101 protein-coding genes and 5 pseudogenes (2 of these 106 only partly in view) are annotated in these 113,946 nt (G+C 71.7%); 59 read left to right on the forward strand and 47 right to left on the reverse strand.

Annotation, left to right across the window (positions count from 1 at the left end; all coding sequences use genetic code 11):
• Positions 1-302, reverse strand: a pseudogene (locus ACSMXO_RS03385) (DUF6055 domain-containing protein) (its annotated part extends 1,027 nt beyond the left edge of the window); the annotation flags it as partial.
• 239 nt (positions 303-541) lie between these two features.
• On the opposite strand from ACSMXO_RS03385, the gene ACSMXO_RS03390 reads away from it, so the two are divergent.
• From ACSMXO_RS03390 to ACSMXO_RS03415, 6 genes are all read left to right on the forward strand, one after another.
• Positions 542-1,987 (forward strand): family 43 glycosylhydrolase, encoded by a 1,446-nt coding sequence (locus ACSMXO_RS03390; RefSeq protein WP_455416664.1) that lies wholly within the window; start codon positions 542-544, stop codon positions 1,985-1,987.
• A gap of 319 nt (positions 1,988-2,306) precedes the next feature.
• Complete coding sequence (locus tag ACSMXO_RS03395) at positions 2,307-3,194, forward strand: hypothetical protein (protein WP_455416665.1); 888 nt, start codon at positions 2,307-2,309, stop codon at positions 3,192-3,194.
• The gene (locus ACSMXO_RS03400; RefSeq protein ID WP_346260997.1) at positions 3,191-4,357 is read left to right on the forward strand and encodes a hypothetical protein; all 1,167 of its coding nucleotides are present in this window, start codon (positions 3,191-3,193) and stop codon (positions 4,355-4,357) included. The genes ACSMXO_RS03395 and ACSMXO_RS03400 overlap by 4 nt, the downstream gene beginning before the upstream one ends.
• Entirely contained in the window at positions 4,354-4,581 is a 228-nt protein-coding gene (locus ACSMXO_RS03405) for a hypothetical protein (protein ID WP_455416666.1), read from the forward strand. Before ACSMXO_RS03400 ends, ACSMXO_RS03405 begins: the two co-directional genes overlap by 4 nt.
• Positions 4,578-6,101: a hypothetical protein gene (locus ACSMXO_RS03410; protein WP_455416667.1), complete on the forward strand. Its 1,524-nt coding sequence runs from the start codon at positions 4,578-4,580 to the stop codon at positions 6,099-6,101. Before ACSMXO_RS03405 ends, ACSMXO_RS03410 begins: the two co-directional genes overlap by 4 nt.
• Positions 6,102-6,118: 17 nt before the next feature.
• Positions 6,119-7,474, forward strand: a complete 1,356-nt coding sequence (locus ACSMXO_RS03415; RefSeq protein ID WP_455419158.1) for an AAA domain-containing protein — start codon at positions 6,119-6,121, stop codon at positions 7,472-7,474.
• Positions 7,475-9,780: 2,306 nt separating this feature from the next.
• Here ACSMXO_RS03415 and ACSMXO_RS03420 read toward each other — a convergent pair.
• From ACSMXO_RS03420 to ACSMXO_RS03435, 4 genes are all read right to left on the reverse strand, one after another.
• Positions 9,781-12,219 (reverse strand): sensor histidine kinase, encoded by a 2,439-nt coding sequence (locus tag ACSMXO_RS03420; RefSeq protein ID WP_455416668.1) that lies wholly within the window; start codon positions 12,217-12,219, stop codon positions 9,781-9,783.
• A 49-nt stretch (positions 12,220-12,268) separates the two neighbouring features.
• Positions 12,269-13,972 (reverse strand): Eco57I restriction-modification methylase domain-containing protein, encoded by a 1,704-nt coding sequence (locus ACSMXO_RS03425; protein WP_455416669.1) that lies wholly within the window; start codon positions 13,970-13,972, stop codon positions 12,269-12,271.
• 188 nt (positions 13,973-14,160) lie between these two features.
• Positions 14,161-14,724 (reverse strand): flavoprotein, encoded by a 564-nt coding sequence (locus tag ACSMXO_RS03430; RefSeq protein ID WP_455416670.1) that lies wholly within the window; start codon positions 14,722-14,724, stop codon positions 14,161-14,163.
• Positions 14,721-15,977, reverse strand: coding sequence for a helix-turn-helix transcriptional regulator (locus tag ACSMXO_RS03435; protein WP_455416671.1), 1,257 nt, complete (start codon positions 15,975-15,977; stop codon positions 14,721-14,723). Before ACSMXO_RS03435 ends, ACSMXO_RS03430 begins: the two co-directional genes overlap by 4 nt.
• A gap of 244 nt (positions 15,978-16,221) precedes the next feature.
• Between ACSMXO_RS03435 and ACSMXO_RS03440 the strand changes: the two genes are divergently transcribed.
• The 3 genes and pseudogenes from ACSMXO_RS03440 to ACSMXO_RS03450 all read left to right on the forward strand — a co-directional run bounded on the left by ACSMXO_RS03440 (position 16,222) and on the right by ACSMXO_RS03450 (position 18,213).
• A complete protein-coding gene (locus tag ACSMXO_RS03440; protein ID WP_455416672.1) occupies positions 16,222-16,482 on the forward strand; it encodes a hypothetical protein in 261 nt (86 codons plus the stop codon).
• A pseudogene (locus ACSMXO_RS03445) lies at positions 16,479-16,703 on the forward strand (DivIVA domain-containing protein); the annotation flags it as partial. The gene ACSMXO_RS03440 and the pseudogene ACSMXO_RS03445, both read left to right, overlap by 4 nt.
• Before the next feature lie 940 nt (positions 16,704-17,643).
• Complete coding sequence (locus ACSMXO_RS03450; RefSeq protein WP_455416673.1) at positions 17,644-18,213, forward strand: hypothetical protein; 570 nt, start codon at positions 17,644-17,646, stop codon at positions 18,211-18,213.
• Positions 18,214-18,309: 96 nt separating this feature from the next.
• On the opposite strand, the gene ACSMXO_RS03455 is transcribed toward ACSMXO_RS03450, so the two are convergent.
• Positions 18,310-21,726: a S8 family serine peptidase gene (locus ACSMXO_RS03455; RefSeq protein WP_455416674.1), complete on the reverse strand. Its 3,417-nt coding sequence runs from the start codon at positions 21,724-21,726 to the stop codon at positions 18,310-18,312.
• A gap of 311 nt (positions 21,727-22,037) precedes the next feature.
• Here ACSMXO_RS03455 and ACSMXO_RS03460 point away from each other — a divergent pair, with 311 nt between their 5' ends.
• A complete protein-coding gene (locus tag ACSMXO_RS03460) occupies positions 22,038-23,909 on the forward strand; it encodes a LamG-like jellyroll fold domain-containing protein (protein WP_455416675.1) in 1,872 nt (623 codons plus the stop codon).
• A gap of 79 nt (positions 23,910-23,988) precedes the next feature.
• Here ACSMXO_RS03460 and ACSMXO_RS03465 read toward each other — a convergent pair whose 3' ends face one another.
• Positions 23,989-24,867 (reverse strand): serine hydrolase, encoded by an 879-nt coding sequence (locus ACSMXO_RS03465; protein WP_346261010.1) that lies wholly within the window; start codon positions 24,865-24,867, stop codon positions 23,989-23,991.
• Positions 24,868-24,926: 59 nt separating this feature from the next.
• Between ACSMXO_RS03465 and ACSMXO_RS03470 the strand changes: the two genes are divergently transcribed.
• Complete coding sequence (locus ACSMXO_RS03470; protein WP_455416676.1) at positions 24,927-25,901, forward strand: LysR family transcriptional regulator; 975 nt, start codon at positions 24,927-24,929, stop codon at positions 25,899-25,901.
• A gap of 28 nt (positions 25,902-25,929) precedes the next feature.
• Here ACSMXO_RS03470 and ACSMXO_RS03475 read toward each other — a convergent pair whose 3' ends face one another.
• Positions 25,930-26,376 carry a hypothetical protein gene (locus ACSMXO_RS03475; RefSeq protein WP_455416677.1) on the reverse strand — a complete coding sequence of 149 codons (447 nt, stop codon included), beginning with the start codon at positions 26,374-26,376 and terminating at the stop codon, positions 25,930-25,932.
• A 264-nt stretch (positions 26,377-26,640) separates the two neighbouring features.
• Here ACSMXO_RS03475 and ACSMXO_RS03480 point away from each other — a divergent pair, with 264 nt between their 5' ends.
• A complete protein-coding gene (locus tag ACSMXO_RS03480) occupies positions 26,641-27,165 on the forward strand; it encodes a GNAT family N-acetyltransferase (RefSeq protein ID WP_455416678.1) in 525 nt (174 codons plus the stop codon).
• Positions 27,166-27,182: 17 nt separating this feature from the next.
• On the opposite strand, the gene ACSMXO_RS03485 is transcribed toward ACSMXO_RS03480, so the two are convergent.
• Positions 27,183-28,457 carry a CobW family GTP-binding protein gene (locus tag ACSMXO_RS03485; RefSeq protein WP_455416679.1) on the reverse strand — a complete coding sequence of 425 codons (1,275 nt, stop codon included), beginning with the start codon at positions 28,455-28,457 and terminating at the stop codon, positions 27,183-27,185.
• A 259-nt stretch (positions 28,458-28,716) separates the two neighbouring features.
• Here ACSMXO_RS03485 and rpmG point away from each other — a divergent pair, with 259 nt between their 5' ends.
• Positions 28,717-28,884 carry a 50S ribosomal protein L33 gene (gene rpmG, locus ACSMXO_RS03490; protein WP_346263670.1) on the forward strand — a complete coding sequence of 56 codons (168 nt, stop codon included), beginning with the start codon at positions 28,717-28,719 and terminating at the stop codon, positions 28,882-28,884.
• Positions 28,885-28,947: 63 nt separating this feature from the next.
• On the opposite strand, the gene ACSMXO_RS03495 is transcribed toward rpmG, so the two are convergent.
• Genes ACSMXO_RS03495 through ACSMXO_RS03505 form a run of 3 tightly spaced genes read right to left on the reverse strand, consistent with a single transcriptional unit; the run spans position 28,948 to position 31,001 of the window.
• Complete coding sequence (locus ACSMXO_RS03495; RefSeq protein WP_346263671.1) at positions 28,948-29,529, reverse strand: CGNR zinc finger domain-containing protein; 582 nt, start codon at positions 29,527-29,529, stop codon at positions 28,948-28,950.
• A gap of 18 nt (positions 29,530-29,547) precedes the next feature.
• A complete protein-coding gene (locus tag ACSMXO_RS03500) occupies positions 29,548-30,729 on the reverse strand; it encodes a glutathionylspermidine synthase family protein (RefSeq protein ID WP_346263672.1) in 1,182 nt (393 codons plus the stop codon).
• A gap of 2 nt (positions 30,730-30,731) precedes the next feature.
• Positions 30,732-31,001, reverse strand: a complete 270-nt coding sequence (locus ACSMXO_RS03505; RefSeq protein ID WP_346263673.1) for a hypothetical protein — start codon at positions 30,999-31,001, stop codon at positions 30,732-30,734.
• A 144-nt stretch (positions 31,002-31,145) separates the two neighbouring features.
• On the opposite strand from ACSMXO_RS03505, the gene ACSMXO_RS03510 reads away from it, so the two are divergent.
• Both ACSMXO_RS03510 and ACSMXO_RS03515 read left to right on the forward strand, forming a co-directional pair.
• Positions 31,146-32,066, forward strand: coding sequence for a proline dehydrogenase family protein (locus ACSMXO_RS03510; protein WP_455416680.1), 921 nt, complete (start codon positions 31,146-31,148; stop codon positions 32,064-32,066).
• Positions 32,067-32,194: 128 nt separating this feature from the next.
• Entirely contained in the window at positions 32,195-32,965 is a 771-nt protein-coding gene (locus ACSMXO_RS03515; RefSeq protein ID WP_455416681.1) for a DUF1963 domain-containing protein, read from the forward strand.
• A 159-nt stretch (positions 32,966-33,124) separates the two neighbouring features.
• On the opposite strand, the gene ACSMXO_RS03520 is transcribed toward ACSMXO_RS03515, so the two are convergent.
• A complete protein-coding gene (locus ACSMXO_RS03520) occupies positions 33,125-35,734 on the reverse strand; it encodes a hypothetical protein (RefSeq protein WP_455416682.1) in 2,610 nt (869 codons plus the stop codon).
• A gap of 426 nt (positions 35,735-36,160) precedes the next feature.
• Here ACSMXO_RS03520 and ACSMXO_RS03525 point away from each other — a divergent pair, with 426 nt between their 5' ends.
• The 9 genes from ACSMXO_RS03525 (at position 36,161) to ACSMXO_RS03565 (ending at position 45,399) form a co-directional block, all read left to right on the forward strand.
• Complete coding sequence (locus tag ACSMXO_RS03525; protein ID WP_455416683.1) at positions 36,161-36,865, forward strand: permease prefix domain 1-containing protein; 705 nt, start codon at positions 36,161-36,163, stop codon at positions 36,863-36,865.
• Positions 36,866-36,908: 43 nt separating this feature from the next.
• Positions 36,909-38,708 carry a hypothetical protein gene (locus ACSMXO_RS03530; protein WP_455416684.1) on the forward strand — a complete coding sequence of 600 codons (1,800 nt, stop codon included), beginning with the start codon at positions 36,909-36,911 and terminating at the stop codon, positions 38,706-38,708.
• Positions 38,709-38,744: 36 nt separating this feature from the next.
• Complete coding sequence (locus ACSMXO_RS03535; protein ID WP_455419159.1) at positions 38,745-40,202, forward strand: efflux RND transporter periplasmic adaptor subunit; 1,458 nt, start codon at positions 38,745-38,747, stop codon at positions 40,200-40,202.
• A gap of 88 nt (positions 40,203-40,290) precedes the next feature.
• Positions 40,291-41,217 (forward strand): ABC transporter ATP-binding protein, encoded by a 927-nt coding sequence (locus ACSMXO_RS03540; protein ID WP_455419160.1) that lies wholly within the window; start codon positions 40,291-40,293, stop codon positions 41,215-41,217.
• Positions 41,214-42,398, forward strand: coding sequence for an ABC transporter permease (locus tag ACSMXO_RS03545; RefSeq protein WP_455416685.1), 1,185 nt, complete (start codon positions 41,214-41,216; stop codon positions 42,396-42,398). The genes ACSMXO_RS03540 and ACSMXO_RS03545 overlap by 4 nt, the downstream gene beginning before the upstream one ends.
• 183 nt (positions 42,399-42,581) lie before the next feature.
• Entirely contained in the window at positions 42,582-42,794 is a 213-nt protein-coding gene (locus tag ACSMXO_RS03550; RefSeq protein ID WP_101369425.1) for a helix-turn-helix domain-containing protein, read from the forward strand.
• Between the two features lie 228 nt (positions 42,795-43,022).
• Positions 43,023-43,124 carry a 30S ribosomal protein bS22 gene (locus tag ACSMXO_RS03555; RefSeq protein ID WP_007465623.1) on the forward strand — a complete coding sequence of 34 codons (102 nt, stop codon included), beginning with the start codon at positions 43,023-43,025 and terminating at the stop codon, positions 43,122-43,124.
• Between the two features lie 119 nt (positions 43,125-43,243).
• The gene (locus tag ACSMXO_RS03560; RefSeq protein ID WP_346259888.1) at positions 43,244-44,368 is read left to right on the forward strand and encodes an NAD-dependent epimerase/dehydratase family protein; all 1,125 of its coding nucleotides are present in this window, start codon (positions 43,244-43,246) and stop codon (positions 44,366-44,368) included.
• 173 nt (positions 44,369-44,541) lie between these two features.
• Positions 44,542-45,399, forward strand: a complete 858-nt coding sequence (locus ACSMXO_RS03565; RefSeq protein ID WP_455419161.1) for a lysophospholipid acyltransferase family protein — start codon at positions 44,542-44,544, stop codon at positions 45,397-45,399.
• 22 nt (positions 45,400-45,421) lie between these two features.
• Here the strand turns inward: ACSMXO_RS03565 and ACSMXO_RS03570 are convergent, their stop codons facing one another.
• The 3 genes and pseudogenes from ACSMXO_RS03570 to ACSMXO_RS03580 all read right to left on the reverse strand — a co-directional run bounded on the left by ACSMXO_RS03570 (position 45,422) and on the right by ACSMXO_RS03580 (position 48,605).
• Positions 45,422-46,300 (reverse strand): HAD family hydrolase, encoded by an 879-nt coding sequence (locus ACSMXO_RS03570; protein WP_346259887.1) that lies wholly within the window; start codon positions 46,298-46,300, stop codon positions 45,422-45,424.
• A gap of 293 nt (positions 46,301-46,593) precedes the next feature.
• Positions 46,594-47,484: pseudogene (locus tag ACSMXO_RS03575) on the reverse strand (DUF5667 domain-containing protein); the annotation flags it as partial.
• A gap of 254 nt (positions 47,485-47,738) precedes the next feature.
• Positions 47,739-48,605, reverse strand: a complete 867-nt coding sequence (locus ACSMXO_RS03580; RefSeq protein ID WP_346259900.1) for an ECF subfamily RNA polymerase sigma factor, BldN family — start codon at positions 48,603-48,605, stop codon at positions 47,739-47,741.
• Between the two features lie 759 nt (positions 48,606-49,364).
• Here ACSMXO_RS03580 and ACSMXO_RS03585 point away from each other — a divergent pair.
• From ACSMXO_RS03585 to ACSMXO_RS03595, 3 genes are all read left to right on the forward strand, one after another.
• Positions 49,365-51,029 (forward strand): AMP-binding protein, encoded by a 1,665-nt coding sequence (locus tag ACSMXO_RS03585; RefSeq protein WP_455416686.1) that lies wholly within the window; start codon positions 49,365-49,367, stop codon positions 51,027-51,029.
• Positions 51,016-51,273 carry a glutaredoxin family protein gene (locus ACSMXO_RS03590; protein ID WP_346259885.1) on the forward strand — a complete coding sequence of 86 codons (258 nt, stop codon included), beginning with the start codon at positions 51,016-51,018 and terminating at the stop codon, positions 51,271-51,273. The genes ACSMXO_RS03585 and ACSMXO_RS03590 overlap by 14 nt, the downstream gene beginning before the upstream one ends.
• Positions 51,274-51,399: 126 nt before the next feature.
• On the forward strand, positions 51,400-52,041 hold the full coding sequence (locus ACSMXO_RS03595) for an HAD family hydrolase (protein WP_346259884.1): 642 nt from the start codon (positions 51,400-51,402) through the stop codon (positions 52,039-52,041).
• Positions 52,042-52,062: 21 nt separating this feature from the next.
• Here the strand turns inward: ACSMXO_RS03595 and ACSMXO_RS03600 are convergent, their stop codons facing one another.
• Positions 52,063-52,728, reverse strand: a complete 666-nt coding sequence (locus ACSMXO_RS03600; RefSeq protein ID WP_346259883.1) for a response regulator transcription factor — start codon at positions 52,726-52,728, stop codon at positions 52,063-52,065.
• A 104-nt stretch (positions 52,729-52,832) separates the two neighbouring features.
• On the reverse strand, positions 52,833-54,143 hold the full coding sequence (locus ACSMXO_RS03605; RefSeq protein WP_346259882.1) for a sensor histidine kinase: 1,311 nt from the start codon (positions 54,141-54,143) through the stop codon (positions 52,833-52,835).
• 607 nt (positions 54,144-54,750) lie between these two features.
• On the opposite strand from ACSMXO_RS03605, the gene ACSMXO_RS03610 reads away from it, so the two are divergent.
• From ACSMXO_RS03610 to hemB, 5 genes and pseudogenes are all read left to right on the forward strand, one after another.
• Positions 54,751-55,611: a redox-sensing transcriptional repressor Rex gene (locus ACSMXO_RS03610; RefSeq protein WP_346259881.1), complete on the forward strand. Its 861-nt coding sequence runs from the start codon at positions 54,751-54,753 to the stop codon at positions 55,609-55,611.
• Positions 55,608-56,933: pseudogene (locus ACSMXO_RS03615) on the forward strand (glutamyl-tRNA reductase); the annotation flags it as partial. The gene ACSMXO_RS03610 and the pseudogene ACSMXO_RS03615, both read left to right, overlap by 4 nt.
• A 220-nt stretch (positions 56,934-57,153) precedes the next feature.
• A complete protein-coding gene (gene hemC, locus ACSMXO_RS03620) occupies positions 57,154-58,119 on the forward strand; it encodes a hydroxymethylbilane synthase (RefSeq protein ID WP_346259880.1) in 966 nt (321 codons plus the stop codon).
• The gene (locus ACSMXO_RS03625) at positions 58,116-59,696 is read left to right on the forward strand and encodes a bifunctional uroporphyrinogen-III C-methyltransferase/uroporphyrinogen-III synthase (RefSeq protein WP_346259879.1); all 1,581 of its coding nucleotides are present in this window, start codon (positions 58,116-58,118) and stop codon (positions 59,694-59,696) included. The genes hemC and ACSMXO_RS03625 overlap by 4 nt, the downstream gene beginning before the upstream one ends.
• Positions 59,697-59,855: 159 nt before the next feature.
• Positions 59,856-60,839, forward strand: coding sequence for a porphobilinogen synthase (hemB, locus tag ACSMXO_RS03630; protein WP_346259878.1), 984 nt, complete (start codon positions 59,856-59,858; stop codon positions 60,837-60,839).
• A 71-nt stretch (positions 60,840-60,910) separates the two neighbouring features.
• On the opposite strand, the gene ACSMXO_RS03635 is transcribed toward hemB, so the two are convergent.
• Together ACSMXO_RS03635 and ACSMXO_RS03640 are read right to left on the reverse strand one after the other, a co-directional pair.
• Positions 60,911-61,933, reverse strand: a complete 1,023-nt coding sequence (locus ACSMXO_RS03635; protein WP_346259899.1) for a GNAT family N-acetyltransferase — start codon at positions 61,931-61,933, stop codon at positions 60,911-60,913.
• 72 nt (positions 61,934-62,005) lie between these two features.
• Positions 62,006-63,445 (reverse strand): lytic murein transglycosylase, encoded by a 1,440-nt coding sequence (locus ACSMXO_RS03640; RefSeq protein WP_455416687.1) that lies wholly within the window; start codon positions 63,443-63,445, stop codon positions 62,006-62,008.
• A gap of 173 nt (positions 63,446-63,618) precedes the next feature.
• Here ACSMXO_RS03640 and ACSMXO_RS03645 point away from each other — a divergent pair, with 173 nt between their 5' ends.
• Both ACSMXO_RS03645 and ACSMXO_RS03650 read left to right on the forward strand, forming a co-directional pair.
• Positions 63,619-63,840, forward strand: coding sequence for an FmdB family zinc ribbon protein (locus ACSMXO_RS03645; protein WP_455416688.1), 222 nt, complete (start codon positions 63,619-63,621; stop codon positions 63,838-63,840).
• Between the two features lie 287 nt (positions 63,841-64,127).
• Positions 64,128-66,962, forward strand: coding sequence for an ATP-binding protein (locus ACSMXO_RS03650; RefSeq protein ID WP_346259875.1), 2,835 nt, complete (start codon positions 64,128-64,130; stop codon positions 66,960-66,962).
• A 159-nt stretch (positions 66,963-67,121) separates the two neighbouring features.
• Here ACSMXO_RS03650 and ACSMXO_RS03655 read toward each other — a convergent pair whose 3' ends face one another.
• The 5 genes from ACSMXO_RS03655 to ACSMXO_RS03675 all read right to left on the reverse strand — a co-directional run bounded on the left by ACSMXO_RS03655 (position 67,122) and on the right by ACSMXO_RS03675 (position 72,053).
• Positions 67,122-67,310 carry a DUF397 domain-containing protein gene (locus ACSMXO_RS03655; RefSeq protein WP_346259874.1) on the reverse strand — a complete coding sequence of 63 codons (189 nt, stop codon included), beginning with the start codon at positions 67,308-67,310 and terminating at the stop codon, positions 67,122-67,124.
• Positions 67,301-68,098, reverse strand: coding sequence for a helix-turn-helix domain-containing protein (locus ACSMXO_RS03660; protein ID WP_346259873.1), 798 nt, complete (start codon positions 68,096-68,098; stop codon positions 67,301-67,303). The genes ACSMXO_RS03655 and ACSMXO_RS03660 overlap by 10 nt, the downstream gene beginning before the upstream one ends.
• 1,047 nt (positions 68,099-69,145) lie before the next feature.
• Complete coding sequence (locus tag ACSMXO_RS03665) at positions 69,146-69,694, reverse strand: phospholipase (protein WP_346259872.1); 549 nt, start codon at positions 69,692-69,694, stop codon at positions 69,146-69,148.
• A gap of 215 nt (positions 69,695-69,909) precedes the next feature.
• Positions 69,910-71,571, reverse strand: a complete 1,662-nt coding sequence (locus ACSMXO_RS03670; protein ID WP_455416689.1) for a glycoside hydrolase family 10 protein — start codon at positions 71,569-71,571, stop codon at positions 69,910-69,912.
• A 224-nt stretch (positions 71,572-71,795) separates the two neighbouring features.
• Positions 71,796-72,053 (reverse strand): hypothetical protein, encoded by a 258-nt coding sequence (locus ACSMXO_RS03675; protein ID WP_346259870.1) that lies wholly within the window; start codon positions 72,051-72,053, stop codon positions 71,796-71,798.
• 255 nt (positions 72,054-72,308) lie between these two features.
• Between ACSMXO_RS03675 and ACSMXO_RS03680 the strand changes: the two genes are divergently transcribed.
• Positions 72,309-73,337: a potassium channel family protein gene (locus ACSMXO_RS03680; RefSeq protein ID WP_346259869.1), complete on the forward strand. Its 1,029-nt coding sequence runs from the start codon at positions 72,309-72,311 to the stop codon at positions 73,335-73,337.
• Between the two features lie 73 nt (positions 73,338-73,410).
• Here ACSMXO_RS03680 and ACSMXO_RS03685 read toward each other — a convergent pair whose 3' ends face one another.
• Entirely contained in the window at positions 73,411-74,445 is a 1,035-nt protein-coding gene (locus tag ACSMXO_RS03685; RefSeq protein WP_455416690.1) for a 2-oxoacid:ferredoxin oxidoreductase subunit beta, read from the reverse strand.
• Positions 74,438-76,285: a 2-oxoacid:acceptor oxidoreductase subunit alpha gene (locus ACSMXO_RS03690; protein WP_346259867.1), complete on the reverse strand. Its 1,848-nt coding sequence runs from the start codon at positions 76,283-76,285 to the stop codon at positions 74,438-74,440. Before ACSMXO_RS03690 ends, ACSMXO_RS03685 begins: the two co-directional genes overlap by 8 nt.
• 319 nt (positions 76,286-76,604) lie before the next feature.
• Here ACSMXO_RS03690 and ndhC point away from each other — a divergent pair, with 319 nt between their 5' ends.
• Positions 76,605-76,985, forward strand: a complete 381-nt coding sequence (ndhC, locus tag ACSMXO_RS03695; protein ID WP_455416691.1) for an NADH-quinone oxidoreductase subunit A — start codon at positions 76,605-76,607, stop codon at positions 76,983-76,985.
• A gap of 116 nt (positions 76,986-77,101) precedes the next feature.
• Here the strand turns inward: ndhC and folP are convergent, their stop codons facing one another.
• Positions 77,102-77,971 carry a dihydropteroate synthase gene (gene folP / locus ACSMXO_RS03700; protein WP_455419162.1) on the reverse strand — a complete coding sequence of 290 codons (870 nt, stop codon included), beginning with the start codon at positions 77,969-77,971 and terminating at the stop codon, positions 77,102-77,104.
• Between the two features lie 225 nt (positions 77,972-78,196).
• Here folP and ACSMXO_RS03705 point away from each other — a divergent pair.
• The 4 genes and pseudogenes from ACSMXO_RS03705 to ACSMXO_RS03720 all read left to right on the forward strand — a co-directional run.
• Positions 78,197-78,808, forward strand: a pseudogene (locus ACSMXO_RS03705) (DivIVA domain-containing protein); the annotation flags it as partial.
• Positions 78,809-79,155: 347 nt separating this feature from the next.
• On the forward strand, positions 79,156-79,674 hold the full coding sequence (locus tag ACSMXO_RS03710; protein WP_346259866.1) for an SRPBCC family protein: 519 nt from the start codon (positions 79,156-79,158) through the stop codon (positions 79,672-79,674).
• 120 nt (positions 79,675-79,794) lie between these two features.
• Complete coding sequence (locus ACSMXO_RS03715; protein ID WP_346259865.1) at positions 79,795-80,385, forward strand: DNA-3-methyladenine glycosylase I; 591 nt, start codon at positions 79,795-79,797, stop codon at positions 80,383-80,385.
• Between the two features lie 4 nt (positions 80,386-80,389).
• Positions 80,390-80,989: a hypothetical protein gene (locus ACSMXO_RS03720; protein WP_455416692.1), complete on the forward strand. Its 600-nt coding sequence runs from the start codon at positions 80,390-80,392 to the stop codon at positions 80,987-80,989.
• Positions 80,990-81,020: 31 nt separating this feature from the next.
• On the opposite strand, the gene ACSMXO_RS03725 is transcribed toward ACSMXO_RS03720, so the two are convergent.
• The 4 genes from ACSMXO_RS03725 to ACSMXO_RS03740 form a co-directional block, all read right to left on the reverse strand.
• The gene (locus ACSMXO_RS03725; RefSeq protein ID WP_455416693.1) at positions 81,021-82,274 is read right to left on the reverse strand and encodes a DUF1501 domain-containing protein; all 1,254 of its coding nucleotides are present in this window, start codon (positions 82,272-82,274) and stop codon (positions 81,021-81,023) included.
• An 18-nt stretch (positions 82,275-82,292) separates the two neighbouring features.
• Positions 82,293-83,591: a DUF1800 domain-containing protein gene (locus tag ACSMXO_RS03730; RefSeq protein WP_455416694.1), complete on the reverse strand. Its 1,299-nt coding sequence runs from the start codon at positions 83,589-83,591 to the stop codon at positions 82,293-82,295.
• A gap of 100 nt (positions 83,592-83,691) precedes the next feature.
• Positions 83,692-84,480, reverse strand: a complete 789-nt coding sequence (locus ACSMXO_RS03735; protein WP_346259861.1) for an enoyl-CoA hydratase-related protein — start codon at positions 84,478-84,480, stop codon at positions 83,692-83,694.
• Entirely contained in the window at positions 84,477-85,301 is an 825-nt protein-coding gene (locus ACSMXO_RS03740) for a PaaX family transcriptional regulator (protein ID WP_455416695.1), read from the reverse strand. Before ACSMXO_RS03740 ends, ACSMXO_RS03735 begins: the two co-directional genes overlap by 4 nt.
• Positions 85,302-85,488: 187 nt before the next feature.
• Here ACSMXO_RS03740 and ACSMXO_RS03745 point away from each other — a divergent pair, with 187 nt between their 5' ends.
• Together ACSMXO_RS03745 and ACSMXO_RS03750 are read left to right on the forward strand one after the other, a co-directional pair.
• Positions 85,489-85,656 carry a DUF3117 domain-containing protein gene (locus ACSMXO_RS03745; RefSeq protein WP_007455245.1) on the forward strand — a complete coding sequence of 56 codons (168 nt, stop codon included), beginning with the start codon at positions 85,489-85,491 and terminating at the stop codon, positions 85,654-85,656.
• A 146-nt stretch (positions 85,657-85,802) separates the two neighbouring features.
• The gene (locus ACSMXO_RS03750; RefSeq protein WP_455416696.1) at positions 85,803-87,359 is read left to right on the forward strand and encodes a leucyl aminopeptidase; all 1,557 of its coding nucleotides are present in this window, start codon (positions 85,803-85,805) and stop codon (positions 87,357-87,359) included.
• A gap of 114 nt (positions 87,360-87,473) precedes the next feature.
• On the opposite strand, the gene ACSMXO_RS03755 is transcribed toward ACSMXO_RS03750, so the two are convergent.
• Positions 87,474-88,049 carry an O-methyltransferase gene (locus tag ACSMXO_RS03755; protein WP_239312401.1) on the reverse strand — a complete coding sequence of 192 codons (576 nt, stop codon included), beginning with the start codon at positions 88,047-88,049 and terminating at the stop codon, positions 87,474-87,476.
• Between the two features lie 450 nt (positions 88,050-88,499).
• Between ACSMXO_RS03755 and ACSMXO_RS03760 the strand changes: the two genes are divergently transcribed.
• Both ACSMXO_RS03760 and ACSMXO_RS03765 read left to right on the forward strand, forming a co-directional pair.
• Positions 88,500-89,828, forward strand: a complete 1,329-nt coding sequence (locus ACSMXO_RS03760; RefSeq protein WP_455416697.1) for a S1C family serine protease — start codon at positions 88,500-88,502, stop codon at positions 89,826-89,828.
• Positions 89,829-89,900: 72 nt separating this feature from the next.
• Positions 89,901-90,332 (forward strand): Sec-independent protein translocase family protein, encoded by a 432-nt coding sequence (locus tag ACSMXO_RS03765; RefSeq protein WP_346259858.1) that lies wholly within the window; start codon positions 89,901-89,903, stop codon positions 90,330-90,332.
• A 131-nt stretch (positions 90,333-90,463) separates the two neighbouring features.
• On the opposite strand, the gene ACSMXO_RS03770 is transcribed toward ACSMXO_RS03765, so the two are convergent.
• The 3 genes from ACSMXO_RS03770 to ACSMXO_RS03780 all read right to left on the reverse strand — a co-directional run bounded on the left by ACSMXO_RS03770 (position 90,464) and on the right by ACSMXO_RS03780 (position 93,186).
• A complete protein-coding gene (locus ACSMXO_RS03770) occupies positions 90,464-91,666 on the reverse strand; it encodes an Mrp/NBP35 family ATP-binding protein (protein ID WP_346259857.1) in 1,203 nt (400 codons plus the stop codon).
• Positions 91,667-91,942: 276 nt separating this feature from the next.
• Positions 91,943-92,464, reverse strand: coding sequence for a hypothetical protein (locus ACSMXO_RS03775; RefSeq protein ID WP_455416698.1), 522 nt, complete (start codon positions 92,462-92,464; stop codon positions 91,943-91,945).
• The gene (locus ACSMXO_RS03780) at positions 92,452-93,186 is read right to left on the reverse strand and encodes an HAD family hydrolase (protein WP_346259855.1); all 735 of its coding nucleotides are present in this window, start codon (positions 93,184-93,186) and stop codon (positions 92,452-92,454) included. Before ACSMXO_RS03780 ends, ACSMXO_RS03775 begins: the two co-directional genes overlap by 13 nt.
• A 217-nt stretch (positions 93,187-93,403) precedes the next feature.
• Here ACSMXO_RS03780 and ACSMXO_RS03785 point away from each other — a divergent pair, with 217 nt between their 5' ends.
• Positions 93,404-94,420, forward strand: a complete 1,017-nt coding sequence (locus ACSMXO_RS03785) for a DMT family transporter (protein ID WP_455416699.1) — start codon at positions 93,404-93,406, stop codon at positions 94,418-94,420.
• Positions 94,421-94,519: 99 nt separating this feature from the next.
• Here ACSMXO_RS03785 and ACSMXO_RS03790 read toward each other — a convergent pair whose 3' ends face one another.
• Both ACSMXO_RS03790 and ACSMXO_RS03795 read right to left on the reverse strand, forming a co-directional pair.
• On the reverse strand, positions 94,520-94,960 hold the full coding sequence (locus tag ACSMXO_RS03790) for a DUF4190 domain-containing protein (protein WP_346259853.1): 441 nt from the start codon (positions 94,958-94,960) through the stop codon (positions 94,520-94,522).
• A 44-nt stretch (positions 94,961-95,004) separates the two neighbouring features.
• A complete protein-coding gene (locus tag ACSMXO_RS03795) occupies positions 95,005-95,571 on the reverse strand; it encodes a DUF4190 domain-containing protein (protein WP_455416700.1) in 567 nt (188 codons plus the stop codon).
• A gap of 301 nt (positions 95,572-95,872) precedes the next feature.
• Here ACSMXO_RS03795 and ACSMXO_RS03800 point away from each other — a divergent pair, with 301 nt between their 5' ends.
• Entirely contained in the window at positions 95,873-96,727 is an 855-nt protein-coding gene (locus ACSMXO_RS03800; RefSeq protein WP_455419163.1) for an SDR family NAD(P)-dependent oxidoreductase, read from the forward strand.
• 68 nt (positions 96,728-96,795) lie between these two features.
• On the opposite strand, the gene ACSMXO_RS03805 is transcribed toward ACSMXO_RS03800, so the two are convergent.
• From ACSMXO_RS03805 to ACSMXO_RS03820, 4 genes are all read right to left on the reverse strand, one after another.
• Entirely contained in the window at positions 96,796-97,338 is a 543-nt protein-coding gene (locus ACSMXO_RS03805; RefSeq protein ID WP_455416701.1) for a DUF4190 domain-containing protein, read from the reverse strand.
• Between the two features lie 115 nt (positions 97,339-97,453).
• Positions 97,454-97,861, reverse strand: coding sequence for a CoA-binding protein (locus ACSMXO_RS03810; protein ID WP_346259849.1), 408 nt, complete (start codon positions 97,859-97,861; stop codon positions 97,454-97,456).
• A 97-nt stretch (positions 97,862-97,958) separates the two neighbouring features.
• Positions 97,959-99,497 carry an Rv2578c family radical SAM protein gene (locus ACSMXO_RS03815; protein ID WP_346259848.1) on the reverse strand — a complete coding sequence of 513 codons (1,539 nt, stop codon included), beginning with the start codon at positions 99,495-99,497 and terminating at the stop codon, positions 97,959-97,961.
• A gap of 93 nt (positions 99,498-99,590) precedes the next feature.
• Positions 99,591-100,619 (reverse strand): LacI family DNA-binding transcriptional regulator, encoded by a 1,029-nt coding sequence (locus tag ACSMXO_RS03820; protein WP_455416702.1) that lies wholly within the window; start codon positions 100,617-100,619, stop codon positions 99,591-99,593.
• Between the two features lie 299 nt (positions 100,620-100,918).
• On the opposite strand from ACSMXO_RS03820, the gene ACSMXO_RS03825 reads away from it, so the two are divergent.
• The 3 genes from ACSMXO_RS03825 to ACSMXO_RS03835 are packed head-to-tail and all read left to right on the forward strand — an operon-like array spanning position 100,919 to position 103,382.
• Complete coding sequence (locus ACSMXO_RS03825) at positions 100,919-102,094, forward strand: Gfo/Idh/MocA family protein (protein WP_346259846.1); 1,176 nt, start codon at positions 100,919-100,921, stop codon at positions 102,092-102,094.
• Positions 102,091-102,906, forward strand: a complete 816-nt coding sequence (locus ACSMXO_RS03830) for a sugar phosphate isomerase/epimerase family protein (RefSeq protein ID WP_455416703.1) — start codon at positions 102,091-102,093, stop codon at positions 102,904-102,906. The genes ACSMXO_RS03825 and ACSMXO_RS03830 overlap by 4 nt, the downstream gene beginning before the upstream one ends.
• A gap of 32 nt (positions 102,907-102,938) precedes the next feature.
• Positions 102,939-103,382: a thiol-disulfide oxidoreductase DCC family protein gene (locus tag ACSMXO_RS03835; protein ID WP_455416704.1), complete on the forward strand. Its 444-nt coding sequence runs from the start codon at positions 102,939-102,941 to the stop codon at positions 103,380-103,382.
• On the opposite strand, the gene ACSMXO_RS03840 is transcribed toward ACSMXO_RS03835, so the two are convergent.
• The 4 genes from ACSMXO_RS03840 to ACSMXO_RS03855 form a co-directional block, all read right to left on the reverse strand.
• The gene (locus ACSMXO_RS03840) at positions 103,322-104,251 is read right to left on the reverse strand and encodes an MFS transporter permease (protein ID WP_346259843.1); all 930 of its coding nucleotides are present in this window, start codon (positions 104,249-104,251) and stop codon (positions 103,322-103,324) included. The two genes, ACSMXO_RS03835 and ACSMXO_RS03840, sit on opposite strands and share 61 nt — an antisense overlap.
• Positions 104,236-104,673: a hypothetical protein gene (locus tag ACSMXO_RS03845; RefSeq protein ID WP_346259842.1), complete on the reverse strand. Its 438-nt coding sequence runs from the start codon at positions 104,671-104,673 to the stop codon at positions 104,236-104,238. The genes ACSMXO_RS03840 and ACSMXO_RS03845 overlap by 16 nt, the downstream gene beginning before the upstream one ends.
• 138 nt (positions 104,674-104,811) lie before the next feature.
• Entirely contained in the window at positions 104,812-105,174 is a 363-nt protein-coding gene (gene trxA, locus ACSMXO_RS03850; protein ID WP_346259841.1) for a thioredoxin, read from the reverse strand.
• Complete coding sequence (locus ACSMXO_RS03855; protein WP_455416705.1) at positions 105,161-105,490, reverse strand: hypothetical protein; 330 nt, start codon at positions 105,488-105,490, stop codon at positions 105,161-105,163. Before ACSMXO_RS03855 ends, trxA begins: the two co-directional genes overlap by 14 nt.
• A 313-nt stretch (positions 105,491-105,803) precedes the next feature.
• Between ACSMXO_RS03855 and ACSMXO_RS03860 the strand changes: the two genes are divergently transcribed.
• The 10 genes from ACSMXO_RS03860 to ACSMXO_RS03905 all read left to right on the forward strand — a co-directional run bounded on the left by ACSMXO_RS03860 (position 105,804) and on the right by ACSMXO_RS03905 (position 113,760).
• Positions 105,804-106,343: a hypothetical protein gene (locus ACSMXO_RS03860; protein WP_346259840.1), complete on the forward strand. Its 540-nt coding sequence runs from the start codon at positions 105,804-105,806 to the stop codon at positions 106,341-106,343.
• Between the two features lie 26 nt (positions 106,344-106,369).
• A complete protein-coding gene (locus tag ACSMXO_RS03865) occupies positions 106,370-107,008 on the forward strand; it encodes a TrmH family RNA methyltransferase (protein ID WP_346259839.1) in 639 nt (212 codons plus the stop codon).
• Between the two features lie 147 nt (positions 107,009-107,155).
• The gene (locus tag ACSMXO_RS03870) at positions 107,156-107,827 is read left to right on the forward strand and encodes a DUF6758 family protein (RefSeq protein ID WP_455416706.1); all 672 of its coding nucleotides are present in this window, start codon (positions 107,156-107,158) and stop codon (positions 107,825-107,827) included.
• Positions 107,828-107,946: 119 nt separating this feature from the next.
• The gene (locus tag ACSMXO_RS03875; protein ID WP_165436875.1) at positions 107,947-108,105 is read left to right on the forward strand and encodes a hypothetical protein; all 159 of its coding nucleotides are present in this window, start codon (positions 107,947-107,949) and stop codon (positions 108,103-108,105) included.
• A gap of 6 nt (positions 108,106-108,111) precedes the next feature.
• Positions 108,112-108,987: a PH domain-containing protein gene (locus tag ACSMXO_RS03880; protein WP_318400279.1), complete on the forward strand. Its 876-nt coding sequence runs from the start codon at positions 108,112-108,114 to the stop codon at positions 108,985-108,987.
• Between the two features lie 176 nt (positions 108,988-109,163).
• Positions 109,164-109,874: a SigE family RNA polymerase sigma factor gene (locus ACSMXO_RS03885; protein ID WP_455416707.1), complete on the forward strand. Its 711-nt coding sequence runs from the start codon at positions 109,164-109,166 to the stop codon at positions 109,872-109,874.
• Positions 109,871-111,046 (forward strand): hypothetical protein, encoded by a 1,176-nt coding sequence (locus ACSMXO_RS03890; protein ID WP_346259836.1) that lies wholly within the window; start codon positions 109,871-109,873, stop codon positions 111,044-111,046. The genes ACSMXO_RS03885 and ACSMXO_RS03890 overlap by 4 nt, the downstream gene beginning before the upstream one ends.
• A gap of 58 nt (positions 111,047-111,104) precedes the next feature.
• Positions 111,105-112,004: a PHP domain-containing protein gene (locus ACSMXO_RS03895; protein WP_346259835.1), complete on the forward strand. Its 900-nt coding sequence runs from the start codon at positions 111,105-111,107 to the stop codon at positions 112,002-112,004.
• Positions 112,005-112,044: 40 nt separating this feature from the next.
• The gene (locus ACSMXO_RS03900) at positions 112,045-112,659 is read left to right on the forward strand and encodes a MarC family protein (protein WP_346259834.1); all 615 of its coding nucleotides are present in this window, start codon (positions 112,045-112,047) and stop codon (positions 112,657-112,659) included.
• Positions 112,660-112,818: 159 nt separating this feature from the next.
• The gene (locus tag ACSMXO_RS03905) at positions 112,819-113,760 is read left to right on the forward strand and encodes a RecB family exonuclease (RefSeq protein WP_455416708.1); all 942 of its coding nucleotides are present in this window, start codon (positions 112,819-112,821) and stop codon (positions 113,758-113,760) included.
• A 105-nt stretch (positions 113,761-113,865) separates the two neighbouring features.
• Here ACSMXO_RS03905 and ACSMXO_RS03910 read toward each other — a convergent pair whose 3' ends face one another.
• On the reverse strand, positions 113,866-113,946 hold the final stretch of the coding sequence (locus ACSMXO_RS03910) for a transcriptional repressor (protein ID WP_432873800.1). 345 nt of this gene lie beyond the right edge of the window; only the last 81 of its 426 coding nucleotides appear in the window; its start codon lies off the right edge, out of view; the stop codon is at positions 113,866-113,868.

Here is a 113,946-nt window from a genome sequence, read left to right on the forward strand (position 1 = left end):
AATGAGTACAGGTTTTCGAGCTGGCTGAGGATGTTGTCCGGGTCGAACCGGTACTCGCCGGGCGCGGTGAGCGGGTTGGTGCCGGACTTCTCCCCCCAGAGCAGGATGAAGTTGGCCGACTCCCTGGTGCGGTTCGACGCCCAGGGCACCTCGCCGGTGCTCTGCCAACGCTCCGGAATCCAGACCGTCTTGGCCGCCGCTTCGGCGGCCGGCGCCAGTTGCGGCGCGACCAGCGTCGTCGTACTGGCTGCGACCAGCGCGAACGCGGCCAGCCAGCGACGCCATGCGGATCGAAATTTCATCGTCGCATCCCTACGTGTCCGGGGCAGATACGGGTGTGGCCGCCGTGATCCCTGCCCGGATCAGGATGCGTGGAGTGGCCAGCCACCACATCTTGGGTGCGGCGCGCCGAAGCTGTCAAGCGATGGATCTCAATCGTTTGCGGTGCCTTGCGGTGACGGAGGCGATTGACCTACGTTGATGCATGAAGCCGGCTCCCGGGCGACCGTCTTCGTTATGACCCCTGCCCTCGGGAGCACCCATGCGCCTCACACGATTGCGCTCTGTCATCGCCGCCGTGGCCGTCTGTGTCGTCGGATCGGTCGGCGCCGTCACCGCCGTCACCGCGGCCTCCGCCGCCGCCGGATGCTCGGCGACCTACCGGATCGGGTCACAGTGGCCCGGCGGGTTCACCGGCACCGTCGACCTCACCAACCTCGGTGACCCGCTCGACGGCTGGGCCCTGACCTGGTCGTTCACCGCCGGGCAGCAGGTCAGCCAGGGCTGGAGCGCCGTCTTCAGCCAGAGCGGGACCCAGGTGACCGCCCGCAACCAGAGCTGGAACGCCGGGCTCGGCACCGGCGCCCAGGTCAGCATCGGCTTCAACGCGTCGTGGAACAACTCGACCAACCCGGCGCCGACCAACCTTGCGCTCAACGGCGTCGCCTGCACCGGGGCGACCGCCCCGACGAGCGCGGTGCCGACGACCGGCGCGCCGACGACCGCGCCGCCGACCACCGCACCGCCGCGTACCACCTTCACGAACCCGCTGAAGACGCGCGGCCCGGATCCGTGGCTGACGTACTACAACGGGTACTACTACCTGGCCACGACGACCTGGAACAACACGATCACGATGCGCCGCTCGCGCACGCTGGGCGGCCTGGCCACCGCGCCGGACACGCTGCTGTTCACGCTGACCCGCCCGAACGGTGCCGGCACGATGTGGGCGCCGGAGTTCCACCTGCTGGACGGGCCGAACGGGCGGCGCTGGTACTTCTACTACACCGCCGGCCGCGAGCCCTTCGACCTGGGCAGCCAGCGGATTCACGTGCTGGAGAGCGCGGGGTTGGATCCGATGGGGCCGTACACGTTCAAGGCGGACCTGCTCGACCCGACCGCGGACAACACCTGGGAGCTGGACCCCGGCATCCTGCAACTCAACGGCAATCTGTACCTGCTCGGGACGTTCTACAACGGGTCGCAGCCGATGTTCATCCGGCCGCTGTCCAACCCGTGGACCGCCAGTGGTACCCGACGGATCCTGTCCACGCCGACCTACAGCTGGGAGACGGTCGGTGGTGCGGTGAACGAGGGTGCGGAGGTGTTGCAGCGCAACGGCCGGACGTTCATCGTCTACTCGGCCAGCCACTGCTCCACCCCGGACTACAAGCTGGGCATGCTCACCTACAACGGTGGCGATCCGCTCAACTCGTCGTCGTGGGTGAAGTCGCCGCAGCCGGTGTTCCAGCGCAGCAACGCCAACGGCGTGTACGGGCCGGGCCACAACGGCTTCTTCACGTCGCCCGACGGCACCGAGGACTGGATCGTCTACCACGCCAACAGCTCGGCCAACGGCGGCTGCGACATGAACCGCTCCACGCGCGCCCAGAAGTTCACCTGGAACGCCGACGGCACACCCAACTTCGGCACGCCGGTGCCACTCGGTGCGCAGCTGGCCGTACCGTCCGGCGAGCCGGCCGCCTGACTGCGGACCGGGTAACCGAAAGGCTTTCGAAAAGAATTTCGGAACAGAGGGCGTCCGAGACTCGATGCATAGACCGTCGTCTTGACGTGCCTGTCCTGATGTGACTAGATTGCCGAAAAGGATTTCGGGGCACGGTGCCCCAATGGGTCCCCGGCTGGTGGCTCCGACCTGTGCCCGGCTCGTCCGGGCCGCCAGCCGGTCCCAGGCGCTTTGTGCGCGGTGCTCGGGGGCAGTGGTGGGGCGGCGCGTCCCGGTGTTCGTCGGCGACACGAGATCCGGGTGATTGCTGGAGAACACTGGAACTTGTACCCTCCGGCTCGTGGCCGGGTCCGTGGAAGCGCTGGAGCGCAGGATCGACGCCCTCCGGGCCGAGATCCGCCGCTCGGTGGTGGCCCGGGACACGGCCCGTGCGAAGGGACTCCGCGCTGAGCTGCGGGCCGCCGAGCAGGAGTGGGAAGCGGCCATCACCGAGCTGGCCGAGCAGGCCGGAGATACCGGTGACGCGCCACCCGCCGCTGCCGGCCGGTCGTCCGGCGGTTCGCTTCTTCCGGTACGCGACCAGGTGCACCACGCCCTCACCCTGCTCTCGGTGCCGGCGGCGCCGAAGCTGGTCGCCGAGGTGCACGCCGCGTTCTTCGGCACGGCGGCGGCCGGTGCGCTGGCCGCCGGCAAGCTCACCCACCTGCGCCGGGATGAGAAGCGCTCGTTCTCCTCGGCGCCGTACTCGCGGCCGTACTATCTCTGCGCGGCGCTGACCGCCGAGCACCTGGCACCGGCGCGCGGCCTGGTCGCGGTCTCCACCTGGCCGCTGGAGCGGCGGATCGTCGGCCCGCTCAGCCCCCGGGTCGACTTCCTCACCGCCGCCGTCCGGGTCGCCGAACGGGCCGGTACGGTGCCGGCCCGCAACGCCGCCCTGGCCCGGCTGGTGTGGCGGTTCGCCAGCAACATCCCCGGTGCGCTCGGCGTCGCCGGCCAGCGGGGCACAGTGGACCCGCTGACCGTGATCAGGGCCGCCGAGGCGGAGCGGGCAGTGCACGCGGACGCCGACCGGGCGCACCGGGCGGCAGCGGCCGAGCGGGCTCGCCGGCAGCTCGACCAGGTCGACCAGCTCTTCGGCAACACGCTGCGGACCCTTCCGGGCACCCTGACCCGGCGGGGCGGGACGATGCCGCGGGACAACCCGACGGTCCAGGAGAAGACGGCATGACGAGCATCAGCATGGGCACCGGCAGGAGCACCGCCGAGCGGCTGGCCGCGATCCGGGGCGGTGCCAAGCCGAAGCGGCACAACGCCCGTACCATCGCCGCGCTGACCCGCAATCCCGGGTGTACCCGGCGGGCGGTGCTGGACACGGCCGGGGTGGACAAGCAGCGGCTTGCGGCGTATATCGACTTTCCGGCCCGGTTCGGGCAGTCCGGGTTCGCCATCGCCCGGGGCAACGCGTTCGAGGTGCAGGTGAAGGCGAGCGGCGCCGCCGAGCTGGTGAAACTGCTCCGGGAACGGCTCGGGCTGCCGATCCCCGAGGTGGCGTACGACGACCTGGAGACGGTGACCGGGCGGGAGAAGGAGACCCCGGAGGTCCGGTACGCCCGCTCCCGCGCCCTGCTGCTCCGGGCCGCCGCCGGGGAGGACGGCGCCGGCACGCTCTTCGACCACCCGCTGCTCGCACTGGACGTGGCCGGCCAGCGGGTCTATCTCGAACCGGACCTGATCGCATTCCAGCACGAGGGGCGCTTCCACGTCGTCGAGATCAAGTCGTTCGCGGTGGTGGACGGGCAGGCCGACCCGGGCAAGGTCTCGGCGGCGGCGATCCAGTCCGCCGTCTATGTGCTGGCGATGCGCCAGATGCTGGCCGAGGCCGGGCACGACCCCGAGATCGTGGCGCACGATGTCGTGCTCGTCTGCCCGCGCGACTTCTCCAACCAGCCCACGGCGGTGCTGGTCGACGTACGCAAGCAGTTGGCCGTGCTGCGGCGGCAGCTCGGCCGGATGACGAAGGTCGAGGCGATGCTGGCCGCCCTGCCGCCGAACCTGAGTTTCGACCTGGCGCCGGACGCCGACGGGGTGCCGACCCGGGCCCCGGAGGCGCTGGTCGACGCGCTGCACACCATCGACGCCCGGTACGCCCCGGACTGCCTGTCGGTCTGCGAGCTGGCCTACTTCTGCCGGGCCGAGGCGCGCGGCTGCACCGCCGCGCTCGGCACCTCGGCCCGGGAGGAGTTGGGCGGGATCGAACGGGTCGAGACCGCGCTCGGGCTGGCGAAGGGTGAGCTGACCCCGGCCGAGGAGCAGGAGGAGGCGGCGACGCTGCTCCGGAACGCTGCCCGGCTCCGCGCCGAGGTGCTGGCGCCGGCTGGGGCGGCGGGATGACGCTGCGGCCGCTGCCGCCCGGCCCTGCCGGGTTGGAGCTGTTGTCCAGCTCTGCCGGGTTGGAGCTGTTGCTCGGGTCCGCCGGGTCGGACATCCTCGGGCGCAGACTGTCGAGCTGGGTGCACAACCGGGGCACCTGCCTGGTCCCTGGCGCTCGGCTGGCGGCGGACGCTCGGGTGACAGCGGTTGCCGGGCCGGTGACGGGTGCCGAGGCGGTGGCGTGAGCACGTTGACCGCGCTGGCCAGGGCCGAGGCGGTGGCGGCCGGGCACGCCCAGCGGATCACGACGGTACGCCACCTGCACGTCGCGGACCGGCCGCTGGTCTTCATCCCGCTCAGCATGGCCGGCGAGGCGAACGCGCCCCTGGCCGCGCTGGTCGGTACCGCGCCGGCCGACCCGAAACTGCTGGTGGTGCCGCAGCCGCGTAACCGGGACCAGCGGTTCGGCTTCGCCGCCGAGCTCGCCGAAGTGCTGCTGCCCTATCTGGACAGCTTCCGCGGTGTCACGGAGGCGGTCACGGCCAACCGGGGCAAGGAGGTCCGCTACCGGTACGTCGACGCGCCGCAGATGCTGGTGCCCAACTCGGCGGGGATCGGGTTCGTCCGGTTGTTCGGGCGGTCGACGCGGTTCCGGCGTACCGACGGGGATTATCCGGTGCATCCGTCGGTACCGTTGCTCGGGCAGTGGTTGACCTTCCTGGCGGACCGGGCCGAACACCCCGGCTCGGGGATGCTGCTGGCGATGACCGAGGCGCTCGGGCTGCACTGGGCGACCGGGCAGTCCGCGTTGGAGGACGCGCATCTGGCGGCGCTGCTGGCCTGGATCGACCCGGAGGACGGGCTGAGTGGGGCGGACGCGGCGGTGGTGGCCGAGGATCCGCTGCGCTGGCCGCCGGCCGGCCCGGCGACGGATCCGACCTTCGACAACGAGGTCCTGGCGCCGGCGATGGCCGCCTACGAGGAGGCGGTGGCGAGCGGAGACGAGCTGCGGCGAGGGCGGGCTCGGGGCGTACTCGAAGAAGCCGTGCGGTCCCAGCTCACGCCGACCTGGGAGCTGATGTGGCGGGGCGTCGCGCTGCTCCGGGAACTGCCGGTCGGATCGCGGGTGGACGGGCGCTGGGCCGAGGACCGGGACGTCTTCAGCAACTTCGCGCTCTACGTTGACGGGGGCGGCTATCCGCAGCCGCGCCGGGACGGGGCGGTCAACGCGGCGCAACGACTGCACCGGCTCGAACGGGCGTTGCAGTCGTACGCCGTGCAGCGCGCCTACGACGACCCGCTGGTGATGGCCGACTACCGGCTGACCGGGGAGGCTTTCGTGGGTGAGGTGACGCTGGCGGACGCGCACCGGATCGACGACAGCGGGAAGCGGCGGGTGCTGCGGCCTCGGATCCAGGTGACGACGAGTGATCCGGTGCAGGTGACGGTGGGGGCGGTGCTGCACTCGCCGAGCCGGCCGGGGCAGAAGGCGCGGGTGGTCAACGTGGCGCCGGATCCGGCGTCGGGCCGGACGGACGTGGTGCTGGAGCTGTCGGGCGGGTTGGGGCGGTCGCTTAGTCCGGCGCCGGGGAGCGTGCCGGAGGTGGGGGACCGGCTCTGCTACACGACGTTGTCGGACTCGTTCATGCCGCCGGGGGAGTTCCCGAGCCGGGAGGAGACGCCGTGGACGCACGGCGGGCCCCCGCAGGCGTACGAGGAGCCGGTGGAGCCGAGTGTCGACGATGCTCGGGAGGAGTGGTCGTGAGTTCCTCTGGCTTGCTGATGCCCCGTGGCGGGGCCGGGCGGTTGGTGCCGCCGCCGGGTGAGGCGGCGCGGCGGGTGATCGGGGAGGTGCTGGCCGACCTGCACAGCGGGGACCATCGTGGGGTGGTGGTCGACTCGCCGCCGGGGGCGGGAAAGTCGACGCTGGTGGTGCGGGCGGCGGGGGAGCTGGCCGAGGCGGGCGAGCCGCTGATCGTGATCGCGCAGACCAATGAGCAGGTCGATGATCTGATCGACCGGTTGGCGCAGGCCAAGCCGGAGCTGCCGATCGGGCGGTTGTCGGCAAACGAATACACGGCGACGGACCGGATCAAGAACTATTCGACAGTCCGGGTCGCGGCGAAGGTCGCGGACCTGGGCGGGTCGTCCGTGATCATCGGTACGGCCGCCAAGTGGGCGCTGGTGCCGGAGGGGCGCTGGCCGTGGGCGATCGTGGACGAGGCGTACCAGATGCGCTCCGACGCGCTGCTGCGGGTGGCGGGGCGGTTCGACCGGGCGCTGTTCGTGGGTGATCCGGGGCAGTTGGATCCGTTCTCGACGGTGGAGACGGAGCGCTGGACCGGACTGACCTGGGATCCGATGCAGTCGGCGGTGGCGGCACTGTTGCGGCACAACCCGGAGCTGCCGGTACACCGGTTGCCGGTGTCGTGGCGGCTGCCGGCGTCGGCGGCCCCGGTGGTGGCGGAGGCGTTCTATCCGTTCACGGGCTTCTCGGCGGGGACGACGGCGGACCAGCGGTCGCTGTCGTTCGCTGCGGCGGGGTTCGGCGGTGGGGCGGTGGACGAGGCGTTGGAGATGGCGGCGGCCACCGGGTGGGCGTTGTACGAGCTGCCGGCGCGGCACACGTTGCGGACCGATGGGGAGGCGGCGGCGGCTTGTGCGCGGTTGGCGTTGCGGGTGTTGGAGCGGGGGGCGGTGGCGGTGTCGGAGCGGGCGCCTGGGGGTGCGCCGGTTACCGCTGACCGGATCGCGGTCGGGGCGGCGCATCGGGACCAGGTGGCGGCGATCCGGGCGCGGCTCGGGGCGGCCGGGGCCGGCATCACGGTGGACACGGCGAACCGGTTGCAGGGACGCGAGTACGACGTGGTGATCGTGCTGCATCCGTTGTCGGGGCGGCGGGACGCGACGGCGTTCCACCTGGAGGCGGGGCGGTTGTGCGTGCTGGTGTCGCGGCATCGGCACGCGTGTGTGGTGGTGGCGCGGGCGGGGATCAGCGAGTTGCTGGACGCGCATCCGTCGACCGAGCCGGTGCACCTGAACGTACCGGTGAAGTTCCCGGACGGCTGGGAAGCGAATCAGGCAGTAATGGAACACCTAGCGCAGGGTGGCGTCGGTCGTCGCACACCGTGGCCATAAGGACTGAGCCTTACGCCGGACACTCAGAGTAGTGTCCTCGACGGAAGCTGGACGCCATCGTTGCCGCTGCGGTGACCGTCCGTGCGGAGCTTTGGGCCCATCGATGCATTTGATCCAGGCAATTATCTTCCCCGGCAACCTCTTGTGTGGTCAGTCTTGGTGCTTCTGAGTCCAATAACCGGTCGTCGAAACCCCGTGGATCAGCGATTCATCGATAGTGCCTAGAACCATTACCGTGTCACTCGAGTGGTTAATAATAGGTGTGTGCTCGGCCCTCGAGGCACGGGGTCAAAGGAAAATACTCCCGTAGTGCGCGAACCATCAGTGGCATCCAACCCGTCGAGCCGATCGGGCAGAGTAGAGAAAATGCGATGGTGCGCGTGTAGCGCCTCAAAATGTCCGCCGAGGCACAAGGTCAAGGGCGCCATTGATGCGTTCGCCGGTATCGATTCCCACAAGCGTTAGGGTGCGTAAAGCGTTAGCGAGGTCGTGTGCGCGGACACCCTGTGCTACCAGCCATCGGGAAACGTCAACCACCGTACCAGCCGGAACCCCAATGCCCCTAGCTACCCTTTTCGCAAGGTTGTCGTGTGCGAGCAAGGTGTAGCCTCGGCCCTTTGCGTGCAGAATGCTTGCAGCCTCGCCAAGATTAGCTTTCGGATGAGTCTTCGCTGGTTTTCCTGTCAATGCTTCTCTCTCAGCCTCAAGACGAGCCAGCTCCGCCAACAGTGCATCGATTGCCGGCGCGTCGGAGTCAGTGAGTTCAGGGCCAATGATCAACCACGAGGAGCCCGTTCCATCGAATGCCGCCGCTGCTTCCCCGACTGAATCGCGTCGCTTCGCATGAACAATGATCTCTTCTCGTACAGCCGGGACCCAATGAGTTCGGCTCCTACACCAGTGCCTCATCTGGCTCCGAAGAAATTCCGAGTAGCCAAAGCAGAGGAGTGGCCCAGTGTCAGCGACATAATGTGTACTGTGGTTCAGGCGTAAAGGGATGCGACGAGCAGCTCTCGAACCCACGATGGCCTACTCCTGTGCGCCAGGTGTCCGGGTAACAGTGTGATTGTATGAGTCGGGCCACTCACTATTCTGAGTGAGCTCGCCGCCATCATCGGAGCCCGCTCCTCGTAATCTCCATCGGTCGGTGGACACCACGAGTGCTAGCAGCTCGGGGTCGGAATCTTCTTCCAGTAGATCGCGCGCCGCCCACGGCTCGTCGGCATACGGGGGCCAGTCGTCAGGCTGAAGCCGGACAGCAGCAGATGCGCTAAGCGGGAAATCGATCACCGAGTAGTCAGAATTTATTCCAACAACAGGATCCGGGACCGGAACTTGGTCCAACGGTCCGCCGTGGAGCTTAGCAGCGAGGGTGGCAACTGACTGAACGTCATGAGAGTCGTCGGCGCTAAATTCCTCAATCTCGTACGTTACGCCGGCCCGCCACCATCGGGGGCCAAGGAAATTACTCAATGGGCCAGTGTAGCGTACGCGGTCCAACCTCGTCTTAAGTTCACTCTCGCTGGCCAGCACCTTGTCCAAAGAGTCAACGGTGAGGCCAAGGGAGATTGCGAGCCTTGCGCGATCAATCAAGAAGGTTGGGAATGGTAGAGCCTTCTGTAGAAACCACCGAAGCCAGGCGCGACCGGCGGTCCTTTGAGCCACAACATGCTGCGGTGGCCTGCACTGCTCAATCTGCCACCGGGCGTCATCTGTCCAAGGACTTGTGGGAAGTTGAAGCCATGTTGCGCCGGGATCGCCAGACCCTGCGCCCCACTCAGTTGGTAGTGCTGCCGCAGCCTTAGCGAGCGCCGCTATGCGTTGCGCAGGGGAAGCCTCCTCCTTGGATAGAGTCGTTGGCCGTTTGTCAAACACCCACTCAAGATTGTAATGGCCTGCCAGGAGGTACTCTCGGGCGGCAGTAGGGAGACCAGCCCCGATCTTGTCAAACTCGCCTGTCCGCAAGGTGAAGGCAACACCAGCCCTCGGCGGCCCTTGGCGTTCTCCGCTGCCTTCGACATGCGACCGCAACACCGACGCTAGGCTAAGTCCGTCCGGAACCCTGAGGGTTAGTGGGATCTTCGGTTGGTCACGTCCAGGCCAGTTGTCCAGATATTGATCTAGAACTACCGTTGTAGCTTGCCGTAGAAGATCCAATTCTAGCTCATCCGGTGATACGGCGACTGCGTCAACGTCCTGGTCGAGGAGCAGCTCCGCGAACGAGCTTTGATCTTCATCATCAACAATCACTACCAAGGGGCGGCGTTGAGGGGTGTCTGCCAGAGAACCGAGGGGTGGCGCAGAACTCATCGTCGCTCCTGAGGGTCTGGAAGGTCTACGCGTACCGACGTCGCAAATTCCGGGGGTGGTGTAACGAATTGTATGGAGCCGCGGTAGTCTTCCACAAGTGCCCGCGTGATCGGAAGACCGAGACCAAGGCCTTGCCCAAGAACCTCGTTGACCTCAATCGTTGTACTTTCGAATGGCTGGAACCATCGCTCGGCTTCGTCTAGATCGACTGCCACCCCAGTGTTGTGCACAAGGAGCGTCACGCCTTTGGCTCCGAGCCGTGTGCCGCTCACGTGGACATGGCCCGGAGAGCCCGCATTCTTAACAGCGTTTGTCAGGAGGTTCGTGAGCAAGATGCCGACTTCCGCTGGAAACATTGGCGGGGTTCGCACATCCTCTGTCAGGTCGTCTGTGATGTCGACCTGACGCTGCACCGCCTGATCTGTCAGAAGGCGCCGTACCACTTTAAGTCGATCGCTTACCGGGATTCTAGATCGTCGTCTCCTCGGGTCAGCGATGAGAACATCAGTCAGGTAGCTGCTCTGACGGGCAAGGGTATGTGTTAGATCGTCGAGAGCACGGACGACGCGTCGAATCCTCTGCACATGGCGTGGAGCGAGCTCCGAATCTGTTGCTAACGGTGTAAGCAACTCCTTGACAGTGTGTGCTTGTCCGAGCATACCGTTGACGTCGTGGATGAAGGCGCCTAATTGAAGCCCAACACTTGCAAGTACACGTAGGTCCGGCTGTATCGACCTGAGGCGTTCTAGCTCTAACTCTAGCGCCCGGAATCCAGCAGTAAGTTGACTAAGCGATTGCGGAGGTGGCTGTAGATGGGTACTAATACGTAGCCGTTCGACGGTGGTGCGAGCTGTCTCAATCACCTGCCTGGTCGACGGGGTCAGTAGCGCGGGGTCGAGCGCTTTAGCGGGTGCGGGTGGAGGCGTACTTGAGTTGCCCGCTGGAGTGGAGGGCTCGGCGATTGATGTTTGGGGAGACTGTTCCGCAGAGGGAGGCTCACCTCCGCTGCGCCCGTTTGAGGTCCATCCCGTCTTGGCTTCGTCTTGCGTGGCGGAAGCCCGTACCGACTCTTCCTCCCGGGCACGTTCTCTTTCGGCAACCTGATTAGATACGGCCCTTCGTACACGTACGCTGAGACGGATTCCTGTCTGTACCAATTCTACTAGCGTCTCGTAGGTAGAGTCTGGAACGAATCCTTCGCGGTTAACCAGACTGCGAAGACCGCTTGAATTGTCTTCCGTTAAGAAGACGGCGCCAAAATAGCCGAGGTTCGAAGTAGCTGAAAGTGCCTCGCGCTTATCGAGCTCAAGTTGGTCACTGCTGGCCTGGTCGATGTCAATCTTGTAGAAGCGGGGGCCTGTTCGATACTCGCGATCGATGCTTAGCCAGTCGTCGCCGTACTCTCCGTAGGGCAAGACCCTGAAGCCTTCTAGATAGACTCGGACGCCGCTGTTGGCGCGCACGAATCCTGCAAGTGGTCCTCGGCGGGAACTCGAATTGGGGGCGGTGAAAATGCGAGCTTGGAAGCGAGGTCGCCTAGTTGCTGGGGATGATTTTGCGAACGAATATGTACGCGCAGCTGGCTCGCTTTGAGCGTAGGCTTTCAGAGGTGAAATCTGGTACTGGACTACCTCTTGGAGTGCGTCAATCTCTATAAGCCACTCAAAGTTGGTACCAGCTTTCAGCCATAAGTCCTCACCGATGTCGAAGTCACCTGTAAGGTGAACCTGGAATCCTGGGTCATCGGGATTGACTACATCTCGAATTATAGGATTTGTTATCAGAGGCGAGCCTTGAATCTGGCCGTTCGGCCAAGTTGGATCGGCTAACGCTGGTGGTGGCTGTGATGTTTGCAACTCCGCTACGAATACTGCCAGCTGGCGTTCTGACCATGTGGATCGGAGTCTGCCGAGCTCGATAACTGTTCCAGCGTTTAGGGATGATTGAGAGGGCAGCAACTCCTCTATGTCAATCCCCTCAAGGAGGTTGTCTAATGTATCCTGGGCCTCAATAAGATCCCAATCTATACTCGCGCGAACGCCGGAAGCCGAGAGACTTTGGTCTTGGTTCAGGGTGTCCGGGATGCTGACGACGCGAAGATACGCAGCGAGCTTGTGTGCTGCGAGTCTTCCGATTCCTTTTTGGCCTGTGTATCTACGGAGGTACCTGGGGGATCTGCGTCGCTGCCCTTCCTTGTCGCGCCCTGCGATTCGCAAGAAGGCGGACCTGAACCTCTCCGCCGTCATCCCGTGACCATTGTCGACGACCCTTATGCTAGCAGCGGCGGTGCCCAGAGAGTGCGCATCCAGAATGACTTCTGAAGCGTCGGCGTCGTACGCATTCTTGATCAGCTCGAGAACCGCTGTGCTCTCGCGTCCGACTAGCAACTCGCCTAGCTCGCGGAGAAGGTGCGTGTCTACGGTGAAGCCAGCCATGGTACCCGACCTTCCCTCAGTTTCCGGATGCAGCTCGCCGTATCTGAATTCACATCGGAGATATTACTAGATTTAGGGGAACCGGGAGGGCCCGGAGCGCGCGCGGCTCGATCTTTACTGACCCGCCTTGATACTCCCTGCCAATAAATCGCAAACATTGCTGCCCATGTTCGCTTCTCAGCCAGCTTGTTAGTTGTGCAGCTGTCCAGGGAGCGAGGGAGTCCAGGTAGATTCCGTAGAGGTTATTGCTGCCAACGGCACCAACTTCGTTGAGGATGACACGGTGAGCAGTCTTACCGACCGGAGCCAGAAATATGTCTGGGGCATGTACAATTTCGACGGTGTGCCACTCCTTCCGCTGTCTTGCCAGGTGACTATTGTGAGCCCCCCGGCGCCTTCCCTCTGCGAGAAACTCCCTTAAAGCGGGGTCGCCGAGAGCTGCGTCGGATCCATTTAGATCGAGTAGCCAGCGAGGGAGTCCCATTTGGCCAATGCGGCTATGAGTTGGTTCGGTTAGGATGTCAACGGGACAATGAGACGCTTTGACAAGTGCCGGTCGCAACGTCTTATCGGGCAACCTCGACTCGGATCGGCGCTCATCCGTGAGGAAAAAGTAGCTGTTTGCGCCGGTAGCTACTCCACGGCGGATGCGCGCGACGGTTCCTAGAGGTATTGAATCCTCTATGTGTTGTCGTTGTCGTGGGCTGTAGAGTAGCTTAGTGAAGGTTGGCGGGCAGGGAGCGTTCCTGTCGAAACGTGCCTCAGTGTCAATGGTCACCGAATTCTTTTGTGGGGAGCCGGTCAGATCAACTGCTCGTGCGATGAATGGCTGCCGAGTTTTTCTCTCTGGGCCGACTAGTAGGATCATTGCAGTTACCTTTGTTCCTGGGAATACCTCCAGCCGGCTTGGGAAGAGGTCTATTTCGATTCGACGCCTACGAGAGTTCCATATGTAGGAGCGCAGCTCTCGGCCGTATCTAGTCTCACACCACGATCCAGGTAAGAGGAGGCACATGGCGTCGGCGGCTCCGAGCGACCGGAGCGTTGCCGCTACGAAATATGCGGATAGTCCTGCGAGTCCACTTGTGATCAGGTCTCCGGCCGCGCTTTTTGCAAGTTGTTTATCCTTTGCCTCCATCTCTTGATGTCTTGTGTAGGGTGGATTTCCTAGCACTAAGCGAGGTCCCTGTAGCGTTGGCCAGTGTTCATCAATCCATTTTAGATAGTTCGCAACGGCAAGATCGACCTTGCCTTTCTTCTTGCGGGAGCTCCCCCGGGCAATGCTTGCATCTACACGGGCCGCGAGTAACCCTAGAGTAACGACATTGATGTCGACCGCTACGGTGGTGGACGCAGACCACTCTGTTTGTGCTGCTAAGGTGAATGCTCCGACGCCAGCGCCTGGATCAATAATATGCGTAGGCGTATGCTTCATTACCTTCTTTGACTTCTCCACCATGTATGCCACGATGGCGGGCGGAGTAAAGAAGGTTCCGAGAAATCTTCGATTTGCGCCACTTACTAGTTGCTCATATACATCTGCGAAGATATCTCTTTCTTGATCCCGGAGAGCATCGTGGACCTCGCGCACCATCTCTTGGTCTAGCTCATCCGTTGCGCACGCTATCCAGGACTTTAGGGCCGGTGGCCAGTGCGTGTAAGTTTCTGGCGCGAGAGCCTTTGCCAGTGCTCCCAGGGCGGCCAGGCGTCGTCGTTCCTCCGTTGTGGCCCCAGGGACGAGCTTCGAGGCCATGGGCTTTCCCTCATGCTCGTCCGCCCAGCGGACGAGCATGGTTGCTGAGGAGGATAGTCCGGGGGGTAGGCGTCGCACGGGCGCCAGCCTAGTCTGGCAGGAGTCACCTACGCGAACCTCCGCTGGTCGCGGAAGGCATCCCTCTAGTTGCCGGCTAGGGGGTAGCGACGCAGCGAAGCCCGACATCGTCACCTCTCACCTCTTGGTCGGCGAGATCCCGTCCGAGGTGTCTTGGTCGGCAGCTTCGGGACCTGCGCAGCGATAAGCGACCAATCGAGCTGAGCGTTGCGGTCGACAGCCCGGGGTGTATCTGACAAGACCCAAGTTACGCCGGCGGAGCCGAGGAGTTGCAGGCTGGGAGCGTATCGGGGATGTCTAGCTAGTCCTTCTTTGAGAAAGGGCATGGCAACGATCGGCAGCCCGAGGCCGAGTACCTCGTTGAGGATGCCGAGGGCGAGGGTGTCGTTGATACCGAGCGCCCACTTGTTGATGGTGTTGAAGGTGGCGGGGGCGACCAGCACCGCATCTGCCTTTGGCAGCAGATCCGGCTGGTCAGGTTTGCGGCGCTCAGAGCGAACAGGGTTACCCGTCTGCTGCCTTAGGGCCTCCTGATCGATCCAGCTTGCGGCTGTTGGCGTGGCGATGACCCAAACCGCCCAGCCGTCCTCCATCAGCAGTTCGATGAGTTCGTCAATCTGAAGTACTGGGGGAGCAGCGCAGACTACGAGGTAGAGGACTGGTGGCTCACTCATGTCAGCAAGCCTGCTCGCTCGGCGAGCGGCCGGAGGCCGGGTGTGGCCGAGCGGCGTTCTTTGGACATGAGGTCGAGCAGCAGGGCTCGGGCCTGCACGTTGACGCGTACGGACTCTGGGGCGACTCGTTCCGCCTCCAGCAGGTGCAGTACCGCGAGCGAGCCGCCATCGGACGTCATGGCGGTGGCCGCTGCCAGGTCTAGGTGCACCTGAGCCCGTCGGCCGACGAGCGCGGACGGCAGACGCGAGGTGTCGAGCTTCGTGCCGATCTCGATGGCTCGGGCGCCGTTGCCGGCCTTCACCGCTGCTGAAACGCTGTGGATCAGGACGTTGGTCGGGCCGAAGCCCGTCCACAGCCGGTTTTGATCCGTCTTCAGCTCTGCGGCCAAGGTTCTGCCCTCGGTCAGCCGGGCATTCGCTGCCGGGGTCTGCCCTTGCCGTGCGGCGATGATGGCGGCCAGGAGCAGCAGGGCGCCGTGGGCCGAGAGCAGATTGAGATCAGAGCTGTGCCTGTTCTGCGCCAATTGCTCGATGCTGTCCTGAGTCACTCGCTCGGCTTCGTCCATCCGCCCCGGCAGCCGAAGTAGCGCGCAGGCAGCCTGGTAGGCAGCGATGGAGGTGAGCCCCAGGTCATCGGCGACTCGTGCGGCGGTAGCCGCCCGATCGGCGGCAAGCAAAGCTGTGTCGCCATCTCCGATTTTCACGGCGACCTTCGAGGCCGCGATGTAGGCAGCGGCCAGCAGCCGGAACGCGCTGCTGCGCTGCGGCCACGAGCCCTTGTTCGTCAGCTCGGTGGAGTGTCGGAGCAACTCGGGCAGGAGACGAGCAACCGTGCTGTAGCTCGCTCGGTGGTAGAGGGCGTGGACGCGGGCAACGTCGCGTCGTAACTCGGTGACGGTGCGAACGGGCCGCTCCGGCTGCGTCGCGGGCAGATAGTCGGTCAGGAAGGCGCGGAGATCGCCAAGCAACTCGGCTCGGACGGCGGCCGAGGAGGAGGAATGACGCGAGTCGTCTCCCATGGTCTGTCCCCGTCGGATCGGTGTAATCACATCGCAGAGCATGTCGTCGAGCTGGTCCAGCGTGACCTTTAGCACCTCGGCGATACGCGTCCGGTGCCAGGGCTGCGGATCGGTCTCGGCGCTCTCCCACCGTACGACGGTCGACCGCTCCACCCCGAGGAGTTCAGCCAGCCGTTCCTGGCTGTACCCGAGCGTCTTGCGGCGCTGGCAGAGCCGGTGTCGTTTCAATGCCACAGCAACCCCCTCCATACGCACGCCACTCTAGTGACACTCCGTCGATCGAGCAGACACCCATATGCCTCAGTTTTGCGCCGATCGGGCTCCCAAACCGCTGTAGTCCCTGCTCACGTTCATCGAAAAGGTGAAGTGGTGGACCGGGGCGGGTGCTGGGCTCCGGTCGGTACGACGCGCGGTCGTACCGGTCGTCCCCGCCCGCCTCGGCGCCAACTCATCAACGGGACAGAGCGAGGGAGGGTCAATGGGACAGGCCGGTGAACTGTTGGACGAGCTGCCGTTGCCGCCGTACGTGACCGCCGAGGACGTCGGCTTCGCGGTACGGGCGATCACGGTCCATGCCCCCGAGCGGTGGCCCGCCGGACTGCTCTGCCGCAACGACCGTGCTCCACACCCGTGCCGACTACACCGCTGGGGCCAACGGGTCCTTGCCCAACGCGGTCTCACCGCCGCCGAGGTAACCGCTCTCGTCACCCACTACCAGGCATCGCAGGTACGGGCATGATCTACCGATCCGGTGAACGTCTGCGCCCCGCCGTCATCCGCGTCGCCTCCGCCGTGATGCGCCGCCGCTGGCGCGGTCTCGACCCGGAGGAGGTCTACGAATTCCTCCGCCTGGTCGCCAACGAGGTCGAACGCCTCGAACGCGAAGCCACCACCGCCCGCAGCCAGGCAGAACGCGTCCGCCAGGGCCTACGCCAGTGGCAGTCCCGACACATCGGCTGCAAATTCGCCGACCCACCCGCCGACCCCGGACCCCCACGACACCCCCGACTCACCTCCGGCATCCGTCGGCCCGTCGACAACACCGGCCAGGACCAGCAACCCCGCAACGGCGGCCACTGGTGAGCGCCCCACACTGGGTGATCCACCTACCCACCACCCTCACCAGCCACCAGGCGGCCGTCGACCTACTCACCGCGCTACGCGCCTCACTCGCCCATGTGCCCGTACTCGACTTCGGCGAAGCGACCCTCTCTGCGGAGGACGAGCAGTCGACGCGTACCCGGATCTGGTGTGACGCCGCGATCGGCGAACCCCGCGCCGGCCCCGGCAGCCGACGCTGCGACCGGTTCGTCAACCACCCGGGACCCCTGCGCCGACTGACCACGCCCGACCTGGGCGCCCGAGCGTCGGGCCACCACCTCACAGCCCGGCGACGTGTCCCCGCCGTGTCCGCCGCCTCTACTAGGGTGCCCTCTCGGAGGATCCATCGAGGCGTGCGCCGCCGACCACCACCAGGTCGAGGTCCGTCACTGAGCCCTACCAGCCGACCTCCGGTTCGCCCACCGGGTCGTACCCGCACCAGTCGACGGACCCGCACCTGCCGCCACCCGTCGACCCGTACGCCAGCCCGCCGCTCGATCCCGACCTGCCGCCGCCGGTCGACCCGTACATCGGCCCGCTGCCCGGCCAGGAACCGCCGTCACCGCCGGGCGGCTATCGCTAGCAGCGGCGTCGCCGGCCGGGCGCGGTCACCCGACTCCGGTCCGGCCACGGCAGGTCGAGCCGGGGGAGCGTGGCACCGGCGCGCTTCATCCACATCGAATCACACCGCCCAGCACCAGATACCGCCAATTCCGTCGTGTCCGGCGCCACAGGGCATCCATGCCGAAATGTGCCAGGATAGCCGTACATGGATGTCTGACCTCTGCGGGAGGATCGAGTGGCGTTCTGGCGCGTCCGAGATCGGATACGGCTCGAAGCGGGGCACGTCCTCGATCTGGCCTCCGGCGGTGGCGCCTTCAGCATCCAGTACTGCGAAACGGCGCGGACCGCCAAACGTCCCGCACACGGTAAGGCTGAGCAGCGAATCCAGTGCGGCCACTGCGGGCAGACGGTGCCCTTCACCGTCTACTCCACCTCACTGACCCGGCGGCGTCGCTTCGCCGCGTACGGTCTCGGTGCCGCCCTGCTGGCCGCCGCCGCCCTGGTCTACGGCATCGGCATCGACGCGGTGGTCGAGGCCGACAGCCCACTGTGGCCGCTGCTCCTCACCGCTGCGGAGATAGTCCTGATCGTGCTCGCCCTGGTCTTCCTCTGCTACGCCGCGCTGTTCGAGTACGGCGTCAGTTCGCCCCGGCTCTGGCGTGGCGGGCCGCTGCCGCGCGACGACCACCTTGCGATGTTCGACCCGCACCTCGGCACCAAGCCGCTGGCCCGAAGCGGCCGGGTCAGCTCCTCGGTCCACCACCATCACACCGACGACCGTCCCGCCGGGTCAGGTTCCACCTGACCCACCAAGACCGCCCGGCAGGGCGTCGCCACCATCGGATCGGCCCCGCCGCAGCCCCTCCGAGGGATGCGGCGAGGCCGACCGTCATCGGGCCGGTTACCGGGTCGGGGCGTACCGGTAGGCGCGGATGATCGTCTGGGTCACCGCGTTGCCGGCGCTGTCGGCGGCGCTGGCCCGCAGCGAGACGTATCCGCTGCCGGCCGGCGTCCGCACCTGCGCCGCGCCGTCCTGCACCGTCGCCGGCCGCCAGCTCGCGCCGTCGTCGAACGACACCTCGACGGTACGCCGGACCAGCGTGCCGACCCGCGCCCCCGGCTGTGCCGCCACCACCACCGGTACGGCGTGCAGCCGACCCGCCGGTGCCGAGTTCTGTGCGTCCAGCTCGGGCGCGAACCGGACCACCCAGACCGGCAGCGACTCCGGAGCCGTCCCGGCGACGGTCCCGGAGCGGAAGGTCCAGGCCAGCTCGGTCCGGGTCGACAGCGCGAACGGCTCGGCCCGCTCGGCCCGCACCTCCAGCCGGTACGCCCCGTCGCCGGCCGGCGCCTCGATGCTGCCCCATGGCCCGTCCGGTACGCCGCCGACCCGCTCACCGCCGCTGAACAGGGCCACCTCGCCACCGGCCAGGGTGCTGTCCCCGGGCCGTCCGGCCCCGTCGCCGTGCAGCGGCACGCCGACCGTGATGGTGTTCCCGAGCCGACTCACTCCGGGCCACTCGCCGTCGGTGGGCGGCAGCACCGGCCCGAACACGGCCCGGTTCCACCGCTCGACGTACGTCCGCCCGGCCTGGTACGCCGTCTCCGTCACCGTCGTCACCCGGGAGACCGGCTCGTCGGCCACCCATTCGAGGAAGTCGCCCCCGACCTCCACCCCCGGATCCGTGTTGTAGTACTCGGTACGCCGGAACGGCAGCCGGAACCGCAGATCCGGCCCGAAGTTGCCGACGCCGAGATCGGCCAGCCCGTTGCGTACCCGTTTCGTGCCGATCGTCGCCGCGCCGGACCGGGCGAAGTCGGCGCATACCTCGGCCAGTTCGCGGTCGGCGACAGCGCGCTGGTAGCCGTGCGTCATCCGGCCCCGGACGGGATAGAAGAGCGAGTAGAGGTACGGGCTGTCGTCGGTGCCGCCCGCCGCGTCGGCCTGGGCCCACTGGCCGGCGACGATCGAGGTGAACCGGTCGGTCGTGGTGTCCGGCCCGATCCGCCCGGTGAACAGGTTGGCGAACGATTCACCCAGCACCACCACCCCGGCCGTCCCACCCGGCCGCTCGGTGTACGCCGCCACCTCGGCGGTGACCTGCCGGGCGGACGGGCGCGGCACGGTCACCGACACCGGCCGGGCCAGCCGGGCGTCGAGGGTGACCGCACGCGGCCGGTCGACGACGAGATCGGGCTGGGCGAGCAGGGCGGCCGAGGTCGGTACCGGGTCGGGCTTGCCGTCTCCGTCGGCGTCGCCACCACCCGGGCCCAGCGGGGTCTGCACCATGCCGGCCAGCGTGTAGTGGCCGGCCGGCACCCGGACGGTCACCACACCGTCCCCGTCGTCGTCGCCCCGCCAGCCGAACTGCACCGTCGCACTGTCCCGCTTGGTCAGTTGGGTGCTGAACGACGACGACGCGGCGCCGGCCCGGTCCAGGTGGGTCAGCGTCACGTCGTAACTCTCGACCTCCCGGTGCACCGCGACCGGGGTACGCACCACCAGGTCACCGGCGGTCGCGGTCAGCCAGCCGCCCAGGTGGCCGTCCGGCCCGGGGACCCGGGTATCGGCACTGACCCGCACCGTCGCCGTGCCGCCGGCCGGTACCAGTACCGACGGCGGGTCCACGGTGAAGGTCCCGGCCGGCAGCGGGGTGCCGTCCGGACCGTACGTCTCGGTCGCCAGCGTCAGGGTCACCGGGGCCGAGCCGGAGTTGGTGTAGCTGAGGTCCTTCACCTGCACCGGGTCGTCGGAGTGCGGCCACGCCTGCCGGGCGAAGCCGATCCCGCCGGGCGCGGCCGTCACCGGCTGCCGGACCGCCCGGGCCAGGTCGAGCCGCCCGGCGCCCTGGGCGTACACGCCGTGGTCGGGGTTCGGGGTGGCCGAGGCCATCAGTGCCGCCTTGAGCTGCTGGCCGGACCAGTCCGGATGCCGCTGGGCCAGGATCGCGGCGGCCCCGGCCACGTGCGGTGCGGCCATCGACGTGCCGGAGAGGGTCGTGTAGCCGTCGCCGGGTGCGCCGGGCACGTCGGCCGCGTCCCGGCCCCGAGCCGCCTCGATGCCCACCCCGGGCGCGGTGATCTCCGGCTTCAGCCCGTCGTCCGGCGCGTTCGGCCCGCGCCGGGAGAAGTCCGCCACCGCGTCCGCGTCGTCCACCGCGCCGACCGTCAGGGCCGCCTCGGCGGTGCCGGGTGACGAGATCGCCCCCTCGACCACCCCACCGTCGGTGTTGCCGGCCGAGACCACGAAGAGCGTCCCGTACTGCTCGCTGAGGGACTGCACCGCCGCCTCGACCGGGTCGACCACGGCCGGGTCGTCCTCGCCGCCGAGGCTCAGGTTGACCACCTTCGCCCGCTGGTCGGCCGCCGCCCATTCCATCCCGGCGAGGATCCACGACTCGGGGCAGCCCGGCAGCCCGCAGACCTTGCCGTCGAGCAGCTTCGCCCCGGGCGCCACCCCGGTGAACCGGCCGGCACCGGTGCCGGCGACCGTCGCCGCCACGTGCGTACCGTGGCCGGAGAGGTCGGCGTCGGGCTCGAAGCCCTCGGTGAAGTTGCGCCGCGCCACCACCTGGCCTTCCAGGTCCGGGTGGCTGTCGTCGATGCCGCTGTCCAGCACCGCGACCGTGCTGCCGGCGCCGCGGAACCCGGCGGCCCAGGCCGCCGGGGCGCCGACCCGGGGCACGCTGACATCGAGCGCCGGCTGGCGGAGCCCGTCCAGCCAGATCTTCCCGACGCCGTTCCGGAGGGTACGCGCCGATGCCTCCCCACCGCCGACCAACGCGCGCCAGGACTCGGCCGCGCCACCGTGCGGCTGCCGTACCGCCACGCCACCGACCACCGGCAGGTCGCGTACCTTCTCCAGCCCGGCGATGCCGCCGACGTCCGGGGCGCCTCCCGAACCGCCGCGCCGGTTCGAGGCGTCCGGGGCGGCGGTCACGATCAGCGGCAGGTGGTTCCGCCGGTCGTATCCGGACTCCACCAGCCCGGTCACCTCGAAGAGCCGTGGATCGAGCCGACCGGCCGCCAGCAGCGGTACGGCGTCGCTCGGCAGTACGCTCACCCGACCCCGGTCGGTGGTGGTCACGAACCGCACGCCGGCCCGGCCGGATCCGGGTCGTACGGACACCCGGCCGCCGGGGTACACGGTGACCCGGTCCCCGGTGACCAGGGTGACCGTCCGCTCCCCGCCCGGGGCGGGTCGGGGTGTCCCAGTCGGTGGCGGCGGGGCGGCCAGGCCGTCCCCGGGTACGGCGACTCCCGCCGCCAGCACCGTGACGGCCAGCAGGCCGGCACCGAAGCCTCTCGGCAACCTCATGCGCGTTCCTCCGTTGTCCGACGTTGTCCCCTGTGGAAGGGGTCGACCCCGACGGCCGGCCGGCGCCGGTCGAGCGGATCACCCTCTTCACGACAGCGCGGTCGGAAAGGTTGCCCGCCGCCGATCGCCCGAGCCGTGCGCGTGCGGTTCCCGGGAGCGTCATCGAGACCGAGCGGCACGCTGTGCCGGCGGTCGGTCGCCCGGTGAGGTTTCACGCCGAGTTCGGGTGCTGTTGCCCGCCGGCCTGACCGGTGTTCGCCCGGCCGGCACGTACTGTCGGCAAACCGTCCCGGTATCCGAGGAGGACGATCATGCGACAGAGCCCGAGCCGGCGCGGATTCCTCCAGGGCGCCGGACTGGTCGGGGCCGGGCTGGTCAGCGGCGCCACCACCGGCGCTCTGCTGCCGGCCGCCACGCTGGCCTGGCGGCGGATCGGTGACGACGGCGACCGGGACACCGACCCCGACTCGCCCCGGTTCACCCTCGCCGTCATCCCGGACACCCAGTATCTCTTCGACGGTGACCGGGGCGACAGCGCGCCGCTGGCGGCGACACTGCGCTGGATCGTGGCGCACCGGGCGGAGCGGAACATCGTCTTCACCGCCCACCTGGGGGACATCGTCGAGAACGCGGCCGCCGCCGAGCTGGCCGAGGCGGGCCGGGTCTTCGAGATCCTCGACCGGCGCCGGGTGCCGTACAGCGTGCTGGCCGGCAACCACGACATCGACGCGTCCACCACCGACCAGCGTGGACCGAGCTCCTACCTGGAGGTCTTCGGGCCACACCGGGTACGCCGGCTGCCGACGTACGGCGGGGCCACGGCGGACGGCTACAACACGTACCACGTATTCTCCGCCGCCGGGCGCGAGTGGCTGCTGCTGGCGCTGGACTGGCGGCCGTCGGACGGCACGCTCGACTGGGCGAGGTCGGTGCTGGCGGCGCATCCGACCAGCCCGGCCATCCTGACCACCCACGACCTGGCGGACGCCGACCCGACCGGGGCGACCTGGCTCTCCGAGCACGGCCAGCGGCTCTGGGACCGGCTGGTCGGTGGCAGCGACCAGATCTTCCTCACCCTCAACGGGCACTACTGGCCGCCGGGCCGGCTGGTGCTGCGCAACGCCGCCGGCCGGGACGTGCAGGTGCACATCACCAACTACCAGAACCGCTACTACGGCGGCGGCGGGATGGTCCGGCTGTACTCGTTCGACCTGGCCCGGAACACGATCGACGTCGAGACGCTGTCGCCGTGGATCCTCGGCCAGCCGGCGGAGCGGCGCAACGCGCTGGCCCGGCGGGAGGTCGAGCTGACCGACCCGGCCAACCGGTTCAGCCTGGCGGTCGACTTCGCCGACCGGTTCGCCGGCTTCGCCCCGGTCACCCGGCGCCCGCCGCGCGGGCCGGCCGCCGTGGTCGGCGACGGCACCGTCGCGTACTGGCGGTTCGACCAGGGGCGCCCGGACGGCGAGACGGTGCCGGACGGGTTTCGGGTCGAGGATCTCTCCGGCCGGGGCAACCACCTGACCCGGCTCAGCCTGCCTGGCAGCCCGCCGGAGGCGCTGCGCTGGTCGGCCGAACACCACGACGACCAGCCGGCCCACGCGAGCCTCTTCTTCTCCGGCGGCTTCTCCGGCGGCCGTCAGCCAGCCCAGGGCGGTTACCTGCGTACCGTCGACAGCGCGCCGCTGAACGCGGCGACGTTCGCGCAGGGTTACACGGTCGAGGCGTTCGTGAAGCTGCCGGCCGACGTCCGGGAGAGCGGCTCGGACGGGATGGGCATCCTGAGCCGGTTCGGTGCCGGCCGGGACGCCGGCAAGACCGGGGCCGACCCGGCGGAGCCGATCGCGCTGCTCGGGCTCTCCGCCGGGATGATGCTGAAGTGGGCCGTCTTCCCGGTCGACCTGGACGGCATCGTCGCCAACTGGGGGCACGAACTGCCGGCCGGGGAGTGGTGCCACGTCGCGGTGGTGAACGACGGCCGGCTCAGCACCCTCTACGTCGAGGGCGCGCGGCTGCTCCGAAACCCCTCCGTACCGGTGTCCGGGCTGGCCACCTCCGGCGAGCCGTGGCTGGTCGGGGCGGGACACCGCGACCGGATCGTGCGGCAGGGCTTCTACGGGTGGATCGGCGACATCCGGATCGCCGACCGGCCGCTCCCGGTGGACCGCTTCCTCCGGGCCTGACCTCCCCGGCACCGCCCCGGGTGGCGGGGCGCTCGATATCCGTTCGGATATCAGCCCAGCTCCAGGCGGGCGGCGGCGGTCAGCGGGCGCGCAGGGACTCGACGGCGGTCCGGGCCGCCTCGCCGATCGCCAGGTCGACGTCGATCCGGCGGGTGGCCAGCCGCCGGGTCCGGGCGAAGACCGCGATCGCGTACCGGCCGCCGTCCGGGTACTCGGCGACCCCGGCCTCGGCGTGCAGGCCGGGCAGGGTACCGGTCTTCGCCGCCACCCGTACGCCGGGCGGGAAGCCGGAGGCGATCCGGGTCCAGAAGAGCTGCCGGCCCATCAGTTCCCGGACCAGCGCACCCGCCGGGGCCGGCGCCGCCTCGTCCCGCCAGATCAGTCCGAGCAGCCGGGTGACGTCCCGGGCCGTGCTGGAGGTGGTCCGCTCCGGGTCCTGCACCCGCATCGCCCGGATCCGCTCCTCCGGCAGCAGCGGGAAGATCTGCGCGAACTCGGCGTCGTCCCGCGCGCCGACGTCGGCGTACATGGACTCCAGCAGTTGCCGGGGCCCACCGAGGATCCGGGTACGGGTCAATCCCAGCTCGGCGGCGAGCAGCGGCAGCACGTCCGGACCGACCCGGCGCAGCAGCAGGTCGGCGGCGCTGTTGTCGGTGACCGTGATGGCGAAGTACGCCAGGTCCCGCAGCGACACCTCGACGTCGTCGGCACAGCCGGCCGTACCCCAGCCGCCCAACCGGTCCTCGGCGCGTACGACCACCCGCTCGGTCGGGTCGAGCTGCCCGGCGGCGGCCTGCCGGGCGAACTCCAGGACCAGCAGGATCTTGAAGATCGAGGCGAGCACGACCTGGTCGTCGGCGCCGATGCCCAGCTCGGCCCCGCTGTCGATGTCGGTGACGTGCAGCCGGGCGTCGACCCCCACAGCGTCGAATATCCGGGTGATACGTCCGGTCGGCACCTGGCGACGATAGCCGGCCGGCGGGCGGCTCCGATATCCGAACTCATATCATCGTCCGGGTGGACCTGGCCCGGCACCTTCGGCAGTTCGTGGTGGTGGCCGAGGAGCTGCACTTCGGTCGGGCCGCCGAGATCCTCGGCATCGCCCAGCCGCCGCTGAGCCAGTCGATCCAGCGGCTGGAACGGGAGCTCGGGGTCCAGCTCTTCGACCGCTCCCGGCGCCAGATCAGCCTGACCACCGCCGGGCAGCTCCTGCTGGCCGAGGCGCCAACCCTGCTCGCCGCCGAGGAACGCATCCGGATCGTGATGCGCAAGGCCCGGGACGGCGAGATCGGGACGTTGCGGGCGGGCGTACCGCCGGAGACCCCGGCCGTCACGCTCCAGGCGCTGCTGCACGGGATGGCGGCGCGGGCGCCCGGCCTGGACGTCGACCTCCAGGAGTTGACCAGCGCGGAGCAGCTCCGGATGCTCGCCGAGGCCCGCCTCGACGTGGGGCTGGTGCACCACCCGGTCCGGGCCGAGGCGCTGCGGGCCGGACCGGCCGTCGAGGTCCGGTTGGGGGTGCTACTGCCGCGCGCCTCGCCGCTGGCCCAGTTGCGGGAGGTCGCGCTCGCCGACCTCGCCGGGCACGACCTGGCGATCTTTCCTCGGGCCACCGCGCCGGACTGGCACGACCGGGTCCTCGACCTCTGCCGCCGGCACGGCTTCACACCCCGGCGGATCCGGCACGCCGGCAACCCGGAGTTCCTGCTCGGCCTGGTGCTCGCTCGCGGGTGCGTGGCGTTCGAGCCGGAGTCGACGGCCCGCCGGGAGCCCCGAGTCGCCTGGCGGCCGCTGACCGAGCCGGTGCTGCGCCGCCGCACCTCCGGGGTCTGGCCGGACCGGTCGGCGCATCCGGCCGCGTCGACCTTCGCCCAGGTCGCCGCCGAGATCCTGGCGGGCCCGGCCCCGGCCGTCCCGATCGTGCTGGGTACCGGCCAGCCGCGCCCGTGGTCGGTGGTCTATCCGCCGGACGACTTCCCCGGACCGGGGTGAGACCGAGGGTATGCGGACCGGCGAGCGTTCAGTTCCGGTGGGCCGACGGCAGGGTCGACAACTCGGCGACCGTAACGAGCAGCTCGATCGGGTACTCGTTGTCGGCCTGGCCGATCGCGAGTCCCACCCACCGGTCGACCTCCGGCCGCCGCCAGACCTGGACCTCGCCGGTGAGCATGCCGAGCCGGGAGACCGGTTCGGGCGCCGACTCGTCGTCCCAGTCGATCCGGACGATCTCGGGTCCGCCCCACCGGGCGGTCAACGCGGCGGCCAGGTGGCCGAAGGCGGTCTCGATCTCCTGCTGGGCCGCCTCGCGGACCTCCTCGTCCCGGTCTTCCCAGAAGTCCCGGCTGGCCTGGAGGTGGCACAGGTGGTAACCCGCCCCGCTGAACAGGTGCGCCTCGCCGGAGTCCCCGGCCCGGAACGGCCGTGCGAGCAGGGCGTCGATGACGGCGAGCTGGTCGGCGGTGGCCATCGGACGAGACTACCGAGGTGGGAACGTCGAGGAGCGACCGTCCCAGGGCCGGTGAAGTGCCCGTCCCCGCGCACACCGTCCGGAAGGTCCGCATCACGAGGGCGGATCCGAGGCGGCGCGCACGACGGGACGCTGCGGCTGGTTGACGTACCCGGGCCGGCGAGGTGGCCCCCGGTCACGGGCCACCGGCGGGAAACTCCGGCTGGATTGTCGGTCCGACCCGCTTGAATGGCAGGGAGAGGACGGACGGAAAGGTGGGAAGGCGTGGCTGGAGGATTGGATCGGGTCCGGATCGAGCCGTGGAGCGAGGGCGACCTCGACCTGCTCCGCCGGATCAACGCGCCCGAGATGAAGCGGCACCTGGGCGGCCCGGAGACCGAGGAGCAGGTCCTTGCCCGGCACGAGCGTTACGTCCGGTTCGGCGGCGGCGGGCAGGGGTGCATGTTCCGGGTGGTCGCCATCCCGGACGAGGTGCCGGTCGGCAGCGTCGGCTACTGGGCACGGGACTGGCACGACCGGACGGTCTACGAGATGGGCTGGAGCATCCTGCCGGCGTACCAGGGCAGAGGGCTGGCCACCGCCGCGCTGCTGGCCGTGGTCGACGAGGCCCGCGCCCGGCGGACTCACCGGTACGCGCACGCCTATCCCTCGGTCGACAACGCCGCCTCCAACGCGGTCTGCCGAAAGGCCGGCTTCGAGCTGCTCGGCGTGACCGAGTTCGAGTTTCCGAAGGGGCAGCTGATGCGCTCCAACGACTGGCGGCTCGACCTGACCGCAGCCGATCTCTAGGCACATGCCCGGCCGGATCAGGTGTCCGGTGTGGACGGTGCGGATCCGGGGGCGGGGAAGCAGCCGGCGAACGGGTCGGGATAGCCGCGCCAGCCGGCCTCGCCGTCGGCCAGTTCGGCGTCCGTGAGCAGGCAGCGGGCGAGCGTGCGGTGGATGTCGACCGGGTCCAGGTCGAAGCCGACGAAGACCAGGTAGTTGTGCCGGTCGCCGTAGTACGGGTCCCAGTCCAGTGCGGCGGCGAGCCGGCGCTGGTCGCTCGCCTCGGCCCAGTCCTCGTCCGGCGCGTCGACCAGCCACCGGCCGAGGGTGCCCAGCGTCAGGCCGCCGCCGGCGAACTCCCAGCCGATCGCGATCTGCGGCTGGCTGGCCAGCCAGCACACGCCCCGGGAACGGAGCACCGGCGCGTTGACCGCCGTCAGCACCTCGTGCAGCCGTCCGGGGTGGAACGGCCGGCGGGCCCGGAACACCGCCGACACCACCCCGTGGTCCGGCTGCGGTTCCGGTACGCCGAGCAGGTGGCCCTCGATCCCCCGGGCCAGTACGCCGGGCGTCTCCGGCCGGTGCCGGTCGGTGTGCCGCAGCCGCCGGGTCAGCGCGCCCGCGTCGACGTACGGCTCGGTGACGGGGAGTTGCACGGCCCACGGGGCCAGCCGGTGCAGCAGTACCGACAGTTGACCGCTGTCGGAGCTGTCGCCGGGGGCGCCCCACAGCACGAGGGTGTCGGCGTACTCGATCTGCCGGGCGATCACGTCGGCGAGGCCCCGGTGGTCGTCGTCGGCGGCCTGGATGCCGAGCGTGGCCAGGTCGTCCGGGCTGGCCAGCCCGTCGAGCAGGTGCGCGGCATCGACCACCGTCACGTACGAGTCGAAGTGCAGCCGGTCGGTGACCGGGGCGCCGTCCACCAGGTGGTGGGCGCAGACCTCGGCGACCGCCTCCGGCTCGACGGTCTCCGGCAGTAGCAGCACCAGGTCCCGGCCGGGACGGGTCCGGGCCAGCCGGGTGAGGGTGGGCAGCACGTCCTCGCGCAGGGTGCTGGAGAGGCAGCCGTGCGCCAGCGCGATCATCTCGTCCTCGACGATCCCGGCTCCGTCGCGGACGACCCGGCGGAGCACCCCGGCGCGCAGGTCGGTCAGCTCGTGCCGGACGAGCAACAGGCTCGGGTCGTCGGCGAGCAGCGCCCTCGCCACCGCGTAGCTGGCGGCGGGCCAGAACCCGGTGAGCACGGTGACCGAGGCGCGGCCGTTGGTGCGGGCGGCGGCGTCGAGGTGGTCGGGGGCCAGGGGTGACGACATGGCGGGCCTTCCGGAGTAGTTGAAAATGATTGTCAGTATAAGCGGGCTCCTGTCGTCGGGTTAGAGTCGCCCGCCGCGTGGAACTCGGCGGGCAGGGTCGGAGGAGGACCTGGTCAGGACGAAATGGTCGTACGCGGTCGAGGAGGAATCAGATGCCCAGACGGAGCGCCCGCACCGGCGCACGGCCGAGCGACAGTCTCGTACGCAACCGGGCGTGGCGGCCCGTGCGCAACCCGGCGTGGCGGGAGGTGACGGTCTGATGGCCCGGCGCAACGACGTACGCCCGATCGTCAAGCTGCGCAGCACCGGCGGTACCGGCTACACGTACGTGACCAGGAAGAACCGCCGCAACGACCCGGACCGGATGGTGGTGCGCAAGTACGACCCGGTGCTCCGCCGGCATGTCGACTTCCGCGAGGAGCGCTGACGGCACCCGGGTGGGGTGGTCAGCGGCGCCCCTGCCCAGGACCGGGGCGCCGCCACGAGCCGGTCAGCCGACCGGGGCCGGGGTCTTCTCCTCGATCTCGGCCACGACCGGTGCCTTCGCCTCCACCGCTGCCCGCTTGCGGGCCCGGTGCGCGGCGACGTGCGACCGGGTGGCGCAGCGCTCCGAGCAGAACCGGCGGCAGCAGTTGGACGAGGTGTCCAGATAGACGTTGCCGCAGCGGTCGTCGGCGCAGACACCGAACCGGGAACTGCCGTACTCGCACAGCCAGACCGACAGCCCCCAGACCGCGCCGGCCAGGAACTCGGCACTCACCGAGGCCCCCCGGCTGGTCACGTGCATGTGCCAGTCCTTGGCATCGTGTCCGGAGATCCGTGGTTGGACGGGATAGCTCTCCAAAAGCGAATTCAGCTCGTCCACCGCGTCGGCGTCCCGTCCCGAGGAGCCGAATTCGAAGACGTCCCGCAGGCGTTTCTGGGCCCGGCGGAAGGCGGCGACGTCCCGTTCGGTCACCTCGTCGCGCATCCAGCCGTGCTCGTCGGTGAAAACGGCCCGCAGGTCGTCGAGGTCGTCGAGTCGCGCGTTGACGAGATCGACCCCGGTCCGGGCGTACGCGTCGAAGTTCACCCGACAACCGTAGACGACTTACGGCTCCCGTGGCGCGTCCACGTAGTGGGGAAGGAACCGCGCGTAGCCATCGGTGATCAGGCTCCGGCTCTCCCGCAGCCCGGCACCAGCCGCCTCGCCGGCCACGACCCAACTGCCCAGCACCAGGTGATTATCCGAGAACGACGGTAGTGCGCGGAATTGCTGGTAACACCATCCTTCGTCACCGTAAATCCCTGGATTGTCGATCTCGCCGGCTCTGGTGACGATCCGCACCGAACCACCCTCCCGACCCAACAGCGGCTTGACCACGTATTCGGTCATTCCCCGGGGCGAGTCGAGGTACGCCGGCAGCAGGTAGGGATGGCCGGGATAGAGCTCCCAGAGTACGGCCAGCAGTGCCTTGTTGGAGAGCAACAGCTTCCAGGCCGGCTCGATCCAGGTGGTCGGGGTGCCCGGGTCCAGTGCCGGCCGGCCGTACGGCTCGGCGAGCATCCACTCCCACGGATAGAGCTTGAAGCAGGTGAGGATCGGCGTGCTCGCCCCGTCCGGGCCGGGCGGGCCGGTGAACCGGCGGCCGTCCCAGCCGATCTGGAGCATCGGCAGCAGCTCGGTCTTCAGCCCCGCCTGCCGGGCGGTCTCGGCGAGGTAGCCGGCGGTCATCTGGTCCTCGCCGGTCTCCTCCTCGTCCGACCAGGCGACGTGCACCAGCGGGTCGTGCAGGCCGGCGCCGATCCGCTGCCAGGCCGCGACCAGCCGTTCGTGCACGCTGTTCCACTGGTCCAGCTCGGGACGGGTGTCCTCCAGCCAGTACCACTGGATCACCGCCGCCTCGACCAGCGCGGTCGGGGTGTCCGCGTTGTACTCCAGCAGCTTCGGCGGCCACGAGCCGTCGTACCAGAGGTCGAACCGGCCGTACAGCGTGGGCGGCTGTTCGCGCAGCGACCGGGTGACCGCCTCGGCGGCCCAGGCCGGGATGCCGAACTCGGCGAACCGGTTCCGTGCCACCACGTGCTCGGCGGCGGCCACCGACATCCGGTGCAGCTCCTCGGTCGCCTCCTCCAGCCGGAGCACCTCGTCGAGGTCGAAGGCGTAGCAGGCGCTCTCGTCCCAGTACGACATGAGGCCGCCGTCCGGCAGCTCGGTGTCGGCGTAGACCAGGCCCTGCGCGCGGACCGTCGCCGACCAGTCCGGCCGGGGCGGGCAGCTCTCCCGGCGCACCGTCAGCCGCCGCAGGAGGCGAGGTGGGTGCCGAAGCCGCCCCGCTCGGGGAGTACGTCCGGGGCAGTCGACCCGGCGGTCGTGGTGGTCGGCACGGTGGCCGGGGCGTACGCCGCCAGCGCGAGCGAGCGGGGCCGTGGCGTGCTCGATCGCGAGTCGCAGTCGTCGTCGTCACCCACCTGGTTGCACCCGGAGAGGGTGACGGCGAGGGCGGTGAGCGCGCCCAGTTGCACGCTCGCGGACCGGAGACGGCGTCGCGAAACTTTTTCCACGAGATCGTTGTAACCGATCCGCGCCACCGCGGACACCCCGACCCGCGTCGCACCGCCCGCGGCCCTCGTGCGGGTCCGTCACCCGGTCGCCCGGGAGGCTCCGGTCCCCGCGTACCGGTGACCGGCTGGCGTTACGCTCGGCTCATGCTCCGATCGGTCATCCTCGCCGCCTCCCGGTCATCCCGGATCGAGCGGCTCGTCGAGACGGCCCCGTTCACCCGGGACGTCGTACGCCGGTTCGTCGCCGGCACCACCACCGACGACGCGCTGCGCGCCACCCGCCAGCTCGTCGCCGACGGTCTCGCGGTCTCCATCGACCACCTGGGCGAGGACACCGTCAACCCAGCCCAGGCCATCGCCGTCCGGGACGAGTACCTGGCCCTGCTCGGCGGGCTCGCCGAGGCCGGGCTCACCCCGCCGGCCGAGGTCAGCGTCAAGCTCTCGGCGCTGGGCCAGAAGTTCGACGAGCGGCTGGCCCGGGAGCACGCGCACGCGATCTGCGCCGCCGCGGCGGCGGCCCGGACCACGGTCACGCTGGACATGGAGGACCACACCACCACCGACTCGACCCTGGACATCCTGGCCGAGCTGCGCAAGGACTTTCCGGGTACGGGGGCGGTGCTCCAGGCGTACCTGCGGCGCACCGAGGCGGACTGTCGGGAGCTGGCCACCCCGGGGTCGCGGGTGCGGCTCTGCAAGGGGGCCTACTCCGAGCCCGAGTCGGTGGCGTACCAGTCGGCGCGGGAAGTGGACAAGTCATATGTCCGGTGCCTGAACATCCTGCTTGCCGGCCAGGGGTACCCGATGATCGCCACCCACGACCCCCGGCTGATCGCGATCGCCGAGGACCGGTCCCGGTGGTTCGACCGTACGCCGGACCAGTTCGAGTTCCAGCTCCTCTACGGCGTACGCCCGGACGAGCAGGCCCGGCTCGCCGAGGCCGGCCACACCGTGCGCGTCTACCTGCCGTACGGCACCGACTGGTACGGCTACCTGATGCGCCGGCTCGCCGAGCGCCCGGCCAACCTGGCGTTCTTCGCCCGCGCCGTGGCGACCCGGAGGTAGCCCCCGCCGACCCGGAGGTGACCGGTCCGGCCACGCCGATCGGCCCGTTGCCCCGCCTGGGCTCTCTGGCCGGGCTGGGCCCTTTGGCCCGGCTGGGATCGAGCCGTTTCGCCTGGCATCCTCGCGCCATGGACTTCTCCCGTGCGGTGGCGGCGTTGCGTGCCGCCCTCGCCGACTCGCCCCGGGCACAGGCCGATCCCGACCTGCTCGAACAGGTCCTCGGCCTGGTCCGCCCCTCGATCGGACTCGCCGTACCGGCCCGGTGCCGCGACGGCGAGCCCGCCGGCCCGGTCGCAGGCTGGTACGGCGGACTGCCCGGACTGCCGGACGGGGTGCGGTGGCCGGAGCACCAGGGGCGGTCGATGGCGCTGTTGGCCCGGCTCGACTGCGCCGCGCTGGCGCCGCTGCTCGGTCCGGAGTGGATGCTGCCCCGGGACGGGACGCTGCTCTTCTTCTCCGACGAGTGGTTCCGCGCCGACTTCGGGGCGGGCCCGGGTGACGACGGCTGCGCCGTGCTGCACGTACCCGTCGGGCTGCCGGACCGGGCCGCCCCGTCGGAGGTGGAGGTGATTCCGGCGCTGCCGCTCGTCGCCGCCCCGGTCCTGGCCGCACCCGACTACGCCGAGCCGGAACTCGCGGCGGCCTTCTCAGCCGATCCGATCAGGGTGATGGACCTGGTCACCGAGATCCGTGACCGGCTGCCGACCGTGCGGCACCGGCTGCTGGGCTGGCCGGACAGCCCGGTGGTGGGACCGGCCGGCCACCGGCCGCTGCTCGCGCTGGAGGCCGAGCAGGGAACCGCCTGGGGCGAACTGGTCGGGATCTCGTTCTGGATCGACGGCGCGGACCTGGCGGCGGGCCGGTTCTCCCGGGTACGCCGGGTCCTCGACGTCGCCTGATACGCCCGCCCCGGTACGCGGAGACGCGCATCCGGCCCGCCGAGGGTGCGATCTGATGATCGTTGCCCCCGACGGACCGGATGCGTCCGCTCCGTCACCGGCCGTGGTCTCCGTTACCGGCTACCCGCCACCGGTCACCTGCGCTCGGTTACCCGAGGATCAGGCGAAGCAGTTGTCGATTTTGTCATCTTTTTTGTCGCCGGCGCAGTTGTCAGGCCGGTTCTTGCTGATCACGGTGTCGTCGTCCACCTTGACCTTGGCGTGCTCGGCGAAGAGCCCGCCGCCCTTCTTGGTGGCGTCGTTCTCGACGATCTTGCTCTTCTTCAGTTCGAGCGAACCGCCCTCGACCGCGATGCCGCCACCGACCGAACGCGCGCCGACGGCGCTGTTCTCGCTGACCTCGGTGTCCCGCACGATCACCTCGGACTTCTCGGCGAAGATGCCGCCGCCGTCGCCCCGCGTGGTGTTCTTGGTGATCTTGCTCTTGTCCACCGTGAGCAGACCCTTGATGGTGGCGATTCCGCCGCCGTCCTTGGTGCCGAGGTTCTTGCTGACGTGCAGCCCCCGGACCGTGAGGGTGGCGTCCTTGTTGAAGAGGCCGCCGCCGACCTTCGCGGTGTTGCCGTTGACCTCGCCGTCCGAGACCTTGGTCCGGGCCGAGATGCTGGCGATGCCGCCGCCCTCTGCCGCGTTGTTGTGCTCGAAGGCGCTCTTGGTGATGTCGGCCGCCCCCTGGTAGTTGGCGAGCCCGCCACCAGCCTTGTGGGCGCTGTTGCTGAAGAACTCGGACTTCTCCACGGTGAGGACACCACCGTTGAGGATCCCGCCACCGTTGCCGGCCGAGTTGTTCTCCTCGAACTTGCTCTCGGTGACTTCGAGGTGGCCGTCGTTGAAGATCGCGCCGCCGCCGCCGTCCTTGGCGAGTGCGGTGCTGTCCGAGATCGTGACCCGCTTGACCGTGGCGCTGGCGCCGTGGTCGACCGAGATCGCGCCACCCTCGTCCGCCCGCCCGTTCTTCAGGAAGACGTCACTCAACTCCAACTCGCCACCGTCACGGACGGTGAAGAAGCGGAAGTCCTTGGCGTACGTGTCCCGGGTGATGGTCGCGCCCTCACCCTTGATCTTGATCGGCGCCTTGATCACCGGCAGGCCGGACTTGTCGTGCTTCTTGTCGTCCTTCTTGCCGTCCTTCTTGTCGTCCTTCTTGTCGTCCTTCTTGTCGTCCTTCTTGGCTTCCGTCCCCGGCACGCCCATGGTGCCGTTGGCGGAGGCGGCGTCGGACGACGCCTTGCCGTAGTCCTTCTCGCCCTTCTCACCCTTGCCGTTGTGCTTCTCGCCGCTGTCGTCGTGCGCGGTGAGCGTGTAGGTGCACTTCGGCGCGAGCTTGAGGCTGCCGCCACCCTCGGCGTTGGCGTGCACCAGCGCGGCGATGAGCTTGTCGGGGTCGCATGGTACGGACGTCACCTTCTCGTCCTCGCGCTTGTCCTCGTCCGCGCGCCTGCCCTCGTCCTTGCGCTTGTCCTCGTCCTCGCGCTTGTCCGAGCCACAACCCTCGCGGCCATTCTGGGACCCGCCGTTCCAGCCCGACCCCTCCGAGCCTGAGCCCTGCCAGCCCGAGCCGTTCTCGCCGCCGCCCTGGGACCCGCCGTTCCAGCCGGAGCCGCCCTGCGAGCCGCCCTGCGACCCGCCTTGTGAGCCGCCCTGGGATCCGCCGTTCCAGCCGGAGCCGCCCTGCGACCCGCCTTGCGAGCCGCCCTGGGAGCCGCCGTGCCAGCGAGAGCTGTCGGAGCCGGGAGTCTCCCCGGACGAGCCGTTCTCGCCGCCGCCCTGGGATCCGCCGTTCCAGCCGGAGCCGCCCTGCGAGCCGCCCTGCGACCCGCCTTGTGAGCCGCCCTGGGATCCGCCGTTCCAGCCGGAGCCGCCCTGCGACCCGCCCTGCGACCCGCCTTGTGAGCCGCCCTGCGACCCGCCGTTCCAGCCGGAGCCGCCCTGTGAGCCGCCCTGCGAGCCGCCTTGCCAGCCGGAGCCGCCCTGTGAGCCGCCCTGCGAGCCGCCTTGCCAGCCCGAGCCGCCCTGCGAGCCGCCCTGCCAGCCGGAGCCGCCCTGCGACCCGGAACCGTTGGAGTCCTTGGAGTCCTCGTGCTTCTCCTTGGCATCCTTGGAGTCCTCGTGGTTCTCCTTGGTGTCCTTGGACTCGGCGGCCGGTCCGGCCTTGGGGTCCTTGGTCGCGGTCGGTCCGGCCTTCGGGTCCTTGGACTCGGTGGCCGGTCCGGCCTTGGGGTCCTTGGTCGCGGTCGGTCCGGCCTTCGGGTCCTTGGACTCGGCGGCCGGTCCGGCCTTCGGGTCCTTGGTCGCGGTCGGCCCCGCCTTCGGGTCCTTCGACTCCTCGGGCTTCGCCTTCTGGTCCTCGGCCTTCTTGTCGCCGTGGCCCTGCCAGCCGCCGGGCTTGCAGTAGTCCTGCCAGTTGCCGCCCTGGGAGTCGCCGCCGCCCTCGTGCTTGCCGTTCTGGTCCTTGGGATCTTCGTGCTTGCCCTGGTCTTTGCCGTTGTCGCCCTTGTCGTTCTCGGCGGCGACGACGGACAACTGTCCCAGGTCCACGTCTGCCAGACCCTTGTCGCCGGCCAACGTGGCCACCCCGGCCAGGCCAGCCGCGCCAGCTACCAGGCTGCCAGCGACGATGCCCCCGGCTAAGAACCACCGGGACCGCCGCCTTTTTGGCCGCGCCGTGGGCTGACCGGGATCCACGTGGCTCCCTTGGAATTCGGACATCAAGCTCCCTGCCTTTCGAATACAAGACACGGCCGCACCATCTGGGGCGCGGAGGGCCACAAATAGGTTGTAGCCACTTAACGTCACCGTACGGTGCCGTTCAGTGCATCGCGGGCCTATATGAAGAAAACCCACGAACCAGTGGAATTAGGGCCGGTCCACGCTTGAAAAGCGCTAACCGGATAGATGCGGGCCAGACCGTGGCAATCCCATTTCGGGCAGAAAAAAGCAGATGGCTACTCGGCGGACGTACCGCTCTTCCTGTCTGAGTTGACTGGTCCAGGCATGATTCGTACATCGAACCCATCACGCTCATCTGTCGCGTTGGGGTAGTCACGGCCGTAAAGCCGCCCTATCCGGGTCAGGGTTCCTCCGGCAGGGTTGCTCCGGATGGCCTTTCACCCGTGCGGCAGCGAGACTGGGGCGGTGACCGCCCCGATCGACGACTACGTCTCCGCGGTTGGTGACCGGTTGCGCGGCTCCGTCCGGTTGCGGGCCGACATGCTGGCCGAGATCCGGGACGCGCTGGTCGATGCCGCCGAGGGGTACCGGCACGCCGGGCTGACCGAGCCGGAGGCGCAGCGGTTGGCCGTCCGGGAGTTCGGCACGGCCGACCGGATCGCGGCGGGACTCCAGGACGTACTGGCGGTGGCACAGGGACGGCGTACCGCGCTGTTGCTCGTCGGAGTGCTCGGCGCCCAGTACGGCGCGTCGGAGCTGCTGGGTCGGATCGGCGGCTGGCAGCAATTCTGGGACGGCGTCGAGCCGGGGGCGGCGTACCTGTGGCTGGCCCGGGTGACGGACACCTTCGCCGGGCTCGCCCTCGGCACCGCCCTCGTCGCGGCCATCCTGCTGCGCTGGGGACCACGGCACTTCGACGTCCGCCCAGCGGCGATCCGGCTGACCGCCGTACTCGCCTCGGTGGTGGTCGGGGTGACCATGGTCTGCGGCGTGCTGCTGGCCGTACTGCCGCCGGGGGACGGGGGCGCGCAGGCGCTGGTCGGCGGAATGGGTTGGGCGGTCTCGTCGGGCCTGCTGCTCGGCTCGGCGCGGCACTGCTGGCGGGCCGCGGCGGAGCGGCCGGACTTCCGGCCGGCGGCACAGCCGGCCGGGTCGTGCGCGGGTCGGTGAGGGCAGGTTTCCACGGCTGGACGATTGGTCGTACTCTCCGGCGGTGACCGACGGGGAGTACCGCGACCGCCCACCGGCCGACCACCAGCCGCAGATCGGCTACCCACCGGCCGATTACCCGCCTTCCGGGTACCCGCCGTCCGGCGGTTACCCGCCCCCGGAGCCGGAGCCGACCGCGCACGGCCTCCCGCCGGCCGCCGCCGGCTATCCGGTGCAGCCCACCGGCTACCGGCAGGACCCCCGCCACCACCAGCCCACCGCTACCGGTCACCAGCCCGCCGGCTACGGTGCTGGGGCCGAGCCGACCGCCAGCTACCAGCCCGCCGGTTCGGGGATGGGCGCGGAGGCACCGCCCACCGGTTACCAGGCTGCCGGTCAGGGGGCTGGTGCCGAGCTGCCCGTCGGCTACCAGCCGGCCGGTTACCAGGCCGGCCGGTACCCGCCAGGGCCGGTCGGTTACCAGGCGGGGCCCGGCTATCCGGCGTCGGCCGGGTACCCGATGCCGGGCGGCTATCCGATGCCCGGCGGCTACCCGCCACCGGCCGGGCTGGTTCCGCCGCCGCGCCGCCGCCGGTGGCCGCTCTGGGTGGGGCTCGGGACCGTCGTGGCCCTGCTGCTCTGCGCGGTCCCGGTCGCGATCGGTGCGGTGCTGCTCGACCGGGCGTCCGGGCCGACCGGCCCGGCCGCCGGTGCCGGGGCGGCCGCCAGCCCGAAGGCCGGCGACCCGCCCTCGGTCACCGGCGACTGGCTCACCGCGCAGATCCGCGGCCTGCTCGACGCGCAGGCGAAGGCGTTGCTCGGCGGCGACGAGAACGGCTACGTCGGGCTCGCCGAGCCGAACACGCCGATCGCCCGGCAACTCCGGCGCGACTTCCGGACACTGCGGGCGATGCGGGTGAGCAAGTGGGAGCCGAAGCTGCTGGGCCGGGTGAGCGAACTCAACACGGCCGGCGAGTGGCGGGCCAACCTCACCCTCTCGCACTGCTTCGTCAGCCCGGCCTGCGAGCCGAACGAGATCACCATGGTCACCCGGTGGAAGGACGTCGTCGGCCAGCCACGGCTGTTCGCGATCGACACCGACGAGACCGGCGGGCCGGGTCGGCCCCGGCCCTGGGAGAGCGACGAGCTGGTCGCCTCGATCGGCGAACGCACCCTGGTCGCCGCGCCCCGGGCGTTCCGGGACCGGCTGCCCGACCTGCTGCGCGAGGGGGAGCGGGCGGCCAGGGTCGCCGACCGGTACGCCGTGGACGGCAAGCCACCGGAGCGCTACCTGATCTTCTACGCCGGCCCGAACGAGTGGAGCCGCTGGTACGGCGGCAACCGTCCGGAGTGGACCGCTGGATACGCCGTACCGGTCGGCGGCGACCAGTACGACCTGGTGCTCAACTCCAAGGCCGTGGTGCCGGGCCAGTACGCCGACCTGATGCGGCACGAGCTGACCCACGCCTCCTCGCTGGCCGGCGCCGACCGGATCCCCGACGACGCCTGGTGGCTGGTGGAGGGGATCGCCGAACAGGCGGCGGCCGGCGGCCGGGCGGCGAGCCGGTACGGCAGCCTCGACGACGTCGACCGGCTGGTCAACTCGGGCTGGAACGGCGAATTGGCGGACGTGGCGCCCAGCGACCGTTCCGAGGACTGGCACGTCGCCGGCAGCTACGGCGTCGGCTACCTCGCCGTCCGGCATCTCGTCGACCGGTTCGGCGAGAAGGACGTACTCACCTTCTTCAAGCTGGTGGTGCACGACGGCCGGTCGGAGGAGGAGGCGTCCCAGGAGGCGTTCGGTCAGGACTGGTCGAAGCTGCACGACGAGTGCGTGGCGTACGTGAAGAGGACCGCCTCCTGATCAGGTGCAGCTCAGCGGGCTCGCGGCCCGCGCGTCCTGCCGGCCGGTGCGGGTGGCACCTCGTACCATGGCGGCGTGCGTCGCGCCTCTCCGCCGCGCCTGCCCGCAGCACCGCGGCCCCGTCACTCCGTGATATCCGCCGCCCTCCTCGCCCTCACCGTCCTGTTCGGCCTCTCCGCGGCCTCCTGTGAGTCCGACGACCAGGTCAGGTTGGCCAGTGTGGAGCGGGCCGACATCGCTGAACTGGTCGACGCGCCGGCCAGCGTGACGGCGCGGGCGGCGGCCACCCTGAGCGCACCCGCCGACGGCACCCTGGCCGAGCTGCGGGTCAGGCCGGGTGCCCTGGTCAAGCCGGGCCGGGTGCTCGCGGTTGTCGACTCGCCCTCGGCCCGGGACCGGCTGGCCAAGGCCCGCCGGGCCCTCGACGCGGCGCGGAGCGCCGGGCGGGGCGTCGGCGGCGGCACCGACCTGTCCCGGTTGCGCCGTGGCACCGACCGGGCGGCGGCGCAGGCGTTCCGGGCCGCCCGGGACGCCGCCGGCAAGCTCACCGACCCGGCCGCCCGGGCCGCGCTGCTCGCCCAGATCCGGATCGCGGAGCGGCAGTACGAGGCGGCGGCCGAGACGGCCGGTGCGGCGGTACGCGCCGTCCAGCGCGGCGTCGCCGGGCTGAATTCCGCGGTACGGGCCCTCTCCGCAGCCCAGCGTCTCCAGGCCGAGCAGGCGTACGACCTGGCGAAGGCGACCGTCGACGCGCTCGTGCTGCGGGCACCGATCGGCGGGGTGGTGCAGCTCGGCGGTCCCGCCTCGCCGGCTGCCGGTGCCGGTACGGCCGACGCGCTGGCCGGACTACTCGGCGCGACCGGTGGGCTGGGTGCCCCGGGCGGGGTCGATCCGACCGGGGCGCTCGGCGGGGGCAACCCGACCGCACCGGTGGCCGGCGTCGACGGCGCGGTGCCGGTCGGCGGCCGGGTGAGCGCGGGCACCCCGATCCTGACCGTGGTGGACCTGACCGACCTCGGGCTGGTCGCCGAGGTGGACGAGACCGACGTGCTGCTGGTCAACCAGGGGGTGCCGGCGAGCGTGGAACTGGACGCCGCCACCGGAGCGGAATATTCGGCCCGGGTCCGCTCGGTCGACGTACTGCCGACCGCGTCGGCCCGGGGTGGTGTCTCGTACCGGGTGCGGCTCTCGCTCGGCCCCGGGCGCTTCGCCGACGGGCGGGCCGCCCCGGCGCCGCGCCCCGGGATGAGCGCGGTGGTCCGGCTGCGGGTCCGGGAGGCGGCCGGCGCGGTGACCGTACCGGCCGCGGCGGTGCACTCGGCGCAGGGGCGGGACGCGGTCTGGGTGGTCGAGGACGGGATCGCCGAGCAGGTGCCGGTGACGGTCGGGGTACAGGGCCAGGACCTGGTGCAGATCGTCAGCGGGGTGCAGCCGGGCCAGCAGGTGGTGGTCAGCGGCGGCGACCAGGTGCGCCCCGGAGAGCGGGTACGTTGACTTCCTCTCCGCGGAGGATCCGGTGACCGCCGCGCCGGTGGGCAGCTCCGGCGACGTCGCGACCGGTGGACCGACCCGGCGGTCCGGGGTGGCGGTCGAGGCGGTCGACCTGGTCCGGACGTACGACCTGGGCGGGGTGTCGGTGACCGCGCTGCGCGGTGTCTCGCTGACCATCGCCGCCGGTGACTACGTGGCGGTGGTCGGCCCGTCCGGGTCGGGCAAGTCGACCCTGATGCACCTGCTCGGCGGGCTGGACCGGCCCACCACCGGCCGGCTGGTGATCGGCGGTCGGGACGTCGCCACGCTGGACGCCGGAGAACTCGCCACGCTGCGCAACGAGACCATCGGCTTCGTCTTCCAGTCGTTCCACCTGCTGCCCCGGACCTCCGCACTCGACAACGTCGCGCTGCCGCTGGTCTACCGGGGCATCGGCGGCCGGCGACGGCGCGAACTGGCGGCGGCGATGCTGGGCCGGGTCGGCCTCGGGCACCGGCTGGACCACCGGCCCAACCAGCTCTCCGGCGGTGAGCAGCAGCGGGTGGCGATCGCCCGGGCCCTGGTCACCGATCCGGTCCTGCTGCTCGCCGACGAGCCGACCGGCAACCTGGACAGCGCGACCGGCGAGTCCGTGCTGACCCTGCTGGAGGAGTTGAACGCCTCCGACGGGGTGGCGCTGGTGTTGGTCACCCACGACCGGGAGGTCGCCGAGCGGGCGCACCGGCAGGTCACGATGCGCGACGGCCTCCTCGTCGCACCGCCGGTGGAGCCGGAACCGACGGGCCTACCACCGGCGGCCGGGCCGGATTCGGCGACGGTCGTGCCGGCGGCGCGGCGGGCGCCTGAGATAGTAGATCCCGCTCCCAGCGCGGAGCCCCGACGAGCGTCCGGAAGCGACTCGGGGCACCCGTCCGGTGGCTTCGGTGGCGCCACCGAAGCCACCGGACGCCGCGGGTCGGGCGGAGCCGGCTCCGGCCATGCCGACGGGCCGGCTGCCGGGGCGGGGAGCGGCTCGTGAGGATCGCCGAGGCGTGGCGGGTCGCGCTGGACGCCCTGGCGGCGAACCGGCTGCGCAGCATGCTCACCATGCTCGGGGTGGTGATCGGGGTGGCCGCCGTGGTGGTGCTGGTCGCGATCGGCACCGGCGCCAAGCGGGAGGTGGAGCAGCAGGTCGAGGGGCTCGGCTCCAACCTGCTCGTCGTGGTGCCCGGCCGGCTCGACTTCGGCGCGGCACCGGCGGTCTCCCGGCTCTCCCTGGCCGACGTCGAGGCGGTCAACCGGGTCGTCGGCGATCCGCGCCGGGTGGCGGTCACGGTCACCTCCGGTGAGACGGTCCGCGCCGGCACCCGCTCGGCGTTCACCACCGTGCAGGGCGTACTGGAGACCACGCCCGAGGTCTTCGTCCGGGAACTGGACCGGGGCAGCTACCTGACCTCGTCCGATGTCGACACCAGTCGCCGGGTGGCGGTGCTCGGCGCCACGGTCGCCGGTACCCTCTTCGGCGACCGGGAGCCGGTCGGGCAGCAGGTGGCGATCGCCGGCGTACGGTTCCGGGTGGTCGGGGTCTTCGCTCCGCTGGGGCAGAGCCTCGGAGTGGACCGGGACGACGAGGTGCACATCCCGGTCACCGCCGCGCACCGGCTCTACGGCACCCAGCGGATCGACGGGATCGCGATCAAGGCGCCGGACCGGGAGGAGATCGACGACCTCGGGGCCCGGGTCGTCGCCGAACTGACCCGGCGGCACCCGGACACCGAGTTCAGCGCGGTGACCCAGGAGCAGATCCTCGGCGTACTCGGGGACATCCTCGGGGTGCTCACCGGGGTGCTGGCGGCGATCGCCGGCATCTCGCTGCTGGTCGGCGGCGTTGGGGTCTCCAACATCATGCTGGTCTCGGTACGCGAGCGGACCCGGGAGATCGGGCTGCGCAAGGCGGTCGGCGCCCGTCCCCGGGACATCGGGATCCAGTTCCTGCTGGAGGCGGTGCTGCTGACCGCGCTCGGCGGGGTGCTCGGGATGGGGCTCGGGGTGGGCGCCGCGCTGCTGGTGGCCGCCCTCTCCCCGGTACCGGCGGTGGTCACCTGGTGGTCACTGGCGCTCTCGTTCGGGGTCTCGGCGGCGGTCGGGATCATCTTCGGGGTGGTACCGGCGCAGCGGGCCGGGCGGTTGGACCCGGTGATCGCGCTCCGCGCCGAATGACCCCTTCGGGCGTGAACTGCCCGTTCCCACCCGTCGACCTGCGTGCCAGTGATGATCAATTGCCCGAAGGGATCGCGCCGGTCACAGCCGTCCCGTTACCGTACTGGTAACACGCGCGTAGCGGCGGCGCGGAAGCATCCCGCCGGGCGGTACGCGCCGGGGATTGGGATGGGTTGGTGAGCCATGGCAGGATCACCACAGCCGGACAGCCGAATGCCGGAGGTCAGGTTTCTGACCGTCGCCGAGGTGGCGACGCTGATGCGGGTCTCGAAGATGACGGTCTACCGGCTGGTGCATTCCGGCGAGCTGACCGCGGTGCGGGTCGGCCGGTCGTTCCGGGTGCCGGAGCACGCCGTGCACGACTATCTGCGCGGTGCCTTTCAGGAGACCGCCTGACCGCTGAGCGGTGGCGTCGCGACGGTTCCGGAGCGCTCCGGGCGGTTCCTCGTGGGGGCGCTTTGGTCCGGCTGACGGCCGAGGGCTAGTCTGGACCGCGACCGTGGCCACGTGCCGAGATGGGTGCGAGCCCGTCGTGCCGGCCCGGTCCGTTGTCCAGCTCGGTAGCCGGCCGCACCCGCGGGTGAGGCCGGTCCGATCAGCACGTCGCATCAGAAGGGCTGTCGTATGGGCTCGGTGGTCAAGAAGCGCCGCAAGCGCATGGCCAAGAAGAAGCACCGCAAGCTGCTGCGCAAGACCCGCGTCCAGCGTCGCCGTCTCGGCAAGTGACCCCGGCCGGGCGCCTGCCCGGCCGGCGGTGAGCCGGTCAGCTGTCGACCTTCGGAGGCCCACGTGACGACGTCGCGGCGGTCCGGGCCCGGCCCGGGTCGTCCCGCGCGGAGCGCGAGGTGACCCCCGGTAGCACCCCCGGTGCGCCGGGGGTCGTCGTGGTGACCGGAGTCAGCCGGTTCCTCGGTGCACACGTCGCGGCGCGGCTCGTCGCCGACGGCCGGATCGCCCGGGTCGTCGGTCTCGACGTGCACGAACCGGCGGACGAGATCGCGGGGCTGCTCGACGGCGTCGAGCGGGTCCGGGCCGATGCCGGCGCGGTGAGCACCATCATTGACGAGCTGGGTGCCGACGCCGTCGTGCACCTGGCGCTGGTCACCGCGGCTGATCCGCAGCACGGCGGCCGGGCGGCGATGAAGGAGCAGAACGTCATCGGCACGATGCAGCTGCTCGCCGCCGCCCAGCGGGCGCCCCGGCTGCGCAAGCTGGTCGTCCGGTCGTCGACCGCCGCCTACGGGGCGTCGTTCCGGGACCCGGCTGTCTTCACCGAGGACACCGAGCCCCGGGCCGTGCCGCGTGGCGGCTTCGCCCGGGACATCCTCGACATCGAGGGGTACGTCCGCGGCTTCCGGCGGCGCCGCCCCGACGTCACCGCCACCGTGCTGCGCTTCGCGCCGTTCATCGGCTCGATGGCCAACACCACGCTGACCAGGTATTTCGCCCAGCCCGTGGTGCCGACCGTGCTCGGTCGCGACCCCCGGCTCCAGTTCGTGCACTTCGACGACGTGCTGGAGGTGCTGCACCGGTCGGTGGTGGAGGAGCACCCCGGGACGTACAACGTCGCCGGGCCGGGAGTGCTGGCGCTCTCCCAGGCCATCCGCCGGGCCGGCCGGGTCGCCCTGCCGGTGGTGGAGCCGGGGCTTTCCGGCGCGGCCGGGCTCGCCCGGGTGCTGGGCTTCGCCCGCTACGGACTCGACCAGGTCGACCTGTTCGTGCACGGCCGGGTGGTCGACACCACCAGGCTGACCACGGAGTACGGCTTCACCCCGCGCTCCACCGCCGCCGCCTTTGACGAGTTCATCGCCAGCCACAGCGACGGGACGGTGCTCGGGCCGGAGCAGCTCCGCCGGGCCGAGCAGGTGATCATGGACGGGATCCGGCACACCCGGGCCACGGTCCGGGACCGGATCACCCAACTCGGCGCGGTCGACGGTGCCGGGCCGGCGGAGCGGGGTGGCCGGTGACCGGCGACGACCGGCGGCCCACCGGCACCGGAAACGGCGAGAACGCAGCGGCGCGGCACGATCTGGGGAACATCCCGGACCGGCGATACTCCGCGTCTGCGGAGTACGACGGTACGGAGCTGGAGCGGTCGGCGCGGCGCAACGGGCGCCGGTCCGGCCCGACCGGGCCGGCGGTGCCCGACCGGCCGGGTGACGTCTGGGACCGGCGGGTCGCCGCCGGGCTGGCCTTCCTGCGCCGGCGCCTCTCCGGGCAGTACGAGGTCGACGAGTTCGGCTTCGACCCCGAGCTGACCGACCAGGTCTTCCATCCGGTGCTGCGCCGGCTCTACCGCGACTGGTTCCGCACCGAGGTCTACGGCGTGCGCCACCTGCCGGTCGACGGTGCCGGGCTGGTGGTCGGCAACCACTCCGGCACGGTCGCGATGGACGCGCTGGTGCTGGCGGCCGTGCTGCACGACCGGCACCCGAAACACCGCTACCTGCGGCTGCTCGGCGCCGACCTGGTCTTCCGGATGCCGGTCGTCTCCGAGCTGGTCCGCAAGACCGGCGGCACCGTGGCCTGCAACCCGGACGCCGAGCGGCTGCTCGGCCGCGGCGAGCTGGTCGGCGTCTTCCCCGAGGGCTTCAAGGGCGTCGGCAAGCTCTACGCGGACCGCTACAAGCTGCAGCGGTTCGGCCGGGGCGGCTTCGTCTCCGCCGCGCTCCGCACCGGGACGCCGATCATCCCGGTGGCGATCGTCGGTGCCGAGGAGACGTACCCGATGCTCGCCGACATCAAGCCGCTGGCCCGGCTGCTCAAGCTGCCGTACTTTCCGGTGACGCCGACCTTCCCGTGGCTCGGCCCGCTCGGTGCGGTGCCGCTGCCCAGCAAGTGGCTGATCGAGTTCTGCCCGCCGATCCCCACCGATCACCTGGTCGACTCCGCCGACGATCCGCTGGTCGTCTTCAACCTCGCCGACCAGGTCCGGGAGACCATCCAGCAGACCCTGCACCAGTTGCTGGAGAAGCGGCCCGACCCGTTCGGCCCCTGAGCGGCACCCCGACCGGAGGCGATTACCGGGTCAGCCGGCGGCGCATCGCCAGCCCCGCCGTCACCGCGCCGGCCACCAGCCCGGCGGCCACGGTCGAGGGTACGGCGATCCGGGCCGCCTTCCGCCCGGTCCGGAAGTCGTGTACCGCCCAGCCGCGCTCCCGGGCGTGCCGGAGCAGCGTGCCGTCCGGGTTGATCGCCACCGCCCGGCCGACGGCGGAGAGCATCGGCAGGTCGTTGGCGGAGTCGCTGTAGGCGGCGCACCGATCCAGATCCAGCCCCTCCACCATGGCGAGCTGGACCACCGCATCCGCCTTCGCCGGCCCGTGCATCAGGTCGCCGACCAGCCGCCCGGTGTACGCCCCGTCGCGGATCTCGGCGACGGTACCGAGCGCTCCGGTCAGGCCGAGCCGGGCCGCGATGATCCGGCCGATCTCCACCGGGGCGGCGGTGACCAGCCAGACCCGTTGACCGGCGTCCAGGTGCTGCTGGGCCAGGGCCCGGGTGCCGGCCCAGATCCGGGGGGCCATCAGCTCGTCGAAGATCTCCTCGGTGAGCCGTTCGACGTCCTCGACCCGCCAACCGGCGACGAAGGCCAGCGCCGCCTCCTTGACCCGGGACATGCTGCCGGGGTGTTCGACGGCGAGCACCCGGAACCGGAGCTGCTGCCAGCCGAACCGGACCAGGTCACCGGTGGTGAGGTAGTTGCGGGCCGCCAGGCCACGGGCGAACCAGTAGATGGAGGCGCCCTGCATCACCGTGTTGTCCACGTCGAAGAAGGCGGCGGCCCGGGGGTCGGTCCGGGCCGAATCCGCCGGTGGGGCGTCCGGCCCCGCGTCGGCCCAGCCGGCGGTGTGACCGTGGTCGTCGGTGCTGACCGTCACCTTGCGGGCCCGGGCCACGCGGGAACCTCCTCGCTACGGGTACACAGCGAGGGTAGCCGGATCCGCCGAGGCGCACCCGGAGTCCGGGACAGTCGGGCCGGTGCGGGCGATGGTCAGCCGCCGACCCGGTGCACGGGTTCGGTGGTGCTGCGGTCCCGTACCGCCGGTGGCTGGTCCTGGCTGGGCGTCGGCGCCGGTGGCCTGGGTGCCGAGGTGCGGTCCGGGGCACGCGGCGGCTCCTCCGGGGTACGGCTGCCACCGTCCCCCTCGGCCGCCGGGGGCGGCGCGTCCGACGGCGTACCGGCCGGGCCACGGTTGACCGGGCAGGTCCGGGGAAGCGGTCCGATCGAGTCGTTCCGGCCGATCGCGCCGACGCCGCAGGCGAGCGCGGCCCGGAGGCTCTCGGACCGGTCCTGCACGTCGTCGAGGAGCTTCAGCGACTCGTTGGCCCGGCTGCGGGTGGCCCGGGTGGTGTCCTCGAAGAGGCGGGCGACCTGCGGGCGCTGCTGGCGCAGGAAGGTGTCCACGGCGTCGAGCGCGGCCGGGTCCTGACGCTGCACCGCCGCGCTGGTCAGCAGCTTGATGCCCTGGCGGGTGTCGGCGTCCATGTCCTCCAGGACGGCGGAGAAGCCGAAGTTCTGCCCGCCGACCGCGACCGCCTCGGCGAGCCGGGTACGCGCGAAGTCGAGGAAGAGCTGCCCGCGACTCAGGTCGGAGCTGGCCAGGGCGAGCTGGGCGCGTTCGGTGTGCCGCTTCATGCCGTACAGGGCGTCGCCGGGTACGGCGTTCTCACTGGCGGCGGACATCCCGGAGACCGCGATCGCGCCGACCGCGACCCCGATGACGACGGCGCCGCGGGCCCGGGCCCGGGTACGTGGACCCCGGAACGCGGGCTGACCGGCCCGACGGGTGGCGGGTTGGCCGCCGCCGTCGACGATGGCGTCGTCGCTGGCGGTCGCGCCGATCCCTTCCCGTTCGGCGGTGGCGATGAGCATGGCGCGCAGGCCGGCCCGGAAGTCGGGGTCGACCTCGACGGTGGACTGCACGTCCCTGAGGCGTTGCCCGACAGCCAGCGGCTGTGCCAGTTCGTCATCGACCCGGGACCGGACGTGATGGCGAGGGCCTCCGTTGGCCTCGTCGAGCAGCTGCGCGAAGCGCTCGGCGCGTTGGCGGTAGAAAGTCTTCCAACTCACCGCCGACACCTCCCTTCGCTGGTCGCGATGCTGCGGTCGGCCCGTCTCGCCGTCCGGATACGACGGTGGCTGACTTCAGGACCAGGCCACGGTGCCCGAGGCCGGATCCGCTCTCCGACCGACCGGCCGGAGGGATGTCAGGCCAACCGCCGGTCGCACCCGGACAAACGGTCGGCGGGGTCGACCGGTTACGGGCGGGCGGCGGGAAATACTACGAAGAGTGAGCGGAGTCACGGAGCGCCGGCGGCGGCCGCCACAGCGCCTCACGGCTGGAATCCGTCCGGTAGCAACCTGGCCAGCGCCCGGACGGCACGGTATTGCAGAGCCTTGATCGCGCCCTCGTTCTTGCCCATCGCCTGGGCGGTCTCCGCCACCGAGAAACCCTGTAGAAATCGCAGAACGATGCATTCCTGCTGCTCGGGGTTGAGCTGCTTGACGGCGGTCAGCAGGGCGACGTTGGTGATGTGCTCGACGACGGCCGCCTCAGGGCTCCCCTCCGGGCCCCGATCCTCGCGGTCCGCATCCAGAACGTCACCCGTAGTAACTTCCAGGCGGTACCGGCCGGACTTGAAGTGGTCCGCGACCAGGTTCCGGGCGATCGTCACCAGCCAGGCGCCCAGGTCACGGCCCTGCCAGGTGAAGCTGCCGATCCGTTTCAGTGCCCGTAGGAAGGTGTCCGAGGTGAGGTCCTCGGCGAGTTGCCGGTTGCCGACCCGGAAGTAGACGAACCGGAAGACGGTGTCGACGTACCGGTCGTAGATCAGGCCGAACGCCTCGGGCTCGCCGGCCTGGGCCCGTTCCACCAGGGCCCAGACCTCCCGGGCCGGATCCGACGGGTCCGGCCGGTCCGGATAGCCGGTCGGCGGGCCGCCGCCCGAACCGGTCGACTTCTCGGTCGCCGGCACCACCGGCAGCACCGCGGTCTCGGTCTCGGACACCGCGGGCTGGGCCGGCGGTGTCGCGGCACCCGGCTGGGCGGGCATGGCCGGCCGGGTCGGACTGGCCACCCGGCCGCCGACCGGGCGGGCGTTTCCGCCCGGCGTGTTGTGCCGGGGTGGGGTCTCGTTCGGATGTGGACGGTTTCGGGTCCGCTTGGAGCCGCCGTCGCCGCGTACCGCCAGGCTCAGCATGTCGTCCATGGACACGCGGAGCCGGTCGAGGCCCTCGGTCAGGGCGAGCCGGGTGTTCCGGGGTGCGCCGCCGGTCGCTCCGCCGACGTATCCGTATGTGCTCACTGGACCTCCCCGGCCGGCCGAGGCCGCGGGACCGGTCGCCGGGAGCCGGCCGCGATGGGGGCCGTACCCACGCCGGGGTCGGCGCGATCCGGCACGGCGTTTCCGGGCTGCGCCGTACGACGGCACACGCCCCACAGCTGCTGGTGCAGTGCTCTCACAGGCACGGCGGCCTCCTCGGGCTGAGGGGTGTCGACTCACGGCAAAAGGGGTGAGCCGACCCGAGTGATGATAGGGCCAACGTCACCCATGTGCGGCAAGTCCGTTACACAGAGCCAAAGTATTTCCAGAAGCCACCCGAACGGGGCGCACAGCTTGTGCGTTGTCAGATGCCTGACAGTACGGTGGCGAGGGCTCTGAGCAGGGAAAACGTGGAAACACGCCAATGCGCGGCCGGCCTTGGGCGTGCCGCCGCGAACGTGTTAGAAGCAGTCCACCGCGCCGGGGCGGTCGATATCTGAAACCCGTTACGGTCTGCTGGACCGTACCCCGGAGGAGGCGGAGAAGTCGAGGGAAGTTCCACGTCGAGAGAACTTCCACCGACGTCGTCGGCGTGTGGCGTACCGGCGGGTCCGGGATGGCCGGTTGGGCGACCGCTGCACACCGGCGGCGGTCGGAGTACGCGTCGCGCCCGGCTCTGTGCCAGACTCAGCGACCGTGCAGGATGGACCGGACACCCCCGCCGAGCCAGCCGCGGTCACCCTGGCCGACCGGGTACGCCTGGCCGCCGCCAGTCGACCCGACCGACCCGCACTGCTCTGGCCGGACGGCGTACTGAGCTGGGCCGAACTGGACAGTGCGGTGGACCGGGTCGCCGCAGCGCTGCGCGGCCGGTTCGGAGTGCCGGCCGACGGCCATCCGGCCCGGGTCGCCATCGCACTGCCCAACTCGCCCGACTTCGCGGTGGCGTTCTTCGCCGCCCAGCGGGCCGGGCTGGTCGCGGTGCCGGTGAACCCGGCGCTGACCGGTCCGGAGCTGCGGCACGTCCTGGCCGACTCGGCGGCGGGCGTCCTGATCTGCACCGAACAGGTCCGGGTGGCGGTCGACGGGGTCCGCGCCGAGCTGCCGGCACTGACCGAACTGCACACCGCACTGCCGGACCCGGGCGTCGGGGTGGTGCCGGGCGGCGACCCGGCCGACCGGCCGATCCGGCCAGACCCGGAGGCGGTTGCGGTGCTGCTCTACACCTCCGGCACGACCGGCGAGCCGAAGGGGGCGATGCTGTCCCACCGCGCGCTGCTCGCCAACCACGAGCAGATCGGCCGGATCTCCCCGCCGGTGGTCGGGCCGGACGACCGGGTGCTGCTGGCCCTGCCGCTCTTCCACGCGTACGGGCTGAACGCCGGGCTGGGCGCGGTGGCGTACCACGGGGCGTGCGGGGTGCTGGTCGACCGGTTCGACGCGGCCGCCGTACTGGAGGTGGTCGCTCGGCACCGGGTGAGCGTGCTGGTCGGCGTACCGTCGATGTTTCTCGGTTGGACGATGCTGCCGGACGCCCCGGCGGCGGCCGGGGTGCCGGCCGGTCCGGCGCTGCGCACCGCGATGGCCTCCGTGCGGGTCGCGATCTGCGGCGCCGCCCCGCTGGCCGTCGGCGGCGCGGCCCGGTTCGCCGAGGCGACCGGCCGGCAGATCCAGGTCGGCTACGGCCTCACCGAGACCGCTCCGGTGCTCACCACCACGCTCTCCGGCCCGGCGGCGAAGCCGAACTCGATCGGCCGGCCGATCCCCGGTATCGAACTGCGGCTCGTCGCCGCCGACGGCGAGGAACTGTGGCGGGACGGCTCCACCGTCGAGCCGGCGGACGACGGGGACGGCGCGGACGAGCCCGATCTGGAGTTCTCCTCGCCCGGCACCGACCCCGGCGAGATCGTGGTCCGGGGCGCCAACCTCTTCTCCGGCTACTGGCCCGACGGGCACGGCGGGCCGGACCCGGACGGCTGGTGGCGGACCGGCGACGTGGCGTACGCCGATGCCGGGGGCGACCTCTTCCTGGTGGACCGGCTCGGCGAACTGATCCTGGTCAACGGCTTCAACGTCTATCCGCAGGAGGTCGAACGGGTGCTCGGCGCGCACCCGGAGGTGGTCGAGTCGGTGGTGTTCGGGGTACCGCACCCGGTGGCCGGGGAGGCGGTCACCGCGTACGTCGTACGGGCCCCGGAGAGCAGCGTCTCGACCGCCGAGCTGGCCGCGCACTGCGCCGGTAGCCTGGCCCGGTTCAAGTGCCCGAGCAGGATAGAGTTCGTCGGGTCCCTGCCGCTCTCCGCGATCGGCCGGGTACGCAGATCGGTGATCCGGCAAAGGGGCGCGAGTGACGGCGAGTGAGCCACGGCTGACCTTGATCACCCGACCCGGCTGCCACCTCTGTGAGGTGGCGAAGGAGGCCGTCGACCGGGTGGTGGCGGTGACCGGGGACCGGTGGACCGAGCTGGACGTCACCGGCGACCTGGAGCTGGAGCGGGAGTACGGCGACCGGCTGCCGGTGGTGCTGCTCGACGGTCGCGAGCACGGCTACTGGCGGGTCGAGGAGGAGCGCCTGCTCCGCGACCTGACCGCCCCCCGCACCTGACCGCTTTCCCCCAACCGGCCGCCCCGCGCGACGGTCCCGGCGCCGGCGTGTGACGTCGGTGACTTCCCGCCCTGCCGCCCGGCCGCAGCCGTGGGTCCGGTCGAGGTCTCCGCATATCGTGCTCGGATGCGTGAGCACCTCGTCTGGGACTGGAACGGCACCCTGCTCGACGACCTGACCCTGGTGGTCGCCGCCACCAACGTGGCCCTGGCCGGTGCGGGCGGGCCCGAGGTGACCGCCGAGGAGCACCGTACGCAGTTCCGCCGGCCGATCGCGGACTACTACGCCGAGGTGCTGGGCCGGGCCGTGGACGCCGAGGAGTTCAGCCGGCTGGACCAGCTCTTCCACGAGGCGTACCGGGTCGGGCTGGCCAGTTGCGACCTGGCCGCCGACGCCACCAAGGCCATCCAGACCTGGACCGGTACCCAGTCGCTGCTGTCGATGTGGTTCCACGACGAGCTGGTGCCGGCGGTCGACCGGTACGGGCTGACCGCCGTGTTCCGCCGGGTCGACGGGCTGCGCGGCACCGTCGGCGGCGAGCGCAAGGCCGCCCACCTGGCTCGGCACCTCGCGGAGTTCGGTGTCGACGGGACGTCGGCGGTGCTGATCGGGGACTCGATCGACGACGCCGAGGCGGCCGACTCGGTGGGCGCCCGCTGCGTCCTCTACACCGGCGGTTTCACCGATGCGGCCCGGCTGCGTGCCGGCGGCTGGCCGGTGGCCGACTCGCTCACCGAGGCCGTCGAACTGGCCGCCAAACTGGACTGACCGGGAACATGGCGGGTCGGGTCAGCCGCGCAGGTAGGCGAGGACGGCGAGGACCCGGCGGTGCTGCTCCTCGTCCGGCGGCAGTTGCAGCTTGGTGAAGATGTTCCGGACATGCTTCTCCACCGCGCCGTCGCTGACCACCAGGGCCCGGGCGATGGCGGTGTTCGACCGGCCCTCGGCCATCAGCCCGAGCACCTCCCGCTCGCGCGGGGTCAACTGTCGCAGCGGGTCGTCCCGGCGGCGCCGGACGAGTAGCTGGCCGACCACCTCCGGGTCGAGCACGGTGCCGCCGCCGGCCACCCGGCGTACCGCGTCGAGGAACTCGTCGATCGCCGCCACCCGGTCCTTGAGCAGGTAACCGATCCCACCCCCACCGACGCCGCCGCTGGGCTTGACGGTGGCGAGCAGGTCGTCGGCGTACGACACCTCGACGTACTGGGAGAGGACCAGGATCGGGGTCCGGGGTACCCGCTGCCGGGCCTCCACCGCCGCCCGCAGCCCCTCGTCGGTGTGCGAGGGCGGCATCCGGACGTCCACGATCGAGACGTCCGGGCGGTGCGTGACGATGGCCTCGACCAGGGCCGTACCGTCGCCGACCGCGGCCACCACATCGTGGCCGTGCTCGGTCAGTAGGCGGATCAGACCCTCCCGGAGGAGGACCGCGTCATCGGCGATCACTACGCGCATGGTGTTGTTGTCTACCACTGCCGGCCCGTCCGGTGGGCATTCGCGGCCGCCGGGCGTGGCCCCGGCCGGTGCCGGGGCGGTGCCGGAGGACACGCCGGGGCCGCTCAGCACGGCAGCTCGGCCCGGATCTCGGTCGGTCCGCCGACCGGGCTGAGCACGGTCAGGGTGCCGTCGTTGGCGCGTACCCGGTCGGCGAGCCCGGCCAGGCCGTGTCCCTTGGAGAGGTGCGCGCCGCCCTCGCCGTCGTCGATCACCACTATCCGCAGCGCCCGCTCCTCGCGGGTCACCGTCAACCAGCACTCGGTGGCCCGGCTGTGCTTGGCGACGTTGGTCAGCGCCTCGGCCACCACGAAGTACGCCGTCGACTCGATCGCCGGGTCGGGCCGGCCGTCCGCGGTGCCGAGCCGGGGGTCGACGGCGAGTTCGACCGGGATCAGCCCGCGCCCGGCGAGCGCCGCCAGGGCGCTGGGCAGGCCCCGGTCGACCAGGATCGGCGGGGCGATGCCCCGGGACAGTGCGCGCAGCTCGGCGAGGGTGTCCCGGGTCTGTGCGAGCGCCTCGCCGAGGGTCTGTCGGGCCGCCTCCGGGTCCGAGTCGAGCTGCTGCTGCGCCCGGCTCAGGTCCATGGCCAGCCGGACCAGCCGCTGCTGCGGCCCGTCGTGGATGTCCCGTTCCAGCTTGCGCAGCGCGGTGGCCTCCGCCGAGACCGCGGCCCGCTTCTGCTCCTCCAGTACGGTGATCCGGTTGCGCATCTCCGCCACTCCGGTCAGCAGCGCGCGACCGAGCCCGGCCTGCATCAGGGCACAGCCCCGGACCACCAGCGGCAGGGTGATCAGGAAGAACACTCCGAGCGCGGTGTTCACCCCGATCCGGGTGGCGGCGGTGTCAGCCAGTCCGAGCAGCTCGGGCAGGCCCTCGTCGCCCGGGCTCTGCGGGATCGCCCAGTCGTACGCCCAGTAGAGGGAGCCGCCGATCGCACCGGCCCACCAGACCACGGTGATCACGAAGGTGCCGAGCGCCACCACCAGCCGTACCCAGCCGTGCGCGAGGTCGAGCCAGGACTGCGCGTCGGCGATGGGTACGAAGATCCGCCGCCAGGCGCTGGCCCCGGGCTCGGCGGTGCGGTAGTTGGGGCGTACCCGGGGCTGCCGGAGCACCGCCGGCATCCGCAGCCGTTCGATGTCGGCGAACCCCCGGGCCGCGTAGAGGGTGCCGGCCAGGATCGGCAGCCCGGTCACCGTCACTGCCAGCCCGGCGCTGAGCGCGACCCCGGTGACGAGCACGACGAAGCTCGCCAGTGCGAGGGGGAGGCCGAGGAACACGTAGCCGGAGTCGATGGCGAGCTGGCGTAGCACGGTGCGGCCGGCACCGGGTTCGGCACCGGCGGCCACGCTGGTGGCGGTGGTCGTGGTCATGTTCTCGACGCTAGGCATCGGCGCGGTCGGTCCCCATCCCATCGGCTGGCCTCTTCACGGTAGGGCTGTCCCCACCCGGGACGAAATCCGCGCGCCACCTGGCCCCCTCGGCGGCGAGGACGAGCGCCGGGAGGGACGACGGCGGCGGGCCCCTCGGCCGTCACCACCGTGTCCTGCCCGTCCGGCCGGGCTCCCCGGTTGCCGTCCGGGTCGGAAGTCCGGCAACCGGCAATCCGCTGGGCGCCAAGGGTTTGTCGTCAAATGTAATGGTGGGTTCAGGAAATTCGCGGCGCGTCGTGATTGCTGGCTCGGCGGAAAGAGCTGGCCGATCGGCCGGCGCGGTAGCGGCGAGTTGGTCAGATAAGTCGGACTTAGGTAATAATCGCCGTGACGGCTCCGGTTGGGTCGCGAACTGATCTTGTAAGTGGAGGCCCAGGTGGGGCGTTATCGCGGTCTATCAAGATCGCGATTTGTGCGTGTCTTCACAAGCGCCTACTCTGTTACTCCGACGAGCCCTGCTAGCACAGCCGGTCATGGCGGCCGCCAGCGGGTCCACCGGAACGACCCGCCGGTCCGGCTGGTCGAAGATCGCACGGCACGGAGTCGCATGAGTCAGCACCGCCCCGTAGGCACGCCCGGCCGCGCCGGTGCCGTGCCGGCGCTTCCGGATCTCCCTGAGGCGACGGTCGCCCGGCTCCCCGAATACCTACGTGCCCTGCACAATCTCGCCGAAACCGGTAACGACACGGTCTCCAGCGAGGAGTTGGCGGCAGCGGCCGGGGTCAACTCGGCGAAGCTGCGCAAGGACCTCTCGCAGCTCGGGTCGTACGGCACCCGGGGCGTGGGCTACGACGTCGCCCTGTTGATCGACCAGATCGAGTTCGTGCTCGGGCTCACCCAGTGCCGGGCGGTCGCCCTGGTCGGTGTGGGTAATCTCGGTCACGCCCTTGCGGGGTACGCGGGCTTCGCCGGCCGTGGCTTCCGGATCGCGGCGCTCTTCGACGCCGACCCTGCCCGGCTGGGCGAGGTGATCAACGGGCTGGTCGTCCGGCACATCGACGAGCTGCCGCAGGTGGCTGCCGAGGAGAGCATCGCGATCGGTGTGATCGCCACCCCGGCCACCGCCGCGCAGAGCGTCGCCGACCAACTGGTCGCGGCCGGGGTGACCAGCATCCTCAACTTCGCACCGTGCGTGCTGGCGGTGCCGGACGGGGTCGACGTCCGCAAGGTCGACCTCGCCATCGAGCTGCAGATCCTCTCCTTCCACGAGCACCGCAAGGCGGCGCTCACCGGGCTGCCGGCGACCCCCGGACCGGGCGCCGCGCTGGGCACACCGAATGGCAGCACCCTGGGCGGCGCCGGTGCGGCAGGGCTGACCGCCCTGCCCGGCGGGCTCGCCGCCACCGGCACCACCGAGGCAGCGCCCGCCGGGACACTCCGGTCGAACGCGGAGGCGGTCGGCTCATGAATCTGCTTGTCGTCGGTGCGTCGCACCGCACCGCACCGGTCGCCATCCTGGAGCGGTTGGCCGTCGCCGGCACCGAGCTGCCGGAGATCCTCGCCCGGCTGCTCGCCCAGCCGTACGTCGGCGAGGCGGTCGTCGTCTCGACCTGCAACCGGGTCGAGGTCTACGCCGCTGTCACCGGCTTCCACGGTGGGCTGGGGGACATCTGCGCGGTACTGGCCGGGCACGCCGGGGCCGCCCCGGCCGAGCTGGCCAACCACCTCTACGTGCACTACGACGGCGCGGCGGTGGAGCACGCCTTCCGGGTCGCCGCCGGGCTGGACTCGATGGTCGTCGGCGAGGCGCAGATCCTCGGCCAGCTCCGGGACGCCTACCATGCCGCGAGCGAGGCCGAGGCACCCGGCCGGCTGCTGCACGAGCTGATGCAGCAGGCGCTCCGGGTGGGGAAGCGGGCGCACGCCGAGACCGAGATCGACCGGGCCGGGCAGAACGTGGTCAGCGCCGCGCTCGACCTGGCCGCCACGCACCTCGGCGGCGCCATCGAGGGCCGCCCGGTGCTGGTGGTCGGGGCCGGCTCGATGGGCGCGCTGGCCGTGGCCACGCTCTCCCGGCTGGGCGCCGGCCCGGTGGGGATCAGTAACCGGGGTCACGACCGGGCGCTCCGGCTGGCCGAGGCGTACGGCGCGACCGCGGTGCCGATCGCCGAACTCCCGACCGCCCTTTCCACAGTGGACATAGTAGTCGCCGCCACCGCGTCGATCGAGCCGGTCCTCACCCGGGAGACGGTGGAGCGGGCGCTGCGGGAGCGCGCGGCCGACGGGCCCGACCCGCTGGTGCTGCTCGACCTCGCCGTACCCCGGGACATCGAGCCGGCGGTCGCCGAACTTCCCGGCGCGATGGTGATCGACATCGACGGGCTGGCCGCGGCCCAGCCGATCGGCCCGGCCGCCGCCGACACCGCGGCCGTCACCCGGATCGTCGGCTCCGAGGTCGAGGCGTTCCTCACCTGGCTGCGCGGCGCGGACGTCGCGCCGACCGTGGCCGCGCTGCGGGCCCGGGCCGACGAGGTGGTCACCGCCGAGCTGCGCCGGCTCGCCCAGCGCCGGCCGGACCTCACCGACGACCAGCGTGCCGAGGTGAGCCACACGGTGCACCGGGTGGTGCAGCGGCTGCTGCACTCGCCGACGGTACGGGTCCGGCAACTCGCCGCCGAACCCGGCGGTGACCAGTACGCCGCCCTGCTCCGGGAACTCTTCGACCTGGAGGTGCCGGTCACCTCACAGGCGGACACCGTGCCGGAACTGGCCGCCGCCGAGCTGGCCGGAGTACCCGCCGGCAGCCGGTTGACCGGTCTCGCCGGCCTGCCCGGCCTCGGTGGCCTGCCGGAGATCGGCGGCCAGGCCGACCTCGGCGCCGGTCCGGCCCTGCGTGCCCCGGTGCCCCGACAGCAATCCGGAGGAGAACGATGACCGAGGTTCAGGCCCGCGCCGGCCGGACCGATGGCACCGGGTGGGCGGACCTCGCCGGGCGGATCGGGGTGCCGGCATGACCGCGCTGCGGCTCGGCACCCGGGGCAGCGCCCTCGCCCTCGCCCAGTCCCGGGCGGTCGCCGACGCGGTGACGGCGGCGACCGGCCGCCAGGTCGAGCTGGTCGAGGTCGTCACGGCCGGCGACCGGTCCAGCGCCCCGGTGCACCGGTTGGGCGTCGGGGTCTTCGTCTCCGCGTTGCGGGACGCCCTGGTCGCCAACGAGATCGACTTCGCGGTCCACTCCTACAAGGACCTGCCGACGGCTGGTCAGGCCGGGCTGCACATCGCGGCGGTACCGCCCCGGGAGGACCCGCGCGACGCGCTGGTCGCCAAGGACGGCCGCACCCTCGCCGAGCTGCCGCCCGGTGCCACGGTCGGCACCGGTGCGCTGCGCCGGATCGCCCAGTTGCACGCGCTCGGGCTCCAGCTCACGGTGGTGCCGATCCGCGGCAACGTGGACACCCGGGTGGGCCGGGTGCGCGGCCCGAAGGCGGATCTCGACGCGGTGGTGCTGGCCCGGGCCGGGCTGGTCCGGCTGGGCCGCGCCGACGAGATCAGCGAGACTCTCGACCCGATGCTGATGCTGCCGGCACCCGCACAGGGGGCGCTGGCGGTGGAGTGCCGGGTCGACGACGCGGAACTGGTCGAGCTGCTCGGCGTGCTCGATCATGCACCGACCCGGGCCGCGGTCACCGCGGAGCGGGCGTTTCTGGCCACCCTGGAGGCCGGGTGCAGTGCGCCGGTCGCCGGGTACGCCGAAGTCGCCGAGGGCGACGACGGCGATGAGATCTACCTGCGCGGGGCGGTGATCAGCCCGGACGGTACCCGTGACATCCGGCTGTCCCGCACCGGTACGCCCGCCGAGGCGACGGAGATCGGTAAGGCGCTCGCCGCCGAACTCCTCGACCTCGGCGCCGACTCGATCCTCGGGGCGCCCAAGGAATCCGGCGCGAGGACCCAGCATTTTGGAGCTACAGAATGATCGGCACCCGTAAGCCCGCAGGCCGCATCGCGTTCGTCGGGGCCGGACCCGGTGACCCCGGCCTGCTGACCCGCCGGGCGCACGGCGCGTTGATCGACGCCGACCAGGTGGTGTACGACCGCAGCGTTCCCGAGGCCCTGCTCACGGCGGTCAAGGCCGAGGCCAAGGAGGACGCGCAGTTCACCCCGGCCGAGGGGGCGCCGGGGGACGTGGCCAAGGTGCTGCTCTCGGCGGCCCGGTCCGGGCTGACCGCCGTGCACCTGGTCGCCGGTGACCCGTTCGGGCACGACTCGGTGGTCAAGGAGGTGCAGGCGGTGGCGCGTACCGCCGTGCACTTCGAGGTGGTGCCGGGGGTCGGCCAGGCCGAGGGGGTGGCCACCTACGCCGGGGTACCGCTGTCCGGGGTACGCACCGCCGCCGACGTGGACGACGTCACCGCGATGGACTTCGAGGCGCTGGCGGCGGCAATCGGCCGTGGTTCGCTGGCGCTGGCGGTGGACGCCGGTGACCTGGCCGCGATCCGGGACGGACTGCTCGCGGTGGGGGTGGACGGCTCCACCGCGGTCGCGGTGACCGGGGACGGCACCGGGGAGACGCAGTACACCACCACCTCGACGGTGGACAGCTTCGTCGCCGCCGCGCTCGGCTTCACCGGCCGGGTGGTGCTCACCCTGGGCGCCGGTGTCCCGCACCGGGACAAGCTGAGCTGGTGGGAGAACCGCCCGCTGTACGGCTGGAAGGTGCTGGTGCCGCGCACCAAGGAGCAGGCCGGGGTGATGAGCGCCCGACTTCGTGAATACGGCGCCATCCCGTGCGAGGTGCCGACCATCGCGGTCGAGCCGCCGCGTACCCCGGCCCAGATGGAACGGGCCGTCAAGGGCCTGGTCGACGGCAGGTACGCCTGGGTGATCTTCACCTCGGTGAACGCCGTACGGGCGGTCTGGGAGAAGTTCGCCGAGCACGGTCTGGACGCCCGGCACTTCGGCGGTGTCAAGATCGCCTGTATCGGCGAGGCGACCGCCGACGCGGTACGCGCCTTCGGCATCCAGCCCGAGCTGGTCCCGTCCGGGGAGCAGTCGTCGGAGGGGCTGCTCGCCGAGTTCTCGCCGCACGACGAGATCCTCGACCCGGTCGGCCGGGTACTGCTGCCCCGCGCCGACATCGCCACCGAGACGCTGGCGGCCGGGCTGACCGAGCGCGGCTGGGAGGTCGACGACGTCACCGCCTACCGGACCGTGCGGGCGGCCCCGCCGCCGGCCGAGATCCGTGACGCGATCAAGTCGGGCGGCTTCGACGCGGTGCTCTTCACCTCCTCCTCGACCGTGCGCAACCTGGTCGGCATCGCTGGCAAGCCGCACGCCCGGACGGTGGTCGCGGTGATCGGCCCGAAGACGGCGGAGACCGCCACCGAGTTCGGCCTGCGGGTGGACGCCCAGCCGGCGCACGCCTCGGTGCCGGACCTGGTCGAGGCGCTCGCGTCCTACGCGGTGGAGCTGCGGGAGAAGCTGGCCGCGATGCCGGCGAAGCAGCGCCGGGGTTCAAAGGTCCAGGGTCCGACCGCGCTGCGGTTCCGGTAATCTCTGTCGGATTTGTGTAGCGCCATCTGTGGTGAAGCACGCTCGGTTCTGAGGCACCATCGGTCCTAGGACGCCATCGACGGCACAGGGCCGTCGGCGGTCCCGATGGCCCGGCAGACGCCGGGTCGGGTGCCGGCCGGTCGGCCGTGAGGAGTGGTCATGTCGTACCCAGAGATCCGCCCGCGCCGGTTGCGGCGGTCCCCGGCGATCCGCCGGCTGGTCGAGGAGACCCGGCTCGCCCCGGCGGAGCTGGTGCTACCGATGTTCGTCAAGGAGGGGCTGGCCGAGCCGAGGCCGATCGCCTCGATGCCGGGCGTGCTGCAGCACTCCAGGGAGTCGCTGCGCAAGGCGGCGGCCGAGGCGGTGCACGCCGGCGTCGGCGGGATCATGCTCTTCGGGGTGCCGGTCGCGAAGGACGAGACCGGTTCCGGCGGCATCGACCCGGACGGCATCCTCAACGTGGCGATCCGGGACGTGATCGCCGAGGTCGGCGACGCCACGGTGGTGATGAGCGACCTCTGCCTCGACGAGTTCACCTCGCACGGGCACTGCGGGCTGCTCGCCCCGGACGGCACCGTCGACAACGATGCCACCCTGGCCGCGTACGCCGAGATGGGGGTGGCGCAGGCCGAGGCGGGGGCGCACGTGGTCGGGCCGTCCGGGATGATGGACGGCCAGGTCGGGGTGGTCCGGCGAGCGCTGGACGCCGCAGGGCACACCGACACCGGCATCCTGGCGTACGCGGTGAAGTACGCCTCCTCGTTCTACGGCCCGTTCCGGGACGCGGTGGAGTCGTCGTTGCAGGGCGACCGCCGCACCTATCAGCAGGACCCGGCTAACCTGCGCGAGTCGCTCCGGGAGGTACGCCTCGACATCGCCGAGGGCGCCGACCTGGTGATGGTCAAGCCGGCCCTGCCCTACCTCGACGTGCTCGCCGCGATCCGGGCCGAGGTGGACGTACCGGTCGCCGCCTACCAGATCTCCGGTGAATACGCGATGGTCGAGGCCGCCGCGGCCAACGGCTGGATCGACCGCGAACGGGCGGTGCTGGAGACGTTGACCTCGATCCGCCGGGCCGGTGCCCAGATCATCCTCACCTACTGGGCCGTCGAGGCGGCCCGGATGCTCCGCGACCGCTACTGAGCGCTCAGCGCCAGCGCGCGGTAGTGTCCGGTACCCGCGGTGCCAGGTTCGGGCGGTCCGGCCCGGCGGGCTCAGTTGCCGGCGTCCAGCCGGTGCACCAGCTCGGCCACGTCGACGCCGTACTCGTACCACTCCCGATCGGCCTGGAAGCCGAGGTCGGCGTTGACGGCCCGCATCGCCTCGTTGGTCCGGGCGTTCCAGGTCTGCACCTCGGAGAGCTTGGGCTCGGCCGAGCGCAGTTCGAAGAGCATCCGCGCCTTCATCGCCCGGTCGATGCCGTAACCCTGGTGGTCCTGGCCGACGATGGTGTCGTACTGGTCGGCCCGGGTCGGGTGCTGGGCCGGTACGACGACCTCGGTGAGTCCGGCGACCACCCCGGTCTTCTCCTCGATCGCGAGCACGATGTACGGCTTCATGCCCCGCCGGTGCAGGCAGTGCAGGCTGTCCCGGAGGCGCTGCGGATCGTACGAACTCGGCCGTAGATCCAGGTCACCGTCGTCAATGTCGCGCATCTCGGCCTTCGCCATGGCGTACGGCTCGATCAACTCGTCCGGTGGCCCGCCCGGGCAGAACTCCAGACGGTATCCGGTGCCGATTCCCTGGGCCATGTCGCCGAGCGCGCCCCAGTCGACCGAGCCGAGCCGCAGCACGCTGCGATCCTCCTCGTACTCCCGGGCGAAGCCGAGAGCCTCGTAGAACCCGACCGCGGGCGTGTCGCCGATGACCTCGACGCCCATCGAACGGAAGCCCTCCTGGTACGTCCGCCGGGCCGCCGTGGCGATCAGTTTGCGGCCGAGCCCGCGCCGCCGGGCCGCCGGGTGCACCATCACCTCGAGCACACCGATGTCACCCAGCAGGAGTACGTGGGTGTGCCCGAGGATGCGCCCCGGCTGCCCGTCGGCCGAGGGCTCGTCCTGGATGATCCAGGAGATCCGGCGTTCGCCGGGCATCACCTCGCAGAGGTACTCCCGGAGCAGGCCGTTCTCCCACAGGGGGTCCTCCGGTAAGTCGGCCGCGAAAACCGCGTTGATCGCGTCCAGGAAGGACTCGATCTCGGCGGCCGGGGCGGTCCGGGGATCCCACTCGCGCACCATCACCCGTCTAGCTTGCCGTCAACCGCAGCCTGGCGAAAGTGCCCAGTTCTTCAATGTGTCGAGGACATTACGCTAAGTCCGACTGTCCGTGCCGTACTTGTTGGCCGCGTCGAACACCGATTGGGCATATGGCCGCACGTCATTGTAGGAAAGGATGGCGCTCCACCAGTCCGAGGCGACCGACAGGTTGCGGCCTCCCTTGCACAGATAGTTACCGGCCGCCAGAGCCGCGTCGTCGATGCTGTGCGGGTTCTCCACCCCGTCGCCGTCGGCGTCGGCCCCGATCTCCTCCCAGGTGGTCGGGATGAACTGCATCGGGCCGACCGCGCGGTCGTAGGTGGCGTCCCGGTCGAGCCGGCCGTCCTCGGTGTCCAGGATCCGCATGCGGCCCCCGTTGCCGTCCAGCGGCAGGCCGATGATCTCCGGAGCGGCTATCCCGTTCGTGCCGAGGATCGCCCCGTTCGCCCGCCCGTGCGCGGATTCCACCTGGCCGATCGCGGCCAGCGTGGTCCAGCGGAGCTGGCAGCCGGGCGCCGTCTGGCCGACCTGCAGCTCGGCGTAGCCGTACGCCTGCATCGCCGTCGTGGAGATCCCGACCCGGGGCCCGATCTGGGCGGCCCAGCCGGCGAGTACGTCCGAGGGGCGCCCGCCGGTCGCGTTCCAGGGCGGCGCCGGCACGCTGGGCGTGCCGAACGCTGGCGGGCTCGGCAGTCCCGAGGGTAGCCCGGCCGGACCGACGGGGAACCCGGGGACGGTCGGCGAGGGCGGTGGCGGGCTCGACGCGGCACCCGGCCCGACCGGCCCGGCCTGGCGCGCGGTGGCCGGGAGCAGGAACGCGCCGGCGGCGCCGGTCGCCGCGACCAGGGCGAAGAGCAGTAGCGCCGGCAGCGTGAGCCGGCCGCTCGGCCGTTTGGACCAGGCGCGTACCGCCCCGGGTGACGGCCAGCGGGCGACCGCGTGCGCGAACCGGGCTCGGATCCGCCGGTTCGGCCCGGCCGGCGCGGTCGCCGGTACGTCGAGGTCGATCGCCGTCTCGCCCGGCTTGCCCGCCGCTGGCGGTGTGGCCGTCGGCGCGGAGGTGCCGGTGCTCCCACCTGCGGGCCCGGCGGCGTCCTCGGTCCCGGCACCGCTGGCCGGCTGCACCGTCGGCCCGGCGGCGGTGGCCAGCTCGGGCCCGGCGGCGGACTCCGGCCGCTCGGTCGTCGGGCCGGCTTCGGCAGCGGCCCCACCTTCCGTCGTGACAGTCGAATCCGCCTCGGGACCGGGGACCGGGCCCGGCGCGGAGCCGACACCCGGGTCCGACCCGGAACCGGCGACCGGGTCCTGCGCGGTCTCGGTGACCGGGTCCGGCTCGGATTCGCCGGTCGTGCGATCGGCGGCCGGGTCCGGCTCGGACGCGGTCGGCGGGACCGACTCGGCGTCGGTGGCCGTCGGCTCGGCGGGTGTGGCGACCGGCGCCGGCTCGGTGGGCCGGACGGGCTTGGCTTCCGCGCGCGGGCGCGGCACGGTCACCGACGGTGGATCGAAGTCCGGATCCGGGGCCGCACCCGAGCTGGCTAGCGGCCCGTCGAAAACCGGCGCCGCAGGCCGCAGTGGTCGAGTCGTAGAAATCTCGTCGGGCTCCGCCACCCGTCGAGTATTACCCATCGACCGTCGAACGTCAGGTCTGGCCGTACGCTGTTGGTATGCCCCGGTACGAGTTCCGTTGCCGCGCCTGCGGCGACACCTTCGAAATGAACCGGCCGATGGCCGAGGCCACGGCTCCGGCGTCCTGCCCGCAGGGGCACGACGACACGGTCAAGCTACTGTCGACGGTCGCCTTCACCGGTCGCGGTGGGGGCGGTGCCGCCCCGGCACCGGCCGCTCCCAGCGGCGGCGGCTGCTGCGGTGGGAGTTGCGGCTGCTGAGGCCGTAACCCGGCGGTCCGGACCCGGTCCCCTCCCGTCCCGGACAGTGAACCTTTCGACCTGAACAGCGCGGCGCCTGCGCCCGGCATTCGCCTACGGCCACGGCCGAGCGCAGGAGAAGGTGAAGAGGGTTCAGTGAGGACAGTTCGCGACCGTGATGTCGGTTTCGTCGCACAGTCCCCGGTTAGCACCTTGGTACGGGGTCGCGCCGTCCGTTCCTACGATGGGCCAACCCGTAAATATGCGGCAGCATGAACGCGACTTCCAGGGGGCGGGAGGTTCCAGGCATGTCAGCACGGATCCACCTGCCGAGCGGGTTGGTGACATTCATGTTCACCGACATCGAGGGCTCCACGCGGCTGGCCCAGATGCTCGGTGCGGGCTACCGGCCGGTGCTGAGCGAGCACCGGCGCCTGCTGCGGGCGACGCTGGCCGCCAGTGACGGCACCGAACTCTTTACCGAGGGCGACTCGTTTTTCGTCGCGTTCGCCGACGCCTCGTCCGCGCTGGACGCCTCGCTGGCCGCGCAGCGCGCGCTGAACAACCACGAGTGGCCGACGCCGGAAGCCACCCCCCGGGTCCGGATGGGGCTGCACACCGGGCAGGCCGAGCCGCGCGACGGCGAGTACGCCAGCGCCGAGGTGCACCGGGCCGCCCGGATCGCCGCCGCCGCGCACGGCGGCCAGGTGCTCTGCTCCGGCGCGACCGCCAGGCACGCCGCGCCGCTGCCGCCGGGAGCCTCCCTGCTCGACCTCGGCCTGCACCGGCTGCGCGGCTTCGACGACCGGGAGCGGCTCTTCCAGCTCGTCGCCCCCGGGCTGGAGCGCCAGTTCCCCCGCCCGCGCACCGCCGACGCGATCCCGCACAACCTGCCGACCCAGGTCACCTCGTTCGTGGGCCGGAAGGCGGAGCGGGAGGAGCTGGACCAGCTCATCGACGCACACCGGCTGGTGACGGTGGTCGGCGCTGGCGGGGCCGGCAAGACCCGGCTGGCGGTCGAGCTGGCCGGCGGCGTGGTCGAGTCGTACCCGGACGGCGTCTGGTTCGTCGACATCGCCACCGTGACCGATCCCGGACTGGTCGCCTTCGCGTTCGCCGCGGTCCTCGGGCTGCGGCCGGAGCCGGGCCGGCCGATGCTGGAGACGCTTGTCGAATTCGCCGCGTCCCGGCGGATGCTGGTCGTGCTCGACACCTGCGACGCCCAGCCGGCCGCCTGCGCCGAGGTGATCTCGCGACTGCTGGCCGGCGGCAGCGGCGTACGCGTGCTCGCCACCAGCCGGGAGTCGCTCGGGCTGCCCGGCGAGGTGATCTGGCGCATCCCACCGCTCTCCGTCGACCCGGCACCCGGTGGCGGTCCGAGCGAGGCGGTGACCCTGCTGCTCGACCGGACCGCGGCGGCCCGCGGCGGGCGCCGGTCCGGTCCGGCCGAGTCGGCCGACCTGCAACGGGTGGTGACCCGGCTGGACGGGCTGCCGCTGGCGATCGAGCTGGCCGCCGCCCGGCTGCGGGTACTCTCCGCCAGCCAGCTCGCCGAACGGCTGGACGACGTACTCGGTGCCCTGGACGCGGGCCGGGACGACGTGGAACCCGCCCCGGCGGCGGCCCGGGGCTGGGTCGCCAACCAGCAGGACACCGTGGATCTGGCGGCGGCGGCCCGGGGGGTGGCGCCACCCGTCGGCGTCCGCGCGGTCCAGCGCTCGGCCACCCAGCGGCACGTCACCATGCAGGCCACGGTCACCTGGTCGTACCGGACGCTCGGCCCCCGGGCCGCCCGGCTGCTGCGCTGGCTGGCGGTCTTCTCCGGCCCGGTCGACCTGGCCACCGTCGAGTGGCTGCTCAACGACGACCCGCTCGACCCGCTGTCGGTGCTGGTCGACAAGTCGATGATCCAGGCCGAGCCGAACGTCTCCGGCAGCACCTACCGGATGCTGGACCCGATCCGGGCGTACGCGGCGCGCCGGCTGGTCGACGCGGGGGAGGAGCAGACCGCCCGGGACCGGCACGTGGCCTGGTCACTGCACGCGTTGCAGCGGGCCTACCTGGGCCCGGACGACCGGCCGGTCACCCTCTCCCTCTACGCGCTCGACCCGCTCGCCGACGAGCTGCGGGCCGCGCTGCGCTGGACAGTCACCGGCGGCAGCGCCCGGCAGGGGCTGCAACTGGCCAGCGGGTTGGACGAGTGGTGGCGGGAGCGAGGGCTGGCCCGGGAGGGCCGGTTGTGGCTGTTCCGGCTCTACGGCCGGATCGCCGAGACCGGCGAGCAGATCCCCGAGGCGGAGCTGGCTGCGGCGTACCACATGCACTCGCAGCATGCCGGCGCGGACGGTGAGTTCGCGGAGGAGCTGCGCTTCTCGCAGCGGGCCGAGTCGGCCGCCCGGCAGGCCGGCGACGCGGGCCTGCTGATCCGGGTACTCGCCGGCCGGGCCGCGCCGCTGATCGACATGGGACGGTTCGCCGAGGCCGAGCGGGTGTGCCGGGAGGTGATCGCCGAGGCCGAGACGGAGGGCGTGGCCGGTGAGGCGCTGCTCGCCGTCTACAGCCTGGCGGAGCTGCTCTGGCGCCGGGGTGCCCTGGACGAGGCGGCCGAGCTGCTCGGCGCGGCCCGGCCGGTGGAGGCGGGCCGGCCGACCGAGCGCGGCAAGCGTTCCGTCGACATGCTGCTCGGCATGGTGGCGCTGGCCCGGGGCGACCTGGTCGCCGCGCACGACCACCTGGTGGTCGCGCTGCGGTCCCGGATGAGCTACGGCTATCTGGCCAGGGCCTGCGACACGGTCAACGCGATCGCGGTGCGCTGCGCCGGCGGCGGGGACCCGAGGTCGGCGGCGCGACTCTTCGGCGCGGCCCAGCTCACCCGCTCGGCGATGCGCTGCACCCCGGGCACGTTCGGGGCGTACTGGCTCCAGGAGCAGGCTTCGCTGCGGAACCTGATGGGCGACACGGCCTTCGACACCGCGTACGCGGCCGGCGCCGAACTGACCCTGGAGGAGGCGGCGGCGGTGGCCCTGGAGGTCGACCATCCCGACCTGGCCGCCGGCTCGATCAGGTTCTCCCACGTCGAGACGCCGGCCCAGCGCCCGCGGCCCCGGGAGAGCGTCGACGCGCCCCGTGAGGTCGAGCACTGAGGCACGCCCACCGGTCCGGCTCCGCCGAGCGGGGTTGTCGCGGTGGCCGTCGCGGCGTGTTCGTCGAGACGTCGGGACACCCGGAACGGTCGGCACGGTGCCGGAGACGCCGATGCTCCCGTACCCCGAGGGGGCGGGAGCATCGAGGTGGCGCGGTGGTCAGAGGTCCTTGGCGAGGTCGACGAATATCCGCCAGGAGTCGGGGCGGAACGCCAGGACCGGGCCGGTCGGGTCCTTGCTGTCCCGGACGGCGACCACCCCAGGCAGGTTGTCCGCCACCTCGACGCAGGCGCCACCGTTACCGCCGGACCGGGTCGACGTGCGCCAAAGGGCCCCAGTTAAGTCCATATCTTCGACACTTCCTTGATCAGTTCGAGCGATTGTCTGACGGGAAGAGCATAGTTACGCACTACTTCCCACATTCGCACTAGTCTAGCAATTTCGCCCGGTTGATCGACTATCTGTGCCTTGAGCTGATTGTCGGCATACCCGACCCGGCTGTCGTCCGGCATCTCGGCGATGATGAACTGTCCGGCCAGCCCCAGGTAGATCCCGGTGGTGGCCGGGACGACCTGCACCTGGACGTGGTCCAGTTCCGCGAGCGCGACGATCCGCTCCACCTGTTCACCCATCAGCCCAGGCTGCTCCGGGGCCGGCCGGCGGAGTACCGCCTCGTCGATCACCGCGATGAGCTGCGGCGGGACGTCCCGGTTGAGGATCGCCTGCCGGGCCAGCCGGGAGGCGACGTGCCGGTCGATCTCCTCGGCGGTGAACCGGCCGCCGGCCAGGGTTGCCCGAGCATACGCCTCGGTCTGCAACAACCCGGGCACGTACGCCGGCTCGAACCAGCGGAGCAGCACCGCCTCCCGCTCGATCTCGATCCAGTCCCGCAGCCAGATCGGCGCGCTGTCGAAACTGGCGAGCTTGACCAGGAGCCGGGTGTAGGCGCCTCCGGTCTGGAACGCCCGGTCCACGGCGGCCACGTAGTCGCCGGTCGGTGGCCGGTGCCGCGTCTCCACCGAGCTGACGTGCGTCGGAGAGAACTTGACCGTGCGGGCCCACTCCTCCTGGGTCATGGCCCGGGACGTTCGTGCTTCTATCAGCTCCTCGACCAGGAGGTCCACCGCTGCGCCCATCACGCACCCTCCACTCGGAATGTGTCGGCAGCTACGCGGCCCACTCGGGACTACGCGTACGCCGTGGCTCAACTGCGCAAAGAGGCCGGATCGTCGTCCACAGTAGTTACCTCTGCACCAGACTGTCACCGACGGGACCGCTCCGGGGTCGTTACTGGGGGGAGAGCGGTACCCGCGCGGGGACCGCTCGGAGCCGGCACCGCACGAGCGGTCCCCGCCTCCAGACCGGACGCGGAGGGGGTCGCGAGATGAGCTGGATACGCCGTACGCCCGATCGGCATCGAAGGGACTGGCGCCGACTCTGGCGGTACTGCCGGTGTGGCCACCGATGGAGATGTCCCGGCGCGACCCCTGCGGCACGGTCGGCCGGGCCGCCGTTGCCGCCGTCCCGGATCTCCGTGACCGTCGACCCGCCGCCGTTGCCGATCCGGGGCCGGCCGACGAACCAGCGGCTCACCTGGGAGCGTCCGGTCGGCAGCCTGGCTGGCCGGGCCGGCCAGCCGAATCGGATTGGTCAGCCAACGCGGGCCGGCCAGCCGGCATCCGGCCGGGCGGGTCAGCCGGGATCCGGCCGGGCGGGCCAGCCGGCATCCGGCCGGGCGGGTCAGTCGGGATCGGTCCGTACCGGGCAGCCGACATCCGCCGGGGCCGGGTTTGGCCAGAACGCCGGATGGCGGCGACGTGCCGTGACCGGTGAGCCGGGCCGGCCGGCCGAACCACACTCGAATTCCGGCGCGCGGATCGTCGATCCGGGCGCACAACCGGGGCAGCTCGACAGTGTGCGCCGGACGGCCCAGACGCCGGGCGGGTCGCGGCGGCGGCCGTTGGCGAGACGCTCGATCTGACCCGGCCGGTCCCCGCCCCGGCGGGACCGGCATCGGGACCGGCGCCGACGGCAATCGGCGCCGGTCCCGACCGGATCAGTGAACTTCTTCCGACTTGAACGGCGTGGCCCGTTCGCCCCGACTTCCACCGTGGGCACCACGGACCGCGCGGGGAGGTCGAAAGGGGTTCACCTGGGCGACGAGCGGCGTGGAGACGCGGAGGTCAGCGGGCCGCGGCCGCGGCGGCCGCCCGGCGTTCGCCGTCGGCCTTGAGCTTCGCCGCCTTGTCCAGGTCGGACTGGCTGATGACCAGCGAACCGAACGCGCGTACCGCTTGGTAGTAGGTCCAGGCCAGGCTGTAGCAGGCCGGGCGGACGAACGCGTTGTACGTCGCGCAGACCCGGCGCAGGTCCTCGTAGAACGCGCTGTCCAGCCGGGCCTTGTTCGGGTCGAACTGGCCGACCGCCTTGTAGTTGCGGTAGCCGAAGTCGTGCCGATGGCAGGAAAGTTCGAAGTTGAACCCGAGCGGGTTGTCCGGGCTGGACGAGCAGTAGTCGGTGCTCCAGTTGAAGGCGTAGTCGGCCCAGGCGGCCTGGTTGGTGCGGGCGGAGTTCCAGGCGTTGTAGCTGCTGGCGCTGGTCTGGGTCCAGCTCGACAGCACCGATAGCTTCTGTTCGGGGGTCACCGCGGCGACAGCGGGTGCGGCGAACCCGAGGAACGCCAGCACCGCGAACATGGTGGCGGTCAGGGTGATGAGTAGGCGACGGGACAAGGCACGTACCTCCGGACAGGAAGGGCTCCCTCGTGGGGAGGCCCGGGCGGGGCGGAGCTGTCACTGGTAAGTGAGCTACGTGGTGACAGTCTCCGGGCATCGTTGCCCGCCGATCTCTATCCGACCTTTATTTTCGTTGACAGACGCCAGAACAGGCGAATGCTCCGAGGTGCCGTACCCCGGAGCATTCGCGCGTCAGTACCGGTCGGCCCCGCTCAGCGGAGCACGAACCACGGCGGGCTGGGCTGGCTCTCGTTGGCCAGCCGGTCCAGCGCGGTCACGTAGTAGCTGTACCGCCGGCCCGGCTCGGCGGTGCTGTCCAGCCAGGACTGCACACCCGCGCCGCTGGACCGGACGGTGCCGACCAGGTTGCCGGCGTCGGCGAAGCCGCAGGAGCCAGGCAGGTCGATCCCGTCGAACCGGTAGATCGCGTACGAGGTGGCCCGGCCGAACGGCCCCAGCCCGTCGGCCGGCTGCCGCCAGCGCAGCCGTACCCCGTCGGACTGCCGGGACGCGCCGGTCAGCACCGGGAACATCAGCGGCTTGGCGGCCAGGTGCGGCATGGTCGGGATCAGCGCCGGCCGGGAGTAGTGCTCGGCGGCGTAGCGGTCGGTGGCGCCGAGCCGGTTGGCCCGGACCTGCACCGCGCTGAAGTGGATGTTGCCGGCCACCTGCGGGTAGTCCCGGTTGAAGGTCAGGTGCTTCGACATCTCGGCCGGGTCCTGCCAGGGCGCCGGCTGCGCCGGGTCGGCGATCTTGTAGTCCGCCTGCCCGATGTAGAGCTGCACCCGGGTGCCGGCGACCACCTCCGACCACCAGGGCACCAGCTTGGCGTAGTCGGCCACCGCGAGGCCGATGTTCCAGTAGACCTGCGGCACGATGTAGTCGATCCACTCCTCCTTGACCCACTTGCGGGTGTCGGCGAAGTTGGCGTCGTACGACTGGGTGCCGTTGGTTTCCGAGCCGAGCGGGTCGACCGCCTTGTTGCGCCAGATGCCGAACGGGCTGACCCCGAACTTCACCCATGGCTTGGTCGCCTTGATCCGTCGACCCATCTCCTGGACCAGTAGGTCGATGTTGTGCCGCCGCCAGTCCGCCTTGCTGGCGAAGCCGGCACCGTACCGCTCGAAGGTGGCCTGGTCGGCGAAGTCCTGCCCGGCCGCCGGGTAGGGGTAGAAGTAGTCGTCGAAGTGCACGCCGTCGATGTCGTACCGCCTGACCGCGTCGAGCATGGCGGTCTGGACGAACTGGCGTACCTCCGGGATGCCGGGGTTGTAGTAGAGCCGGGAGCCGGCCGCGTTCTGCGGGTAGGCGACCGCCCACTCCGGGTTTTCCCGGGCCGGATGTCCCGGCGCGAGCTTGTTGACGTCGGCGCCGGCGCCGTCCGGCATGGAGATCCGGTACGGGTTGAACCAGGCGTGGAACTCCAGGTTCCGCTTGTGCGACTCGGCGACCAGGTACGCCAGCGGGTCCCAGCCGGGGTCCTGGCCGCGCACCCCGGTCAGGTACTCCGACCACGGCTCGTGCGGTGACGGCCAGAACGCGTCGGCGGTCGGCCGGACCTGCACGACCACGGCGTTGTGGTTCAGCCGCTGGGCCAGGTCGAGCCAGCCGGTGTATTCGGCCTGCTGGGCGGCGATCCGGTCCGGCGCGGTGTACGACGCCTTGGTCGGCCAGTCGATGTTCACGACGCTCGCGATCCACATCGCCCGGAACTGCCGTTTCGGGGTGGCGGGGTCGGTCGCGCAGCCGGTGCTGCCGGTACGGGTGGATGCGATGGTGGTGCTCGCGGGTGCGGCGTTCACGGGCGGGGCGGCGACGAGCGAACCGAGCAGCGCTGCGGCCAGCCCGGCGGCTGCGAGCCGATATGGCTTCATGCGGTGCGTCCCTTCGTTGGGCTCCCCCGGGGGCGGGGAGGGGCACGGCGGCGCCCGTCGGCGGTTTATACCGACACGCTTATGCCGCTGGAAGGAAATTTTCACACCGTGGCCACCGGGCGCAAGCCTTCGATCGACCATGGACTCTCCGCCGTACGGTCCGCCTCCCGCCTCCCGCCATCCGCCGTGCCGCCCGGGCAACCCCCGCACCCGGCCCGCTCTGCTCAGTCGCGCCCTTCTCGGTCACGCTCACCCAGGGCGGCCACCCTGACCAGCGCCTCGATCCGGCCCTGTGCCCGGCCGTCCCGGTCGAGCCGCTCGCCGACGATCCAGACCCACTCGTCCTGGTAATAGTGTGAGATGTCGTGCCGGACCTGCTCGACCCGGAGCCGGAGCGGGTAGCCGCCGTACCGCCAGTCCTCCTGACGGAGCTGGAGTACGGTCCCGGCGGCCAGATCGGGAACTGCGGGCAGCGTGGTCACGGCACCTCCAGGCAACGGGAGAGAGTTGTGCAGCGCGGGGGTCTGGGGGGCGGATGACCGCACCTGACGTCACAGCGTGCTAATTCAGCCGTACCCAGCGCAACGTATCTAACCAAAATTTCAGCTCGATGCATGGCTGGACGCCCGACCACAACCCGGCCTCGGCCCCGATCCGGGTACCCGGCCAACCCGGTGCGATGATCCCGGCTATGTTGTGGGCGTGCGGGCGGGGGCGGCGATGAGGCGGGGTTGGCGATGATCCACTTTCCCGCCATCCGCAGGGGGCCACTGCGGGCGCTGGGCCAGCGGGTCGCCGCCGCGATCGGTCTCGTGCTGCTGATCGTCGCGGTGGTCTACCTCGACCGGGACGGCTACCGTGACGTCAACGAGGACGGGATCACCCTTCTCGACTCCTTCTACTACGCGGTGGTCTCCCTCTCCACCACCGGATACGGCGACATCACGCCGGTCACCCGGGGAGCCCGGCTGATCAACGTCCTGGTGATCACCCCGGCCCGGGTGCTGTTCCTGATCATCCTGGTCGGCACCACCCTGGAAGTCCTGACCGAGCAGTACCGCACCAACCTCCGCTTGACGCGGTGGAGGAGGAAAGTGAAGGACCACGTCATCATCTGCGGCTACGGCACCAAGGGCCGTAGCGCGATCTCCGCACTGCTCGAAACCGGCTTCGACAAGCAACGGATCCTCGTCGTCGAGCGAAATCCGGCGGCCGTCCGGCAGGCCACCTCGGCCGGACTGGTCGTGATCGAGGGGAACGCCACCCGGTCGGCGACGCTGAACGAGGCGCACGTCCGGCACGCGAAATCCGTGATCATCGCGACCGACAGCGACGAGGTCTCCGTACTGGTCACGCTGACCGTACGGCAGCTCACCGCCGGCCAGGTCCGGATCATCGCCGCCGCCCGGGAGGCGGAAAACGCCCCGCTGCTGCGGCAGAGCGGGGCGCACCACGTCATCGTCTCGTCGGCGACCGCCGGCCGGCTGCTCGGCGTCTCCACCTCAGCCCCGCCGCTGATCGACGTCGTCGAGGACCTGCTCACCCCCGGCCAGGGCATGGCGCTGGCCATGCGCTCGGCCACCCGGGACGAGGTCGGCGTGTCACCGCGCCAACTGGAGGCGCTGGTCATCGCGCTGGTCCGGCGGGGCAAGGTGGTCTCGCTCGCCGACCAGGCCGCCACCGCCATCGAGACCGGCGACATGCTGGTGTACGTCCGCGACGACCGGTCCAGCAGCGGCAGCGCCCCCGCCGACCAGTCCCGCTGACGGTCGCCCGCGCTGCCGGCTCAGGCCCGCCGACCGGCGCTCACCGGTCGACGGGTCCGCAACCCCGGACGTCCTAGAGGATCGTCCAGGTGTCGCCGCTGTTCAGCAGGCCAGCGAGCTGCTCCTCCGGGGTGCCCGTGCTCTTCGCCCGGGCCGCGTCGAGCTGTCCCTGGACCACACCGTCGTAGCTGGGCCGGTCGACGTTGCGGAAGATCCCGATCGGGGTGTTGCGCAGGGCGAAGCCGGGCAGCCGGGAGAGCGCGAAGGCGTACGCCGGCTCGGTCACCGTGGCGTCGTGCACCACGATCTCGTCCGCGGGTACCGAGGCGGTCTCCCGGACCTCCAGACCGAACCCGCCCGGCGGGTGGACGACGCAGAACTGACCCTCGGAACCGAAGGTGATCGGCTGGCCGTGCTCCAGCCGGATCAGATAGTCGTCCCGGGTGGCCGGCTCCTTCAACGGGTCGAAGGCGCCGTCGTTGAAGATGTTGCAGTTCTGGTAGATCTCCACGAACGCCGAGCCCTGGTGCTCGGCGGCGGCGCGCAGCACCGACTGGAGGTGCTTGCGGTCCGAGTCGATGGTCCGGGCCACGAAGGTCGCCTCGGCACCGAGAGCCAGCGAGAGCGGGTTGAACGGCGCGTCCGCCGAGCCGACCGGTGTCGACTTAGTGATCTTGCCGACCTCCGAGGTGGGGGAATACTGCCCCTTGGTCAGCCCGTAGATCCGGTTGTTGAAGAGCAGGATCTTGAGGTTGACGTTCCGGCGCAGCGCGTGGATCAGGTGGTTGCCGCCGATCGACAGCGCGTCGCCGTCACCGGTGACCACCCAGACCGACAGGTCCGGCCGGGAGACCGAGAGCCCGGTGGCGATCGCCGGGGCCCGGCCGTGGATCGAGTGCATCCCGTACGTGTTCATGTAGTACGGGAAGCGCGACGAGCAGCCGATGCCGGAGACGAAGACGATCCGCTCCCGGGGAATCTGCAACTCGGGCATGAACGACTGGACCGCGGCGAGGATCGCGTAGTCACCGCAGCCGGGGCACCAGCGCACCTCCTGGTCGGACTTGAAGTCCTTGGTGGTGAGCTTGAGGGCGACGGGCTCAGGCATTCTTCACGACCTCTTCCAGCATGGTCTCCAGCTCGGTGGCGGTGAACGGCAGCCCCCGGACCTGGTTGTATCCGATCGCGTCGACCAGGTAGCGGGCCCGGATCACGTGAGCGAGCTGGCCGAGGTTCATCTCCGGGATCACCACCTTCTCGTAGCGGGCCAGCACCTCGCCGAGGTTGGCCGGCAGCGGCGAGAGGTGCCGCAGGTGCGCCTGGGCCACCGGCAGGCCGCGCTGGCGCAGCCCACGGCAGGCCGCGCCGATCGGCCCGTACGTCGAGCCCCAGCCGAGCACCAGCACCCGGGCGTCCGAGTCTGGGTCCTCGACCTCGACGTCCGGTACCTGGATCGCCTCGATCCGGGCCGCCCTGGTCCGCACCATGAAGTCGTGGTTCGCCGGGTCGTACGAGATGTCGCCGGTCTTGTCGGCCTTCTCCAGGCCGCCGATCCGGTGCTCCAGCCCCGGCGTGCCGGGGATCGCCCACGGCCGGGCCAGCGTGGCCGGGTCGCGCAGGTAGGGCAGGAAGGTCTTACCGTCCTCACCGTTCGGCGTGGTGGCGAACTCGACCCGCAGGTCCGGCAGCGACTCGACGTCCGGCAGCAGCCACGGCTCGGAGCCGTTCGCCACGTAGTTGTCCGACAGCAGGATCACCGGGGTGCGGTGGGTCAGCGCGATCCGGGCCGCTTCGAGGGCGGCGAAGAAGCAGTCGGACGGCGAGCGCGGGGCGATCACCGCGACCGGCGCCTCGCCGTGCCGGCCGAACAGCGCCATGTTGAGGTCGGCCTGCTCGGTCTTGGTCGGCATGCCGGTGGACGGGCCGGCCCGCTGCACGTCGACGATGACCAGCGGCAGCTCCAGGGCCACCGCCAGGGAGATCGTCTCGCCCTTCAGCGCCACGCCCGGGCCCGAGGTGGTGGTGACGCCGAGCGCACCGCCGTACGAGGCGCCGAGCGCCGCCCCGATCGCCGCGATCTCGTCCTCGGCCTGCATCGTGGTGACGCCGAACCGCTTGTGCTTGCTCAGCTCGTGCAGGATGTCCGAGGCCGGAGTGATCGGGTACGCCCCGAGGAAGACTGGCAGCCCGGACCGGACACCGGCGGCGACCAGGCCCAGCGAGAGCGCGGCGTTGCCGGTGATGTTCCGGTATGTCCCGGGGTTCATCTTCGCCGGCTTGACCTCGTAGCGGACCCCGAAATCCTCGGTGGTCTCGCCGAAGTTCCAGCCGGCCTTGAAGGCGGCGGTGTTCGCCGCGACCAGCTCCGGCCGGGCGGCGAACTTGCGCTCCAGGAAGCGGATGGTCGACTCGTACGGCCGGGAGTACATCCAGGAGAGCAGGCCGAGTGCGAACATGTTCTTGGCCCGCTCGGCGTCCTTCTTCGAGACGTCGTGCTCGGCCAGCGCGCCGACGGTCATCGAGGTCAGCGCCACCGGGTGCAGCACGTAGCCGTCCAGCGAGCCGTCGTCGAGCGGGCTGGCCTGGTAGCCCACCTTGGCCAGGTTGCGCTTGGTGAACTCGTCGGTGTTGACGATGATGTCGGCCCCGCGCGGCAGGTCGGCCAGGTTGGCCTTCAGCGCAGCGGGGTTCATCGCGACCAGGACGTTGGGGGCGTCGCCCGGGGTCAGGATGTCGTAGTCCGCGAAGTGCACCTGGAAGCTCGACACTCCGGGTAGGGTGCCGGCGGGGGCGCGGATCTCCGCGGGGAAGTTCGGCAGCGTCGAGATGTCGTTGCCCAGTTGGGCGGTTTCCGAGGTGAATCGGTCGCCGGTGAGCTGCATGCCGTCGCCGGAGTCGCCGGCGAACCGGATGACCACCCGATCCAGTTGTTGGACCTGCTTGCTCACTGCTGCACCTCGCTTCGCTCGGCCCGGTCGGACGGGCTGAGCTCAGGGGTGACCTCGCCTTGCTCGGCCACATGTCCTCCTTGAGCGCCGGTGGCGGGTTGGCGGTGGTGAGGGCCGGGCCCGCTCCAGTCCTTCATTGCAGAGCCTACGTCGATGGTTAGGTGATCCTTGCCCAAGGTCCGTCACATGGGACGCTGTAATGGCAGCATTAGCGTGCTTTCGCCCCACCCGGAAAGCGGTGTCGTTATCCAGATCACCGAACTCCGGACGTCGAATTCTACGAGGCAGAAACCCGACACCGGACGGTAGGCTGCCGCACATGACCGGATACCTGGGGTCGTACGCGACGCTGGGGCTGCTGCTGCTCGCCAGCGTACTGGTCTTCGTCGGGGCGTTCGCCGCCAATCGGGTGCTCCGGCCGGCCCGCCCCGCGGACCCGCCCGGCAAGGGGACCAGTTACGAGTGCGGGCTGGATCCGGTCGGCAGCGACTGGGCCCAGATGCAGATCCGCTACTACGTCTACGCCTATCTCTACGTCCTGTTCGCCGTCGAGGCGGTCTTTCTCTTTCCCTGGGCGGTGGTCTTCGACCGGCCCGGGTTCGGCCTCGTCACGGTGATCGAGATGGCCATCTTCGTCGCCGTGCTCGCCCTCGGCATCCTCTACGCCTGGCGGAAGAACATCCTCCGCTGGACCCAGTGAACCTTCTTCAACCTCCCCTTGCGGTCCGGCGGACCGCAAGGGGACGCGGTGCGTGGGCGCCGCGCGGTTCAGGTTGAAAGGTTCAGCGACCCGGGTCTGAGAGCGGACCGGGCGGGTTAGGCCAGTCCGCGCCGGGACACCGCGGGCGGCCGGTCGCCCCGGATCGAGGCGACCATGTCCAGCAGCCGCCGGGTCGGGCGTACCTGGTGGGCCCGGAAGACCCGGGCACCCAGCCAGGCCGAGATCGCGGTGGCCGCGAGGGTGCCCTCCAGCCGCTGGTCCACCGGTAGGTCAAGGGTCTCCCCGACGAAGTCCTTGTTGGACAGGGCCACCAGTACCGGCCAGCCGGTGCCGGTCAACTCGCCGAGTCGCCGGGTGATTTCCAGCGAGTGCCGGGTGTTCTTGCCGAAGTCGTGCGCCGGGTCGATCAGGATGCCGTCCCGGCGTACCCCGAGCCGGACCGCCCGGTCGGCGAGCCCGGTGACCGTGTCGAGCACGTCGCCCAGCAGGTCGGGAAAGGCCGCCCGGTGCGGCCGGGTACGCGGCGTCAACCCGCCCGCGTGCGAGCAGACCAGTCCGACCCCGGTCGCGGCGGCCACCTCGGCGAGCGCCGGATCGGCACCGGACCAGGTGTCGTTGAGCAGGTCGGCGCCGGCCGCGATTGCCTCGACGGCCACCTCGGCCCGCCAGGTGTCGATCGAGATCACCACGTCCGGAAAGGCGGCCCGGACGGCGGCGATGGTGCCGACGGTACGACGGATCTCCTCGGTCACATCCACCTCGGCACCGGGCCCGGCCTTCACCCCGCCGATGTCGATGATCTCCGCACCCTCGGTCACCGCCCGCTCCACGGCCCGCAGCGCGCTCTCCGCCGCGAAGGTCACGCCCCGGTCGAAGAACGAGTCCGGAGTACGGTTCACGATCGCCATCACGGCGAGGTCGCCGGGCGCGAACGTGCGCCGCCCCAGTCGAAGCGCCTCCGCCATCCACTCCTCCTCCACCGTCTTCGCGCTGATCACGCTAGTCGGCTCCGGACCGCCGTACCCGTGCGGGCGCCCGCGTCGGTCGGGCCCGCGAGCCGGGGTGCCGGGCCGCCGTGAGCACCGCCGTCCGGTCCGGCGGCGGTGCCGGCGGGCAGGGTTTCACGTCCGTCGAAGAATGACCGGGGTGGCGGGGTCGCCCGGCCCGGCTCGCCATGCCACCATCGGCGGATGGGTCAGGTTCTGCTCCTCTTGGTCGTGGCGCTGACCGTCGCGGCGGTGGTCTTCGGGGTGACGGTGCTGGTGACCGGTTCCGATCCGGGGCTGGGCACCGCCGAGCCGGACGGTCGGGCGGTGCCGCTGCCCGGCAACCGGCCGCTGCTGGAGACCGACGTCGGGCAGGTCCGGTTCGACCTGGCACTGCGGGGATACCGGATGGCCCAGGTCGACCTGGCGCTGCGCCGCACGGCGTACGACATCGGCTACAAGGACGAGTTGATCGGGGTGCTCCAGGCGGAGGTCACCGCGCTGCGGGAGGGACGGCTGGACGACGCCGAGGTGCTCCGCCGGGCCCGGGAGGCAGCTCTCGTACCGGCCGGGTCGGCCGGCGCCGCGCCGGACGCCGTGGTTGACAACTCCTCGGCCCGTACGCTGGCCGCCGCGGCGACGACCGGCGGGATCGGGGTCCACTCGTCGCCGGTGCCACCGGTCACCGGCCCGGCCGACGCCGCCGGCGCTGGCCCGAGCGGCTCCGAGCGCCGGTCCGGGCTGGCCGAGCCGGCGCCGCTCGAGTTCCAGCCGGTCGAGTTCGGGTCCGAGCCGTCGCCCCGGCCCGAGCCTGCTCCGGCGGAGCCTGCTCCGGCGGAGGCTGCCGCGCCGGCGACGGACGACCGGACGGACGGCGACGAACCGGCCCCGACCCGGCCGGTCCGGGGGGGCGGCTCCGTGATCGAGGCCGAGGACGGCGACCTGACCGAGGCCACCGCACCGATCCGGCCGGCCGCCAGCAACGGATCGAGCGATCCGACCGGCGACGGCGAGGACGACCAGCCGGCCCGGCCGGTACCGGCGGACGCCGCCGACGAGTCGGACGAACCGGCCGACGAGGCGCACACCACCCGGGTCGGGCGGCCGATGCAGGCAGACGGGGCGGCCGGGCCGAGCGGACCGGCGGAGCAACCGGAGCGGGCGTGAGCGCCGCCGACCCGGGCGGTGCGGATCCGGACGGCACCGAGGGGCTCCGGGCAGCGGCCCAGCCCGGCGCCGGAGAGGTCACCGCGACGGTCATCGTCGCGGCCCCCGCACCCCGGGTCTTCGCCGCGCTGACCGCCTGGGAACGGCAGGGCGACTGGATCCCGTTCACCCGGGTCCGCCTGGTGGAGGGGGACGGGGGCGAGGGCAGCCTGGTGGAGGCGGTCACCGCGGTCGGGCCGGCCGTGCTCCGCGACGAGATGCGGGTGGTCCGGGTGGACCCGCCGTACGAGGTGCGGGTGGTGCACTGCGGCGGTCTGCTGCGCGGTCCCGGGGTGTTGCGCTGCACCCAGATGGCCGAGGACCGGACCCAGGTGGTCTGGCACGAGTGGTTCCACCTGCCCGGCGGCTCGGCCGGCCGGGTGGCCTGGCCGGTGCTCTGGCCCGGCTCCAAGTTCGGCCTCACCCAGGCGCTGAAGCGGTTTGCCCGGCTGGTGGAGCGCGGCCAACTGCCCTGAACCTCGGCACCATCCGCCCGTGCCCGTGCCCGTGCCCGTGCCCGTTCCTGTGCCCGTGGCCGGGCGGCGGTGATGCCGGTCACCGGCGGGTTGTCGGCGGGTTGGCCTACCGTTGACGCCGTGACTGATCTGGTGACCGGCGACGACGGGCTGGCCCGTTGCCGCTGGGGCGCGAGCACTCCGGACTATGCCGTCTACCACGACGAGGAGTGGGGCCGACCGCTGCACGGCGACGACGCGCTCTACGAGCGGCTGACGCTGGAGGCGTTCCAGTCCGGGCTCTCCTGGCTGACCATCCTGCGGAAGCGGCCGGCGTTCCGGCTCGCCTTCGACGGGTTCCACCTGGAGACCGTGGCCGGCTACGGCGACGCGGACGTCAGCCGGTTGATGGCCGACGCCGGCATCGTACGGAACCGGGCGAAGATCGAGGCGGCGATCGCCAACGCGCGGGCCGCGCTCGACCTGCCGGACGGGCTGGCGGCACTGCTCTGGTCGTTCGCCCCGGCCGCCCGGGCGGCCCGGCCCCGGTCCTTCGCGGAGGTGCCGGCGATCACGCGAGAGTCGACCGCGATGGCCAAGACGCTCCGGAAGCGGGGTTTCCGGTTCGTCGGCCCCACCACGGCGTACGCGCTGATGCAGGCGACCGGCATGGTCGACGACCACCTCGACGGCTGCCACGTCAAGCCGCCGGCCGCCGCCGTGATGGGATAGCGGCATGAGTGCAGCGGGTTCGGCCCGGACGTGGGCCGTCGTCATCCCCGGTGAGCGCTACGAGGCCGAGCGGCTCTTCCACCACGACACCCTGGAGCTGACTGGCCGCAACGGCGGGCCCCGACCCGACCCCGGCGATCCCGTCCTGGTGGTCCGCGACGAGCGGCCGCCTCTGGTGGTCGCGCTCGGCCGGGTGATCGCCGCCGACGGCGTCGAGGAGCGGGATCCGGACGATCCGCAGTCCGGGCTGGGCGAGACCGGGGCGCTCGCGGTGACGTACACCCGGCAGGTCTTCGATGAGCCGGTCCCGGCCGACCGGCTCGCCCTCGACGGCCCGGTCACCCCGGTCGACCCAGCGGTCTACCAGGAGCTGGCCGGGCGGGTCGGCCCATCGCCGGAGCGCCGGAACTACCTGGTCAGCCTCGACCTGCCGATCGAGGCGGGGTCACCGGCCGAGGCGGTCCGGCTGTTCTGGGCGTACGTCCAGGAGCTGGGCCCCCGCGAGCTGCCGGCGTTCGTCGCACCGTCGGACGACGAGCTCGCGATGCAGGCGTTCGTGCTCGGCGTCGAGGCCAACCAGGATCCGGAGGAGGACGAGGACTGAGCCGCCCTCGGGCACCGGTTGCCGGCCGCCGTCAGGTCAGCACCCCGGACAGCCGGCCCCGCCAGCCGGCCAGCACCTGCTCCGGTTCGGTGTCGAGGACCCGCTCCAGCAGGCTGGCGTAGACGTCCCGGAAGTCGGTGGTGAACCGCAGGTCGCCGTCGTCGAGCCGGGTCAGGCTGGGCGGTTCGCCGTGCAGGCCGCCGCGTACCCCGGCGCCGAGCAGGAAGACGTCGGACGCGGTGCCGTGGTCGGTGCCGTCCGAGGCGTTGGCCCGGACCCGCCGGCCGAATTCCGAGTACACCGCCACCACCACCCTGCGCCCGGCCTCGGTGCCGGCCATCCGGTCGACGAAGCCGGTCAGCGCCTTGTCGACCTGGCCGAGCAGCACCGCCTGGAGTTGCTTCTCGTCGGCGTGGGTGTCGAAGCCGCCCAGCGAGACCGAGAAGACCCGGCTCGACACCCCGGCCTCGACGCACTGCGCCACCAGGTCGAGTTGGGCGGCGAGCGGGCTGCGCGCCCCGCCGGTCGCGGTCGCGGCCGGCCGGTCGTCGTTACCGCCGTCGTCGGCCTCGTCGGCTTCCTCGGCCGCGTCGCGTACCTCGGTGAGCATCGCGTCGACGGCGCGCAGGTCGGCGAAGCAGGCGGCGGCCCGGGCCTGGCCGGCCGGTTCGCCGGGCTCCGCCACCGCGAGCTTGGCCAGCGTCGGGTCGCCGACCGGGCGGCGGGCCTTCCGCTCGGTCACCGGTACGGCGGCACCCGCGCTGCGGGCACCGGCGAGCAGCGGCGGCAGGGTCGGCTCGAAGGAGACCGCGAGCCGGGGGTCGCCGCCCACCCCGTCCAGCCAGCGGCCCAGCCAGCCGGTGTGCTCGGGGCGGTCGGGGCGGGCGGTCTGCCAGATGTCCATCGAGCGGAAATGACTGCGGTTGGGTGTCGGATATCCGACACCGCGCACGATGGCCAGCCTGCCCTCGCCGTACAGCCGGTGCAGCCCGGCCAGCGCCGGGTTCAGCCCCACCCGGTCGTCCAGCCGCTTCACCTCGTCGGCCGAGTACGCCAGCTCGGGGCGGGCGTCCTGGTAGGCCGGATCGGCGTACGGGACGACGGTGTTCAAGCCGTCGTTGCCGCCGTAGAGGGTGACCAGGACCAGGGTACGGGCCTGCGGGTCCCGGTCACCGGCCGTGTCGAACAGGTCCGACAGGCCGTACGCGCCTGCGCCGGCCGCGAGCGCACCCGCCCCGGCCACGCCACTGGCGAACAGGAACCTGCGTCGGGTGAGGATGTCCATCCGCTCGTCCCCTCCTCGTCAACTGACCGTGTACTCGGGGCTGACCAGCCCGGCGACCAGCAGCCGGCGCGGGTCGTCGGCCAGCGGGGCCAGGGCGGCCCGGGTGCGTGGCGTCCAGCGCTCCACCACCAGCAGTCGGGCCAGCGCCTCCGGCCGGTCGTCCCGGGCGGTGCCGGCGAGCCGCCGGGTCACCTGCGGGGCCGCGGCCCCGGCCAGCAGCGCGGCCAGCCGCATCCGGGCCTGCAACGACGAGGTGGTCAGCCAGGCCGGGCCGGCCGGCCAGCCACCGACGCTCGGCGGTCGCAGCGGCACCTGGTCCATCCCGGCCAGCCGGTTGGCCAGTTCCCGGCGCTGCTGGTCGGGGAGCTTGCCGGGCCGGATGCCGAGCTGGCGCATCGCCCCGACCGCCCACTCCACCGGCTGCTTCACCAGCCCGCCCCGGGCCTGCCCGAACTCCGGCGCGGTGAAGAGCGCCCGGAGCACCTCGACGGTGGTGCCACCGGCCAGCGCCTCCGGTGGCGGCGCGTCGGCGCTGGCGAACCGGGCCCAGAGCCGAGCCGAGACGAAGGCGCCGGCCTCGGGGCGGGCGGCCAGCAGCCGGGCGTACGAGTCGGCGTCGAACGCCGCCGTCTGGCCCAGGATCGTCTTCCCGGCCGGATCGTGCCGGCGCCGGACGAACCGCGCCTCGCCGGTACGCCGGTCGACCTGCCAGCCGGTCAGCGCCCGCGCCCCGGCCTTGACGTCCGCCTCGGTGTAGTGCCCGATGCCGAGGGTGAACAGCTCCATCAGCTCCCGGGCCAGGTTCTCGTTCGGGGCGGTACGGGTGTTCTTCTGCCCGTCCAGCCAGAGGATCAGCGCCGGATCCCGCACCATCGCCCGGACCAGTGCCTCGAACGGCCCCCGGCCGTACCGCCGGAAGGTGTCTAGCTGCCCGAGCATGAGCTGGGCAGAGCGCACCTTGCGTACGCTGGTCGCCCAGTGCCCGTGCCAGAAGAAGACCAGCTTCTCGGTGAGCTGGTGCTCGGCGGCGACCATCCGGTCCAGCCACCAGTCGACCAGCCCGCGTACCTGTTCCGCCCGCTGCTTCTGGGCCTGCTGCCGCTGCTCCCGACCGGACTCCCTGGTGATCCCGGCGTACGGGTCGGCGCCGAGTTCGGGGGGCGGGGTGGCCGCCGCGCCGGGGTCGGTGCCGACCGGGCTGAGCAACCGATCCAGCGTGGCCGCCAGCCCGGCGCGTCCGGCCGCCTCCACCTCGGCGACTGTCGGCCCGAAGGTGGCGCGGCGCAGCAGGTGTACGACGGCGTCCCGATCGACCATGCGGCTGACCCTAGGCCGGTTGGGTACGAGCTCGGAAGGCCGGCGATCGAGATCGGTCTGCGTCAGCGGTGATTCCGGCGATGCCGGTGCCCGGGGATGGTCAGCGGCCCTCGAACGTCGGCCGGCGCTTCTCCACGAAGGCGGTGGTGGCGGCCCGGTGGTCGGCGGTGGCGCCGCAGATCGCCTGCGCCTGGGCCTCGGCGGCCAGCGCCTCGGAGAGGGTGCCGGCGTCGCCGACCGAGAGCTGCCGCTTGATCGCCCCGTACGCCACCGTCGGTCCGGCGGCCAGCCGGACGGCCAGCTCCTGCGCGGTCTCCAGCACCTGCTCGTCGTCGACCAGCCGATTCAGCAGCCCGATCCGGTACGCCTCGTCGGCCGGTACCGGCTCGGCGAGCATCAGCAGCTCGACCGCCTTGGCGTGGCCGACCAGCCGGGGCAGCGACCAGGAGGCGCCGGTGTCGCCGGCCAGGCCGACCTTGGCGAAGGCCAGCAGGAAGCTCGTACCGGGGCCGCCGATCCGGAAGTCGGCGAGGAAGGCGAGCGAGGCTCCGGCGCCCGCCGCCATGCCGCGTACCGCCGCGATCACCGGCTTGGGCAGGCTGGCCAGCCGGGAGGCGATCGGGTTGTAGTGGGTCCGGACCGTGTCGAGCGGGTCGGTGCCGCCATCGGCCAGCGTGGCAGCGTGTTCCCGCAGGTCCTGGCCGGCGCAGAAGGCCGACCCGGCACCGGCGAGCACCACCGCGCGGCAGGAGCGGTCGTGCTCCAACTCGGCCAGGGTGTCCCGCAGCGCCTCCTTCAGCGCCACGTCCAGCGCGTTCATCGCGGCCGGCCGGTTCAGGGTCAGCGTGACCACGGAGTCGGAGCGGTCGATGAGCAACGGCTCGGTCACGGGTGTTGACCCTTCTGTCGGGCGGTCCGGTGGTTTCCGTCGAGGCACTGCTCGACGAAGCGGTCGGCGGCCGGGCGCAGCCGCGCGGCGTGCCGGTCGAAGAAAGCTGCCGCGCTGGTCCCGGGCCACCGCTCGGGCAGTAGCGCGGGAGGCAGTTGCGGGTCCCGGAAGAGGAAGGTACGCCATGCGTGCACGAGCCGGAACCGGGCCGCGTACGCGTCCTCGTCGCAGCTGCGTACGGTCACCGCGGCGAGCAGCGGCCGCTGCTCGGAGACGAACTCCTGGTACGCGTTGGCGATCTCGTCGAGGTCCCAGGCCCGCCGGACCACCCCCATCGCCCCGGGCGTGCCGGCGGTGTGCGCGGCGGTGAACCGCTCGTAGCGCACCCCGGCCTCGGTCAGCAGGGCGTCCACGTCCTCGCCGGGCCGGGTGGCGACCCAGGTCTGCTCGTCGAGCATGCCGTAGCCCAGATAGCTCAGGTTGGCGGCGAGGCGTTGCCGGTCCCGTCGGTTCGTGCCGTTTTCAAGCACGATGAGGTCGAATCGGCCGTCCCATCCGATCTTGCCGGTGCGGTAGATCCGGGCCGCCGCCTCGTCGAGTCGTCGGGCCGCTCTCGGGGTGAGCAGATAGCCCGGTCCGGCGGCCAGTCGGAGCGGGTGCAGCCAGCCCTGCCGGACCATCCGGGAGACCGCGGTACGGACCGCGGGTGCGGCGATGCCGAGCGGGGATAGTAGTTTGACCAGCGCGGACACCGGTGCGCGTCCACCCCGGGAGCGGAGGTAGTCGCCGTACAGGTCGAAGAGTGCCGACCGTGCCTGCATGACCGCACATTGTGACACCCCTTCTCAAGATAAGCTAGATGCTGTTACATCAACGCTGGTTCGGTTTGGGTCCGGCGGTGTTCATCAGGGAAAATCGTTGGTCGGCACCGCGGCCTTGGGCGGTGATGCTGACCAAATGGATGTGGGGTAACCCACCGACCCTGATGAAGGTCTGAGGGGAGACAACATGGCGGCGATGAAGCCGCGGACGGGCGACGGTCCGCTGGAAGTCACCAAGGAGGGCCGGGGCATCGTCATGCGGGTTCCGCTGGAGGGTGGTGGCCGGCTCGTCGTCGAGATGACTCCCGACGAGGCCAACGCGCTCGGTGACGCGCTGAAGGCCGCCGCCGGCTAAGTGAACGCCGACTCCTCCGGGCGGTACGTCTCGTCCGGCGGGGTTTCTCACCCTGGGCCACCGGCGGTGTCGCCGGTGGCCCAGGGTCGTGATGCCGGGCGGGTGTTTCTCCCGCCCACACAAGATCGTCTGGAGGTAACGCCGGCGTGCTGTCGATCCGTCTGGTAGTCGACCCGAGCGGGTTCGAGACCCTGGCCCTGCCGGTCGCACCTCCGGAGCCGCCGGGTGAGCCCGCCGCCGGGCCGGCACGGATCGACCCGGGCCCGACCGACCAGGCCGGATCGGGTACCCAGGACGGCACCGAGCCGGCCGGCCGAGTGCTGCCCACCTTTCTCGCCCTGCCTGCCGAGCTGGCCGCCGAGGCGACCGCGCTGCTGCCGTACCTCGACCAGCCCGGGGGCGCGGGCGCGCTGCACCGGTCGATCCGGCCGCAGGGCACCCCGACCCGGCTGCTGCTGGCCGGTGTGGGTGACGGCGACGAGGCCGGCTGGCGGTCTGCCGGGGCGGCGGTGGTCCGGGCGGCCACGCGTGAGAGTTCGATCACTATAGCGATTCCGGCCGATGCCACCCCGGAGGTGGTACGCGGGCTCGCCGAAGGGATCTGGCTGGCGTCGTACCGGTTCCGGATGCCCGACGCCGACGGAGCCGCCGGCGACCCGCCCGCGCTGACCGAGGTGCTGCTCGCGGTCGCCGACCCGGAGCCCTACCGGGCGGCTCTGCACACCGCCCGGGTGGTCGCCGAGGCGACCCGGTTCGCCCGGGACCTGACCAACACCCCCTCCTCGGTGAAGAGCCCGGCCTGGTTCGCCGACCGGGTGGTCGAGGCGGCCGCCGGCCGGGACGGGCTGACCGTCGAGGTCCGGGAGCCGGACCGGCTCGCCGCCGAGGGGTTCGGCGGCATCCTCGCCGTCGGCGGGGGATCGGCGCAGGGGCCCCGGCTGGTCGAGCTGAGCTGGCGGCCCGAGGGTGCGGGCCGGCACGTGGTACTCGTCGGCAAGGGCATCACCTTCGACACCGGCGGCGTCTCGATCAAGCCCCGGGACGGCATGAAGCTGATGCGCAAGGACATGGGCGGTGCGGCGGCCGTGGTCGCCGCCGTTCTCGGCGCCGCCGCGCTCCGGCTACCGGTCCGGGTCACCGCGCTCGCCCCGCTCGCCGAGAACATGGTCAGCGGCTCGGCGTACCGGCCGGGCGACGTGGTGCGGCACTACAACGGGCTGACCAGCGAGAGCACCAACACCGACGCCGAGGGCCGGCTGGTGCTGGCCGACGCGCTCGGCTACGCCGCGGCGCGGCTCGGGCCGGACCTGCTGGTCGACCTCGCCACCCTCACCGGGGCGAACGCGGTCGCGCTCGGCAAGCGGACCGCCGCCCTCTACAGCGACACCGACGAGCTGGCCGAGGCGGTGCTGGCGGCGGCCGAGGCGGCCGGCGAGCGGGCCTGGCGGATGCCGCTCCCCACCGACTACGCCGAATACCTCGGCAGCGAGATCGCCGACCTCTACAGCGCCCCGAACCACGGCGCCGGATCGGTCACCGCCGCGCTCTACCTCCGGGAGTTCGCCGGTGACCTGCGGGACCGCTGGGTACACCTGGACATGTCGGCGCCGTCCTGGTCCGACGGCAACGACGGCGAGCTGGTCAAGGGCGCGACCGGCTGGGGCGTACGCACCCTGCTGCGCTGGCTGGCGACGCAGCCGTAGCACCGCGCTGGCTGGCGACGCAGCCGTAGCACTGCGCAGCCGTAGCGCCGCGCTGGCTGGCGACGCAGCCGTAGCCGGTGCGGGAGGGTCCGGCCGGGGTTGGACCGGGTCCGGTCAGCGCTTGACCGCGACGAGCAGTCCCTCGCCGGTGGGCAGCAGCGCAGGGGTCCACTCCTCCGACTCGCGGACCGCCTTGACCACCTCCCGGACGGTCACCGTCTCCACGTCCCGGGCGGCCGGGTCGCCGATCCGGCCGGCGGCCAGCGCGCCGTGCAGCGCGAGTACCCCGCCGGGGCGCAGCAGCCGCAGCGCCGCCTCGACACAGGCGCTGTACTCCGCGACCTCCGAGTCGACGAAGATCAGGTCGTAGACACCGTCGGCTAGCCGGGGCAACACGTCCAGCGCCCGGCCGGTGATGATCCGGGTACGCCCGGAGGCGAAGCCCGCCTCCTGGAAGATCCGCCGGGCGATCCGCTGGTGTTCCGTCTCCACGTCGATCGTGGTCAGGATGCCGTCGGGGCGCATGCCGCGGAGCAGCCAGAGTCCGCTGACCCCGGTACCGGTGCCGATCTCCACGACGGCTCGCGCACTGCCGGCCGCGGCCAGCAGCCGGAGCGTGGCACCGGTCCCCGGCGTGACGGCGTCCAGCCCGACCTCCCTGGCCAGGCTGCGGGCGGTACGCAGGACCAGGTCCTCGGCGACGTACGCTTCGGCGAACTGGAGTGCTTGGGCGGTCGTCGTACTGACTGACCGGGCGACCGTGGCGATGGGGCACCTCCGGGCGGCGAGGGACTCGGCTGGGGATGGAACCTGGGGAGGGAAACTCGGTCTGCGGTGCGTCTCGGGGGAGTGCCGGGATTTCCGGCGGGCGGAGCTTGCGGACGGCGGGTTCGCGGGGTGACGGTGGAACGGCGGCGGTGGGACGGCGGACCGGGGCGGGGTTGCGGGTATGAGCCTAAGGGTGGCGGTACGTGATCGGCAGGCGCGTACCTCGGACAGCGCCGCTGCCTCGGACCAACCGATGACCGGTAATCGGCCATCCGTGCGATCCTGGATGCGGAACCCGGACGCCGCGGCCGGAACCGGTCGCCCCGGCCCGCGCGGCGCCCGGCTTCAGGGACGGACTGGGAGGCAGCGAACGTGACGGACGGCTGGAACTGGCGCCAGCCCGACGGGACGGCGACGCCGGGGAATCCCCCGCCGCCGACGCCCTCGACGGTAGGCACGCCGGCGGTGCCCGGGTCGGCCGCCGCCCCGGGATCGTCCCCGTGGTGGTCCGACGCGCTGCACGACCCGTGGCGGAACCCGGCCACTCCGGCGGCCGTGGTGGTGCAGGCGGCGCCGGCCTCGGGGACGGGCGCCGAACCCGAGCCGGTGAGCGACCCGGCCACCGCCGGGCGGCGCGGGCTGGCCCCGGTCTTCCTGGTCTCGCTGATCACCGCGCTGCTTGCCGGCGCGCTCGGCGGTTCACTCGGGTACGCCTTCGCGGTGCGCGGCGGTGCCGGCGGTACGACCGCGCTCGGTTCGACCGCCGCAGAGCCGCCCGCCACGGCCCGCCGGCCACCCGACTCGCTGGCCGGTGTCGCGGAGCGGCTGCTGCCCAGCGTCGTCACGGTACGGGTCAGCGGCAACGGCGGCATCGGTCTCGGCTCCGGGTTCGTGGTCAGCCAGGACGGCTACGTGATCACCAACGACCACGTGGTCGGGGTCGGCGCCGACACCGCGACGGTGGTGTTCAACGACGGCTCCACCGCACCGGCCGAGGTGGTCGGCAAGGATCCCGAGGCGGACATCGCCGTGATCAAGGTGTCCCGGACCGGCCTCAAGCCGGTGGAGTTCGGCGACTCGGACGCCGTGGCGGTCGGCGACCCGGTGCTCGCCTTCGGTACGCCGCTGTCGCTGGCCAACACCGTCACCGCCGGCATCGTCAGCGCGCTGGACCGGACGTTCCGACAGGGTGAAGCGGGTGGGCAGGTGCGCTACTACGCCGCCATCCAGACCGACGCCGCGGTGAACCGGGGCAACTCCGGCGGGCCGCTGGTCGACGGTGGCGGGCGGGTGATCGGGGTGAACTCGGTGATCCAGACGCCGGCCGCCGACGAGGAAACCGCCGGCAACGTCGGCCTGGCCTTCGCGATCCCGATCAACCAGGCCAAGCGGTTGGCCCAGGAGATCATCGACACCGGTAAGGCCCGCCGGACCGTGATCGGCGCGACGGTCGGCGGCACCCGCTCCGGCGGGTCGGGCGGGGTGCGGATCTCCGCCGTCGAGCCGACCGGGCCGGCCGCCGCCGCCGGGCTGCGCGCCGGTGACGTGGTTCTCAAAATCGACGGCAAGCCGCTGGAGGATCCGAGCGACCTGATCGCGCTGGTCCGCAAGTACGCACCCGGCTCGGTGGTGAACGTCGAGTACCGGCGCGGGCCGGAGCGGCAGGCCGCCTCGGTGACCCTGGCCGCCGACGCGAAGTAGCGCCCCGCTCCCCCTCCCCCCGCCCGCCAGGACGTGCGTACTCTTGCCGGGGGCGGGGATGAGGAGGCAGTCGTGTTCGAGAACCTGAACTGGTGGGAGATCGGTGCGCTGCTGCTGGTCGCGCTGCTGATCTTCGGCGACCGGCTGCCGACCGTGATCAGCGACGGCCTCCGGATGCTGCGCAACCTGCGCAACATGGCCCGCAACGCCACCGGCGACCTGAGCCGCGAGCTGGGCACCGACATCCAGCTAGAGGATCTGCACCCGAAGGCGTTCATCCGCAAGCACCTGTTGAGCGAGGAAGACGAGCAGGCGATCCGGAAGCCGCTGGAGGGGACGTTCGAGAAGCTCCGCTCCGACCTGACCGACGTACGCCGGGAGGTCGACGACGTCGCGGCCTCGGCGGACATCCGCTCGTCCAGCGGCTCGACCGCCTCGACCTCGGGTACCGGCAGCGACGTGACGCCGGCCGGGCGCCACGCCTTCGACGTCGACGCCACCTGACCCGGCGCCCCTGATCCGAGGCGGCTGACGCCACTCCGCGCGAGGCGCTGACGCCCCGCTGGGGCGCTGACGCCACGCTGATCCGGCGCCGGGCGCCGACATGGACGCCCGGACCGCCGGCCGCCGTGGGATCAGCGACCGGTGGGGCGGAGCCCGAGGGGCTTGCCGAGCAGCGACTCGCGGCGTACGGCCAGCCGGTCCGCGACCGCGGCCAGCGCCTTGGCGGCCGGCGCCTCCGGCTCGGCGAGTACGACCGGGTCACCGGCGTCGCCAGCCTCGCGTACCCGGGTGTCCAGCGGGATCTGACCCAGCAGCGGTACCTGTGCGCCGATCACCCTGGTCAGCGACTCGGCGACCATGGCGCCGCCGCCGGAGCCGAAGACCTCCATCCGGGAGCCGTCCGGCAGGTCCAGCCACGACATGTTCTCCACCACCCCGACCAGCCGCTGGTGGGTCTGCAGGGCGATCCCGCCGGCCCGCTCGGCCACCTCGGCCGCCGCCGTCTGCGGCGTGGTCACCACCAGGATCTCCGCGTTGGGCAGCAACTGGGCCAGCGAGATGGCCACGTCGCCGGTGCCCGGCGGCAGGTCCAGCAGCAGGACGTCGAGGTCGCCCCAGTAGACGTCGGCGAGGAACTGCTGCAACGCGCGGTGCAGCATCGGGCCCCGCCAGACCACCGCCGCGTTGCCGTCGGTGAACATGCCGATCGAGATCACCTTCACCCCGTGCGACTGGGGTGGCATGATCATGTCTTCGACCCGGGTCGGCCGGCCTTCGACGCCGAGCATCCGAGGCACGGAGTGGCCGTAGATGTCCGCGTCGACGACGCCCACCGCGAGCCCCTTGGCGGCGAGTGCGGCGGCCAGGTTGACCGTGACACTCGACTTGCCGACCCCGCCCTTGCCGCTGGCCACGGCGTAGACCCGGGTCCGGGAGCCGGGCTGGGCGAACGGGATCACCGGCTCCTGGCTCTGCCCGCCGCCGCGCAGTCGGGCCTGGAGCGCCTGCCGCTGCTCCGGGCTCATCACGCCGAAGTCGATGGTGACTCCGGTCACGCCCGGCACCGCGCCGACCGCTGCGGTGATGTCGGTACGCAGCTTGTCCCGCAGCGGGCAGCCGGCGACGGTGAGCAGCAGTTCCACCCGTACCGTGCCGTCGGCGGCGACCACGGCGGAGCGCACCATGCCGAGTTCGGTGATCGGCCGGCGGATCTCCGGGTCGTCGACGGTGGCGAGCGCGGCGTGCACCGCCTCCTCGACGGCGTTCGTGGGCCGGACGGCGGAGTCGGTGCCGGAGGCGGCGGCCTCCTGGCCGGGAACGGCTGGAGCAGACATGTTCGCCATGCTACGTCGCCGGCCGGTCCGACTGGCCGGCCGCACCGGGACAGATGGGCGCTGAGCAGCACTCGGCAGACGAAGCGAACGAGTACGGCGGGGGCGGCAAGTCGGGCGTTCAGCCATGAGTGGGGAAATTGGCGATTTGACGGTAGACGCCGTACCCGTTGGAGTGCGACGATCGTTGAAGTTCGCCGCGCGCCTAGCCCCTTGAGGCGCGCGGCGCTTTTGTGCCGCTGTGCGGTTCGCGCCGCTGGTCCATCGACGGCGGCCCGGTCAGCGGCGCCGGACCCGGTGCAACCGGAACGGCCGGCGGGTCTGCCGCACCGGGGCGGCCTCGCGCGGCGGGGCGGCGAGCGAGTCGTCCGGCAGGGTCTGCCCGGCGGCCAGCGGCGAGCCGGCCGGGGCCAGCCGGCTGAGCACGCAGCCAGCCCTCCACCGCTCGGCCAGGTCGGCCGGACTGCCGGAGGCGTTGAGCCGCTTGGCCGCCACCTGGGGGGCCACCGTCGCCCACTGCTCGCTCTCCGGTGCGACCCGGGACACCTCGGCCGGCCAGGTGACGATCCGCCCGCCGTGGTCGCCGCGCAGCGTCACCGTCGCGGTGTGCGCCTCGGCAAGTCCCGGCGCGGACTGCTCGCCGGGGCCACTCACCACGTACAGTCCGCCGTCGAGTGGGACGCACCACAGCGCCACCGGCGGCCGGTCGCCGACCGCCACCCACGCCACGGCCGCCTTCTTCACCGCCTCCGTCACCAGCGGCGAGACCGGGGCCACCTGCTCGTCCGTCACACCCCGCATCCTGCCTCACCCGGGATCGGCACGGAACCCGCCGGCTCCGACCCGGGCCGGCTCGGGGGTACGTCGAGCAGCCCGGGGACCTCGGTCAGCGAGCTGAGTGCCGGACCGGTCCAGCCACGGTCCCGGTTGAAGACGAGGTGACCGTCGAGGTCGGCAGCGGCCAGCCGGATCGCGGTCATCCCGGCCCGGGCGGCGCCGGTGAGTTCCTGGCTGCCGCCGTCGCCGACGTAGAGGCAGTCTGCCGGGGCGACACCCAGCCGGTGGCAGGCGGCGAGATAGATCGCCGGATCGGGCTTGCAGCGGCCGACCTGCACCGAGAAGACCGGCGCGTCGAGCAGGGGCGCGACCGGCAGTTGCGGCAGGAAGGCGGGAAGTTCGTGGGTACAGTCACTGACCAGCGCGGTGCGGGCGCCACGACGCCGTACGGCGCGCAGCACGGTCACCGCCTCGGGGCGGAGTCGGGTGTCGGCGCGTACCGCTTCGACCCGGGCCTCGACGGCGGCGCGCAGGTCGGCGGCGGAGGGTCGGGCACCGGCCTGCGCGCAGATCCAGCGCATGGTGTCGGTGGCGTCGCCGAGCGCCCCGCTGGCGCGCAGGTAGAAGGACCGGTCGAGCACCTCGACCAGCGCCTCCACGGCACAGCCGAGCAGTGCGGCGACCGCCGCGTGCTGCTGCCCCCGCCGGCTGGCGCAGGTGAGGGTGCCGAAGAAGTCGAAGATCACCGCCCGGTACGCGGGTAATCGTCGCTCCCCGCCCTGGTCCGACCGATCCGGTCGGGGCTGGGCGTCGGGAGCGGAACAGCGGTCTGTCGGGGAGGGGTACCGGTATGTGGGCATGGGGGAGCAGGCCTCCGGAACCGGATGGAGCCAGGCGCGATCGGACGATAGTAACGACTTGTCGACCAGATGGTGGCCCGCAGTGACATGTGAGGATTTTTCCGTGCCTGTCGCCGTACCACCGGCCCGGACCTCGATCGACCCGCTGAGCATCGGCGCGGTCGCGGTCGCCGTCGCGGCGGTGTCGTCGTCGGCGCCGTTGATCGCGTTCGCCGCCGCGCCCGCGCTGGCCATCGCGTTCTGGCGGAACTTCCTCGCGGTCGGCGTGCTCGGGCCGGTCGCGCTCTTCCGGCGCCGGGCCGAGTTCCGGGCGCTGGCCAGGGGCGCCGGCCGCCGGGACGCGGGCTACTGCGTGCTCGCCGGTCTCGCCCTCGCGGTGCACTTCGCCACCTGGATGCCGAGCGCCCAATTGACCTCGGTCGCCGCCGCCACCGCGCTGGTGGTCACCCAGCCGGTCTGGCAGGGGCTGATCGCGCTCGGCCAGGGCCGGCGGCTCTCCGCGGTCGCCTGGCTCGGCATCGGGCTGGCGGTGGTCGGCGCGATCTGGGCGGTCGGCGCCGACTTCGGGGTCTCCGCCCGGGCCGTCGCCGGTGACCTGCTCGCGGTCGCCGGTGGCATGGCGGCGGCGGTCTACACCGCCCTCGGCGAACGGGCCCGGAGCACCATCAGCACCCTCGGCTACACCACCATCTGCTACGGGGTCTGCGCGGCGGCGCTGCTGGTGGTCTGCCTGGCCGGGGGCGTACGCCTCGGCGGCTACGACGCCGGCACCTGGCTCGCCGTACTGGGGCTGGTGGTGGGAGCCCAACTGCTCGGGCACTCGATGTTCAACTACGCGTTGCGCCGGATCTCGGCGACCACGATCAGCGTGCTCTTCCTGCTCGAAGCGCCCGGCGCCGCGCTGCTCGCCTGGGTCTGGCTGGGCCAGGTACCCCGGACGGCCGCCCTGCCCGGGCTGGTCCTGCTGCTGGCCGGCGTCGCCGTCGTGCTGCACGGCGAGGCGCGGGCCGCCCGGCGCCCCGGCGCCGGGGTCCACCCGGAGCCGCTACCCGCCCCACCGGAGGCCGGTCCCCTGCCGGACGGCGAGCCGCGCTCCCGAGGGACGCACCGAAACGGCTGACCGGCCGGGTGCACCGGACACCGGCCGACGGCGGCCGCATCGGCCGGAGCGCGGTCACCATCTCCGGCCGGCCGGCGAATATCTTGGGCCGGCCGGGGATCAGCCCGAGGTGCTCGCCGTGGTGGCGAAGAGCACGCCCATGAAGCCCAGGTAGGCGAGGAAGAAGAGCAGACCCAGGGCTGCCAACCCGAGGGAGACCCAGCCGAGCACCAGGCCGGCGGTGGCGAAGCCGCTGCCCTCCTCGCCGCTCGCCTGGATCTCGGTACGCGCCTTCTTCGCCAGATAGACCGCGACCCCGCCGACGAGCTGGCAACTGAACAGGGCGACGATCCCGGTGACCATCGCCGCGATCGCCATCCCGTTCGTCGGCCGGCGCACCACGTACGGGTAGCCGGAGTAGCCGGGGTGGCCCGGCGTCCAACCCGGCTGCGGCGCTTCGCCGGCCGGTCCCGGGTACTGCCCCGCGTCGAGGGCCGGCTGTGCGACGACACCCGGGTCGCTGGTGGGCTCGGACGGGTTACCGGTGCTGCCGGGGTTCACGGCGCCTCCTGCTGGTCCGGATGCTCAGTAGCCGGTGTCGATGCTCAGTAGCCGCTGTCGTACGACGACGACGGTTGGTTGGCCAACCAGACGAAGAAGATGACGATGGCGATGGTGGCGAGGACCGCGATGGCGGTGGAGATCCAGCCGACGATGATGCCGGCCTTGGCGAATCCCGCGCCGCCCTCGCCGCGCTCGCGGATCTGCTTGCTGGCGACGTGTCCCATGATCGCCCCGACGGCGCCGAGGTAGCCGCCCAGCCCGTACCCGCAGAGCCCGAGCGCGCCCACGATGGCGACCACCATCGCGGCGATCGACAGGCCGTTGGTCGACGGACCCGGGGTGACGACCGGATAGCCGGCCGGTGGATAGCCCGGAGCCATCACCGGCTGGCCGCTGATCGGATCCGTGCCGGCCGGGTACGCCGGGGTCGGATAGCCGGCGTCGGTCGGATATCCGGGCTGGTAGGGCTGGGCAGGGCTGGCTGCCTGCACCGTCGGGTCCTGGTACATGGGCTGGTAGCCCGGATCCTGGTAGCCCCCGGGTTGGGCCGGTGGTTGTGCCTGCCAGGACGGATCGCTGGAGTAGCCGCTCTGCTGGGGGTCGGTCATTCGAGGTCTCTCACTTCGTCCGTTCGGATGCGTCGCCAGGGTAGTCGGCGTTCGCCAGATCGGTGTCCCCATATCCGGCCGGCGGCCGTTGCCCGACGTGCGGGGCGGGTCTCGGCCCGCCGTGCCGGCCGCTCTCAGCCGCATGCCGGCCGGCTCGGCCGACGCGCGGTCGGCGCGGTGCCACGGCGCTGCGGCGTTGCCCGTATCGCCTGGACCGGGCAGGATCGCGGACATGGTATTCGACGCGCGTGCCGGGGACAGATCCGGTAATCGGCCTCGCCGGGACGCCACGCGCCCCGCGCTGGCCCGCCGGCCCCGTACCGGCTCGCAAGGCACCGTCTCGCAGAGCATCGACCCGGGTCGGCCGGCAGCGCCGGCCGGCGACGCCGAACCGGTGACAATGCGGCTGGACGGGCGGGTGGCGTTGGTCACCGGCGCCGGCAGTGCGGACGGCATCGGGTACGCGACCGCCCGCCGGCTCTGCGCGCTCGGTGCCCGGGTGGCGATCGTCTCGACCACCCGCCGGATCCACGACCGGGCCACCGAGCTGGGCGCGACGGGCTTCGTTGCCGACCTCACCGACGAGGCCGAGGTCGGCGCGCTGGCGGACGCCATCGTCGAGCAACTCGGCGAGGTGGAGGTACTGGTCAACAACGCCGGGTTGGCGAGCCGGGCGAGTCCCGAGGTGCTCCGGCCGGTCGCCCAGTTGAGCTACGACGAGTGGCACCGGGAGATCGAACGCAACCTGAGTACGGCGTTCCTGTGCAGTCGGGCGTTCAGCGGCGGCATGGCCGAACGGGGCTGGGGGCGGATCGTCAACCTCGCCGCCACCGCCGGCCCGGTCAACGCACTGCCCACCGAGGCGGCGTACGCGGCCGCGAAGGCCGGTGTCGTCGGGCTGACCCGGGCGCTCGCGATGGAGATGATCGCCGACGGGGTCACCGTCAACGCGGTGGCGCCGGGGACCATCTACACCGCGGCGTCCACCATGGCCGAACTGAAGCAGGGGCTCGGCACCCCGGTCGGCCGCCCCGGTACCCCGGACGAGGTCGCCGCCGCGATCGCCTTCCTGTGCTCGCCGGCCGCCTCGTACATCACCGGACAGATGCTGGTGGTGGACGGCGGCAACAGCGTGCGGGAGGCGGAGTACCGGTAGCCGGCAAGCCCTCCCGTCACCGGTCGGGTGGGCGGTCCCGGCGGACCCGAAGCACCGCCCGACCGGGGTCAGTACGTGCCGCCGTCGCCCTCCGCGCCGGCCCAGCTCACCAGGGCAAGCCAGCCGCAGCAGCCGATCAGGTAGAGCGCGGTGAAGACGTAGCTGAGGATCAGCCCCCAGGTGGCCAACTGGCCGCCCTGTTCGCCGGTGCGGCGGATCTGGCGTCGGGCCAGGTGCCCGAGCACGATGCCGGCCGGCGCGAAGACGAAGGCGAAGACCAGGGAGAGGATCGCCAGCAGGTTGACGCCGGACTGCCGGCCGGGCTGACCGTAGTAGCCGGGCTCGCCCTGCCCGCCAGGCTGGCCCGGCTGTCCGTAGTAGCCGGGCTGGTTCTGGTAGCCGTACTGACCGGGCTGGCCGTAGTAGCCGGGCTGCTCGGCTTGGCCCGGGTAGCCGTACTGGCCGGGCTGGCCGGGCTGCTCGGGTTGACCGGGATAGCCGTACTGGCCGGGCTGGCCGCCGTACTGGCCGGGGCGGTCGCCGGAGCCGGGTGGGGGCTGCGCCGGGGATCCATGCGGATCCGGCGGCTCACCCTGCCCTGGGTTGCTCATGGCGTTGCCCTCCTCACCGGGGAACGCTACCCGTCGGCGCCGCCTTTCACGGCAAATGTCCGGGATGACGCGCCGTGCGGTGCAGGAGAGGAGTCGCCGAGTTCCGGCGGGGCGGTCAGTTCAGCCGGGACAGTCCGGCAGTGGCGCGTTCCACCGCCAGGCAGCGGTCCTCGACGTAGTCGATGCCGCCCTCCTCGGCGATCCGCCGGGCCTCGGCCGAGACGATGCCGAGCTGCAGCCAGACCGCCGGAGCGCCGATCGCCACCGCCTCGCGGACCACCTGCACGGCGTCCTCGGCCGGCCGGAACACGTCGACCAGGTCGACCGGGTGCGGGATCTCGGCCAGTGAGCGGTAGACCCGCTCCCCGAAGAGTTCGTCCGCCACCGGGTTGACCGGGATGATCCGCCAGCCGTACCGCTGCATCAGCGCCGGGACGCTGTGCGCCGGCTTGCCCGGGTCGCGGGACGCCCCGACCACGGCGATCACCCCGGCTTCGGCCAGGATCTGCTGAGGACTACGCACCCCGCGACAGTAGCTCGGTTCCATGCCGTCAGCCCCGCTCGACCCGGAGGTGGACCCCGGGAGGCCCGGACGGTAGCGCCGGCCGGCGGGAAGCCGGTCAGAGCAGGGTGAGCTGTTCGACGGCGGGTGCCGGGGCCGGCACCGGCACCTGGCGGGCCTCACCCGGCTCGGCGCGGTGCAGGCCGTGGCGGCGGGCCGCCATCCGCACCCGGGCGGTCAGCTCGCGCTGGTATGCCTGCGGCAGGTAGGAGCCCCGGCTGAAGAGGGTCCGGTAGTGCGGCACCAGGTGCGGGAACTCCCGGGCCAGCCAGCTCGCGTACCACTCCCGGGCACCGGGACGCAGGTGCAGTGGCAGCGGGGTGACGCTCACCGCGCCAGCCGCCGCGATCGCGGCCACCGTCTCCTCGATCGACTCGTCGCCGTCGGTCAGCCCGGGCAGGATCGGGGCCATCAGCACCCCGACCGCGAAGCCGGCGTCGGCGAGCCGGCGTACCGCGTCGAGCCGGCGTCGCGGACTGGGCGTGCCCGACTCGACGGAACGCCACATCCGCTCGTCGACGAAGCCGATCGACATCGAGACGCCGACCTGGGTGACCGTGGCCGCCTGCTGGAGCAGGGGCAGGTCCCGCAGGATCAGGGTGCCCTTGGTCAGGATCGAGAACGGGTTGGCGAAGTCGCGCAGCGCCGTGAGGATCGGCGGCATCAGCCGGTAGCGCCCCTCGGCCCGCTGGTAGCAGTCGACGTTGGTGCCCATCGCGATCTGCTCGCCCGACCACTTCGGCGCCGCCAGCTCGCGGCGGACCAGCTCTCCCGCGTTGACCTTGACGACCACCTTGCTGTCGAAGTCGCGGCCGGCGTCGAGGTCGAGATAGGTGTGCGTGCCCCGGGCGAAGCAGTTGTGGCTGACCACCCCGTTGGCGACGAAGTCGCCGGTGCCGGTGGTGATGTCGTAGAGCTGGAGCTCCTGGTCGAGTGGCTCGATGCTGCGGATCCGCAGCAGCGCCCGGCCGCCGAGGATCGTCCCGTCGAGCCCACCGGCGGGGAGGTCGGCGGGACCGGGCGTGGCCCGACCGGTGCCGACCAGGCTGTCGGTGATCGCCAGATAGGGCCGGGGCGGCTCGCCGGGCAGCGCGCCGACGACGTGCTTCCAGCCGCGCGGGGTGAGGAACCGATGGTCGCCGCTGGCGGTCAGCTCGGTGCCGTCCGCCAGGACGATCCGGTACGCCGGCTTCACCGTCGACCAGTGCGCCAGCACCTCCGTCCGGACGTAGCGCCGGTGGTTGCCCTGCGCCACGGTGCCGTAGATCTGGTCGCCGATCCGCAGCTCGGCCAGGAGCCGGGTGCGCCCGTCGGCGAGCAGGATCGCGGTATCGCCGGCCAGGCAGTAGGCGCAGGCGTGGCTGCACCCCCGGTAGGGGTTGATCGTCCACTGGAACGGCACCCGCGAGGTGCCCGGCACCCTGTTGATGATTGATTTGGCGCGCACCTCGTAGAACGTCATGCCGGCGAAGCCAGGAGTGTCGAAGGTGCGGACGGTCGCGCCGGGCAGCGCCAGCGGCAGGGGTGGAGCCGCCGGCGCCGCCCCCGGAGGGGTCCCGCTGTCGGGGGGAGCCGACGTCAGGTTTTCCCAGCGCATGGCCAGTATTCGAACATACGTACGAGATATCGCGCAACTCGCCACGCCGGGCGCCGAGAGGGCGGCGACGCCAAATCGAAGGCGGGGTCGCGGCTACCGGTCGCCGGCCGGCGGGCCGCTGCTCTCCCGGCGGACGAGCTCCGCGGCGACGTGCTCGATCTGCGGGGTGTTCAGCGGCTCGGGCGGTTGCAGCGCGAGGGTCATCGCCCGGGCTCCCATGTCGGCCAGGGGCAGCCGGATCGTGGTGAGCGCGGGCGTCACGTCCTGGGCGATCGGCATGTCGTCGAAGCCGACCACACTGATCTGGCCCGGTACCTCGATGCTCCGGGACCGCAGCAGCGCGAGCGCGCCGATCGCCATCGAGTCGTTCAACGCGACGATGGCGGTGACGCCGGGGTAGCTGTCCAGCAGGGTGGCGGTGGCGGCGGTGCCGCCCGAGCGGTCGAAGTCGGCGTAGACGATCTGCCGGGGGGTGAGCTTCTGGCCGTGTTCCCGGGCGGCCCGGCGCAGCCCGGCGAGCCGGTCGGTGGTGGTGGTGAGATGGCGCGGCCCGGCGACGACCCCGATCCGGGTGTGCCCGAGGCCGTACAGTTCGGCGCCGATCAGGTGCCCGCCGGCCTCGTTCGCCGGGATGACGGCGTGCCCGCTGTGCTCGTGCCGGCCGATCACCGCCACGTGCCCCCCGGTGGACTGGTAGACCCGCAGTTTGGCGTCGAGGGTGTTGGTGAACTGCTCGTCGTGGTAGCCGGAGCCGGCCAGGATGATCGCGGCGGCCTGGTTGGCCCGGAGCAGCTCGACGTACTCCAGTTCCTTGTCCGGGTCCCGGTAGGTGTTGCAGATGATGACCAGCCGGCCGTGCTCGGTGGCCACCCGCTGCAGTCCTCGGGTGATCTCCGCGAAGTACGGGTCGGAGACGTCGTGCACGATCACGCCGACCGCGCTGCGGTGGTTGCGGGCGAGCTGCTGGGCGTGCGCGTTCGGCACGTACTGCAACTCCTCGACCGCCGCCAGCACCCGCTCGCGGAGCGCGTCGGTCACCGGCTTGGGGCTGCCGTTGATGATCCTCGACGCGGTGGCGGGTGACACGCCGGCCCGCCGCGCGACATCCGCCAGAGTGGCCATCGACTGCGTCCTTCCCCGGCCGCCCGGTGGCCGGTTGCAGGTGAGGATAGCGCGGCGCGGTCCAGGCCATTCACGGCCGTCGCGGGCTGGGTGACCCCGGCGGCTGGAGATCACCGGCGTGCCGGCAGGCTCTTGCCCGAATCGGAACGGAGTCGGTAGCGTAATCGGGAAAGCGCTTACCGACGTACGGCGTGCTCCACCGCGACCATCGCGCGCCAGGACGATCCCCCCGCACCACGTACCCCCGCGCGCTCGACGAGTGGCACCCGCGGATCAGCCAGCCTGAGGAGGCGACGTACATGGGCCGCACCACGATCGGCATCGTGCTCAACGGCGTGACCGGCCGGATGGGCTACCGGCAGCACCTGGTCCGGTCACTTCTGGCCATCCGGGAGCAGGGCGGGCTGGCGCTGCCCGACGGCCGCCGGCTCTGGCCCGAACCGATCCTGGTCGGCCGCAGCGAGGCCAAGCTCCAGGAGATCGCCCAGCGGCACGGGCTCACCGAGTGGACCACCGACCTGCCCGCCGCGCTGGCCCGCCCGGACGTGCAGATCTACTTCGACTCGCAGGTCACCGCCCAGCGGGAGAAGGCGCTGAAGCTGGCGATCGAGGCCGGCAAGCACATCTACACCGAGAAGCCGACCGCCGAGGACCTCTCCGGCGCGATCGAGCTGGCCCGGCTCGCCGACGCCGCCGGCATCAAGCACGGCGTGGTGCAGGACAAGCTCTTCCTGCCCGGCCTGCGCAAGCTCGACCGGCTGGTCAAGGGCGGCTTCTTCGGCCGCATCCTCTCGGTACGCGGCGAGTTCGGCTACTGGGTCTTCGAGGGTGACTGGCAGGCGGCCCAGCGGCCCTCCTGGAACTACCGGGCCGCCGACGGCGGCGGCATCACGGTCGACATGTTCCCGCACTGGCACTACGTGCTGGAGCAGATCTTCGGCCGGGTCGCGGCGGTGACCGCGCACGTCACGACGCACATCCCCGAACGCTGGGACGAGGCAGGCGAGCGCTATGACGCCACCGCCGACGACGCCGCGTACGGCATCTTCGAGATCGAGCGGCCGGGGCAGTCGGGCCGGATCGTGGCCCAGATCAACTCCTCCTGGTCGGTCCGGGTCTACCGGGACGAGCTGGTCGAGTTCCAGGTCGACGGCACCGAGGGCAGCGCGGTGGCCGGGCTGCGCAACTGCCGGATCCAGCACCGGGCCAGCACGCCCAAGCCGGTGTGGAACCCGGACCTGCCGGCGACCGAGGACTTCCGGTCACAGTGGCAGGTCGTACCGGACAACGAGGAGTTCGACAACGGCTTCAAGGCGCAGTGGGAGCTGTTCCTCCGGCATGTGGTCGCCGACGAGCCGTACAGCTGGGACCTGTGGGCGGGTGCCCGGGGGGTGCAGCTCGCCGAGCTGGGGCTGGCCTCCGCTCGGGACGGCCGGCGCATCGAGATCCCGGACCTCGACGGTGGGAACCGATGACCACCGTCCGGGAGCGGTTCTCGTTCAACCAGGCCACCGCCAAATACTGGCCGATTCCCGAACTGGTCGCCGGCTGCCTGTCGACCGGGGTCACCCAGGTCGGTCTCTGGCGGGAGGAGACCCTCGAACACGGCCTGGACAAGACCGCCACGCTGATGCGCGAGTCCGGGCTCGCGGTCACCTCACTGTGCCGGGGCGGTTTCTTCCAGACCCCCGACTGGTACGACGAGAACCGCCGGGCGATCGACGAGGCCGCCACCCTCGGGGCGCCGGTGCTGGTGCTGGTCTCCGGCGGACTGCCGGAGGGCAGCCGGGACGTGGACGCGGCCCGCGCGCACGTCGGCGAGGCGATCGGCGAGCTGGTGCCGTACGCCCGCGCCGCCGGGGTACGGCTGGCGATCGAGCCGCTGCACCCGATGTACTGCTCCGACCGTTGCGTGGTCTCCAGCCTCGGCCAGGCGCTGGACCTGGCCGCGCCGCATCCCGCCGAGACGGTCGGGGTGGTGGTGGACACCTACCACATCTGGTGGGACGACCAGGTCTGGGCGCAGATCGCCCGGGCCGGCCGGGAGGACCGGATCGCCTGCTTCCAGGTCGCCGACTGGGCGACCCCGCTACCCGAGGGGGTACTGCTCGGCCGGGCGCTGCCCGGCGACGGCTGCGTGCAGCTGCGCCGGTTCCGGGAGGCGGTGGACGCCGCCGGCTACCGCGGGCCGATCGAGGTCGAGGTCTTCAACGCCGAGGTGTGGGCCCGGCCCGGCCCGGAGATCCTGGACCGTACCCTCTCGGGTTATCTCGCCCACGTGGATTAGTAGGCACCGCCGCCCCGGGGGAAACTGGTGGCATGGACCAGCCCACCTTCGTGTACGACGGCGACTGCGCCTTCTGCACCACCTGCGCCGAGTTCATCGGCCGGCGGATCCCGACCGGGGCCAGGGTGGTGCCCTGGCAGTTCGCCGACCTCGACGCGCTCGGGCTGACCGCGGCCGAGTGCGAGGAGGCGGTCTGGTGGGTCGGCACCGACGGCGTACGGGCGGCCGGGCCGGACGCGATCGCCCGGCTGCTCGGCGCGAGCCGCCCCGGCTGGCGGCTGCTCGGCGCCGGCCTGCGACTGCCGCCGGTACGCCTGCTCGCCTGGCCGGCCTACCGCTGGGTGGCCCGCAACCGGCACCGCCTGCCGGGCGGTACGGCCGCCTGCTCGCTGCCGCAGGCGACCCGGGACCGGCTCTACGGCACGGCCGGCGACCGCGCGGCGGGCGGCTCCGTCGGGACCGGTTCGGCGTCCTGACCGCGTCGGCGGGTCAGCCGGCGCAGCCGTTCGGTCGGGCGCAGCCGCTCCAGCGGCAGGAAGCTGGTCATCGCCACCAGGTGCGGGGCGAACGAGATCGTGATGGTGGCGACGGTGACCAGGTGGAACGAGTAGAAGAACGCCACCACGGCCTGCCGCCAGCGGGCCGGCACCACGAACACCAGCGGGCTGAGCAGCTCGAACGCGATGATGCCGAACTGTGCCGCGATCAGCAGGTACGGCACCTGGGCGATCAGGTCGGCCAGCTCGGTGCCGCGCCGGATGATCGCCCGGGCCAGTACCGAGCCGGTCATCCACTCCAGCCCGCCGAACCGGAGCTTGGCCCAGGCGGCCAGGAAGTAGGTGCAGACCACGGCGATCTGGGTGACCCGCAGCGCCCAGCCGGCCGCCTCGCTCTCGGTGCGGTCACCGTGCCGGGCCCGTCCCACCGTCGGCAGCACGGCCAGCGCCACCAGGAAGCCGAACCGGTCGTGGTCCACCTTCCCGTAGCTCATCGCGATGACCATCCACTCGAAATAGAGCACGAAGACGGCCCAGCCGAGCGCCCGGGGCGCCCGCCCGGTGGCGGCGGCGAGCGCGAGCAGCAGCAGCGCCCAGAAGATGAGGTTGACCAGCAGCGGGGTCGGGGTGGGCAGCGGCAGCAGCCGGCCGACGAAGAGCGGCTGGTACAGCTCGCCGGGGATGCTGGCCTTGTCGCGGATCCAGGGCGTGAAGACCAGCAGGTCCGCCGCGACGAAGAGGTAGACCAGGGTACGGAAGGTGGCGACCCGGCCCAGCGGCACCGGCTCGGTCAGCCAGCCTGACACGGCGGCGCCGATCCGTCTCGACGCGCTCACGAGGCCTGCCACCGGACCACCGTCTCGTCGACCGCGTTGCCGGTCGGCCGGCCGTCGGTGATGCCGTACCAGCGGATCACGATGCGTACCTCGACGATCGGCGGTGCGCCGGGGTGCCGTTGCGCGTACGCGTCGGCGACCTGGCGCAGCAGGGTCGGGTCGGCCTCGTACCGGCCCTGCTGGCCCTCGATCTCGGCCCGGCGGATGCCGGTGCTCTCCTCGCCGAGCCCGACCACCGCGCCGGTGGCGTCGACCCCCTCGACCCGGGTGTCCGGGGCGGGATCGTCCGGCGGGTTGGAGCCGGCGTACATCCGGAAGGGGCCGAACGGGAAGTGGTCGTCCTGGCCCCAGAGGGTGCCGGCGAGCAGCACCGCGCCGGCCAGCAGGGTGAGGCCCACCCGGAGATTCCGGCCCCGCCTCGGCAACGCGTCCATCGGTTCGAGACCTTACGCGGTACCCGCAAGCTTCGGGCACCGTCGGTCTGGCCGCAGGCCGCCGGCCGGGACGACTCCGGCCGGACACCGATGCGCGGTGTCCGGCCGGAGCGCGGTCGTTACCTGGTCAGGTGGCCGTCAGTGGCTGTGCTCGGCGAGCTGCTTGCGTACGTCGTCCATGTCCAGCGCCTGCACCTGCTCGATCAGCGACTCCAGCGCCGACTCCGGCAGGGCACCCGGCTGGGCGAAGACGATCACGCCGTCCCGGATCGCCATGATCGTGGGGATGGAGCGGATGTCGAACTTCGCGGCGATCTCCTGCTGGGCCTCGGTGTCTACCTTGCCGAAGACGATGTCCTGGTGCTTGTCCGAAGACCGCTCGTAGACCGGCGCGAACCGCTTACACGGGCCACACCAGTCCGCCCAGAAGTCCACCAGCACGATGCCCGGCTGCTCGGTCACCTCGTCGAAGTTGGCTGTGGTCAGCTCAACGGTCGCCATTGATCTCTCCGATCACCGCAATTGGCCTTACGACTGGGAAACCCACCCGGCCTCCTTGGAATTCCCCGGCACGATGGGTTGAAACGGTCATCGTGTGGCGGCTCACGTTCCGGCCGGGCATCGACACGGGTCGGTCATTGAGCCGGCCCGGAAGTGAAACATCGGTGACATAGTTCGGTGACTGATAGTTATGGGAGCGTTTCCAGGACTTCCCCTGGCCAGTCCGGGTGTGATCCGGAAACTTGCCGGTTGGCAAGCGGAAACAGGCGACATAACGGATGGCCGGGTGCGTATGACCGTTCACGTTCAGTAACATTACAAAAAGGTAACTGTGACCCCGATCTCGTGGTGGACTCTTCTGCCGAGCCGGTCGGGTCGGGCAGAATCTTTCCCATCAGAGCGTGGGCGGCGGGTGCCGGGGAGGGCCCCGCCGCTCATTGCGTCCGGGGTCGGTTTCTCCGCTCGGGCACACCTTTAAATCAGCGCTGAGGGCCCGGCACGTCCGGCCGGTCACGTCGGCGTGCGCGGTCACGCCCTCCTGTCGACCGACGGCGACACCAACACTACCGCTTTTCGGGCGGAACCGGGCTTTCCGCCTACCGGCGGCTTATGCTGAGTCGGGAGGCGCCATGAGTCACACCGGATCTCCAGACTCGCCCGGTGCCACGCACGGTGCCTGGCGGGCCACCACCACCGGCTACCCGCCCGACGACTGGCAACTACTCGTCCGGCTGCCCGGCCGGGTGATCGTCGCGGCGTCCTCGGCCCGGCCGGACAACCCGGTCCGGGCGGTCACCGAGGGCCTGGCCGGCCTGGACGGCATCGCCGCCGGGCGGTCGTTCGACAGCGAACTGGTCCGGGCGGTGGTGGCCGCCATCTACGCGGAGTCCGACGACGGGCACTCCGGACCCGTCCGCGCCGGACAGGTCGACGGCGGACTCGACGAACTGCTCCGGTCCTGCCGGGCCGCGGTCGAGACGTTGGCCCGACACGCCGACCCGGCCGACTCGGCCGCCTACCGGCAGTGGGTGCAGTCGGTCGCGGCCCGGGTCTGCCGAGCGGCCGGTTCGGATGGACGGCCACGCCCGTTCGGCGATCCGGTGGATCCGGACCAGCGCCGGGTGCTGGACCAGCTCGGCGAGGCGCTGGGACTGCGCTCCGCCGGCTGACCGCCGGGTGCGTACCCTCGGCAACCGTGGAAGGTACCGAGGTCGAAGTCGAGGTCGGGGTAGGGCCGTGGCCGGGCGAGCCGCCGACCGATCCCCGGTACGACCCGGAACTGCTCAGCCACGGCGACCGGCGCAACGTCGTCGACCGGTACCGCTACTGGCGGCGCGAGGCGATCGTCGCCGACCTGGACCTGCGCCGGCACGACTTCCACGTGGCGATCGAGAACTGGCAGCACGACTTCAACATCGGCACCGTGGTCCGGAACGCCAACGCCTTCCTCGCCGCCGAGGTACACGTGGTGGGGCGGCGGCGCTGGAACCGGCGGGGCGCCATGGTCACCGACCGCTACCAGCACGTCCGGCACCACGAGACGATCGAGGCGTTCCTGGACTGGTGCCGGGCCGGCGACCTGCCGGTGATCGGCATCGACAACCTGCCCGGGTCGCGACCCCTGGAGAGCGCGGTGCTGCCGCGCCGCTGCGTACTGCTGTTCGGGCAGGAGGGCCCGGGGCTGTCCGAGCCGGCCCGGCTCGCCTGCTCGGCGGTCTTCTCCATCGCCCAGTACGGCTCGACCCGGTCGATCAACGCCGGGGTGGCCAGCGGCATCGCCATGCACGCCTGGATCCGCACGTACGGCGCGGAGCCGCCCGGCGAGACCGGCTGACCTGAGGCAAGGCGTCCCGACCGTACGCAGAACGACCGAAAAGGCCGGTTCGCCTTGACTCGGGGCACCGGTGCGGGGACTGTAGTTGTCGTGGGTGTCGCGGTCAGTTGTCCGCGTTGCGGCGGTCCGGTCAGAGCGCCGGACCTGATGCACACTGCCTGGCGGTGCCCGAACTGCGGCCCGGTCTGCCCGCTGCACGTCGCGGAGCACATCGGGCCGGAGATCGTCGCCAGCACCGTCGAGCGGATCATCGAGCAGCGCGACCCCGCCGGCCAGGAGAACGGCAGTCCAGGAGCCCGGGCCGGCGCCCCGCTGCCGCTCTGGTGCCCCTGGCCACTTCCGCAGGGCTGGACGATGACCGGGGTCGGCTGGGCCGGTGACGATCGTGGCGGCGTACGCGCGACCGCGGTGGCCTGCACCGGGCCGGACCCGCTCGGCGGCGGACCCGCCGACCTGGTGCTGGTCGCCGAGGAGCCGGGCGTCGGCCTGGGTACCAGGCTGGCCGGCACCACCGGGGTCGACCCGGGACCGCAACTCGCGGAGGCGCTGACCGATTCCGGCCCGGGATCCGCCGAGCGGATCGCGCACGCCAAGGTCAGGGCAGCCGGGCACCCGACTCCACTATGGTCAGTCAAATCTCCGACAGACCGGAGCGCGTACGCCGGTGAAGCTCGGGGGATCTGGCTCTATGCGATAGCCTGGCCGGCGAGTGCGGGTTACCTCCTCGCGGAAGACGTCGAACTCCACGACCTGACCGAGTGGACACCGCCCGAGCTCGTGTACGGTGCTCCGTCCCCCTACCTGCACGGGAGGGTCTGATATGGCCGGCCAGGCTGGGGCGGAGGGCGTATGTGGATTATTTCCCGCAGGACACCCGACTGATACTCTGGGTTTTGCCGGGGTTCGCAACCCGGTGCCGCACGGAGGGATGGCCCGCCATGGTTAAAAAGGTCCTCACCTGGGGCGGTATCGCCTTCCTGGTTTTCTTCATCGCCTACCAGCCCTCCTCCGCGGCCGACGTCTTCAAGTCGCTGGGTGGCAGCCTGCTGGACGTTGCCCAGGGCTTCGGCGACTTCTTCACCGACCTCGTCGCTTAATCGCCCATGGGCAATCCGTCGGGTGAACCCCCTGAGCCCGAGGACGACGACGAACGTCGACGGCGCGAGCGGGACACCGAGCCGATCCCCCGGGTCCGACCCGATGACGGGCCGGAGTTCGGCACCGGGCCGGACTACTCCGACGGGCCCTCCTATTCGGACGGGCCGGCCTACTCGGACGACATCGGCTACGGCGAGCGCCGGGCCGGCACCCGGGGCTGGGTCCGGGATCCGGACCAGGGCCCGGAGATCTCCGAGGAGGAACTCGCCGGGCTCCGGGTCGACGCCTCGGGGATGCCGCTCGGCCCGCGCCGGGTCCTGCCGCTGGAGGACGAGCCGACCTCGCTGGTGGCCCGCTACCTCTTCCCGACGGAGCGCTACCGGGGTGAGTGGAAGCGGCACAAGATCTACCTGGCCACCCCGCTGCTGATCGGGCTGCTCGCCACCTTCGTGCTCGGCTACCTCTCCGGCTTCCTCGCCGGCCAGGAGGTCGGCGCGCTGACCACCGTCGCGGTGCTGATCTGGCTCGGCATCATGGGCTGGGTCGCCTGGAAGGTGGCGGACTGGTATTTCGACCGCTTCATCCTGACCAACAAGCGGGTGATGGTGGTCAACGGGATCATCACCCGACAGGTCGCGATGATGCCGCTGCTGCGGGTCACCGACATGAAGTATGAGCAGTCCCCACTCGGCCGGGCCCTCAACTACGGCACCTTCGTGCTGGAGTCGGCCGGTCAGGAGCAGGCGCTTCGGGAGATCAAGTATCTTCCCAACCCCAACGAGCTCTACCTGCGCGTGGTCGAGGAGATGTACGAGCCGCAGGCGGTCGAGGCGCGGCTGGGCAAGGAGGCCGAGGAGGCCAAGGCCGAGGACGGGGCCTGACGACCGGCCCGGCGCGGGAGGGTGCGGGTGTGATGCTGGCGACGCCACGGGCGGCACCGGTGCGCAACCGGCGATCCCCTGCCCGAACATCGAGCTGAATCGCACCTTTCCGCCGTAGACCTGCGGGTCCGGCTTGTGGCAGCCTTCTGAATTGGCACCGGCGGGGGGAGGCGGGAGTGGCGCCGAAGCACTCGGTGGACGAGGAGTTCCGCGAATTCGTCGCGGTCCGCTCGGCAGCCCTGCTGCGTACGGCGTACCTGTTGGCCGGGGACTGGGCGACCGCCGAGGACCTGTTGCAGACCGCGTTGACCAAGACGTACCTGGCCTGGAAGCGGCTCGGTGAGATCGAGGCGGTCGAGCCGTACGCCCGACGGGTCCTGATCAACACGGCGACAAGTTGGTGGCGACGGCGCTGGCACGGCGAGCGCCCCACCGAGGTGCTGCCGGAGCGACCCGCCCCGGACCAGATCGAGGAGCAGCTCGAACGCGACCGGCTGTGGCGGCACGTCCGCACCCTGCCGGTCCGGCAGCGGGCCGTCCTGGTGCTGCGGTTCTACGAGGATCTCTCCGAGGCGCAGACGGCCGCGTTGCTCGACATCTCGCCGGGCACGGTGAAGAGCCAGACCTCCCGGGCCCTCTCCACGCTCCGCCGTCGCCTCGGTGCCGAGGCCGACAGCCGGGTGCCGCAGGACGAGCAGAAGTTGGCCCCCGTACCCGCCGGAGAGGCCGACGGCGACGGCGGCCGGCTCGGGTCCGCGCAGCCGGCGTTCGACCAACGCCCGGTCACCCCGCCGGAGCTGCCCAGACCGCGCCAGGTCGGTGCCCGGCGGCCGGCCGCCCTGGCGGTGCCGCCCCCGCCCGTTCCGGCGGTCGGAGCGGAAGCGTGACGACCATGCTGGAAGATTCGCTGCGCGACATGTTCGCCGCCCAGGTCGACACACCGCCGGTGGCCGACGATCCGGCCGGCACCGTGATCCGGCGGGGCCGGGTCGCCCGCCGGCGCCGGGCCGTCGGCTCGCTGGTGGCGGTGGCTGCCGCGCTGGTACTGGTCACCGCCGGCGCCGCCTCGCTCGGCGGCGGATGGCCGCCCGACCGGCCGACGGCCGGGCCCGCCGCCGGCTTCGACGTGGACTCGCTGGCCGAGGTCACGGTCGGGCCGGTACAGCCGCCGGTCCCCGGCCAGGACACCGGGGTGGGACTCGACATCCGCAGTGGCGACCAGCTCTGGACCACTGACGGCCGGCGGCTGAGCCTGGCCGGTGTCGGCGAGGTGACCCGGGTGTACCGGGTGCCGGGCGGCTGGGTCTACGCCGGGGCCAAGCAGGTCAGGTTCCTCCGGCCCGACGGCACCTCGGTGGCGCTCAGCGGCGAGGACGACCGGTGGGCGCTGAGCACCGACGGCGACCGGTTGGCCTTCCAGCTCGACACGACGCTGTACATCGCCCGGGTCGGGGCGACCGGGCTGGCCCTGATGGACCACGTCGAGGTGCCCGCCGGCACCTGGCCGGTGGCGGTCACCGCCGACCGGGTGGTGGTCTCCGACGGATCCCGTGGCTACGGCTTCGTCGACCTGGCCCACCCGGCCCGGCAGCCGACCCGCAACGCCGACGTGACGGCGATCTACGGGGTACGCGGCGACGGCCTCGTCGGGCTGGTCCGGGAGGAGAGCGGCACCCGGCGCTGTCTGGCCAGCCTCACCCCGAGCAGCGGAAAACTGCAAGCTGTGCGCAGCGGCGGTTGCGGGCTGGGCCTGCGTGCCGAGGCCTCCGACGGCGGGCTCGCCCCGGACGGCCACTGGCTCGCCGAGCGGCGCGGCACCGAGGTCGTGCTGATCGAGGTCGACCGGGCGCTGGACGGCGGCAACGCGGTGGTTTCCTGCCCGGCGGCCGGTGACGTGCCCCCGGTCTGGGCCGACGACCGGACGGTGGTGACCGGGGACGACGAGCAGGTCGTACGCTGCCGCACCGACGGCACCGAGGAGACCGTGCCGCTGCCCGACGGCGTCTCGGCGGACTGGCAGCTCGTGCCGAGGCTGACCGCACCGGCCGACGGGCGGTGACCTCCGACCGCTCCCCGAGCGCTGCCGGAGCACCGACGGCTGCCGGTAACCTCGGCCCGTGACGTCCCGCCAGCCCGAGGCACCCGACACCGGAAGCCGGCTCCGGATCGACCTGCACGCCCACTCGACCGCCAGCGACGGCACCCTCACCCCGGAGGAACTCGTCCGGGCCGCGCGGGCGACCGGACTCGACGTACTGGCCATCACCGACCACGACACCACCGGAGGCTGGGAGCGGGCCGCCGCCGCCCGGCCGCCGGGACTCACCCTGGTCCGGGGCGCCGAACTCTCCTGCCGCTGGTACGGCACCGAGCCGCCGATCCCGCTGCACCTGCTCGGCTACCTCTTCGACCCGGAGTCGCCGGAGCTGGCCGCCGAGCTGGCCCGGGTACGCGCCGCCCGGGAGGTACGCGGCGAGCGCATCGTCGCGCTGCTCCGGGCCGACGGCATCGACGTCGACTGGGCGGAGATCCGGGCTGCTGCCGCCGGTGGCACGGTGGGCCGGCCGCACATCGCGCAGGCACTGATCCGGGCCGGGCTGGTGGCGACGACCGCCGAGGCCTTCACCCCGAACTGGCTCGGCGAGCGCTACCGGCTGCCCAAGGACGACATCGACGTGTTCCGGGCGGTCCGGCTGGTCCGGCAGGCCGGCGGGGTGCCGGTGATGGCCCATCCGAGGGCGACCAGACGGGGGCGGATCGTGCCCGACTCGTTGATCATCGAGTTGGCCGCGGCCGGGCTGGCCGGGCTGGAGGCGGAACACGAGGACCACTCCCCGGCCGAACGGGACGCCGTACGGGCGCTCGCCGCCGAGCTGGGGCTGCTGGTCACCGGCTCGTCCGACTTCCACGGTGCGCACAAGACCGTGCGGCTCGGCGCGTACACCACGGAGGTCGAGGCGTACGAGCGGATCCTCGCGGCGGGCAGCGGGGTCGGCGTACTGGCCGACCCGGGCTGACCTCGGCGGACGCCGCCCGGCGCCCGGTTAACGTGATCACGTGAACATGAAGCTGCTCGGCGAGGTCATGCTGACCCTGCTGGTGATCACCGACCCACCGGGCATGGTGCCGATCTTCCTCGCCCTGACCGGCCAGATGCCGGCCCGGGACCGGGTACGCGCCGCGTGGCAGGCGGTGGCGCTCGCCCTCGGGGTGATCGTCGTGTTCGCGGTCGCCGGGCAGACTCTGCTGGACTACCTGCACATCGACCTGCCGGCCTTGCAGGGCGCCGGTGGCCTGCTGCTGGTGCTGGTCGCGCTGGAACTGCTCACCGGCAAGGCCGACGACCCCAGCCAGCAGAACACCTCGAACATCGCCCTGGTGCCCCTCGGTACGCCCCTGCTGGCCGGTCCCGGCGCGATCGTCGCCACCATGCTCTTCGTGCAACGGGCCGACGGTACGGCCGACTACCTGGCGATCTCGGTCGGCATCGTCGCGGTGATGGCCGCGGTCTGGCTGATCCTACGCTTCTCCGGGATCGTGGTCAGGGTGCTCCGGCCGGCCGGGATCGAGGTGCTGACCCGGATCGCCGGGCTGCTGCTCGCCGCGATCGCGGTGCAGTTGATCGCCGACTCGGTCGCCGCCTTCGTCACCGCGCACCTCGGCGCCTCCTGACCGCGGTTTCCGGTGCCCCTCGCGGTCGGGGAACTCCCGGCGACGGGTGACCACCCCGCGTCCCGCTGCCGATTCGGCGGGCCCGACCGCTCTCGCCGTCTGGCGGGTGGGGGGTGGCGGATCGACGGAGGTGTCGGACCGACATGGCAGGATCGGTGCGTGCGAAGGCCATCGTCCGCCGGCAACCGGACTCCTCGACCGCGTGGCGCCCAACCCGAGCAGTTGGGGTTCGAGGGGATGCCCGAGCGCCTCTTCGTCTGCACGCCGAGCAAGCTCGGCGCGTACACGGACTGCCCGCGCCGCTACCGCTACTCCTATGTCGACCGGCCCGCGCCGCCCAAGGGGCCGCCCTGGGCACACAACTCACTCGGCGCGAGCGTGCACACCGCACTCCGCAACTGGTATGCGTCGCCGCCCGACCGCCGCCGTCCGGAGGCGCTGCCGACCCTGCTCAAGGGCACCTGGGTCCGGGAGGGCTACCGCGACGAGGAGCAGGAGCGGGCGGTGTTCCGCCGGGCTCTGGAGTGGCTGGAGTCCTACGTGGAGACGCTCGACCCCGGTGACGAGCCGCTGGGGGTGGAGCGGGTGGTGGCGGTCAAGACCTCCGTGTTGGCGTTCAACGGTCGCGCCGACCGGATCGACTCGCGTCCGGGCCCGGACGGCCCGGAGTTGGTGATCGTCGACTACAAGACCGGGCGGAGCGGGTTGGACTCCGACGACGCCCGTGGCTCCCAGGCGCTCGCGCTCTACGCCTACGCCGCCGAGCGGGTCTTCCGGAAGCCGTGCCGGCGGGTGGAGTTGCACCACCTGCCGACCCGGACGGTGGCCGGGCACGACCACACCGAGGAGTCGCTCGCCCGGCAACTCGCCCGGGCCGAGGACACCGCGCGGGACATCGTCGCCGCCGAGCGGGCGGTCGCCGACGGCACCGACCCGGACGAGGCGTTCCCGGTCGCGCCGGGCATCCGGTGTGGCTGGTGCGACTACCGCCGCAGTTGCCCGGCCGGCGCGGACGCCCCGGATCGCGAGCCCTGGTCAGCGGTGGAACGGGCACTCGCACCCGCCGACCCGGGCGAGGGCGGGCCCGCCGGGACGGCGTGACACGGCAGCCGGAATCGTGAGACGGCAGCCGGCATCGTGACACGGCAGCCGGCACTTGGCGCGGACAAGCCCGGGAGCGGGCGTCCGAGTAGTCGGCGAGAGCAGTCAGTCGTCGGTGGCTCGGCGCAACTGGCAGCTCGGGCAGAGACCCCAGTAGGTGACCTCGGCCTCGTCGACCTCGAAGCC

The organism is Plantactinospora sp. DSM 117369, from assembly GCF_053764795.1.

Bases quoted from the DNA above. Each gene is read 5' to 3' on its own strand.
- ACSMXO_RS03635 (WP_346259899.1), bottom strand. From the start codon at position 61,933: ATGGTGCGCGAGTGGGATCCCCGGACCGCCCCGGCCGCCGAGATCGAG.
- ACSMXO_RS03425 (WP_455416669.1), bottom strand. From the start codon at position 13,972: ATGGCCTCGAAGCTCGTCCCTGGGGCCACAACGGAGGAACGACGACGC.
- ACSMXO_RS03855 (WP_455416705.1), bottom strand. From the start codon at position 105,490: ATGTTACTGAACGTGAACGGTCATACGCACCCGGCCATCCGTTATGTC.
- ACSMXO_RS03830 (WP_455416703.1), top strand. From the start codon at position 102,091: ATGACCACCGTCCGGGAGCGGTTCTCGTTCAACCAGGCCACCGCCAAA.
- rpmG (WP_346263670.1), top strand. From the start codon at position 28,717: ATGGCCCGGCGCAACGACGTACGCCCGATCGTCAAGCTGCGCAGCACC.
- ACSMXO_RS03880 (WP_318400279.1), top strand. From the start codon at position 108,112: ATGGGCAATCCGTCGGGTGAACCCCCTGAGCCCGAGGACGACGACGAA.
- ACSMXO_RS03820 (WP_455416702.1), bottom strand. From the start codon at position 100,619: ATGGCCACTCTGGCGGATGTCGCGCGGCGGGCCGGCGTGTCACCCGCC.
- ACSMXO_RS03775 (WP_455416698.1), bottom strand. From the start codon at position 92,464: ATGCGGGGTGTGACGGACGAGCAGGTGGCCCCGGTCTCGCCGCTGGTG.
- ACSMXO_RS03835 (WP_455416704.1), top strand. From the start codon at position 102,939: ATGGACCAGCCCACCTTCGTGTACGACGGCGACTGCGCCTTCTGCACC.
- ACSMXO_RS03485 (WP_455416679.1), bottom strand. From the start codon at position 28,457: ATGTCGTCACCCCTGGCCCCCGACCACCTCGACGCCGCCGCCCGCACC.
- ACSMXO_RS03815 (WP_346259848.1), bottom strand. From the start codon at position 99,497: ATGCGCTGGGAAAACCTGACGTCGGCTCCCCCCGACAGCGGGACCCCT.
- ACSMXO_RS03510 (WP_455416680.1), top strand. From the start codon at position 31,146: ATGCTCCGATCGGTCATCCTCGCCGCCTCCCGGTCATCCCGGATCGAG.
- ACSMXO_RS03600 (WP_346259883.1), bottom strand. From the start codon at position 52,728: ATGCGCGTAGTGATCGCCGATGACGCGGTCCTCCTCCGGGAGGGTCTG.
- ACSMXO_RS03555 (WP_007465623.1), top strand. From the start codon at position 43,023: ATGGGCTCGGTGGTCAAGAAGCGCCGCAAGCGCATGGCCAAGAAGAAG.
- ACSMXO_RS03400 (WP_346260997.1), top strand. From the start codon at position 3,191: ATGACGAGCATCAGCATGGGCACCGGCAGGAGCACCGCCGAGCGGCTG.
- ACSMXO_RS03720 (WP_455416692.1), top strand. From the start codon at position 80,390: ATGAGTGCAGCGGGTTCGGCCCGGACGTGGGCCGTCGTCATCCCCGGT.
- hemB (WP_346259878.1), top strand. From the start codon at position 59,856: ATGTCGTACCCAGAGATCCGCCCGCGCCGGTTGCGGCGGTCCCCGGCG.
- ACSMXO_RS03770 (WP_346259857.1), bottom strand. From the start codon at position 91,666: ATGTCTGCTCCAGCCGTTCCCGGCCAGGAGGCCGCCGCCTCCGGCACC.
- ACSMXO_RS03515 (WP_455416681.1), top strand. From the start codon at position 32,195: ATGGACTTCTCCCGTGCGGTGGCGGCGTTGCGTGCCGCCCTCGCCGAC.
- ACSMXO_RS03655 (WP_346259874.1), bottom strand. From the start codon at position 67,310: ATGGACTTAACTGGGGCCCTTTGGCGCACGTCGACCCGGTCCGGCGGT.
- ACSMXO_RS03740 (WP_455416695.1), bottom strand. From the start codon at position 85,301: ATGCAGGCACGGTCGGCACTCTTCGACCTGTACGGCGACTACCTCCGC.
- ACSMXO_RS03390 (WP_455416664.1), top strand. From the start codon at position 542: ATGCGCCTCACACGATTGCGCTCTGTCATCGCCGCCGTGGCCGTCTGT.
- ACSMXO_RS03805 (WP_455416701.1), bottom strand. From the start codon at position 97,338: ATGAGCAACCCAGGGCAGGGTGAGCCGCCGGATCCGCATGGATCCCCG.
- folP (WP_455419162.1), bottom strand. From the start codon at position 77,971: ATGGCGGAGGCGCTTCGACTGGGGCGGCGCACGTTCGCGCCCGGCGAC.
- ACSMXO_RS03870 (WP_455416706.1), top strand. From the start codon at position 107,156: ATGCACACTGCCTGGCGGTGCCCGAACTGCGGCCCGGTCTGCCCGCTG.
- ACSMXO_RS03730 (WP_455416694.1), bottom strand. From the start codon at position 83,591: ATGGTCGATCGGGACGCCGTCGTACACCTGCTGCGCCGCGCCACCTTC.
- ACSMXO_RS03605 (WP_346259882.1), bottom strand. From the start codon at position 54,143: ATGACCACGACCACCGCCACCAGCGTGGCCGCCGGTGCCGAACCCGGT.
- ACSMXO_RS03745 (WP_007455245.1), top strand. From the start codon at position 85,489: ATGGCGGCGATGAAGCCGCGGACGGGCGACGGTCCGCTGGAAGTCACC.
- ACSMXO_RS03595 (WP_346259884.1), top strand. From the start codon at position 51,400: ATGCGTGAGCACCTCGTCTGGGACTGGAACGGCACCCTGCTCGACGAC.
- ACSMXO_RS03845 (WP_346259842.1), bottom strand. From the start codon at position 104,673: ATGGACGCGTTGCCGAGGCGGGGCCGGAATCTCCGGGTGGGCCTCACC.
- ACSMXO_RS03625 (WP_346259879.1), top strand. From the start codon at position 58,116: ATGATCGGCACCCGTAAGCCCGCAGGCCGCATCGCGTTCGTCGGGGCC.
- ACSMXO_RS03725 (WP_455416693.1), bottom strand. From the start codon at position 82,274: ATGGACATCCTCACCCGACGCAGGTTCCTGTTCGCCAGTGGCGTGGCC.
- ACSMXO_RS03685 (WP_455416690.1), bottom strand. From the start codon at position 74,445: ATGCCTGAGCCCGTCGCCCTCAAGCTCACCACCAAGGACTTCAAGTCC.
- ACSMXO_RS03520 (WP_455416682.1), bottom strand. From the start codon at position 35,734: ATGTCCGAATTCCAAGGGAGCCACGTGGATCCCGGTCAGCCCACGGCG.
- ACSMXO_RS03860 (WP_346259840.1), top strand. From the start codon at position 105,804: ATGAGTCACACCGGATCTCCAGACTCGCCCGGTGCCACGCACGGTGCC.
- ACSMXO_RS03875 (WP_165436875.1), top strand. From the start codon at position 107,947: ATGGTTAAAAAGGTCCTCACCTGGGGCGGTATCGCCTTCCTGGTTTTC.
- ACSMXO_RS03415 (WP_455419158.1), top strand. From the start codon at position 6,119: ATGCCCCGTGGCGGGGCCGGGCGGTTGGTGCCGCCGCCGGGTGAGGCG.
- ACSMXO_RS03610 (WP_346259881.1), top strand. From the start codon at position 54,751: ATGAGTCAGCACCGCCCCGTAGGCACGCCCGGCCGCGCCGGTGCCGTG.
- ACSMXO_RS03550 (WP_101369425.1), top strand. From the start codon at position 42,582: ATGGCAGGATCACCACAGCCGGACAGCCGAATGCCGGAGGTCAGGTTT.
- ACSMXO_RS03455 (WP_455416674.1), bottom strand. From the start codon at position 21,726: ATGAGGTTGCCGAGAGGCTTCGGTGCCGGCCTGCTGGCCGTCACGGTG.
- ACSMXO_RS03405 (WP_455416666.1), top strand. From the start codon at position 4,354: ATGACGCTGCGGCCGCTGCCGCCCGGCCCTGCCGGGTTGGAGCTGTTG.
- ndhC (WP_455416691.1), top strand. From the start codon at position 76,605: ATGACCGGATACCTGGGGTCGTACGCGACGCTGGGGCTGCTGCTGCTC.
- ACSMXO_RS03440 (WP_455416672.1), top strand. From the start codon at position 16,222: ATGGGACAGGCCGGTGAACTGTTGGACGAGCTGCCGTTGCCGCCGTAC.
- hemC (WP_346259880.1), top strand. From the start codon at position 57,154: ATGACCGCGCTGCGGCTCGGCACCCGGGGCAGCGCCCTCGCCCTCGCC.
- ACSMXO_RS03825 (WP_346259846.1), top strand. From the start codon at position 100,919: ATGGGCCGCACCACGATCGGCATCGTGCTCAACGGCGTGACCGGCCGG.
- ACSMXO_RS03680 (WP_346259869.1), top strand. From the start codon at position 72,309: ATGATCCACTTTCCCGCCATCCGCAGGGGGCCACTGCGGGCGCTGGGC.
- trxA (WP_346259841.1), bottom strand. From the start codon at position 105,174: ATGGCGACCGTTGAGCTGACCACAGCCAACTTCGACGAGGTGACCGAG.
- ACSMXO_RS03580 (WP_346259900.1), bottom strand. From the start codon at position 48,605: ATGCTGAGCCTGGCGGTACGCGGCGACGGCGGCTCCAAGCGGACCCGA.
- ACSMXO_RS03475 (WP_455416677.1), bottom strand. From the start codon at position 26,376: ATGGCCACCGCCGACCAGCTCGCCGTCATCGACGCCCTGCTCGCACGG.
- ACSMXO_RS03645 (WP_455416688.1), top strand. From the start codon at position 63,619: ATGCCCCGGTACGAGTTCCGTTGCCGCGCCTGCGGCGACACCTTCGAA.
- ACSMXO_RS03460 (WP_455416675.1), top strand. From the start codon at position 22,038: ATGCGACAGAGCCCGAGCCGGCGCGGATTCCTCCAGGGCGCCGGACTG.
- ACSMXO_RS03660 (WP_346259873.1), bottom strand. From the start codon at position 68,098: ATGGGCGCAGCGGTGGACCTCCTGGTCGAGGAGCTGATAGAAGCACGA.
- ACSMXO_RS03795 (WP_455416700.1), bottom strand. From the start codon at position 95,571: ATGACCGACCCCCAGCAGAGCGGCTACTCCAGCGATCCGTCCTGGCAG.
- ACSMXO_RS03430 (WP_455416670.1), bottom strand. From the start codon at position 14,724: ATGAGTGAGCCACCAGTCCTCTACCTCGTAGTCTGCGCTGCTCCCCCA.
- ACSMXO_RS03650 (WP_346259875.1), top strand. From the start codon at position 64,128: ATGTCAGCACGGATCCACCTGCCGAGCGGGTTGGTGACATTCATGTTC.
- ACSMXO_RS03420 (WP_455416668.1), bottom strand. From the start codon at position 12,219: ATGGCTGGCTTCACCGTAGACACGCACCTTCTCCGCGAGCTAGGCGAG.
- ACSMXO_RS03670 (WP_455416689.1), bottom strand. From the start codon at position 71,571: ATGAAGCCATATCGGCTCGCAGCCGCCGGGCTGGCCGCAGCGCTGCTC.